Genomic DNA, 111467 nt, shown 5'->3' with positions numbered 1-111467 from the left:
CCGCCCCGGACGCTCCCGAGGTGTTCGACGTCGTCCAGGGCAAGCGCCGTCTTGCCGCCGCGCGGCAGGCCGAGCTCACCGAAGCCCCGGTATATGTGCTGGATCCCGCCCGCCGGGAGGTGGGTTTGGCGTATATCGAGATGTTGGTAGAGAACGCCGAGGAGGGGCGCAAGGCGTTGACCGACTTGGAGCAGGCCGACGCTCTGTTCCTGGCGATCGAGGCCGGTATGGCACCGGCCGCCGCCGCCCGTCGTGCCGGGCGCAGTGATGATGATGTGGCTCATGCGGTTGCCACCGCGCGGAAGGTCAGCGACCGTACCCGGCGCACGCTCGCGGAGTCCGACGGGTATGAGTGGGATCTGTCGGTGTTGGCCGTACTGGCGGAGTTCGACGACGACGAAGAAGCTGTTGCCCGACTCGTTGACGCCCATGCCAAGGGGACGTTCGAGCACCAGGCGACGGCGGAGCGTGATGCCCGCGAAGCCTGCCAGGCCCGTGAAGTGGTGCGCGAGGAGTGCCGGGCGAACGGTGTGCGGCTGGTCGAGTCGGAGGAGATCCAGGGCGAGGAGTTCGAAGAGTTCGAAATCCTTGAGTACCTGTGGGACAAAGCGGGTGACCAGCTGACGGAGGAGGGGCACGCCGAGTGCCCGGGGCACGCCGTCACGTGGGACGACGACAGCGACACCCCGGATGCTCTGTTGACTGGGTGTATCGCGCCGGACGAGTACGGGCACTTGGGCTACCCCGGCGGGTTGCAGACGGAGGAAGAGCCGGAGGAGCCCGAGGAGGAGTCGCAGGAGGCCGAGAGCGGCCCCCGCGTGGCCGTGGTCGAGGAGCCCGCCGGGCCCGTCACGGGCCGTCAGGAGGGCAACAGGGGCGGCGACCAGAAGGAAGGGGAAAAGGAGGACGGGGGCGAGGGCGAGGAGGATGTGCCGCCGCTCGCTCCTGCGCCGAGGCCCGCGCCCGTGGTGAAGCCTGTGCCCGACAGCATGGAGCGGAAGCTGAAGATTGCGGGGAACGCCGCCTACCGGGCCGCCACCAAGACGCGCCGTACGTGGCTCAAGGACGTGTTCCTTCAGCGCAAGACCGCCCCGCCCACGCTTGCCGGATGGGTGACCGGGCAGTGGCTTGCCGCCCGCAAGCCGGTCCAGATGTGGACCGGGGAAGTCTCCCGCGTGGCCCTGGTGGCTGAGCTGCTGGGCGAGGACAAGCGCGCCGACAACCGGACCACGTGGGCACCGGCGGGAGCGACCCCCGGCAAACTGAACCTGATCAACTTCGCGATCATCGCGGGGTGCTACGAGAAGCGTCTCGATGAGGTCCAGACCTGGCGCACGGACAAGCCTTCTTTCGACACCAACGACATCCGTGATGACGCACGGGTCTACCTTTCCTACCTCGCGACGATCGGCTACACCCTCTCCCTGGTGGAACAGGCGATCGTCGACGACGTCGAGTTCAACGCCCTGATCACCGAAGGGCAGACGGAGACGCCCGAGGACACCGCCGACGGGCAGCAGCCGGACCCCGCCCCGGACACGGGCGACGCGGACGACCAGGACGACGCGGGCGACGCGGGCGACGACGCCGGGGGCACGCCGCAGGAAACCAGCGACGAGGACGCGGCGGATTCGTCCGGGGACGGCCCGGAGCCGGATGCCCCGGACGCGGTGGACCCCGCGCAGGAGTAGCGGCACCGGGGGTGACGCCGAGCGCGTCACCCCCGGGCCCCAGCCCTGGCTTCACTCCCCCTCCCCTGTCTGTGGTCGCAGGCCCTTGAGCGTGTGGGGGCCGGGCACCGCCCCCATGGAGACCCCCATGCCGTTGAACCCTCGTTTCCCGTTCCTGGCCGTCGTGTCCGCCACCCTCAGCGTCCCCGGTGAGGAGGGGGCGGTAGCTCTCGCCTACTCGATGCCCGCAGCCCCGTTCGGCTCCGCCGCCTGGCAACTGCCGGTCCTGGTGGGCTACTTGAACCGGTTGCACCGCCGGGGCGACGACCCGTCGCCGGAGAGCTTCGCCGCCTACGCGCAGAGCAGGGCCGAGGCAGCCGTCCCGGGCCCCGCCCACCCCTACCCCTACGCGCCGTGGCACGACCGCCGGGTGACGCTGCTGCTGGACGTGTCGATCACCGCCGGGAACACGCTCGGGTGGCCGCAGGTGTCCATGGTCGTCCAGGAGCAGGAGCCCGGAGAGCCGTGCGGATGGGCGCGCACGACCCGGCTGCACGGGTGCCGGGAAGTGCTGGACCACACGGTTTGCGAGATCAGCGCCGAACACGCGCGGCTCGCCGACCGGACCCGTACGACGCCGAGCGTGCGCGGCGTACGGGACTTGGCCGAGCACACCGGCACGTGGATCCGCCAGGTGCGCCAGGCATACCGGGCGGACCTCACCCTCCGCCGCGCCGCCCAGGTCCGAACCCTCATCAAGGGCTGAGCGCCCCGCCCCGCCCACCGGGACGACCACCCCCGGCGGGCGGGGGGGCGGAACCCCCGGCGTCCACGCCGACACACCAGGCCGGTACGTGCTGCCCTCCCCGCCCCGCCCAGGCGTCCCCCTGGCCGCCACCAGTCGCCCTCGAAACGGAGTTACCCCATGACGGTCTCCCGCCCCCACCACCACCCGTTCGCCGGTCCGATCACCGTGCACGGCGACAGCCCGCCGCCCCTGATCTTCGCGGTGCAGACCTACGAGTTCGCCGAGGCATACCGCATCACCCCTCCCCCGGGCACCACCAGCGGTGTGCAGATCTGGCGCGGCACGACCGTACGGACGGCTGTCCTGCACAGCATGCGCACCCCGCCCGTCGGATGGCCGAACCACTGGACCGAGTTCTTCCCGGACGGTCATCTGCACTGGACGGCCGGGGTGTTCCCGTGGACCTGGGATCTGCCGATCTGGTCAGCCGAGCCAGTTGCCGCGCCGGAATGGGGCGCGCCGTGCGTCCGGTGCGGGGCGTTCGCCGATGAGCACACGTCCCATGGGTTCCCGTGGCTGTACCTGCGCAACGGCCAATCGTGCTTCTACGGCCGGTACACGGCCCCCACGGACTGACCCGCCCCGCCCCTCTTACTCACCCGGGCGGATCGTACGCCGGTGGGCCGATCGCAGAGCGATTGACCCACCGGCCCCCGCCCACCACCGGACCGGCAGCGCAGAGCGCGGAGCGCTGCACAGTCTTCCGCCGCGTAGCGGCGGCGCACCGCCTTCGCGGAGCGAAGAGCGCGCCCAGAGATGCCGCCACTCCCCCGGGGCCGCGCCACACCGCCCTGCTGCGCCCCCAGCGCCATGCGCAACCCCCATCCCCCTTCCTTCAAGGAGTCATGCCATGAGCAACACGTCCCCCGCTCCCCGTTCTTCCGCCCGGTGGGTGATCAAGGGCGTTACCGATGACTGCACCACGTGTGACTGCTGCGGCCGCTCGAACCTGAAGCGCACCGTCGCGCTCATCCCGCTGGACGAGGACGGCAACGAGGACGGCGACGCGGTCTACTACGGCACGGCGTGCGCGGCCATGGCCATGCGCCGCCGCACCACCTCCATCACGAACGCCGCGAACGCCGCCCGTGCCGAATCGTCGGGGCGCGACGAGCACGCCCGGGAAGTCATCAGCGTGTTCGGGCCGTTCGAGTTCGCCACGGCCATGGAGCAGGCCGATGTCTGGTGGAGCCGCAACCCCCGCCAGATCGAACGGTCTCCGGGCGAGTACATCGCGGAGATGCTCACCCGTGCCCGCGCGCAGTTGTCGGACACGACGCTGGGGCCCGCCCGCCCGCACACCGTTGGTGACTTCCGCCCCTTCCTCGTCGTGGCCGACGTCAGCGGGGAGCGCGTCCACTTCGCCCGCGAGGTACCGCGCGAGGGGGCCCGGGAGTTCCAGATGGCCGTCATCCGTGACGCCCGGTGGCGGTCACGGCGTACCTCCCTGGTGTTCGTGACGGTATACGCGCTCAGCGCGGACGGGGCCCGTCAGGTCGTGTACACCCGCCACGCCATCGAGCAGCGCAGAGCTGCCCGCGCCGCGTTCTGACCCCGCCGGAGCCCGGGGGCCGCAGCCCCCGCGCCCCGGCCCCCGGCCCCGCTCGTCGGCACGCCCCGCGCCGCCCGGACAGAGCCCCGTTCTCTGTCCGGCCGGGGCAGGGCCGAGCCCAACAGGCCCCCCTCTGTTGCGGACGGCAATCCGCACCCCCACCCACAGCGAAGGAGCACACGCGTGCTGGACCACCCCGACAACGAGCCGGTCATCCCCCGCCGCCCCATCCCCGCCCCCCGACGGCCCCTCGACAGCCCCCGCATCCCCAAGCCCCGCACCTCCTGACCCACCCCACCCCCCCCGGGGGGGGGTGGGCAGAACAGGCCCGCCCCCACCTTCCCGAAAGGAAAACGCTGATGAATCAGCCGGACGCCCAGACCAGCACGCCCCGCCCGGACGAAGCTGAAGCTGCCCGCCTGATGGCCGTTGCCGAGTCCCTGGACCTGGACCCATCAGACCTTGACGAGGCCGTGCACGACACATGCTCCCGCCGGGCTACCGCCATCAACAACGGCGGTATGGACGACCAGATCCTCTTCCTGGTGGCCGAGCACGGCACCAGGGAGGCCGAGGAAATCATCCGTGCCACGGTCAGCCCCTGAGCGCCAGGCCAGCCACCGCTGGCCGCAGACGGCCGCCGAACACGCGCGCACCATGCGGTAACCCAGCCACCCAAGGCCCCCCCGGGGGTGGGGTCGGCCAGCCGCGCCCCATGCCCAGGCCCAGCCCCCACAGCCCCACACCCCACCCGTACGAACGGACACCCATGCCCGCTCCGCTGATGACCACCGCCCGCCGCACCGCCGCCCTGCTGGGCCCCAAATGGCGCGCCGTCCCCGACCTTGACTTCGGGTCCCACGCCGTCCTGCTGACCGGCCCCCGCCCCCGTAAAGACCCCTTCCGGATCCGGATCACCCAGGAAGACAAACGCCTGCTGGCGTACGGGTACTTGGACACGGCCGATGACCGCCGGTTGCTGTACAGCGCGGACGCGCCAAAGGTCACCGTGACCGCCGATCTTCCCTCCCGGCAGGTCCCCCGCCACCTGGCATCCCATTTGAAGCGCCGTTTCCTCCCTGCCTACGCACAAGCACTGGACGCGGTGGCCGCGGACCGGGCCCGCTACGCCCAGGAGACCGCCGACCGCGACACCCTGACCCAACTCCTCGCGGACCTGCTGCCGCACTCCCGCACCAGGGACGCCTACAGCGGCGAGTACCGGCGCGAGGTCACGGCCCACAACCACCTGAAAAGTTCCCCGCGGGTCTGCGCCGAAGTCGACCATGACGGCCTCCACGTCGACATGAACATCACGCACCTCACCCCCGCCCAGGCCGAAGCCGTCGCCCGCCTGCTCGCACCCGACCTGTAGCAACGCCCGTCGCCCCGCAGTCCGCCCCGCACGCGGGTCCCCTGCCCCTGGAGTGTCGATGCCCGCACCGCTTCTGACCACCGCCCGCCGCACCGCCGCCCTGCTCGGAGTCGGCTGGAACGCCGCCCCCGATCCCCACTGGCCCCGGGCCGCTCTCCTCACCGCCCCCCGCCCCGGCGGCGACCCCTACCAGGTCCGCATCTCCGACGAGGACGGGCGGCTGGTGGTGTACGGGCTGTTCGACAACCACGGGGACAACCGGCTGAACGACTTCACGACCCCGCAGATCAGCGTCACCGCCGACATGCCCGCCCGCCAGATCCCCCGCCATCTTGTCTCGCATCTGCGCCGCCGCTTCCTGCCCGACTACGACACGGCACTCGCCCAGGCCGCCGAGTCCCTCGCCCGCTACCAGGAGCAGGACACCGGGCGCGATGCCGTGGTGCACCGGCTTCAGGAGGCCATGCCGGGAGCATGGACCAGCACGGTATCGGGGCGCGACCGACCGACCGTCCACACCCCGTACCAGGGTCCGGGCGAGATCGGCATCACCGCCACCGTCCGCCACGACGGGGCGCGCGTTGGGTTGGAGCTGAGCAACCTCACGCCCGAGCAGGCCGAAGACATTTGTCGCCAACTGGCACCCACCCAGTCCTAGCCCGCACGAGGGCGGGCGGCCCTCTTGTCCCGCTGCTTCAGGAGCCGCCCGCCCCTGTCTCACCTTCCGGTTGGACCATGCCCACCACCCGTGCCTACCGGACGCGACCACCGACCCCGCGGATCCGCCGCCGCGCACCATCACATCCCCGCCCCGTCCGAGGAGACTCCCCGTGCCTGCCCCGCTGTTGACCACGGTCCGCCGTACCGCTGCGCTGCTCGGCGTCGGATGGCGCGCAGCTCCCCATGACACCTGGCACAGCGCTGTGATGCTGACCGGCCCCCGTCCCGGTAGAGATCCCTACCGGATCCGGATCACCCGCGACGGCCAGCGGCTGACCGCCTACGGTCACCTTGACAAGGCCGACGACCGGCGACTGCTGCATAGCGCGGATGCCCCGCAGATCAGCGTCACCGCCGACATGCCCGCCCGTCACCTCCCCCGCCACCTCGCCTCGCATCTGCGCCGCCGCTTCCTGCCCGGCTACGCCGAGGCCCTGGACGCCGTGGCCGCGGACCGCAACCGCTACGCGCAGCAGACCCAGGCACGCGACGACCTGACCCGGCTCCTCGCGGATGTCCTACCGCACTCCCGGATCGCAACCGCCTACAACAGCGAGCACTGGCGACAAGTCATCGCCCACAACATCCTCGCCCCCTCACCACGCATCACCGCCCTCATCCAGCCCGACGCAAGCCACGTCGACATGAACCTGACCCACCTCACCCCCGCGCAGGCCGAAGCAGTCGCCCGCCTGCTGGCCCCTGATGTGTGACCAGCACTGCGGGGACGGGCCCGGAACAGGCCCGCGCCCCGCAGCACCCGCCCAGCCCGCCACCGGACCTCAAGGAGCAGGCACGTGTTGAACCGGTTTCTTCGACTCGCCCGCCAGACCGCCCCGTTGCTCGGGCCCCGCTGGACGGCCGAGATTCACCATGCGACGCCCCAGAACGGTGCCGCACTCGTCCACCCCGACGGGCGCCGCATCGTGCTCCTGCCCGTCTACCGCCGTCCCTCCCACGTGGAGGTGACCGTCCACTATCCGAAGGCGCCGGTGACCCTGTACGCCGTCGACAAGCCCTCGACCCAGTTCCGGACCGACCGGCCTCCGGCCGCACTCGCCGACGCGATCACCGCCAAGGTGCTGCCGGTTGACAACAGCGTGTACCCGAAAGTGGTCGCCGCGGCAGCGGCATCCCGGCAGACCGACGAACAGCAGCACGCATTCGCCCAGAGGCTCGCGGCGCTCGTCCCCGGGGCCGAGCTCACCCGCAACGACCCCTCCCCATGGGTCGAGTACCGGGCGGGAAGGGGATCCATCGAGCGCATGACAGCACAAGTCCTCAGCGGGAACAGGCACACCGTCGAATTCCGGTACGTCGACACCGAAACGCTCGAAACCCTCCTGCGCGCGTACGGCGAGGTCGTACAACGGCAGATGTCCGCCGCCGTACCCCCACCGGCTCAGTAGCCCACCGTTCCTGGGCCGCCGGTCACTGGAAGCACGGAGACAGAGGTGGGGATACCGGCACCCGGGCCCCGCCCCCTCCGCGCCCGGTGACCGTTCCGGGCCCGCACACCGGCCGGGCAGCCCGCCCGGAAAGCCCGGTCCCCCGGTCCACACCTGATCACCTCGCGCGGAGACCACGCCCCGCGCCCTCTCGGAAAAGGGAACAGCCGATGCGTGACGTCCTGCGCATGTCCGCCCACGAGTTCTGGTGGGACCGCCCCCACGACCCGAACGCCCATCTGGGGTTTGTCCGCTTCACCTGTGAGAACCCCACTGCGGATGCGTGGGAGGTGAAGTTCCCCCGCTACCAGGTGGGATACGGCGGATGGTCGTGCGGCCGGAACTACCGCCTTGCCGTCGAGGGCATCGCCGAACTCGACGTCGCCGAACAGATCCGGGATCACCTCACCGCCGAGGAAGGCCCGCACCTCCGGGAGTTCTGGACCACCGTCCGCGACCTGGGCCGCGCACCTCACGAGGAGTTCACCGAGGGGTCTGTCTTCTGGGCCCGCGACGCGGGAGCCCTCACCGGACAGAAGGGATCGATCGTCATCCGCCACCGCGACTGGGCAGCCGTCCAGTGGGACAGCGAACCCTTCATCGGCGGAACCACCTTCCCCCTCGGCGACATGAGCACCACCCCACCACCGCCCCCGGTCCTCCGGCACAGCATGCGATGGCTCGAACTCTGAACCCCCACGGCGCACCCCGCCCCCTGGGGTGCGCCCAGCAGCCCGACAGATAGGAGACACCCTGTTATGGCCCACCCCGCCACCCGCCCGTCCCGGCACGGCATCCTGACCCCCCGCTCCTACCACCCCGGCGGGTACGCCCCCGCAGCGTTCAAGGAGACCAACACCACCAACGGCGACCACGTCACCGGGTACCTCACCGGCTGGGAAGCCGACAACACCGTGCAACGCGCAGCCGACCGCCGCACCCCCCTGACCGTCTGCACGTACGGGATCATCCGCATCCAGGGCCGACACGGGCGCACAGCCCTGACACTGCTGCCGGTCGTCCACCCCCAGAAGCTGACGGCCCGCCAGTACACCGACCTGGAACTCATCGACCGTGCCGGAACGGACGCCCGGGTACTGCGCGACCCGGACGGCACCCCGAGCGCCGTCGACGCCGGTTTCAGCCGCATCCCCTACACGCAGACGTCCATCCTGCTCGGGCGCGGCTGGCTCTCCCAGGTACCCCACACCGACCAGGTATGGGTCAGCACGGCGGGCCGCATGGCCATGGCGTTCCGCTGGCACGCCCAACAGCAGCTTCCCGCGGGGGTACTGAAGGGCCTGTACCTGGACGGAGTCCTCACGGCGGCCGACGCAACCCGCGCCCGCTTCCGGGAGACTGCGCCCGGAGGGGAGGAGGCAACGGGCTACTGAGCTGGCGGTGCGGTTGACACCCCACCCCGGGGGGTGCTTAATTGCAATCGTCTTGCCTGGGAAAGTGCACAGGGTGATGGCCGGCGAAAGGCACCCCGTTGAGGTGTCGACCCGGAGCGGCAACTCCGGCCGAACGTTCCACCGGCCATCGTGCGTTTTACCCACGAGCAAAACAGCAAGCCCATCATACGGGCTGCCCCGGCGGCGGCCTCTCCCGGAGGAGCCATTCATGGCCAAAGCCGCCCGCCCCCTCACCGTCGAGGTCGAGGGCCGCGAGTACGTGAGCCGGGAGTGGATCGCCGAGCACACCGGGGCCAGCAAGTGGACGGTGGGCACCTGGTACACCAAACGGGACGAGCAGCCGGAGGAGGCCCGCTTCCCGGAGAAGGGTGTGACCATCGAGCGGGTGGACTACTTCGAGCGCCAGGCCGTCGAGCGGTTCTACGCCACGCACCAGAACCGCAAGAAGGCGAAGGTCCTCCCCGCGGATCCTGCCCTCCACTCCGGGGACCCGCAGGAGCTCATCCCGCTGAACGAGGCCGCCCGGCTCCTCGGCTTCACCGACGGGGGGGTTATCCGTAAGTACCTCTCCGCCAACCCGGGCTACTTCCCCGAACCTGCCGGATCTCTCCCGGCCGGCAGGGGCCAGACGGCCCGCGCGTTCCGCCGCGGCGATCTCCAGGACTTTGACCGCAAGCGCACCAACGACACCACCGGCGTGTCCGGGCGCAGGCCCGGCGAGGGTACCGAGCCGCGCGGAACCTCCGCCGAGACCGAACGGCGCGTCACCGTGGCCCAGGAGTACCTGCGGGAGACCGGGGGATGGAAGCGCGGCGCCGGGGCAGCCCTGGCCGCCCGCCAGGGCGAACCGGCATGGAAATGGGAACGGGCGATGAAGGAAGCGCGCAAGCGCCAGGAAAGCACCTCGCCCGCGCCGTAAGAACCCGTCTCGAATCCTCCCGTTCAGCGGCGCGTCGAACTGGGATGATCCCAGGATGACTTCGTCAATATCCGGGTCCTGGACCCGTATAGAGGCTTGGCTCGCCCAGCACACGCCTCGTACGTTTGCTGCTCTTAGCCCCCCGGCGGAGCGCTCGGCAATTGCCGTGGCCGAGCAGGCCATCGGTCAGCCGTTCCCCGAGCCCTTGGTGGAGTCCTTGCTACGGCACAACGGGATGGGCCACTACGACCTGCTGCCGCCCTTCTGGTCTTTGCTTGAGGTGCAGAACATCACGAGTGCCTGGCAGACGCGCATGAAGATCTACGGAGATGTGCTGGCGGGAGCAGAAGAAGGCGACCCGGACGGCGAATACGGGCCGTGGTGGCATGCGCAGTGGATCCCCTTCGCCTTTGACGGTGCAGGGGATTACCTCATCATCGACCAGCGCCCCTATCGTCGCCGCGGAAGGATCGGCAATGCCGATCATGAAACAGGATGCTCCTTTTCGCGCCACCCCATGTGGGCGTCACTCCCGGCTCTCCTGGATGCGACAGCCACGGCTCTGGAGACCGGCGAGGCGGTGGACAGCTACCTTCCTGTCGCCGTTGACGAGGATGAACTGGACTGGGACTTCTGATGCTCAGGCCGCTACGACGGCCTGGGAGACGCGGGGCTTTGCCCCATTCGGGTAAACGGAGTGCCGGGCGAGGCGGCGGGTCATGAGCGTGATCGCGGCGAGCGTGAGCATCGCTTCGGAGTGCTCGGGCCTCGTCTCGTAGTCCCGGACGTTCCGGCGCGCGTGCAACAGCCACGCCAGGCTCCTCTCCACCACCCAGCGCCTCGTGAGGACCACAAACCCCTTCGCGCCCTTAGAAGCTCTCGACCGGCCGTACACCATCCTCCACGGACGCCGGCGATTCCTCGCCGCCCAGATCGCCGGCCTCGACACGGTGCCGGTCCGCATCGTCACCACACTCGCCTGAACGAGACGTTCAGCGCGTCCACTCCCGCAGCGCCACAGCGATCTGCCGCACGTCCAGACCACCGCGGACCTGCTCGACCAAGTCCATGGCCGCCTTGGTGTCCACCGACACCCGCAGCCTCGAACCGTGCAAGTACGCGGCCGACACCGCCGCGGCGAACAACTCGTTGGAGTGCTCCAGAGCAGGGGCCACAACAAGTTGCTGCATCAAAGCACCGGCCCGGTGGTGCGGCTGGTCGTACACCGGAGTGTCCATCACCCGGTAGCAGTGCCTCGCCCGGGCGGCCTCCAAGGCCCCCCAGTCGACCACCTCGGGATCCCCGCGAAGCTCCGTCTGCGCAATGTGTAGGAGCCACGGCACGTCGATCGTCAAGAACACGATGCCGACCCGGTCACGCAGCGTCGGCGGAACGGCCTGCGGGCCCACCGAACCGCTCGGCGAACCCTTCGGCGTGCTCGGCGATGAACAGCCGAGCACCCTCGTAGAACCGGGCCCGCGCGAGATCGGCATCCAGGACCTGACCGGCGTACGCCTCGGCCGGCACGTGCTTCTCCGCAGCCGCACGCTTCAGCTGCTCGTACGCCTCGTCACTGATCTCAATGCGAATTTCCCGGGCCATGCCCCCACGGTAGCCGCCGCCGCACCGCGGCGGCAGGGGAACGTCGGCACCGGGACGCCCCATACCGACCCACCGCATGCCCCAGCCCCCTGGAAAGGAACTCACCCATGCCTCACATCGGCCCCGGCTTCGACGACCCCGAATACGACAACTACGACCCCGCGTGGAAGGACCAGGACACCCCGTTCCGGCGTTGGCTGCACGAGAAGCTCACCGCCGCAGGCATCAGCTACGCCCATGACATGGCCGCCGCCAGCGCCCCTGCCAACCGCTACAACGGATTCAGCGAACTGGAGATGGACAACATCGCCATGCTCGCGGACGTCACCGTCGATGACGTCCGCACAGCTCACAAGGCAGACCTCGCCCACTGGGCGCGCGAACAACAACTGCGGGACCACCCGGACCTCGCCGTCCTCGACGCCGACCTGGATCGCATCCGACATTTCAGTTAGCCATCGAACATAGCCGCTAAAAGTACCCTAATGGAAGGAAAGGGAAGTGAAAGCCTATTAGGGACAGTTGTGCGCATGTCACAGTCTCGACATGAACAAGATCACCGCCGTTGTCGCCCCGGTAGCCACGGCAGCGATGCTCCTCATCGGCTTCGCTGCTCCCGCCCACGCGGGGCCGTACTGGAACAAGACCGTCAAGTGCAGTGCCAACGACCAGGACGGCCGAGTCATCCCGACGCGGTGGGGCAACGGAGAACTCGGCTGGAACCACTTCTCCGGCAAGCACAACATCAGGAGATGCGACTTCCTCAACGCCCCCATCGGATGGAAAGTCGACAAGGTCAACGGCGCCAACCTCACCTACTACGGCAATGCCGCTAACCCGAGGTACGGAACACTGAAGATCACCGTCGTCGTCCGATACGCACGCAAGACAGCTGACGGCCGATACGACGCGGGCAAGGGACAGGTGATCGGCGTGATTACGGCGTACTGCAACGGCATGACGAAGTGTCCGAACTGGGTGAACGAACCGCGATGACGGACGACGACTACGAGGACATCGCCGACCTCCAGGCAGAAACAACAGATCTCCTGACGCACCACGCGTACGCGCCGCTGCTGGACGACCAGTACGTGCGAGGGGTGATGCCAGCACCAGACCGGGCGCCAGCTGTTCGCGTGGCCCTCGGCGCGCAGAACGAGACCGCCCCCAGCCGACTGACCGTGTACGAAGTCCCGCTCCAGGACGGAGAAGACCTACGGACCCCGCACGACATCGTCGCGCTGCTCCGAGGCGCCAGCACCGCCCCCGTCCGCCCGACGGACGCAGCAACTGCCGTCATGGGGATGAACCTCTACCGTGTCGACCCCACACAGGTGAAAGAGGCACCCTTCACCACGGACGACTGGACCTCCACCCTGCTGCAGACCCTGACACGCCCCGCCGGCGAAGACAGCCCCAGCCGCTTGCGCGGATTCCTGTTCCGGGAGGCGGGGCTCCTACGCCTCTACATGGGCACCGGCGACAACTCCGTCATCGGTGCCGAAGTACAACCAGGCGGGGCCCTCACCGCCCTCCTCGCGGTACTGCCCTCCATGCTCGAAGAGGAGTGGAGAGCGCTCACCGGGGCCGACGACCCCCACTGCCGCTACGTCGTCGACCTCACCGACTGGTAAAGCAGCAGGACAGCCCCCGGCCACCAGCACCCGCAGGTGCTGCCTGCCTGCCACCTCGTCGGTCCTGAACCGCCGGTCCCGGGAGAACAGCACGTTGAAGTGCCATCCGCGTCCAGGTGGACACGTGCACCGTCGAGGGCTCTACCGCTTGATACGGCCGCGTACGGCGAGCACCGCGAAGCGGAGCAGGACGGGTTCGGTAAGCCGGGAAGCCATTTCGGTGTAGGTGCCAGCGGTGGTGAGCCCTTGCCCAGAGGAGCGGAACACAACGGAGTTCACCACTACGCGCAAGCTCTTCTCGAAGCGCTCCGTCGTGAACCGTTCGTGCAGGGCCCCATCGGGGTTTACCGGCCATGGGGACCATCGGTACAGCGGTTGGCGCTAAGCCTTGATTGCGGCTCTCAGCTGCGACTCTGCTTTCCGTAAAGACCTCCCGGCTTCCCCGGGGGATGGAAGGCTGGCTGCATCACCTCCTCTTCCTGAGGGCGGTTCGTGTCAGAGGGCGTTTGATCTAGGCAGATTGCCCTTTCTGTCCTAGTAGGTACCTCGCCAGGTTGGCGTGGTCTCGTCCGTTATGCGCTTGGCGAGGTTGTCGATCGACGCGACGTGGATCATGGCTTCGGAGCTGGCCGTGAGGGTTTCGTAGTCGCGGGCGAGGCGCCGGTGCATCATGATCCAACCGATACTCCGCTCCACTACCCAGCGCCTCTTTACGACGTGGAATCCACGAACTCCGGGGTTTCTGTTGACGACTTCGACGTCGATGCCGAGCTGGGCTCCGTGCTCGACGACGGCCTTCTTGAACCCGGTGTCGACCCAGCTCTTGGAGATGGTCGGGTACGTCTCCTTCGCCTGGTCGAGGAGGCGTATTCCCAGGGCGTTCTCGGAGAGGCCGGCGGCGGTAACGGTCACGGCGAGGATGAGGCCGAGCGTGTCGGTCAGGATGCCGCGCTTCCTGCCCACGATCTTCTTGGCGGCGTCGGTTCCCTGGCTGGTCACGGGCACGTTGGTGGAGGTCTTCACGCTCTGGGTATCGATGACGGAGGCGGTCGGTTCGGGCTTGCGCCCCTCCTTCACGCGAGCCAAGCCCGTGAGGTCGTAGTTGAGTTGGGCGAAGATTCCCTCGTCGCGCCAGACCGCGTAGTAGAAGTAGACGGTGCCGTGTCCCGGGAAGTCGTGCGGGAGGTATTTCCAGGGGATTCCCGTGCGGTTCAGGTAGAGAATTGCGTTGAACACATCACGGAGTTCGATTTTGGGCGGCTGGCCGGTGGGCCTGCGGTCGAGCCGGGCTTTCCGCCAGGCCGTCAACGTCGGCTCGATCAGGGCCCATCGGGCGTCGGACAGGTCGCTGGGGTACGGCTTCCGCTGGCTCACGCCGTAGCGTGATCATGAGCCGCACCGGAAGGTGGCGTTCCGCTGTCCATCAGGCGATTCTGTGATCTTTTCGAACCAGACGAACTTCAGGAAGCAATCGCGGACGAGACGGACAGTCGAGTTCGTGACCTCTGGAAGCGCGATAGCCGCCTACCCGCCCATGTGCCCCAAATACGGCAGGAACGAAAAGCTCTTACCGGGCCTGACCTGCGTAAACGCCCTCTCAGAGGGCGTTTAATCTAGGCAGATTGCCCTTTCTGTCCTAGTAGGTACCTCGCCAGGTTGGCGTGGTCTCGTCCGTTATGCGCTTGGCGAGGTTGTCGATCGACGCGACGTGGATCATGGCTTCGGAGCTGGCCGTGAGGGTTTCGTAGTCGCGGGCGAGGCGCCGGTGCATCATGATCCAACCGATACTCCGCTCCACTACCCAGCGCCTCTTTACGACGTGGAATCCACGAACTCCGGGGTTTCTGTTGACGACTTCGACGTCGATGCCGAGCTGGGCTCCGTGCTCGACGACGGCCTTCTTGAACCCGGTGTCGACCCAGCTCTTGGAGATGGTCGGGTACGTCTCCTTCGCCTGGTCGAGGAGGCGTATTCCCAGGGCGTTCTCGGAGAGGCCGGCGGCGGTAACGGTCACGGCGAGGATGAGGCCGAGCGTGTCGGTCAGGATGCCGCGCTTCCTGCCCACGATCTTCTTGGCGGCGTCTGTCGTGCCGGGCGTGCCCGCTCGCGGGAACCAAGGACTTGGTCCGCAGCGCCCAGCTCAACCCTGAGCTGTTCGCCGAGTACGCCGCCGCCGAGCCCGTGATGGGCCAGTTCAAACCGTCCATCAGCCTGGCCCAGATCATCGAGCGCGCCCGCAGCTGACACCTCCTCAGTTCACCGGGTCCGGGGGTACGGGGCGGGAATCCCGTACCCCCGGGCCGTTCATCTCAACTCTGCGAGGATCCATGCACGACCGTCACGAGAGCGCTGGGCACGATGTCCTGCCCTCGCACACGTATGTGCGCGTCGCCCAGGAAGCCGCTTCCCTCGCCGTCGGCGCGGCCGACACCGCAATGGAAGCGGTCTCCCGCGCCACCGGACGTACCGCCGCCCGGCTGGAGCGCCGCATGCACGCCGCCCACCCGCACGCCCTCCAGGCTCAGAAGTACGCCCGTTGGGCACAGACCTGGCAGGAGGACGACGTCAGCGTCGGCACGCTCGCCAACTACGCCTCCCGCGCCATCGCGTGCGCGGCCGACGCCCAGGCGGCCGCCGAGGTGGAGGTCACCGCGACCGGGCTGCGGGCCCAGGTGGAACGCCCGCTGACCGCCCAGGAGCGTGCCGGGCGGGAGCGGGCGGCGCGCCGGGCGGAGGCTGAGCAGGAGGCGCAGGAGCGGGCGGCGACCGGTATGGACGCCGACAACCGCGATATCGCCGCCCGCAACCGCTTCTACGCCCAGCTGTCCGTCGCCGAACTCGGGTGGACGGCCGGACACGTGCGCGTGCTGGAAGCGGCCGCGACCGGCTGCCTGTACATCCGCAACGGCGTCGTCCGCCGGGCTCCGGCCCCGGGCCCGTGGTCGGGCGGGCGCCGGATCAGCAAGCCGCTGGCCCAAGCGCTGTACGCCGCCCGGTTCCTGGCCAGTACGCGGCAGGACGACGGGGCCCTCGTGCTCACCCTCAGCCCGATGGGTGAGAGAGCCCTCGCGCTCGCCCGCCTGTACCCGCAAGGTCTGTACCCCGACAAGCAGACCGCCCACGCCGCCCGCACCGCGCGCGCCGCCCGCCGGTGGATGAGAAGCGACGAGAAGAAGGAAGCCGGACGCCGCCTGGTGGCACTGGACCCAGGTGCGCTGCGCCTCTACCGCCCGCCCGTCACGCTCGCCCAGCAGGAAGCCCGCGCCGAACAGGACGCGGCAGGGCAGTGGGAGGACGAAGGCGGGTACTGCCCCGGCGTGCTCACGCCCCGTCCCGCAGCGCGCCCAGCCGTGGCCGGGCCAGCGGATGCCCCTGCTCCCCGCCACGGGCAGCAGACGACGGGATGCGAACGGTCGCAGCCACCGCGGTTCCACCCCCACGGGATGCGCGCCCGCCGCCAACGCCAGAAGGATGCCGCCCGCTCTTGTGACTATGCCGAGGAAACTCAAATGGTTTGCTTCCCCGAGGCCGGGCTGGGAGTGTCGGAGCGACATACGGGCAGTCGAAGGAGCAGACGGTGGCGCTGGTCAAGAAGGGTTCCCGGCGCATCGTCGTGGACGGCGTCACCTACCGCTGGCGCGTCCGCCACAAGCCGACCTACTGCCAGTCAAACGGCTGGGGTCCGCTGACGTTCGCGGTCGAGGACGCCACCGTCCCGGGAACCGTTCTCGTCGTCGAGACCGGCTCGCACCACCCCGAGAACTGGTTCGGTCTGACGACCAGGCCGGTCGTTCCGGCTGATGTCGCCCAGGCCATCCGGACCGCCCTCGCGCAGGGATGGACGCCACTCGCCAACGGATCACCCTTCCATCTCGACGTCTCAAACGCAGACCAGACAGGCGAGGATGCAACCGTCGCCAGCGGATTGTCGGCATAGTCGCGGTCTCGGCATAGATCGAGCTATGCGGATATCCGCATAGCTCGATGAGCTCGGCTACATGGAACTCGACCGCCGCGGCGCCGAACTCCTCTTCCAGGTTCTGACCGAGCGGGAGGAGAAGAACAGCGTGGCCATCGCCTCGAACGAGTCGTTCTCCGGCTGGAGATCATTAATGGTTGGGGTTACGGAGTTCGAGGTTCAGCCTGGTCTTGGCGAGGTAGCCCTCGACGAGGCTGGGGTGGTGCTGCATTCGTTTGAGGCGGGTCTTGACCAGTGCGGTCAGCTGGTCGATGCCCTGTTTGGCCAGGTTCGCCAGTGACCTTTTCAGGTGCGCCCAGACCGCTTCGACCGGGTTGAACTCGGGGGCGTAGGGCGGGAGCTGGAAGACGGTGAGCCAGTCCCGGGCCTTGATGTACTGCTTCATTTTGGCGCTGACGTGGGTGTTGAGGTTGTCCCAGACGATCACGACGGGCCCGCCGAGCTGCTGGTGGGCGGCGTCGAGGAGACGGACGTAGTCGTGTTCGGTGAAGCCCTTGCGCCGGCCCTTGCGTGGACCCCGGTCGACATGGGTGCGATAGATCAGACGGGACCTGGTCCCGGACTTCGTGCAGATCAGCGCGGCGATCGAGACGCGTTTGGTGCCTGCGGCGGTCACTTTCACGACCGGTGTCCTGCCCCGGCGGCCCCATGTGCGGCCGGTGGGCGGCCTCAGTCCCTGGCCTGCCTCGTCCTCGAAGCAGAGCCAGGCACCCAGGTCCGCCGCGGTCTTTTCACGACGGGCCACTGCTCGTCCTTCCACGCGGCGATCTTCGCCTCGTCGCGCTCGGCGGCCCGCCGGGCGGGAACCTGCACGCTCCAGCCGATCCGGTGCAGCAGCAGGTCGACCCCGGCCAGTGTGTACTCCACCTTGAACCGGCGGCGGATCACCTCGGCGATCCGTGCGAGCGTCCAGCACTGGTCCTCGGCCCAGCCGTGCGCGGCAGGCCCCGCCTCCAGTTCGCCTTCCAGCTGGCGTAACTGCTCGTCGGTGAGCTTGCACCGGGCACCGCCGGCGCCTTTCGAGACCAGTGCCTGACGCCCGCCTGCGGCCAGGGCCCGGTGCCACCGGTTGACCGACATCCGTGTCACCCGAAACCGCCGGGCGATCTCCGCATCACTGACTCCGTCCTCGATCAACTCGGCCGCAGCCAGACGCACTTGCTCTCTCCGGGCCCGCTCCTCAGCCGTCAGGCCACCACCATCGGGATACCGCATACCCTCCGGCATAGCGCACACGAGCTCAACCGTCAGCGGGGCCAGAACCCCCACCATTAAAGATCTCTGGACCAAGACCTTCACCGACCCCAGGCTCTGCGCGGCCATCGTCGACCGCCTCACCTTCGGCGGCAACATCATCGAGACGGGCACCGACTCCTACCGCCTCGCCACCACCCGCGCCCGCGCCGAGCAACAGGCCGCTGCTGGCTGATCACCGAGGTGGGGCCAGGCTGGAGCCAGCCCTTCAGCTCTAGCTCTTGCCAAGGTTCTTGAAGGCGCGCGGCACCCACTGATCGAGCTGGGTGCCGAAGGCCGCTGCCGATGTGATGTCGAACGCCGGTATCTGTCCGCCGTCGTCGATACCGTCGAAGTAGTCCACGTCAGCCCAGCCGCCCCGGAACAGCACCACGGACAGCCCAGCGTCCCCCGGGCCGTCGATCAGCACGCCGATGGATACGGGATCAGGCACGAGCGCCCTGTCAGTCTCAAGCTGACGAGGCCACGGCGAAGTTGCGTCCAGCCACCTCACCTGGCCAACCGTGAGACCGGCCGCCAGCCACCCCGCAGCCCGCTCAGAGATCACTGCGGCTGCCTGATCAAGATCGATGACACGCTCCATCTCCATGAGCGGATCCTGCCCCACTCCGACGGACCGTTCCACCGACTTCCACACAGCCTCCGGCCGGGCCGCACACCACCGAGCCGACTCCGGTGCTCTCAATCTCAGCGACATTTTCAGACCGCCCTGCCATCAACCGCTCTTGGAAGCCACCGACAAACACTCTCCGGTCTCACCTACGCAGCCACTCGTTTCATCCCCCGCCCCGACGGCGAACCCTGCGTGTGGTGGTGCCGCTGCGCCTGCCCCAAGACCGGACCGGCCCCCACACGTCCCCGGCAGCAGCCAACGGACGAAGTACAGCCGGTCGACGAAGAGTCAGATGCAAGCGCAGACGGAGGATGCGACGAGGACCGCAGCCAGAAGGCACTGTTCTGACGACATCCCCGGGCGATGGCGGGGCGGCGGTTCCGCGGCCGGGCCGGCGGTTGACACCACCCCCACACGGGAGCATGCTTAAAGCCGTTCCATTGTGGCCTGGAGCTGTTGATGGCCAGCAGAAGCACCCCGAAGGGTGTCAGCAGGGCGGCAACCCTGACCGAATATCTGCCGGCCATCGCGTCCAACCCACAGAGGAAGGAACACCGTCAGTCTAAGCCCGCCGCTGCGCCCCGAAGGAACCTGTGATGGCCAAGCCTCCCCGCCCCGCCGAGATCGTCGTCGCCGGCCGCGCCCTGGTGAACCGTGACTGGATGGCGGAGCACTCCGGAGCCAGCAAGGTGACCGTCGGCTACTGGTACAAGCACCGTCTCGACACCCCCGACGAGGACAGCCGGTTCCCAGAGAAGGAGACGACCGTCGAGCGGGTCGACTACTACGACCGCCAGCAGTTCGAGCGCTTCCTCGAAGCCCACCAGTCGAAGAAGAAGAAGGCGGTCCTGCCCACCGACCCCGCCCTGCACGAGGGCGACCCGGAGGACCGGATCGCGATCGGCGAGGCGGCCAGACTGTTCCACTTCACCAGCCCGGCCGTCATCCGCAAGTACCTCGCGGACCACCCCGGCTACTTCCCCGAACCCGTGGGCACCGAACTCATGCCCAGCGGCAAGGAAGCACGGGTCTTCCGCCGCGGCGACCTCCAGGACTTCGACAAGCGGCGCGACGGCGACAACATCGGAACCGGAACCCGCCAACGGCCCAACCCACCGCGCGGAGCCAACCCCGAGACCAACCACCGCATTGCCGTCGCGGCTACCTTCCTCAAGGAGGTCGGCGGCTGGCGGCGCGGCGCGGCGGGCGAACTCGCCGCCCGCGAGGGCGGACCGGCCTGGCAGTGGGACCGCGCGGTGCGCGCCGCCCGTAGCCAGCAGGAGCAATCCCCCTCCGGCGAGCAGTAGGACGGCCGGGCAACAGCGGGTACGCCGGGCGGGCTCGGGTCTCGCTGGAGGTACCAACCATGCAACCAACCACGGGACAGTCTGCGCATCGTGACCGTCTCGTAATCGTGGTTACCCGCTGGTGGTTGGCTAACCGGTTAGCCGCACCCGGTTACCTGGGGCACCCCCCACCCGCAACCGCCCCGGGAGCACCACCCGTGAACCTCCGCCGCCCCGCCCCGCCGCCCGATCCTGCGCACCGTTCGGAACCCGGCTCCGCAGCGCCCACCGGCACGCAGCGCCGCCGTATGATCCGCCACCGCATCCCAGCGGGGCGGGGCGTGGGCTTTCTGTTCCGGCGGATCCCTCTACGGTCCTCCTTCAACCCGCGCCCAACGAAGGGTCAGGGGGCACGGCCTGATACACGGTCAGGCGTGGGCGGGGACCACCCGCACCACCCACCCCGCCCGGCCACGCTGCTGGCCTTTCACCAGGTCAGCCACCATGCACCCGCCGCATGGCCGCCCAGGGGCAGGGGGAAACCCGCCCGGCGCCCGCCCCCGCGCGCCGCTCTTTAAAGATAGCGGCACCGCTCTGACCTGCACGTTCGCGGCCGTTCTATCCACCCAGGATGAATAGAACCCCGCCTCTGGCACCCCAGTTCCATTCACGGTTGCTGAATAGATCTCCTGCGTCAAGCAGCCCGCGACACACCGTGAATAGAACTCGGCAAAAGATGCCCTAGAACTCATATTGTGCACGGCCCTATCCAAGAAAGCGCAGGTCACAGTGGTTCAGCCTGCACGGCCCCGCACCATGGCCCTTACGGTGGAGCCAGCGCCAGCCCCGTCCGCCGCCGCGCCGGGCATCGGACCGGAACGCAAGCTGGTGGAGACGCTGGCGCGGATCTCCCGCACCGGGGGGCTGGTCCAGTTCACGCCCCCGCCCCAGGCCTACGGGTTCCAGGGCGGCTCGCACGTCAATACGTCGCAGGAACTCCAGGGCAGCCTCTGGCGGTTCCGACTCACGACCGCTGCACGCGACGTGCTGGACCACCTGACTGTCGAGCACGACGAGCACGGCATCGTCGCCGTCACCCAGACGCAGCTCGCTCAACATTTCGGGCACGGCCAGGCCACCATCAGCCGCGCCCTGCACCAGCTCGCACACCACCACTTCGTATGGAAGGTGCGCCGCGGTCACTACCGGCTCCACCCTCTGTTCGCGTACCGCTTCTCCAGCCGCAAGCACACCGCGCTCCTCCAGAAGCTGGGACAGGCGACACTGGCAGCGCACCAGATCGTGATCCCTCTGCCAGAGACGAGGTCTTGAGATGAGCGGGACAATCCCCGGCTTCCACAACCCCGCCGCATGGGAACAGCTCCCGAACGCAGGGCTGACCTCGACCGCGCGGGACATCTTCGACATCCTCCAGGCCCGCCAGGCCCCGGGCGGCGACGTGCGCATCAAACAGAGCGACCTCGCCGCACGCCTGGGCATCCACCAGGCATCCGTGTCACGGGCCATGAGCGAACTGCGCGACACCGGACTCATCGAGGGCCGCACCCGCCACGGCCGGGTACTCATCCACCCCCTGTTCGCCGGATACCAGTCCTACGCGCACATGATCAACCACATCGAGGACCCCGACACCCACATCTGGCCCCTCCGCTTCGCCTCCGGAGACGTCCGCCCCCCTCGGCGCAGCGACCCCCGCACCGGAACGGAATTCGACCCCGATCCCAACGGAGGCGAACCCGCGCCCGCAGTCGCGGCCCGCCCGAACCTGCGCCTGGCAGGCTGACCTGGAGTTGTATTCGAGCGGCGGCAGCGCCTGGACCGCCCAAACACCGCAGAGCCGACGTGCCAGACTCCCCGCGCGTTGCCCTGGTCAGACCGCTTGCCGCGCTGCTGAGCCCAGGGCCCACCGGGGACCGGTGAGCGGGTCGTTGGCCCACACGTACTGGGTGGCGCCGCCGTTGGTGACGGTCATGCCGTAGTCGTATACCGGTGGGGATCCCAGTGCGCTCCACTGCTCCCATGCCGCGTCGAGGAGATCGGCGAGGCGGCGGGGCCCGCCCTGGGTTGTGATCGTCTTTCCGTCCCCCTGGGCGGCGAGCACCGCCCAGGAGTGCAGTCCGTCGTGGATCCAGGCGTTCCACCCGTCCTGGTCTTGGGCCGTGGTGATGCGCATCTCGGGCATGGCCACCCTGAGGTGGAACCGCAGACCCCAGTCCCCTTCCAATGTCTCCAGCGGGTGCAGGAAGGGGCGTTCGCCGCCGGAAGCTTTGTCGCCGCGTACCTGGGAGAAGTCCTTCGTATCGGCTGCGGGCAGGCGGGTGCGGGCGGGCATGAACTGGGCCAGGCCCTGCATCCATCCGCTCGCGCTGGAGCCGTCCTCGGCAACAGTGAGGGCCACATGTCCCAGGTGCCCCCAGGGGGTGACGAGGCGTCCGCCGGGGCGCAGTTGCTCCACCCATGCGAAGGGGATGGTGTCGACGGCGTAAGTGGAGATGACCCGGTCGTACGGGGCACCGGGGGCGAAGCCGACTGCTCCGTCGCCGACGACGACCTGTACCGCGGTGCCGGACCCGGTGAGACGGCGCTGCGCGGACGCGGCGAGCCCGGGATCGGTCTCCACGCTCACCACCTGGTTGTTACCGGCCCGGTGGGCCAAGAGCGCGGCGTTCCAGCCCGTTCCCGTGCCCAGTTCGAGGACCCGGTGGCCTGTGTCCAGGAGGAGGGAGTCGAGCATGTCGACGACGACCGCGGTGCACGACAGGCTGGAGGTCGGCAGTCCGCCGGTGAGCTGGGTGACGGCTGCGGCGTCCGGGTCGGCGTACACCTCGGCAGCCCACCGGTCCACGTCCTTCGTCCGGTCGAGCGGCAGGTACGCCTGGCCGTTCCAGTGCCACAGCCGCCGGGGCGCGAACGCGGACCGGGGGATGTCACGGACCGCGGTGCGGATCCACGGAGAGCGCTCGGGCCAGGCGTCCCTTTCAGCGAGAGCGGCGTCCTGACGCTGCTGCGCGTCCCCGAAGGCAGGGGCGCTCATTTCTTGTGGGTCCCGGTCGACGGCGGCGCGGGCGGCACCTGCCCGTCGGAGTTCCCCGGCGGCGGCTTGCCCTGGCCCGGCGGTGGTGGCGGCTTCTCGTGCTTGCCCACAACGGCCTCCCTCGGTCCGACGGTCACCGCCCATGGTGGCGCAGCCCTGTGCCGTCCGGTAGGACCCCTGCACCGGCCGGGGCGCCCGTGGCCAATTCCACGGCGGTCAGTCCACTGCTCCGGCCGAACTACCAACCACGGCGATGGCCAGGGGAAACAAGCCAGGTCCGTGACCGTGGCTAGTCGTACGAGGAGCTTCTCTAGGGCCTGTCCGATGGGTCGATTCGCGGGCGAGGCTGCATGAGCGAAGGGGCGGGGCTTGGCTTTGTCCGCCGGTTGCAAGGGCCCTTCTGGCTGTGTGCTGTTGCCCCGACAGGCCGTGGGCCAGTCGGGGCAACAGGACGGGATGGTGTGCGGTTGTGGTGCTATGCGGTGCAGTTGGTGGGGTGTTCGGCGCCGGGGCAGGTGTTGGTGCCGTTGCCGCCGTCGGCGGTGTCGTCTCCGTCACCGGGGTTGATGGTGTCGTTGCCGTTGCCGCCGTTGAGGGTGTCGTCTCCGGGGCCGCCGTTGAGAGTGTCGTTCCCGTTCTGGCCGTTGAGGGTGTCGTTTCCGGCGCCGCCGTAGACGGTGTCGTGGCCGTTGTCGGCGTTGACGGTGTCGTTGCCGCCCAGTGCGCAGATCACGTCGTCCCCGATGGTGCCGTTGATGGTGTCGGCGCCGGAAGTTCCGGTGATGGTGCAGCCGTTGGCGTTGTTGACGGTGGTGGATTGGGTGGCTTCGTTGTTGCCCGGGACCGGGTCGGTCTCGGTGGCGGTGGTCGTGGCGGTCGCGGTGACCGTGCCGGTCGCCGTGGGTTCAGCGGTGATCGCCACCGTGGCCGAGGCTCCGTTCGCGAGCGTGCCCAGAGCACAGGTGACGGTGGGACCGCTGGTGGAACAGCTGCCCTGGCTGGGCGTCACCGTCCCGACGGTGGCGGCGCCGGTGTAGGTGACGGTGGTCTCCACCCCGGTCGCGTCGCCGGGTCCGTTGTTGGTGACGGTCACCGTGTCGGTGAACGAGTCGCCCAGCGCGACCGGGTCGGGGGTGTCGGAGACGGTGGTGGCCAGGTCGGCTCCGGAGGGGCCCACCGGGCCGATGGTGGTGGTGGTGCTGTCGGAGCCGGCCGCGCCGGGGCCGGTCGTGGCGACGTCGATGGTCACGATGCCGACGGAGCCGGCTACCGCGTTCACGGTGAGCGTTGTGCCGGGACTGATCTCTCCGGCACTGTCGCAGACCAGGGTTGTTCCACCCGTGCCGCACACGAGGTCCGGGTCGGAGGACTCGGCACTGAAGAGGAACGCGTCCGCGCCGCTGACCTCACCGGTGAGTTGGACGAGATTCTCCGGGGCGCTGAGGGTGATGACGTACTGGTACACGGTGCCGACCGGAACCGGGTCGGCGGAGTCGGTGACCTGGACCACGGCGTCCGCGTGCGCGGGTGCGGCCACGACGGACATGCCGGCCAGGGCGAGCAGCAGCCCGCTGAACAGGGTGGTCAGGCGGGTCCGCCGTGAGCGGCGGCGGACTGGGGCGGTGGAAGTCACGGAGAGCTCCGTTCTGCCGGGCGTCGCGGTGCGGCGGGCCTCATGGAACGTGGCCCTGGTGCAATGCGAACCGGCGATGGTCGTACGGATATGACAGGTCCAACAGGGCACTGTCAGGGCGGGGTCCGGGCCTGGACGCACTCCCCTTCTCGGTCACCTCGACGGCCCTTTGGCCGCTCCTTGCAAAGCGGAGTGGTGTGCTCATGCCACCTTCCTGCCGTCTTCACGGCCCGGCAATACTCCTCACGCATATGACGGAAACATGTGCATCCCGGGATGAAATCGGGCCCCCTCTGACTGTTCCACCGCCATTCCTGCCCGAAAGTGAACCGGCTCCGGACTCCCCAAGGCTCAGATGGCCCCGAAGGAACGTCCGGACGAACAGCAGCTGTCCGTCCACTACCGGAGCCAGAGCCGGATCGCGGCGACGGTGACCGTCCCGTGAAACACATAGGCCCGCTTGTCGAACCGCATGGGTGCGCCACGAGGCGCCATGGAATCGAGTGAGGTGAGAGACCTTCACCGCCGGGTTGTCGTAGCAATCCGGTTGAAGCTGGGGGCAGTTCGGTTCGGGGGATGTCGAGCTGAGCGGTAAGCAGCCCCGACAACGACGGGACGGGTTGGTACTGCCAGACGGCCCGGGTCCGGCTAGCGAGACAGGAAGGTGCACGCGAGAAATCAGTGCCTGACGCCCCGTAATTTCGACACCGGCTCGAACCTGGCGGATCTGGGCCGGACGCAGTGCACGGCCACCAGTGCTCGTCGGTGGTCGACTCCGAAGCCGACTCTATGCATCGGTGGGGAGGCCACGCTGAAAGTCTGCGGCGTAAGCGTGGCGATGCTGCCGGGGTAGAGCTGGGCACCTCACCTGTCGATCGATTCGTGGTGAACGTGGGAACTGTCCGCGGTCGCTCCCGTACCGGACATCCAGTCCGATCGGGAGCAGGTCCATCGCCGGCTGATGGCCGTCGGGCAGGACGGAGGCTCCGTAGTACTCCGAGGCCGGGAAAGCCGGTCACATGGGGAAGGGGGCCAGCAAGTCAGCAGTAAGGAGACTGGAATGCCAGGAGGATGTCGCCGGTGAATACCGACGAGCTGGAATGGGCCTTGATGAAGGCCGAACGCCGGGTACTGGAGATCCAGACCAAGCTGCACCGTTGGGCTGTTGATGATTCTCATCGCAGGTTCGACGACCTGTTCAACCTCGTGGCCGATCCCGCCTTCCTGTTGGTGGCGTGGGACCGTGTCCGGGGAAACAAGGGTGCCCGCACGGCCGGAGTGGATGGGAAGACCGCCCGCTCCATCGAAGCCGGGCAGGGAGTCGAGGTGTTTCTCGACAAGCTGCGAATCCAGATCAGAGACCGCAGCTTCCATCCGGTTCCCGTCCGCGAGCGGATGATTCCCAAGGCGAACGGCAAGCTTCGTCGTCTCGGGATTCCGACCGTGGCGGACCGAGTGGTCCAGGCGTCCTTGAAACTGGTGCTGGAGCCGGTATTCGAAGCGGAATTCCTCCCGTGTTCCTACGGGTTCCGCCCGAACCGCCGAGCCCACGATGCGATCGCCGAGACCCGCTATCTCGCCAGCCACGGATACGAGTGGGTGGTGGAGGGCGACATCACGGCGTGCTTCGACGAGATCGCGCACCCAGCCCTCATGGAACGGGTGCGGAATCGAATCGGGGACAAGCGGGTGCTGTCCTTGGTGAAGGCGTTCTTGAAGTCCGGGATCCTGTCCCGTGACGGAGCTTTCACGGACACACGCACCGGGACCCCGCAGGGTGGGATTCTGTCGCCGCTGCTGGCCAACATCGCGCTCTCGGTCCTGGACGAGCACATTGCCCAGGGCCTCGGAGGACCAGATGGCACCTCCGAGGATCGGCGCAGAAGGCGGCGCCGGGGATTGCCCAACTACCGGCTGGTCCGGTACGCGGACGACTTCCTCGTGCTCGTCTTCGGACGCCGGGAACATGCCGAGGAACTACGCGACGAGGTCGCAGAGGCATTAAAGCCGATGGGCCTTCGCCTGTCGGTGGAGAAGACACATATCACGCACATTGACGAGGGCTTTGATTTTCTCGGATGGCGCATCCAGCGTCACCGGAAACTTGGCACTGATCGGCAGTACATCTACACCTACCCGGCACGGAAGTCAGTGCGTTCCGTGACGGGAAAGGTGAAGGAACTGACCGGACGACAGAACGTCGGCTTGTCGCTGGAGTCCTTGCTCCACCGGCTGAACTCGGTGTTGCGGGGATGGTGCGCGTATTTTCGTCCCGGAGTCTCGAACGTCGCTTTCTGTTACCTCAGCCACTACGCGTGGATGAGGGTGACACGATGGATTCGACGCAAGCACCCCGGGATCACTTGGAAACAGCTCCGTCGGCGCTATTACGGCGGCGGCTGGTGGCCCGCCACAGAGGAAGCGGAACTGTTCAACCCGGCCAAGGTAAGCACGACCAGATACCGATACCGGGGAAAACTCATTCCGGCTCCGTGGCCCACTACGGCATGAGGAACTGAACATCCTGGAACGGGATTTGTGGAGAGCCCGGTGCCCGGAGACGGGCACGCCGGGTTCGGGAGGCGGCTCGGGGAAACCCACTGGTGGAAACATCAGCAGGGCGCCCCGAGTCGACCTCACCCACAGCCCGATGGAACTTCAACTTGTTGATCATCCGTTCGACTTCGTTCCTGCGCGCGTACCGCGCCGGATCGAATCCAGCGGGCCGCCCGCCCGCGCTCCCCCGGCGACGGCGGTTGGCACGCTGGTTCTCCGGCTCCGCAATGGTGTGGCCGATCCGGCGGCGGCGCAGGTAACGGCGATTGCGGCGGGAGCTGTACGCTTTGTCGCCGCTCAGGTGGTCCGGGCGGGTGCGCGGGCGGCCACCGGCCGGGCGGGGAACACGGACACGGTCCAGGACCGGGATCATCTGTGGGGCATCGCCCCACTGGCCGGGCGTGATCAGCAGGGCCAGGGGCCGCAGCCCGCCCTCACCGGCCAGGTGGATCTTTGTGCTCAGTCCGCCGCGTGAACGGCCGAGGGCTTCATCGACACGGTGCTGGGCGGGGCGGGTGCGCTTGCCGGGTTTCCTTGGTGCCTGCTTGCGGGCGCCCGCGGCGTGCTGATGGGCTCGGCACACGGTGGAGTCCACGCTGACCATGGACCAGTCGAGCCGGCCTTCCTCATCGGCTTCGGCCTGGACCGCCCGCAGAATCCTGTCCCATGTCCCGTCCGCCGACCAGCGGCGATGCCTGTCGTAAACCGTCTGCCACTTCCCGAAGCGACCCGGAAGATCACGCCAGGGGATACCGGTCCGCTGACGGAACAGGATTCCGTTGATCACCTGACGGTGGTCTCTCCAACGTCCGCCCCGCCCGACGTTCTTCGGCAAGTGCGGCCCCAGCCGGACCCATTCCTCGTCACTCAAGTCACCCCGCCCCACAGCGACCGAAACGACCAGAGACCTGGCCAGTAACGCGACCCATCGGACAGGCCCTAGGCGACCTTGCGGGCGATCCCGGCGAACGCGGCGGCGTGTTCGGGCGGATGGTCACGGAACTCGGAACCGGGGTACCAGAGGTGGGGCTCGGCAATGCCGGGGCCGGTGAAGTCCCCGAACAGGGCCCCGATCTTCTCCCAGCTGCGGGGGCGGAGGTCGAGCTGGTGCACGGCGTAGGTGCCCACGACGGTGTCGATGGTGTCGGGGTGCCAGTGGTCGGTGAAGTGGGTAAGGGACAGCAGGCTCCCGTGTGGCATCCACTCCCGCAGAACGCCGAGGGCCTCCTCCACGGCGTCGTCGTCGGTGATCCACGGCAGCACATCGTGGAGGCCGACGGCGACCGGCTCACGGAGGTCGATGGCCTTGCACACCTCGGGCGAGGCCAGGAGGTTCTTCATGTCCCGCAGATCAGCCCTCACCACGTACTCGCGGGGCCCGTTCTCCAGCGTGGTGCGGGCATGTGCACAGACGCACCAGTCATGGTCGACATAGACCACACGGCATCCCTGCGCGATCTCGTGGGTGTTCTCGCCGCGCCGGACGGGGTAACCGCAGCCCAGGTCCAGGAACTGACGGACACCCGCCGCCACGGCAAACGAGACGGACCGCTGGGCGAAGTCCCGGTTGATGAGAGCCGCCGTGCGCAGCCACGGGGCAACCTGTTCCAGGGCTTGGGCGGCGACGCGGTCCGCCCTCATGTTCTCGACGTCACCAAGCAGCCAGTTGTACAGGCGTGCCCCGTTCGGCGTCTCCATCCAGCGCCGCTGGTCCTCGCGGCTGCCCGCCCCCGACACGGCGCTCACCGTGCGGCCTTCGGGTGAGGTGTCGGCGGATGGGTGGAGGCGTAGGCGAGGTAGCGCAGGCGGCTCCCGAAGGACCGAGTCCAGTGCGCGGTCGCCGACGCTTTCTCATCGTGCGTCAGGAGTGTGCCGCAGTGCCAGACGTCCGCCAGCAGCCGTCCCCGCCAGGAACGCCGGGCCTGTACGTCAACGACGGCGGACAGGGCGGTGTCGGCGGTCGGCAGGTTACGGGCAAGCTCGTCCAGCTCGGCGTCCGTGGGCATGGTGGCGAAGATGCCGGTGGCCCGGTTGATGAGGAGGTCGATGTGCTCGGTGCCGGTCTCCGGTGGTGCGGTGGCGGTCGTCATCGGTCCTGCTCCGAAAGAGGTGGGGAGTCGTCCCGGGCGTCGCCGAACAGGCGTGTGCGCGGTCCCACTCCTGGGGCCAGGACTCGCCGCACGCCAGGGGTACGGCCCCCGCAAGCCCGCCACTGAGCGCGGTCGAGGCAAGGGTGAAGAAGAGCATCGGGAAGGTCTCTTTGGATGGGGCGCGGGACCCGTCCGGGAAAGAGGCACCAAGACCGGAGGGGCCTGTGGGTTCCCGCGCCCGGCTGTAGACACACCGAGGAGGCCGCAGCTACGGAAGCAGGCAGCTTGCTGCCCCGCAGCCCGTCTCGCTCCGGGCTGCCCGGACGAGGGACGGGAACGGCGCGCGCGGGAAATCTAACGCTCCATGAGGCTCAGGAGGTGTGTGGTCCGAGCGGCCAGCCGGTGGTAGTAGCCGAAGACGGAGTGGGGGTCATCAGAGACCCTGCACCCCCGTTCGTCGGTGAGGGTGGCCTCCACGGTTTCCTTGGCGGCCTGGAGCCGGACCCGGTTGCTGCTGGCAGCGGTGTCGACGTCGATACGCTCCAGCAACTCCCTGCACGCGAGATGGAGTTCGTTGGCGAGCGCCTGACGCTCCTCCAGCGTAAGGAGGGGCGGCTCTTGGTGAGCTCGGCCGATCAGGTCCTTCAGGCGGGCGGTGTCGCTCTCGGTCGGGGTGTGGATGCTCATGTCTCTCTCCTGTGGCGCGGCGGGCGGTCGTTGGAGGCGTCGTCGGGGTACTCGAAGGCCCGGATCTCGTCGTCGCGCTGCCTTCCTCGCGCTCTGCGCTCGCCGACGGAGATCAGGAACGCCCCGGCAAGGCCGACGACGATCGCGATCATGATCTGGACGCTGAACCCGCCGTCGCGGTTCATACACGGCCGTCCGTGGGCGGCATGAGCTGCTCCACCGCATCGGCGAGCTGCACCATGTAGGTGACCGCGTCGGGCACTCGGGACGGAACGGTCTGCGCGGCAAGAACAAGGACGCTGGGGTCGTTGGCGATCTTCGCGAGGACCGTGGCCCAGTGCTGCAATCTGCGGGTGGTCGGCATCAGGTACTGCATCAGAGGGTGCCGTTGGGCTGCGTACCGGCGGGCGTCGAAGACGGCGGCGGTGGGGGTGTCGGCGGGAGTGCGGGTCAATGTGGTGCGCTTCCTGCGTGGAGGGCGAACGGTGCGGAGTCAGGCGATCTGCGGCGGCAAGGGCCCGGCCGCGAGGACGGTGAGGGAGGTCTGGCGGGACAGCAGGCGGGACAGGGCGGAGACGATCCCGGCCAGCTCCTGCACGTGCGTGAGCACCGAGCGGACCCCGTCGGGGCCGGTGGCCAGGTCGAGGACCGTCTCGCTGACGGCAGCCAGCTCCTTCCCCCGGCTCAGGGCACCGAGATACCACTCCTGTTCCTCGGAGTCATCGGGGCGGCTCAGCCGGGAGACAAGCGCGGCAAACGAGTCCTTGAGGAAGGCAGCCTCCGAGTTCAGGACCGGCCAGGCGGCGGTGGTCCACCGCCGGATCTGTGCGCAGCGCAACGCAAGGTTGACGAGGTCGGGGCCCTGCTCCTCGGGCACAGGAGGGGTGGCAGGCTGGGGCTGCACAGTGGGCTCGGGGGCGGGCACAGGGGCATCCCTGAAGTGGGGGGCCGGGTGGTGGACGAGGCGCGCGGTGAACTCGAACCACGTGAGCTCCGAAGGCGAGCGCGCCGCGAAGAGGAACACCCTGCCGTCGCCCACGGCCTCGACGGCCCCGTGGTGGGATGCCGCGTCGAGAGCCCACGCCTGCGCGGCCGCCACAGCCTCCCTGTCGGGCATCTCGTGGGCCAGGCCGTCGGCATGTCCCCGCAGCACGTCGATCGCCTCCAGGGCGGTCGCCGCGCCGCCGTGGTGGAGCACATGCGTCACAAAGGCCCCTGCCTCTCCGTCGGGAGGAAGCTGGTGCGCGATCACCTGCGCGATGTACCCGGCTATCAGTAACGGGCTCATGCCCCGTCCTCTCTCGTCTCTTCGGGCTGCTCGGGGTAGATCGCGAACGCACCGTTGCCCAGGACCCACCGGCGCAGCAGCGCCTTGTCCTCGCGGTAGTAGGCGATGTCGTCCTCGTGCGGGCACACGATGCCGTTGACGCTGCCGAGGTGGATGCTCGCGACAACGGCCTGCCAGCCGTAGCGGGTCACACGGTGACTGTCCACGCAGGTCACGTCGTAGAGGGCCTCGACGACCTCCAGGCCCACCTGCTCGGCGAATGCGCGCAGGGAGGCGGTGATCGGCTGGACGTCCTCAAGGACATCGGCCCTCACGTACAGGACCACCAGGCGCAGCCCGCCGGGCAGAGTGCCTGTGATGTGCACGGCAGCGGGGGAATCAGTGCTGATCACTGCGTCGCCACCCCGACGAGCCGGAGGAGGCTTTCGCGGTCTTCTGGCGGCTACCGGCATCAGGTTCGTGATCGCCCCGGAGCCTGCTTGCGCCGTTACCGCCGCGAACTCCGCGCGGCGCACCGCCAGCAGCGCCCATACCGACTTACGGTCCGGCCCCAGGGGGCACCATCCCCAGTCGCTACTGAGGGCGTGTACCAGTTGCAGACCCCGCCCACCCTCACCCTCACCCGTGTCCCGTACGAGCGCAGGCGGCTCGGCGCTGCTGTCACGGACCTCCACTAGGAGCAGTCCGTCGCCGTAGGTAAGCACCAGCTCGATGTGGAGGCCGGGCGTGTGCACCACCCCGTTCGTCACCAGCTCCGACACCACGTAGAGGGTGTCGTCGATGGCCCGGGGAATCCTCCACGCCGTGAGCGCATGCGCACACCGCTCACGGGCCCGGCGTACCGACGCACCGTCAGCGGCCATTTCACATGCCATCTGGCCCCGCGCTGCGATCGAAGGCCGGTTCCGGGGCTCGCGCTGCTCGCCAGCAACGCCCTTCTGCTGCCAGTGCTCGGCTGCCACCTTCACCGCTCCTCCTTCTCGACGGCTGAGAACCACCGTCGGGCCCAGTGCGCCAGCCGCGTTGGGACCGTGCAAAGAGGAAACCGCCTGAGCTGCACCACGAACAGGCAAGACCGGAGGCAGCCTGCCACTCAACTACCGGTAATTTTTACCGGTGTTAGGAGCCATAGGACCGCACTGCTTCTACCGTGGAACCATGACCGGGAACGTGGTATTCGCGGCCCGCATCGCAGCCCGTGGCCTGAAGCAACACGAGGTCGCCCATGCCCTGAACAGCCGGATCGAGTCGTTCACGGGCAAACCTGGCACTCTACAAGATCGCCATGTACGCAACTGGCTCACCGGCAAGACCCGCTGGCCTCAGGCGAGACAACGACGCGCGCTCGAAGAAGAATTCGGGTGCACCGCCGAAGACCTGGGGTTCGTGAGGCGGTCAAGAAGCTCGTCACCCGCCCAAGCACCAACGGAGGAATCTGTGCGGCGTCGCACTTTCGGCAGCACAGCCGTCGGCCTCGCCGCCGCAGCTGTCACACGCCCCGCTCCTGCCTCTCGCTCACCGCGCATCGGTATGTCTGACGCAGACCGGCTTGAAACGGCGTTCGCACAGCTCATCGCCACCGACAACAAGGACGGAGGCAGCGTCGGTCTCGAAACCCGCGCGCTCGCCTTCGCCCACCATGCCGATGAGCTCCAGACCGTCGGTTCAGCCAGCCAACGTGTCCGAGCGCGCCTCTATTACCTAGGGGCCGCCTTCACCGGCACGGCCCTCTGGGCGGCCATCGATGCCCGAGAGCTCGAACGTGCCCAACGCCATCTCGAACGCGCCACCCACCTCGCGGCCCTCTCCGGCAACGCCGAAATCCAGCTCCGTCTCTGGGCCCACGCAGCCCTCCTCGCAGCCCAGCAAGAACGCTACAACGACGCGATCGCAGCAGCGAACGTTAGCCGGACGTCCACGGCCTGCCGCCGTGACCCGCTCCTGCGTTCCTTCGCCACGGCCCGACTCGCTGGCATCCAGGCAGGCAGGGCAACCTCGCAGAGCGACCGCGCAGGTGCACTTCGTGTCCTGGACCACGCCACCGACGCCTTCCACCGGGCAGACTCCGCACAGCCCCGGCCCGCCTGGATCGCGTTCTACGACCGTGCGGAACTCGACGGCCTGTCGGCTCTGGTGATGGGACGCATCGGCGCACACGAGCGCGCAGAGGCGTTCCTCCATAGCACCCTGTCCCGGCTCCGACCCGACCTCGTCCGTAACCGCGTCTACTACGGCGCGCAACTCGCCCTGGCCCAACTCCGCCAAGGCGATCCCGAAGAGGGCTGCGCAACGGCAGCGTCTGTACTGCCCTCCTTGCGGAGTGATTCACTGACCGGACGTACGGGCGAACTACTGGCCACGTTCCACTCCGAGCTGCTCAGCCTCGCCCCCGGCAAACACATCTGCGGCCAGTGGACGGACATGTACACCAGCAAGAGGAGGCTCACGTGAGTATCGAGATCAAGCACTACACCGCCGAGCGACTGCCCGAGATCCGGCAGCATCTCCTCGACATTCACGTGGAAGTACGCCATCACGACTTCGGGCTCACCGGCCCCTTCTACGACAGAGAACGCTTCGACGAACGGCTCACGTCCTACGCGTCCCGCCCCGGCTGGAGCGCCACCGTCGGTTTCGAGAACCGCGACCCCGTGGGCTTCTGCTTCGGAGTCCCCCTCGGATCGGACACCCGCTGGTGGTCGTCCATGATCACCGAACTCCCCGAGGGCTACACCGCAGAAGACGGCACACGAACGGTCGCACTGAACGAGATCGTCGTCCGCAAGCCTTGGCGCGGGCGTGGTGTCGCATGGCAGCTTCATGAAGCATGGCTGTCCACGCGAACGGAGGAACGCGTCACCCTCCTCGTGAACCCTGCCGCAGGTGACGGCGCAGTACAGGCCGTGTACGAAGCATGGGGTTACCGCAAAGTGGGCGAACAGCAGCCCTTCGCCGACTCCCCCGTATTCGCCTCTATGACACGCCCCGTCCGGCAGGTGTAACCACGTCTGCGCCACGAACGCGTCCGGCCGTGGCCCGAACATCCACCGGCGCCTGGGATGGAATTCCGGCTCCCACCGGGACCCTCCGGGCCGTCTGTCCGGGCCGTCTGTACCGCAGGCTCCATAAGCTTGTCGTTTATGGTCTGGCCTCGAACGTGTTTCACACGTGAGTGGGGTTTGCCCAGATCAGGGCACGTGAGAACAGCCTTCCGCTAATGCTGTGCTCCGTCACAGATGCACCGCTCAGCAGGAAGGCCGTGGGATGAGTCTGCCGTGTGTGAGTGTTCCGCCGGATGCGCTCGGGCAACTGTCACGCTTCCGGGCGGACTTCTACGGCTGCTTGACCGGACGCGCGGACGCCTTGTTCGAGCTGTCGGACGCCCTGCTCTGCTCAGACGGGCCAGTGAAGACCCTGGTCGGACTCGCCCTTGCTCCTGAACTCAGGCGTGGGCACGGCGCGTTGTACGGAGCTCTCAATCAGGGGCGCATCGAGGTCGCCCGGCTGCGGCGGGTGCTGGCCTCAGTACCGCTGCCGCGGGCGGCCGACGGACGGCTGGTTCTGGCTGTGGACGTCTCGCCCTGGTTGCGGCCGGACGCCGCCACCAGCAACGCTCGCTCGTTCTGCCACACCTACGGCCGCGGCGAGAACAAACACCTGATGATCCCGGGTTGGCCCTACTCATGGATCGTCGCCCTGGAGACTGGCCGCACCTCGTGGACCGCGCCCTTGGACGCGGTACGGCTGCGGCCGGGCGACGATCTCGCTGCCGTAACCGCTGCCCAGGTGCGGGAGCTGGTCGGACGCTTGATCTTGGCAGGCCAGTGGCGCGAGGGCGACCCACTGGTGTGGATCGTGGTCGACGCCGGCTATGACGTGATGCGTCTGGCCTACCTACTGCAGGATCTGCCCGTCGAACTCCTCGGGCGTCTCCGGTCAGACCGGGTCATGCGCCGCCCGGCGCCCTCCCGCAGGGAGTACTACCTCGCCCATCCCCAAGGTGGCCACCCGCCCCGGCACGGCAGCGAGTTCATCTTCAAAGACACCAGGACCTGGGGCGTCCCTGCCGCGGAAACGAAGACCACCACCACCAGATACGGCACCGTCCACACCCAGGGCTGGGACCGGCTCCATCCCGAACTGCAGCAGCGTTCCGCCTGGCGGGACCACCCCGGCAAACTCCCCGTCATCGAGGGCACCGTGATCCGCCTCCAGGTCGACCACCTGCCCAGCGGCGGCGACCCCAAGCCCCTGTGGCTGTGGTGGTCACGGCCCACGGCCACCACGGCGGAGACTGACCTTGCCTGGCAGGCGTTCCTCAGAAGATTCGACATCGAGCACTTCTTCAGAATGATCAAACAGAACCTCGGCTGGACCGCCCCGAAACTGCGCGACCCCGCAGCGGCGGACAACTGGACCTGGCTGGTCATCGCTGCCTACACCCAGCTCCGTCTCGCCCGCTCCCTGGCCGTCGACCTGCGACGCCTGTGGGAACGCGCCGTCCCCTCGAACAGACTCACCCCTGCCCGAGTCCGCCGCAGGTTCCGACACCTGCACGCCAAGATCCCGACACCAGCCAGAGTGCCGAAACCCACCCGGCCAGGTCCCGGACGCCCACCAGGCTCAAAGAACCACCGCCCCGCCCCTCTCTACGACGTCGGCCTCGAACTCGCCACCGGCCAGCCCTACCGCCGACCCACCCACCACAAGACAGGCACGAAACCGCGCCGCAGCAGTTGAACAGCCACCCGAACTCATCGCCATGAGACCGACGATGTTGGATAGCGGCATGGCGAGACGCAAGAAGGAGAAGCAGCCCCTGCTCGGCATTCCGAAGGGCATCGTCCTGCTGGAAACGCCCGACGGCTGGCGCCACACCATCCTCACCGAGGACGGCGGAATGCTCTGCGGACGCCTGAACGTAGCGCCACACATCGCCCCACAGGACGCCCGCACTGCGGCAGAGGCAGTGGCGAAGGGGCTCGCTCGTGACTTCCACGGCACCGACGTCGAGGTGAACTGGGACCCGCCCCAAGACCCAGGAAGCTGGAACGCACAAATCACCATCGCCGTTAGAAACGAACTCTCCTCGCCGGACGCCGGAGGATAAACGACAAGATAAGGGCCTGTGTCTCTTCTCCTGATCTGATCTTTGGGCGGGTCTAGTCTGGTGGTGTGTCCGGGTTCGACGGGCTGCTGTTGCGGCGGTGCTGTCCCGTGTGTGAGTCCCCGGTGAAGTTGGGGGCTGTATCACGGGCGGAGTACTGCTCGGCGGCCTGTCGTGCGAGGCAGTGGCGTCATGCACGGCGGATTCGCCAGCGGGCCGCGGCTGAGGTTGACGGTGCCGGGCGGCGGGTGTGCCCGGTGTGTCAGACGGTATGGGTGGCGGGGGTGGACCACCGCAGCAACGCGGTGTACTGCTCGCCGAAGTGCCGGGGCCGGGCGTCGTACCGGCGGAGCAAAGCGTTCGCCGAAGCGCCGAATTGATGCATGGGCGAACGGCCACAGGTGTCCGCTTGGTGCCCGAACGGTCAGTTCTGGTCGTTGCTGGTGTTCGATCTTTCACCGGGTTGACGCTGAGGACAGCGCGGGTTCGGCCCTGTCGCCGACGTCCGCCGCCCCCGGGCCCGCGGCGGGTGGTGAACGCAGTGCCCACCATGGTCGGCAAGGTGGCCCAGGAACGCTACGACGAGCTCGTGGCGCAGTCGAAGGTCCTGGTCGAGACCGAGCGCGAGACGCTTTTCAAACTAGGGGACAACGCTTTGGAAGTGGAGCCCCTGCAGGCCAAAGGGGGTTCCCGGCCCTCGGCCCATGAGGATGTCCAGTCGGTGGAGGAGACGCTGCGCCGGTTCGCGGACGATGTGGGCATGTGCATCGGCACCCTCATGAACTACCGCCTCACGGCAGCCCACTGGCCTTCCGAGCACCGGGTTGTGGGGGTGTCGATCGAGATCCACCGGATTCTGATGGGGCATCCGGACCGGTTCGAGCTGATTCGCAAACCGCCGTTCAACCGGCGCTATGGGAAACACCGGTGGACCGAGGACGCGGCGAAGCGGGCGAGGGGCTGGCAGGTCCACAACCCGGTGTCGGTGCAGGAGAAGGTGACCGCGATCCACGGCCTGGCGGCCGATGACCAGGTGGCCGCGCAGGTGGCGGCCGACCTGCTGCGACGGCCCGCGGTGGCGGACGAGGTCCCTGCCCAGGCGAGGGTGGAGGCGATCAGGGACCTGTCCCGTGACGAGCGGGTGGCGGCCGAAGCCGCCACCGGTCTGCTGCACCGCCCCGACGTCGCGTTCAAGGCGATGTCGGACGACCGGGCCCGGCAGTCCGTCAACCACGCCCAGGTCGAACGGGGCCGCCAGGCCCGCGAGGAGTTCGAGCAGAGCAGTGACCTCGCCCCGGCGATCCGCCGGTTCGAGCGGACAGCGGAGTTCCTCGACCTGGTCGGCGCCTGCCACACCTTCGTCGCCACCACTCACCGGGTGGTCCCCGGCCTGCGGGGCCGTACCGTCTGCGAGGACGAGAAGGCGGTGCTGGGGGAGAACATCGCCCGGGTGCGGGCCGCTCTCGAATGGATCGAGCACGCTGTCGAAACCGGGGAAGTCGACATGGACGAGGCGCTGGCCCGGCTCTTGCGGGGTGAGTAGGCGGTGGTGCGCTCCCGGCAGCGTGAGCGCGACCGGCGTCGCTCGCCCACGGCCGAGCGTCATGCCGACTCGCTCCGGCTCGCTTTGATGGAGGTCGCTCCGGCCGGGCTGAAGAAGACGCGGCTGATGGCGGTCACCGAGCTGTCCCGGTCCCAGCTGGTCCGCGGGCTGGCCGCCTACCGCGAACTCGCCGGGGAGAAGGGCTGGCCGCCGCTGGTGTGGTCGGCGGCGGACGGCTACCACTTCTGCCTGGACGCCGACGCTCTGGAGGAGTGGGAACGGCAGTGGGCGGACGTGAAGTTCACGCAGATCAGCCGGGTCATCACCGGGGTCCTGGCGCCGCATGCCAGGCTCTTTCCCAAGAGCCGCTGGGTCCAGTACATCGTCGCGCAGATGAACGCGGTCCAGAGCGCCCTCGACATGATCGCCCGTCCGCAGACCCAGTAGCCGCAGCGGCGAAGCCCATCACCAGAGCAGGAGAATGGGGGGCCGGCCCCGGTCGCCGCAGACACTTCGGGGCCGGTCCCTCGTGCCCTGTTCATGCGTACTTCCCGTTACCCCTCCGACACCACCGATGCGGAATGGGCCCTGATCGCCCCGCTTCTCCCGTCGGCGGCCAGCACGCTGCCGACCGGCGGGCACCCGGAGAAGTGGCCGCGCCGAGAGGTGGTCCTTACCGAGCGTCAAAGTGACCGGATGGGCTGTGAGCTTGGCAGACACGACGCGTAGAGGTCCGTGACGAGGTGGCGTCGGCGCACTCCCGTAGGTGCAGAGGTGCGTCCCGGTGCAGAGCACGTAACCGGCCGCTCATTGGCATGCGAGATGATGTGGTGGTGGATCTTCGTTACTTCAATCAGACCGGCTGGACGGCCATCTTCAACGGCACCGAGACCGAGATCGGCCGCATGGTGCGGGTGGAGGCATGGGACGCGGCAACCGGAACAGCGCTTGTCGTCGACCCCAAGCGAGGCGCTATGCGTCCCGTCACGGACTACGAGGACTTCTCCCACCTTGAGAAGGCCGACCAGGTCGTGGCCGCAGTGCCTGGTGGCGGATGGCGGGCCCACTGGAAGGACGAGGGCCCTGGGAAGACCCCTCTCACGGAACAGGTGCTCGCGTGGTTGATTACCTCGCAGGGTCGGGCAACGGCCATCACGATGGACGCTCACGGGCATGTTGACGATGCCGATAGCGCTGACGCCTTCATCCCGCCGGGCGAGGAACTGGGGCAGGCTTGAGGCTCCGGATCAGCCAGCTTCCGCCGCGTACGGATGAACGTCCCCAGCTATGCTGCGGGCAAGATCACCGCCGTGGAACCTGATTGAGATCGTCGGGCTGGCCGGAGACACTCGCATGATGAGTCGTAGCGCATCGCCCGGATCGGTTGAACAAGGTTGGGATGGGCCGTGGTTCCGCGTTCGCAAGGATGCCTTCGAGGCATCTTTCCTCCCTGGCTCAGACGAGGAACTTGACTCGGTGTGCAACGTCGATGCCTTCGTGAATCTCAAGGACGGATCCCAATGGAGCGCGACTGTCTTCACGGTCGCCGAGGTCGGACGCTTGATGGAGAAGTGGTCAGGGACTGGGGAAGCCTTGAACGGTCGCTACTTCTGGGTCTCGGACGGATTGATCGTCCGAGACCCAGGCATCAACAACATGACCGGTGTGATCGCTGGCCTGATCGAGACTGGCGATTTCTCCGAGATCTTCCAGCGAATCGACGGTGATTGAACAGGCCACGGCAACCGGTTATGGCCGGTCCTGTTCGAGAAGTTCGGCTTCGAGGTTGGCGATGCGTTTCTCAGCGAATCTGAGGTTGGAGCGGGCGCCTTCGAGCCGTTCTTGGAGCTTGCGGTCCTCCTGGGTGAGCTGGTGGACGCGGTGCTTGAGGGTGGTGTTCTCGGTGGTCAGCTGTTGGACGGACTCGCCGGGGACCATTTGATCTGAGGGGCCACGAAGTTTCCGGACAGGCGCCCAATAGGGTTGTCCTGGACAAGGAAACGAGGAAGAAGTGGCGCCACCCAGTAAGTACTCGCCGGAGTTCCGCGAGGAAGCCGTCCAGATCGCGTTGAGGTCAAGCAAGACGATCTCCGAAGTCGCCCGGGAGCTTGAGCTGAACTCGGAGACACTACGCGGCTGGGTGAAGAAGTACCAGAAGCAGCAGGAACCGGCCCCCGATGCGGAACTGACGGTGAACGAGCGGGCGCGCCTGAAAGAACTCGAACGACGCAACCGCGAACTGGAGATGGAAGTTACCTTCCTGAAAAAAGCCGCAGCGTACTTCGCGAAGGATCCCCGGTAGCAAGCAAGTACGAGTTCATCGATGAGATGCGGCTCGACACCGAGAAGTACGCATACAGCGTCGAGTTTATGTGCGGTCGGCTCGGCGTCTCCAGATCAGGCTACTACGACTGGAGATCCCGCCCGGAATCCGCGACAGCTCAGCGGCGCGAAGAACTGAAATTGCTCATCGAGAAAGCCTTCGACATGTCCGACAGCACCTACTGCCAAATCAGGCAACGTTCGCCCTGTTGACGAGATCGCGTAGCCGTTCGTCTGCGGCGTTCTTGTTCCTCCAGATGATGTAGCGGCGGATCATGCTGCCCTGCTCCTTGTGGCTCGCGTGGTCCGTGCCGTCGAGGGCGAAGTAGCGAAGGGCCGTGAACTGGGCCTCGATGCGGTTGAGCCAGGAAGAGTTGGTCGGGGTGTAGGCGATCTCGACGTTGTTGGCCTCGGCCCAGTCTGCGACCCGCCGGCAGCGCTTGGTGGTCAGATGCGGGGAGAAGTTGTCGCAGACGACGGCGATGCGCACGCCGGCCGGGTAGAGGCTGCGCAGGTAGCGGCAGAACTCTAAGAATTTCGAGCGGGTCTTGGTCTCCTTGATGTGACCGTAGAGCTTGTCCCTGCCCAGGTCGTAGGCGGCGAGCAGGTGCCTCACCCCGTGCGGTCGGGTGTAGGTCGCCCGCCGCCTCGGCCTGGGTTCACGCTCGGGGTCCTTGTGCTTGCCGCCGCGTTCGGCCCACTGCCGACCGGGGTGTGGTTGGAGGTTGAGCGGCCCGAACTCGTCCATACAGAACATGACTTCAGGCTCGCCGGGCTCCGGTATGACCTCGCCGTCGGCGATCGCGTAGAGGTGCTCGACCCGGGCCTTCTTGGCCTCGTAGTCGGGATCGCGGGAGGTCTTCCAGGTCTTCACGCGTTGAAAGGAGACGCCCTCCTCGCGGAGCAGGACCCGCAGGCCCTCGTGGCTGATGTCGTCGACCACCCCCTCGGCGACCAGAAAGTCGGCCAACTTGGCCAGGCTCCAGGTTGAAAACGGCAGGCCATGCTCAGCTGGCTTTGACTTGGCGATTTTCTTGATCTCGCGTCGCTCAGGCAGGGCAAAGGTCTTGGGGCGTCCACCCTTGTACTTCGGGTAAAGCGCCTCGAAACCGTCGGCGTTGAAGTCATGGATCACGTCACGAACCCGGTCCGGGCTCGTGAACGTCACCTCGGCAATCTTCGCCACGGCCATGCCCTGCACGGACAGCAGTACCATCTGCGCGCGCCGCCACGTTACGACCGAGCCAGTGCCTCTGCGGATTATCCGCAGCAGCCGTCGCCCCTCCTCGTCATCGATCTCCCGCACCCGCACCCGTTCGGCCATGCGCATCAGCCTGGCAGTGATCGGCGCCGGGATGGCAGCTCTGGCCGGCCTCGTCACGTCCGGCGTTTCCTCAGCTCCGCGAGCCATGCACGCACCTGCTCGTCGTCGTGCAAGTAGGCACCGCCCTTGTCCGCGGGTAGGTCGATTCCGTGAAGGAGGCTCAGCGCCCCCAGGAGATGTCGTCCCAACTCAAGCCCGTCGTCGACCACCCACCGCGCAGCCCAGCGGTCGGCCTCGTCTCGGGTCAGATGACCCTCGACAAGCGCAACGAAGTGCACTTCGATCTCATCAAGCGTCGGCTGGCCGCTGCCATCCATGTCCCGACCGTACATGCAGGGCAAACGTCGGCCGATGCAGCACCAGTCGCCACAGGCATCCGCAAGCCCGCTGACCTCGCCGCACAGGCCGAGGTCGCGCTGGCGCTGACTGAGCATCGGCTCGACAACCTTCTCGAAGGTGACTGACAGGCGGTCCCGGTCAGTCAAAGTCACCTATCCATAGAATATTTTGACTCACCTTCTATCTCAAACCGACTATCCAGAACGAACGACGGGGGAACGCCATGAGCATCACCAGGACCACTCGTAGAACGCGGGCCAAGATCGCCGTGTCCATCGGGGCCCTGGCCGCGGGCTCACTCATACTCACCGCCTGCAGCGGAAGCAGCGGCAGCGGCAGCGGCAGCGGCAGCGGCAGCGGCAGCGGCAGCGGCAGCGGCAGCGGCAGCGGCAGCGGCAGCGGCAGCGGCAGCGGCAGCGGCAGCGGCAGCGGCAGCGGCAGCAAGCGTGACGGTACCTACTACATCAAGGACGTCAACGGCACGTCCAAACTCGGCCAGCTGGTCGTCAAGGGCAACGGCGTCTCGCATCATGAGTACACCTGCGATGGTGTCCGCGAGAAGCCGAGCGTGACCAGCACCGGCGAGTTCAACAAGGATCAGTCCCAGATCATCTGGACGGTCGCCGGAGACGACAGCCGCAACGAGCGGACCGGCAGCGAGTCGATCTCGACCAGCAACACCTCGATCAGCATCAGCGGTAGCGTGTACGTGCGTGACAACTCCGATGCCGGCAAGGCTCTGTTGGACGGCTTCAAGGCCAAGTGCGGGAAGTGACGTGGACCTCCCACTCGCCCGGCCGAGCAGCGCAGAACCCCGTGGGCATCGCGTCCACGGGGTTCTGTTTTTCCTCGGCTGGTCAAGCCTCTGACGCCTACTCCTGAAGCTGCTGCGCCCGGTACTCCTCGATCGTCTCCGGCGGCCAGCCGTACTTTGGGACATGCTGCTCGACGAAATCGAGTTCGGCCCACGCTGCCGACCTCCGGATTCTCGACTGGGCCATCACGACGAACACCATCTCGTCAAGCGTCGGCTGGCCGCTGGCATCCATGTCCCGACCGTACATGCAGGGCAAACGTTGGCTGATGCAGCACTACGGGCACCGGCGCATTCTGAACCGTTCCGGGTTCGGTAGAGACTCTAGATTGTGGTTGTGACCTGGGATTTCGGGGTTTTGCGGTAGTAGTTGGTCTCGTATTCGACGGGTGGGATGTGCCCTATTTCACCGTGGAGTCGGCGGTGGCAGTACCAGTCGATCCATTCGGCGGTGGCGAGTTCGACATGCGAAAGGGTTCGCCAAGGTCGGCCGGGCTTGATCAGCTCGGTCTTGAACAGGCCGATCGTGGACTCCATGAGGGCGTTGTCGTAGGCGTCGCCGACCGAACCGATGGAGGCCGCGATGCCGGCGGCGTCCAGGTGCTCGGCGAGCCGAAAACTCGTGTATTGCGACCCGGCATCGGAATGATGTATCAACTCGCCCCGCTGGTAAGGCTGTTTATCGCGGTCACGTTGCCACAGGGCCATGTCCAGGGCGTCCAGGACGAGCCTGGTCTCCTTCGACGTGGCGGCTGACCAGCCGACGATCCGGCGGGAGAAGGTGTCGACGACGAACGCGACGTAGACGACGCCGGACCAGGTCTTGACGTGGGTGAAGTCAGCGACCCAGCAGCGGTTGGGGGCCGGCGCGACGAAGTTGCGGTCCAGCAGGTCCGGTGCCCGTTCCACGGAACTGTCCGGGATGGTGGTGATGATCTTCTTTCCCCGGACAGCACCGGCGACGCCCAGCTCGCGCATGAGGCGTTCGACGGTGCACCGGGCCACGATGTGACCTTGTCGGTGCAGCTCACGCCAGACCTTCCTGGCGCCGTAGACACGGTAGTTGGACACGAAGATCTGCCGGATGAGCGGCTTCAGTTCGGCGTCGCGGACGGTGCGGGCCGACGGGGCCCGGAGTCGTTTGTGGTGGGCGTAATAGGTGGACGGGGCGATCTTGCAGTCGTGCTCGGTGAGCACGCGGCAGATCGGCTCGACACCGCCGAAGCGGGCCCGGTGCTCGTCGATGAACGCTACGAGCGCGTGTGTGGCCGGTCGAGCTCGGCCGCGAAGAAACTCGCCGCGGCCTTCAGGATGTCGTTCGCCCGCTTCAGTTCGGCGATCTCCTTCTTCATCGCCTTGATCTGCGCGGACTCCTCCGTGGTCGTCCCCGGCCGCTGACCGGAGTCGACCTCGTCCCGCTTCACCCAGTTCCGCAGGGTCTCGGCCGAACCGATCCCGAGTTTCTGGGCGACGGCCCTCAAAGCGGCCGACTCGTTCGGATAGTCACCGCGGATCTCGGCGACCATACGGACCGCTCGTTTCCGCAGCTCAGGGGGATAGGAGGAAGGGCGTGCCATGACTCAATCCTTACACGGAATCAAGTCTCTATCGAACCCGGAACGGTTCATTCAGGCCCAGCTGTACCGCTGGGGCGTCGCCGCGGGCGTGGAGCTGGTCCGCCGCCTCATGCGCGAACTGGGCCTGGTGCCCTGCCTGCCACGGCCGAAGAGGTTCAACCTCACTCAGACTGCGGCCGGCCAAGTGCCGGACCTCATCGGCCGCGACTTCACTGCGGATGCGCCCGGCAAAAAGCTCGTCGGCGACATTACCTATATCGCGACCGGGGAAGGCTGGCTGTACCTCGCAACGGTCATCGACTGCTGCACGAAGGAAGTCATCGGTTACGCACTGGACGACCACTACCAAACCCCACTGATATCCAGGGCGATTCGTAACGCGGCACGGAATAGGAATCTATTGGCCGGCGCGATATTTCACTCGGATCGCGGAAGTAACTACATGTCAGCCGAGTTCGGGAGGACGCTGGACCGCTTCGGTCTCCGCAGATCTGTCGGCCGCACCGGGATCTGTTTCGACAACGCTATGGCCGAATCATTCTTCGGCGCCCTGAAGAACGAGCGCGTTTCGAGGGTGACTTACCTGACCCGCGAGGCGGCCCGGCAGGACATCACTCGCTACATCGAATTCTGGTACAATCGCAAACGCCTCCACTCGGCGGTGGGTTACCGTCCTCCGCGCGAAGTCCACGCCGAGTACGAGAAGTTGCGAATCGCCGCGTGAAATAAACGGTCAGAAGCCTGTCCGGAAAAAGCGAGGCCCCTCAATCCCGGGCAGCAGCGTCGAGCGGGCACCGGATCTACTGGACCGCAACTTCGTCGCGCCAGCCCCCAACCGCTGCTGGGTCGCCGGATAATCCCCGCGCGGGCGGGGACGACATGGCCGTGGCCCCCTCCGGCGTCCGAGGGAACGGACGATCCCCGCGCGGGCGGGGACGACGAAAGCAGGGCGGGCGGCGTTCCTCTCGGTCGAGGACGATCCCCGCGCGGGCGGGGACGACGCGCTCTTTCGTGGCGGCGGCGCGGTGTTGTTCGGACGATCCCCGCGCGGGCGGGGACGACGCGTCCCACTCGTAGGCGTTCGCGCCGTGCGGCGGACGATCCCCGCGCGGGCGGGGACGACGCAAGGTGGTGCCTCTGGCGGAGGTTGGTCTGCGGACGATCCCCGCGCGGGCGGGGACGACCCCGGCCGCCCCCGCGAGTGGGGCCTCGCCTGAGGACGATCCCCGCGCGGGCGGGGACGACCCGCGTGATCAGTCGCCAGTGACCTCGTACCGGGGACGATCCCCGCGCGGGCGGGGACGACACTGTGCGCGTGCCTCGGTGAGCGTGGTGCGGAACGGACGATCCCCGCGCGGGCGGGGACGACGGGGTCCGGTCTGCACCCGGGCCCCTTAGTTCGGGACGATCCCCGCGCGGGCGGGGACGACCGAAGGTGAACGTCCTTTACAACGGCAGCGTCAGGACGATCCCCGCGCGGGCGGGGACGACACCGCAACCGAAGGGCAGGGCTCATGTCACCGTGGACGATCCCCGCGCGGGCGGGGACGACCCGGGAACCCCAGCGCTTGCACTTCTGCCTGAGGGACGATCCCCGCGCGGGCGGGGACGACCCGCCGCAGCCTCTCGGACTGCCTGAGCAAGACGGACGATCCCCGCGCGGGCGGGGACGACAGCTCGTCGAACGGCGCCTTGCGCTCCCGTCGGGGACGATCCCCGCGCGGGCGGGGACGACCCATCGCTTCCCTACGAGCCCGAACACCGCCGCGGACGATCCCCGCGCGGGCGGGGACGACCCCGACAGGCCCGGCGTTCCCCGCCCTGGTCACGGACGATCCCCGCGCGGGCGGGGACGACGCTTCGTGACCTGCACTGTTACAACGTCGCTGGCCTCATTTCATTCACTTGCTGTTCCAGGACGCCACGGCTGATAGGCGTTGCGTGGCCTGGCCATGAGCATGATGCCGTCGAAGTCGGTGGGTGTCCATCGGTCATTGCCTGCGGTGCGGACGGCCCATTTCTGTTCGGTGGCAGCTGGTTCGATCATGATGGCTTGGCCGTCCTGGATGCGGTCGGCGAGGAGTTTCCAGAGTTGGTCTCTGACTCTCTGGTTGGGCGTTCCGACGTAGATTCCTGGGGCTGTTTCGATGAGCCAGCGGGTGAGGTGTCCTCGGAGGCCCGGAGGTGCGGCGATGAGGATGATCACGGTCATCTAGCCGTTCCCTTGAGCAGGTGGGGAGCCTGGGTCGGGGTCGCGGTCGGGTCCCAGGATGGTGCGGTACTGGGGGTCGTCGAAGATGGTGTCGTCCCAGTTGCGTCCGCCTGCCACGGTTCCGAGTTTGTCGTCCCACAGGCCGTTGAGGTCGCGGTCGATGAGGTCTTCGTCCTCGGCGGCCAGGAGGCTCTTGATGTCTCGGATGATGCGGGGCAGGAGTCGGCCCTCGGTGACTGTGTCCCGGAGTGTGATGCGGGCGTCGCGTTCGCTGGTGAGGCCTCCGGCCGCGAGGTCGAAGGCGAGGGGAATCGTGTGTTCTGCCTTGTAGAGGTCTGCGATGTCGAGGACGAAGGAGAGGGCGGAGCCGGTGTGCACGAAGCCGAGTGCGGGGCTGGCACCGATTCCGGTGATCACGGCGTGGCAGATGCCGTAGAGGGATGAATTCGCGGCGGAGAGCAGGCGGTTGACGTCGTCGCCTGCGGCGAACGCGTCGCCGGGCTTGTAGTCGCGTTTGGTCCACGGCACACCGGTGCGGCGTGAGTGTTCGGTGTAAAGGCGCCGGACTCGGGTGCCTTCGCGTCCGCGGAGTTGCTGCATGGTGAGGCCGGTGGTGTCTTCGCCGGGGAAGCGCATCGCGTACATGCGGCGTGCGACGTCGACTCGTTCGCGGGGGCGGCTGACCAGCCATGCCTGGCGGAGGAGGAGCTGGGATCCGCGGGCGGGGCCGAGGCCGGATGCGTACATGCGGACGCCGTGCTCGCCGACCCAGCACACGGCGGTGCCGGAGTCGGCGAGCAGGGCGACGGCTGCGTGGGTGATGCGGGTGCCGGGTCCCAGGAGGAGGACGGCGAGGTAGGCGGCGGGCACGTGGACCGTGCGGGTCTTGTTGACGAGGACGACGGCGTTGTCGTCGCGGTCGATGTGGCAGCGCTCGACGTACAGGCTGGAGATGCGGTCTTCCAGGCGGTGCAGGTCTTGGGTGCCTGCTTTCCACCAGGGGTCAGCCATGCCGGGGTGGTGCGGCTGCCGGGGCGAGGGTGAGGAGGCCTTGCCCGTATGCCTTGGAGGGGCCGATTCCGGTGGTGAGGGCGGTGCGCAGGGCGTCGGCGTCGGTGACGTGGAGGCGGCCTTGGAAGGTGGCGGTGGAGACGACGACCTCGCGGCCTCCGTTCTTTTTGCTGAAGCGCAGGGTGCTGCGCGCGGTGAGGGCGACGTCGGGGGCTGGCTCTCCCTGGTCGCCGAGTCCGGGTGCGGAGGGTGTCTGGGTGACGAGTGGGATCTTGAATCCGGCGCGGTCGGTGTGGGTGAGGAGCCAGGCGAGCTGGTGGGCGGCCGTGCGGTGCGGAACGCGGAAGCCCCGTACGCCGCGTTGGGCGGCGGTGCCTTCTTTGGTGTCCTGCTGAGCGCGCAGGGCGGTTTGCTCGGGGCTCATCTTCTGCGGGCGGCGCAGGCTCTGCACGGGGCTGGCGGTGAGGCGGAAGGCGAATTCGCGTCCGACGGCGACCCGGTCGAGGAGCGGGGTGTAGTCGCGGGTGAGGGGTTGTCCGCCGTCGGCGTTGGGCCAGCCGGCCTGCTCGATGAGGTGGGTGAAGTCGGGGCGGCTGTGGGTGAGGACGAGGAGTTCCGGGCGGTGCGGGTTGCCGGTCTCCAGGCGCCACAGGAGGCGTTCGGTGACGGGCTGGGTGGCGAGGGAGGCCAGGACGGCGGCGTGGATGGCGTGGGGGTTGCCCAGGAAGCGCAGGGCGCCGTTGCGGCGGGGGTTGAGGGGGATTTTGGACAGGTACGGCATGGTGATCACCCGAGCAGTGCGAAGGGGTCGTGGTCGGTTGCGGGGGTGGGGGCGGCGGGCTGCCCCGTGGGCACGGTGAGCCAGGTGTGCCGGATGATGCGGGTGGTCAGGCCGCCGCCCGTGCGGAGGTCGAACGACAGGGGGACGTCGGTGGCGGTGTCGTCGCCGTCGGGGTCCTCGAGGGTTGCGGCGAGGCGTACGTCGGGCCCGGTGGCACGGCGCTGGTGGTCGGCTGCTTGCCAGTGGGGGGTGCGCAGTGCCGTTTCCAGGTCGCGGGCGTCGTCGCCGTAGCGGATGCCCAGGGGCAGCGGGCGCGAGGGGGGGCAGGAGCGGCGGCCCAGGGCCAGGGGGAAGGCCGGGTTGCGCAGGGCCTGGCCGAGTCCTTCGATCAGGCCCTGCGGTCCCTGGAGGGCGACGACGAAGACGGCGTCCTGCAGGTAGTAGCGGTGGGTGACGTGGGTGTACTTGGCCGGAGAGGTGGGCTTCTGGCGGCCCGTGGCGTTGACCTGGCTGGAGGGCAGCGGGCGGCCCCGGTGGTCGCTGACGGTGTGGTAGTCGCGCAGCAGGCTTCCGGGCTGGTCCACGCGGACGCCCATCCGAAGGCCGACGAGGTCGGTGATCGGTTCGTCCCGGCGGCGGCCGCAGGCGGCGGCCAGGAGGCCGGTCACTCCGGACTTGGTCGGCTGGGAGCGGGTTTCCCGCCGGTTGTATTCGGAGGATCCGCCCCAGGACTGCAGCGGGCCGGCCAGTCGCAGGAGGAGCACGGCGGGGGTGAGGGTCATCGCAGCTCACCGGTTTCGAGCCACGATGCCAGCGTGGTGCGCACCTGGCCGGTCAGGCGGGGGAAGGGGATGCTGGGGCCGAAGGCGGTGGTGGCCTTGTCCTGCACGGTGCTGAGCGGGGCGTACGTCGCCAGGGTCAGGGCGGGAGCGGAGCCCCAGGTTTCGGAGACGCTGGCGAGTTCCTCGGCGAGGCGGGACACGGACTCTTCGGCGATGCCGTCGCGGGCGCGGACGGGCCGTTCGTACGCCGAGACCAGGTTGACGGGCTGGTCGGTGCGCAGGGTGACCAGGACCAGGTGGGGAAGGGTGCGGTGGGCGAAGGAGTTCTGGTGACCGCTGGGGATGGAGCGGGCGAAGGACTCCAGGAAGCGGGCTGCGGTGTCGGCGGTGGTCTCGGCGTCGGCGAGGTTGTCGTGCAGCTGGTGGATGCCGAGGGTGGCGTACCGGTAGAGGGTGGAGGAGTTGAACTCCACGGTCCCGATCATTCCCGCGCCGGAATCCTCGGTGTTTTCGTCGTCGACGGCTGTGTAGTAGTCGAATTCGGTCTGCACCGGGTGGGTGGAGAGCGCGTGGGCGACCTGGACCGCGGCGTCCACGTTCAGGGAGGGGAGGTCGGCGACCATGCGGCCGAAGAGGGCGACCTCGGCCGGGTGGCCGGTGGTGAGCTGCTCGGCCACCGGCAGCTTCTTGATCTCCGCTTCCAGTTCGGTATCGCTGAGAGCCGCGAGGTCGGGTGCGCGGCCGTCGAGCAGGTTGATGACGGTGTCCAGTTGGGGCTTGCCGAAGAAGAGGAGGTAGGCCGACTGGGCATCCTTCTTCGCGGACTTCTTGATGCCCAGGGGGGCCACGAGTGCTGTGGCCAGCCGGTCGGCCTGCTCTGCTGCAAGCCCGGTCGTGGCCTTGAGGCGCGTCGCGAGGAGTTCGGTGATCTTCTTCGTGCGGGTGGCCCGGTCGGTCTCGGGGATGCTGCTCGCGAAGTGGGTGCGTGTCGCGCGCTTCCACGCCTGGGAGGAGACCCGGGCACGGCGTGCGCCGCCGAAGACGGCCTGCTTGGGGGTGCCGGAGTCGTCGCGGTTGATGTTGGACGGGGGCACGGACTGCAGGACGTGCACGTCGAGGTAGAGGCGCGGTGCGGTCATGGCGGTTGCTCCTGTGGTCGATGTGACAAGAGGGTCAGGCACCGTCGGTGCGCTCGGTGTCGGCCCAGTCGTAGTACTGGGCGCCCCACCGGCGCCGGACCTGGTCGCGCGCTTCGGGGGTGTGCCAGCGCAGCACGTCGTAGAACAGTGCGGTGTAGTCGAAGGGCTGGCTGATGCCGCGCAGTTGGGTGACCAGGCCCCGCAGGTGGTGGGCGAGCTCCCCGACCTCTTCCGCGGTGGCCAGGGCGTTGACCCGGGTATCGAGCGCTTCGGGGTTGTTGCGGTACTGGTCCGACTGGCGGAGCGTCCGCAGAGCGCTGCCGAGGCCGTTCTTCGCCCGGTGCATCGACGTGCGCTGCGACTGCTGGTGGACCGCGAACAAGGTCAGCGCCGTGTGTTCCGCGGCCAGCGTGCTGGAGGGAGCACCGGTCTGTGCCTCGTACTCGCTGATCCTGACCCGGTGGAATCGCCACATGTCCGGAGCGTTGCCGGGCTCCTGGCCGATTCCCCGGCGCAAGGCGGCAAGTTCCGCACCGGCACGGAGTGCGCCGGGGGTGAAGTCCTCCCAGTACAGCGGGCGTCGGCGAGCAGTCATGCGGGCACCTCGGCTTCGGAGCGTTGGACTGGGGAGCGTCGCGCCTCGGCGGCGCGCGGAAGGGTGGCGTAGAGGGCCTTGCGGAAGCCGCGCTCGGCCGTGGCCGTGCGGAAGACGCCGTCTGCGGTCACGCGTCCGCCGAAAGCGGTCGGCGGTGCGGCGGCGAGCTGCTCGTGGGCCAGCGCTGCGGCGGTGTCCCACAGGGTCGCTTCCCAGTCCCCCAGGGCCGTCTCGACCTGGTCGAAATCGCCTGCCGTACCGCGCAGGCGGGTCAGCAGGTGGCGTACGGGCTGGTCGAGTGCGTACGGCAGCTGCTGGGACAGGCGTGCGCCCTTGTCCCGGGGCAGCGGGTCGCCTCCGGCGGCCCGGCGCAGATCCATCTGGAGCCAGTCCAGGGCGCGGCCCAGCCGTCCCGCCTGGCCGACGGCTTCGAGCAGGGCGTCCCGCAGCCCGGCGTGCTCTGCTGCCAGGGCCGCCACGGGGACCGGCAGGGTGTCGTGCACGGAGTTCTCCACCACCGCTGACTGGTTGCCGTACTCCATGGCGTACGTTTCCAGCCGGAGCGGGTAGTCCTCAGCGATGCAGCCCTCGCCCTCCAGCTCGCCCAGCTGTCGCAGGAGTTGTGAGGTGTAGGGCCCGTCCCCGTCGGCGGGGAGCGACAGCGCGAGGAGCGTGTCCATGCCCTGCCAGGCACTGCGGCCGGGAAGGTGGCGGCGGGGCCGCTGCGGTCGCTGGCCCGCCTTGGGCTTGGCGGTCTGGGTCCACGCGGTGTGCGGCTCGTACAGGGGGGTGGACTCCAGCCGGTCCCCCGCGGCGATCACCACACGGGTGATGCGCGGGCCGTTCGGGGTCTCGGCCGCGATGAGGCGGATACGGCGGGACTGCCAGGTCATCAGGTCCAGCAGACCGCGCGCGGGGCGCGTCTGCCAGCACGGGGTGGCCGGGTCGGCCGCTGCCCACTGCGGGGCGTCGCCGGGGGTTCCTCCGTCGTACTGCACGGGAAGGTTCAGCAGGACCGTCTCGTACAGGGTCCGGCCCACCGGCACGATCACGCCGAGCTGCCCCAGCGGACCGGTGTGGTTGCCTGTGGTCTTGCCCGCCTTGACCTTCGGGTCACCGACCGCCCCGGACTTGATGGCGGCGGTGTCCCAGCAGTGGGCGTGCACCAGCCACAAGGCGGCCTGGGCTGGGGCCAGTTGCAGAGGGTCTGCCTCGCTGAGCGCACTGAAGAGAGGAACGTTGTTTCCGGTGGCGACGGCGGGCATGAGCAACGCCGGCGACTTCGTCTCGCCGTTGGCCGCTTCCAGCCCGCCGACCTGCGCGAAGGGCCTCTCCACGGACAGGAGGTCGAACCTGTCGCCCTGACGGTCCATGTAGGCGGTGAGTGTGTCCCGCTCGTCCGAGGTGAACTTGCCATGCTCGAAGCGCTGTTGCCATTCCTGCGGCGACCGCGGAACGCCCAGCGCGTCCAGCACCACAGGGAGCAGCACCTGGCGGAGCACTGCCGGCACCATCGTGGGAGTCGGCAGCGCCAGAGACTGGATCTCGTGCAGGCTCAGCAGCACCGCGCTCAGCGAACGCTCCGAGATCTTGCCCTGACGGTCGAGAACCGGGAGCCAGGGCTGCGTCATCAGGTTGTACGTCACATCAGTACCTCCCTCAACGCTGCCGGGTCTCGGGGTCCGGGGTCAGAGCACCGTGGCCCGGCAGCTGCTGCGAAATTACTGCCAATGCTGCGGGTGTAGAGAGCTACTTTCGATTCCACCCCTGCCGTCAGAACGGCCGGTATGCTGCCCTCTCACACCGGCCCGCACATGGCCCATGCCACGCACGGTTATTCAGCAGCACGGGCAGCCAACAAGTCGTCCCCGTTATGCGGGGGTTGCCAGGCATCACTTGACAACCAGCCTCATGCCTTCGACGTGCGTTACCTCGATCGAACAACAGACGGACGCCGCCTCGTCAAGGAGCCGTTTCCACCACCACGGCGCCCTTTCGCCCCTCCGTATAAGTCAATGCCTGAGCCAATCCGTCTGGGTGAAACCAGCCTGGGCCACTGCCAGCCGACTCGAAGGAGCCGATAACTGATCATGAGAACCTCGGCTCTGCTTTGAAACGCCTGAATGAAATGAACAGGCATCGCATGTATCACCGCAGGTGAGCAAGTGACGTCCCCGCCCGCGCGGGGGTTGTTCCCCATAGAGCAACCCATGGGGCAAGGGGTGGAGGACGTCCCCGCCCGCGCGGGGGTTGTTCCCTCAACCGGCTCTTGAAGAGCGACGGCCAGGTGACGTCCCCGCCCGCGCGGGGGTTGTTCGTACCGGCGGACCGACCCGTACGTGTACGGGTAGACGTCCCCGCCCGCGCGGGGGTTGTTCCCGGGTGAGGGTCCGGTGGGCCTGCTCGCGCTCGACGTCCCCGCCCGCGCGGGGGTTGTTCGTAGGTCGCGCTGTGCTCCTCGGACTCCAGGAAGACGTCCCCGCCCGCGCGGGGGTTGTTCCCCTGGAGAGGGATTCACTGTCCTACCTGCTGCGCCGTCCCCGCCCGCGCGGGGGTTGTTCTACGAGTGTGGAGACCGCAACCCCCCTCCGGGTGCCGTCCCCGCCCGCGCGGGGGTTGTTCGCCTTCGCGGTAGAGCTGGCCGACGTTGGCCAGGCCGTCCCCGCCCGCGCGGGGGTTGTTCCCGTTCGGGGCGGCGGACCCTCTGCCCCCCCCCCCCGAGCCGTCCCCGCCCGCGCGGGGGTTGTTCCCGGCCGCCCTTCACCCATCCGTCCAGCTCGACGCCGTCCCCGCCCGCGCGAGGGTTGTTCCTCCGAGCGCGCACAGCTCGCCTCGCGCGGCAAGCCGTCCCCGCCCGCGCGGGGGTTGTTCCGACGACGTGTCGACGGACTGCCTGGGTTGCTGGCGGTCCCCGCCCGCGCGGGGGTTGTTCGCTGCCCATCCTCCTGGACGCCGATGACGTGGCGCCGTCCCCGCCCGCGCGGAGGATGTTCCTCGACACCCCGCCGCTGGAGGAGTGGGTGACGGTCGTCCTCCCTCGCGCGAGGTTGTTCGGTCATCGGCAATGGTGTGTGCCCGCCACAGGCTTCGTCCCCGCACGCGCGGGGGTTGTTCCGCTGCCGGAGTTACATGCAGGTGCGGCAGGGCGTCATCCCCGCCCGCGCGGGGGTTGTGCGATGGCGCGGGCGAGGTCCCTGCGCCGTACGGCGTCGTCTCCGCTCGCGCGGGGGGTGTTCTCCTGAGGTTGAGTACAAGGACAAGGACTGCAAGTCGTCCCCGCCCGCGTGGGGGGGTGTCAGCTTCACTTCACGATCAGGCCCATGTCGTCGTCGTACGCCACCTCATAGCCCCCCAGCCGGGTTGTGTTTCCCTCGTCGAGCACGAGGGCCGGTGTGTAGCGCAACCACGGGTGGGCCGACCACCCCGGAAGGGGCGCGAGGTCAGCCTCGGCAGCGCGGGTGAGCTTTCCCGGGAGCCGGGTCGTACCTCCGAGCACCGCTTCGACCACGGGGGCCTCCGACGCCTCGCCGTGAATGCCGAGGCGGGTTCCGTTCAGCGCGGTATAGCCGCCCGGGACTTTACGGACGATCACCACCTCGACGGCCTCTTCTCCGTCGCGGACGAGTGCCTCCATCTGCCCCTCATCTCCGAATCTGGCGGAACCTTGGTAGTGCAGGCCCGCCAGAGTCGGCCGCCCCCAGTCGCGGTGTCCCGTGAGAAGAAGTTCCTGGGCTGCCGCTGTGCGTTTCGCCTGCTCCTGCTCCCACGCGATCCGTGCCTCGTCTTCCGTCGCCTGCCACTGTGCGGGGAAGAGGTTCACGTCGCTGTACGCAGCGGCAACCAACCGGGGCACGTCAGTCGGCACCATCCAGTCTTCACCGGCCAGCTCACCGGACGGCGCGCCGATGTCCCCCGCCGCCTCGCGCACCAGGGCAGCGGCCCTCAGCAGGGTGTACACGCCGTAAATGAACTCGGAGGTGCGGAGCAGCCGGGGCACTTCTGCGGGGCCCTGCTCGATGCCCGTGACAATGACCCGTGGGCTTTGCATCCGGGCCGGTCTCGGGGTGCCGTCATGGCGGTGCAGGCGGCCGATGCGCTGGAGCAGCAGATCGGTCGGGGCCAGATCGGTGATCAGGAGATCCGCGTCCACGTCGAACGACTGCTCCGCGAGCTGGGTGGCGACAACCACCATGCGCTTCGGGCGGCTGCGGCCCGCGCCGGGGCCGAGTCGGGACAAGCACTGGTCCGTGCGGTCCGCGCGGTGCGTCGCACACAACCGGCCGTGCAGAAGGTGCACTTCCGCCGCAAGGGTCTGAGTCAGCTGTTCGTAGACCCCCTGCGCCCGGTCCACCGAGTTGAGGATAACCAGGACGACACCCCCGTCAGCGATTTCCTGAAGCACGCGCTCGGCTACTGCTTCCCCCCGGTCGGAGACATCTGCAAGCCAGGAGAGCTGCACGGGGATCGACGGCCGCCAGCTCTTCGCTGCCGCGCGCGGACGGTGCACCACGGGCTGGCCTTCCGCCACCCACGCTCCTGTCACACACGGGTAGCCAACAGGCTCCGGCACACGCACATGAATGTCGGCCCCGGATGCACCGGCGAGATAGGCGTCGACCAGCAACTGGCGCTGAGCGGGTGGCAGGGTGGCCGACAGCAGGACCACCGGCACGCGGGCCTGCCCCAGCCAGCGCAGCGCCTCGGTCAAGAACTGCCGCATGTACACGTCGGCGGCATGCACCTCGTCGACGATCACGACCTTTCCCGCCAGCCCCGCGAAGCGCAGCATCACGTGCCGGGTCCGGGTAGCCGCGTACAGCAGATGATCGACGGTGCCGACGCCGAACCCGGTGAGGAGCCCGCGCTTACGCCCCAAAAACCACAGGGCCGGTCCTCGGCGCTCCGGGGCACAACCGGTATCGGCCAGACCGTATGCGTCGTCCTCGTCAATGGCCCCGTACAGATCATCGTGACTGTCGTTGCCGCTGGCGTGCGTCTGCCATACCTGCTGCCAGCGCGGGTTGAACATGTGCTTGCCATGCAGCAACGCCACCTGGTCGGCCAGTTCCGGATCGAACGTCGCCACCCAGTCGAGGACCTGCGTGTACATCGGGTCGCTGGTGGCCTGGGTCGGCATCGCGACGAAAACGCCGTCCAGCCCGAACCGCGCCGCCAGGATCTCCGCCGCCGCCAGCGCTCCCTTCGTCTTGCCCTCCCCCATCGGCGCCTCGACCACCAGCAGCCCGGAGGCGGGCATCTCACTTGCCAGTTCCATCAGTTGAACCTGGGCAGGGCGGGCGGGCTCCCCGAAGCGCACCCGTACCAGATCCTCGCCCGGTACAGGAAGCGGCAGTTCACCCCATCCGCCCCTCAAGCCCAGCGCCTCCCAGCCTGTCGTGGCGCGCAGCCGGGCTGTCGCCAGGGAGAGGCCGGCGAGGTTGTCCTGTCCCGCGAAATGCTCGCTGTTACTGGCCACCCAGTCGGCCATCACGATCATTCCTGACAAGGCGAGCTGCTCGGCCTTCGACAGCGGACCCACTGGGCATACCGACTTGATGTCCTCGAATCCCACAGCCCTGGTGAAGACGTCCAAGAGCGCCCGCTGAACCCTCTGCCACTTCTCGCCGCGCCCTTGCGGCTCACCACCAGCTGCTCCGCGCTGCAAGATGCCGGCGCCCGGAAACACGCCATGGTGCCCGGCAACAAGCGGCCATACCCACCGGGACTGCTCCGGCCCCCACTCCTGCCCCAGTACCCGGCTGAGCAGCACCCCGCCAGCTTTATCGTGCCTCCACACAGGCTTCATGGAAGCGCCAGGACCCCACACGAGACCTGCTGCGCGTACCCGCGCGGCGCCCTCAGCATCGAGAGACTGAAAAGCCGGGGTCGCCTTGCCGCAGTCATGAATCCCGCACACCCACATGAAGAAGAGCCGCCCCCGGCCCCCCGTCACCTCATCCAGCCGCCACCGCATCCACGGAGCCACAAAAGTCCGCCACATGCACTCGGCGACCGCCGCCGTGTCCAGCAAATGACCGAGCAGCAGATGCGACGCGCCGCCACCTCGCTGGGCCGACTTCCCCCACAACACACCCAGCCAAGCAGCCGTCTCGGCGCCCAGCCCCAACTCCCGGATCACATCATCAAGCGCCTTTGCATCCTGCGTTTCGTGCACCTTCCCGCCTCGCCCCCCTTGGACCAACACCGTGGCCAACCTGCTCTGTTGAAACTAGCCTGGCCCACTGACAGCACCCCGAAGGAACCAAAGACTGATCAGGAAAGCCCTCGGCTCCCCCTTGAAGCACCTAAAGGAAATGAACAGACTTCGCATGCATCACCGCAGGTGAAGAAGTGTCGTCCCCGCCCGCGCGGGGGTTGTTCTGCGCAGAAGCGACTCTCGCGTGAGGTCTGGGAGTCGTCCCCGCCCGCGCGGGGGTTGTTCTTCGGCCAGCGCTGCCCGCGACCCTCCGGGCCTGTCGTCCCCGCCCGCGCGGGGGTTGTTCCAGGCGAAACGGGGTCCGGGCAGGTCAGGGCCGGTCGTCCCCGCCCGCGCGGGGGTTGTTCTCCGATTCCCGCGATGACGAGACCGCCCAGGACGTCGTCCCCGCCCGCGCGGGGGTTGTTCCCCCAAGGGCACCGGCAAGGGCACGGTGAAGGCGTCGTCCCCGCCCGCGCGGGGGTTGTTCCGTGACCGGCGGTCTGCCGCAGAAGTTCCGGGTGTCGTCCCCGCCCGCGCGGGGGTTGTTCGTCCCCGCCCGTCAGCCCATCGAGTCCGGACTCGTCGTCCCCGCCCGCGCGGGGGTTGTTCGACGGTTCTGCCGTCGCGGTGCCGTACCCGGGTGTCGTCCCCGCCCGCGCGGGGGTTGTTCGCCGCCTTGCTGCGGCTGTTGACTGGGGGTGACGTCGTCCCCGCCCGCGCGGGGGTTGTTCGCGGGGGGCGCGCAGGGTGCGCAGGGCGACGGCGTCGTCCCCGCCCGCGCGGGGGTTGTTCGACACGCACGGCCGCATGGAACTGGCCGCGAACGTCGTCCCCGCCCGCGCGGGGGTTGTTCCCACCCGAGAGGGGGCAGAAATGGCCCTCCACCGTCGTCCCCGCCCGCGCGGGGGTTGTTCCCTCCGCGATGACGAGCACCGGTCGGCTGTCTGGTCGTCCCCGCCCGCGCGGGGGTTGTTCGCGACCCAACTCCAGGCGGGTGAGGCCGAGAAGGTCGTCCCCGCCCGCGCGGGGGTTGTTCCACCGGAGCCACCGCCCGGTCGGTGCTAGGAACGTCGTCCCCGCCCGCGCGGGGGTTGTTCGATCGACGCCCCCGACCGGGGCGAGGCCGGAACGTCGTCCCCGCCCGCGCGGGGGTTGTTCGGACGTCCGGTACGTCCCGGTTGCTCCCCACGGGTCGTCCCCGCCCGCGCGGGGGTTGTTCCTTCGACTACGTGTATTGGCGCCCCATCGCGGAGTCGCCCCTGCCCGCGCGGGGGTTGTTCGAGAAGGCACGGGAGTTGCTGAGCACCTACCGGTTCGTCCCCGCCCACGCGGGGGTTGTTCGCCGGGCATGCCCGCAACCTTGATCCCAGACAGGTCGTCCCCGCCCGCGCGGGGGTTGTTCGTCCTCGCCGACGAGGAGGGTGCGGGCCTGCCCGTCGTCCCCGCCCACGCGGGGGTTGTTCGTTGCTCAGCTCCATGGCATCGCTGATGCGAGCGTGTCCTCCCCGCCAGCGCGGGGGTTGTTCGACCAGACCCGTAACACGATGACGGTTTTCCCTGTCGTCCCCGCCCGCGCGGGGGTATTTCGGACACGCACCGAGCCCGCCGCCCTCCGCGCACGTCGTCCCCGCCCGCGCGGAGGTTGTTCCATCCTGAACGCCAGCGACCCGAGGGAGGGCCGGTCGTCCCTGCCCGCGCGGGGGTTGTTCCCCGAACGCTGCTCCGGCGCGCGTGACGACGTGGTCGTCCCCGCCCGCGCGGGGGTTGTTCTGTGGGGCGGGACCTCCTTTCGTGGCGCCCCCGGTCGTCCCCGCCCGCGCGGGGGTTGTTCCTCGATAACGAGGGACGTTGCCGCGTCGCTGGTGTCGTCCCCGCCCGCGCGGGGATCGTTCGTCGCCGCGCGGTACGACCGGCCCGTCCGGGATGTCGTCCCCGCCCGCGTGGGGGTTGTCCAGGGGTGATCAGCCCCGGCAGGGTGGCCAGGATGTCGTCCCCGCCCGCGCGGGGGTTGCTCCATGCTGGGGAGCTGGAAGGCGTCCAGGGTCCAGTCGTCCCCGCCCCCGCGGGGTTGTTCCTGGCCAGATCAGATGGAGCTGCGCCTCGTCGAGTCGTCCCCGCCCGCGCGGGGGTTGTTCGTCCGCGATGTGCTCACCCCGCTCACCCAACCGGTCGTCCCCGCCCGCGCGGGGGTTGTTCGTACTTCGACGACAGCCGCTACCTCGCCGGGTTGTCGTCCCCGCCCGCACGGGGGTTGTTCCGACTCCAGGGTGGAGTAGGACGCGGCGAACCCGTCGTCCCCGCCCGCGCGGGAGTTGTTCGGACGTCGAGGCGCTCACGCAGTCGGCGCTCGGGTCGTCCCCTCCCGAGCGGAGGTCGTTCGGTCACCCGCACCCCCGAGGGTCTGCGCGTCGTGTCGTCCTTGCCCCGCGCCGGGGTGGTTCTTGCCGGGTCTGGACCATGAGCCATCCAGCCAAGTCGTCCCCGTCCGCCCGGGGCTCGTTCGAACGGCAAGTCGACGTTGGCCCCCGCGATCATGTCGTCCCCGCCCGCGCAGGGGTTGTTCCAGGACCGGCAACGCCATCAACCTCGCCAGGCTGTCGTCCCCGCACGCGCGGGGGTTGTTCCTTCATCGGCTTCAGCTTGTCGATGGGCAAGACGTCGCCCCCGCCCGCGCGGGGGTCGTTCGTACGGGTCGCAGTACACCCGTTCCAACAAGTCGTCGTCCCCGCCTTCACGGGGGTAGTTCCTGGGCACGCGTCCTCGTCGGCTCGGCTGGTGGGTCGTCCCCGCCCTCGCGGGGGCCGTTCTCAGCGGTGCGCCATGAACGACCTGACCGGCACCTCGTCCCCGTCCGCGGGGGTTGTTCCGGCACCCGCGTCCTGCGGCACACGATCGTGGGGTTGTCCCCGCCCGCGCGGGGGTTGTTCCTTTCGCCGTACCCGACGATGCGACATAGAGACGTCGTCCCAGTCCGCGCGGAGGTTGTTCCCGGTCAAACGACATCGGGATTCGTTCGAGGGCCTCGCCGATCTCGTCGTCCGCGACGACCATGTTCACTACACTCGCGCCTCTGAGACCGGCTCACAGTGAGGCATCCGCGCGTGTCCAACCAGCCTTGTCTTCTGCTCATCGGCGGCGGGGCCGGATCCGGGAAGACCACCCTGGCCCGTGCTGTGGCACAGGAGTCACGGGATGCGGGTCTGGTCCATCTCGATCTCTTCTACCACCAGGACCCGGCGCGGGCGCCGAGCGTGGCGCGGCTGGACGGGCAGCCGGGGCGAGTGGTCGACTTCAGCGACCCGCGGGCCCTTGATCTTGCCCGGATCGACGCGGCGCTCGGCGCTCAGGCCAGTGTGCCGTTGGTGATCGTGGAGGGTATCTTCGCTCTCGCTCTGCCCGCTCTGGCCGCTCGGGCGTCCTGGTCGGTGTTCGTCGACGCTCCGGCGGACCTGCGGGTAGTGCGCAAGACGGTACGCAAGATTCAGGAGGGCAAGGACCCTCTGCCCGGTCTGCTCGGGTACGCCAACACCGTCCGCGCCTACGACCTTCACATCGCGCCCACCCGACAGCAGGCTGACCTGGTCGTGGACGGCACGCTGCCGGTCCGGGACCAGGTCGAGTCGGTCCTGAAGGTCATGGACCGATAGGCCGGTAGGCGGGGCGGGTCAGACGATGAGGCCCCGTTCGTGCACGGTGCGGGTGACCCACGTGATCCGTTCCTCGGTCGTCAGTCCGGCGGGCAGTTCTATCACCGGGACCCCGGGGGGCGGGTGCATGCCTCGAAGAGGCCGACGTCGACGGTCTTTCGGAGGTTGGCCGCCCGGAGCCGCATCCGGTCCCGGGCTGTCTGCTGGTAAATGGAACCGCACGGGCACATTCACCCCCGCCCCCCCCAGCAGCTCAAGGGGGAACTGCTGGGGCAGGGTGGTGGTGCCCCTTCTCAGGGCGGCGCGAGTCGGGCATGGGTATGTACCGTCATCTCGGGAGGGAGTCGGCGATCGGCGTCAGTACTGTTGGCGCTGGTAGGCCGTGCAGAGGGTGCAGACGCGGCGGGCGAGTGGGAGGGGTGGGCCAGGGTGCCTGCCGTACTCCGCTTCGGGCACCGCCCAGCACCACCTGGCGATTGATAAAAGCGCAGGTCAGGACACTTTCCCGCAAGAGGTGGTTGCGGAGGGTTCCCGCGCGTCATACTCGGGGCATGGCCGACCTCGAAATCCCCGAAGCGATCAAGCAGACGCTCGAAGACCTCGCGACGTCGGCGGGCCTGTCCCTTCCGGACTACCTCGCCGATGTCGCCGCGGAGAAGAAGCGCGAGCAAGCCCTGGCCGTCGGCGCCGCGGCCTTCCGCCGAGTGACCCGCGACTCCGACACGGTGCGCGCCTTCGACGACGAGTTCGGCGGCCCCGCCCCGTCAGCACACACGCCCCGGGCGGCCTGACCTGTGCCTGCCGAGTACTACATCGACTACCGGTGGATCCTGGAGCGGCAGGAGGAACTGCTCGACGAGGATCTGAGCGTTGCCGACTTCAGCGTCTTCGTCGGCATGGCGGCCCGGCACAAGGTCGACCCGCCCCGCTACGACTACCACCACCCTGACGCCTTCTGGCGGGCCGCCGTATTCCTGGAAGAGTGCGTGTTGCTCCGGCCGCTGCCGTCGCGGAACGAGCTCTTCGGGTATGGGCTCGCCGTCGCGTACCTGGAACTCTCCGGCGAACGCGTCGACACCAAGTACGAGCTCTGGCGGGACCTGATCATCGACGTCCGCGCCCGCCGGACCGACTCGTACGGGATCGCTGAGCGTCTCCGATCGTGGCGGACGCCGTAAGAGCGGAACCGCACCGAGACCGGTGCCAGCCTGGCGCAGATGCTTCGACGCCCTGCGCCTGCGCGCTCTGGCGGCTGTCAGTGCCGTCGGGCAAAGTCGGGCCAACACGAAGGCGGCTCCTCCCACATCTACTGGGAGGAGCCGCCTTCGTTGCTTGCTACGCGAGGCTGTTCACAAACGTTGTCCAGGCTGCCGTCGACGCGTGGAAACCCGGACCTGGGTTCCGCGTAATTCGTTCGGCTGGAGACGCGAATCCGGGGTGTGACCTGGGCGGACATGGGTGAAGGCGCCTGGAGAGCGTTTCTCTAGGCGCTGGTGTTCTGGCTGGTCAGCGGGGTGTGGGCTTCAGGTCGATGATCTGCTTCGGGACGGGGACGTCGAGCTTGGCCAGCAGGTCACGCTGGGGCTTGGTGAGGGCGGTGACCTGCTTGAACTGTCCGGTGGGCCCGGTGAAGGTGCCCAGATGGAGGCGGTCGAGTTCGCGGCGGGCAGTGGTCCAGGTAGTGCCCGTGGTGGTTTCGGTGATCCGGATCAGCAGCAGGGCCAGCCAGCAGAGCAGGACGTGTGCACGGATCCTTTCCTCGCGGCGGTGGTAGACCGGTCTGAGGTCGATGATCTGCTTCATGTCCCGCCAGCCGCGCTCGACTTCGAGGAGCTGCTTGTAGCCGAGTGCGATGTCCTCGGCGGACAGGTGCGGGTCGCTGCAGCGCAGGAGGTACTTGCCGTCGAGGTTGGCCTCGGTCTTGACGCGGGCGGTGTCGAGGCGGAGCTTGCCGGTAGGGGTGGTGCGCAGGTAGCGGTTCAGGCCCGGCTTGCCGGCGATCTTCCCGCGGAGCTCTCCGCGCTTGAACTCGCTCAGCTTGTCAGTGTCCTCGATCAGCTCGCTGAGCTGGGCGACGAGCTGTTCTCGGACGTGTTCGTCGCGGAGGGCGGCTTCGGGGTTGTGGCAGATCACGAAGCGTTCGGCATCGGAGACGCGGACCTCCTTGACCCGCATGTTCCTGGTGATCTCGGCATAGCGGCCCTGCCGGGACAGGGCGGCCTGGGCCTCGTCGCTTCCCGAGCGGAGCTTCTCGCCGATGATGTAGGCGTCGGCGCCCTGGCGGAGGTAGCGACGGTTGCGCTCGGACGAGAAGCCACGGTCGGTAACCCACACGATCTTGGAGAGGGTCCAGTCCCGCATGTCGTCCTTGACCTGCCGGATCAGCCTCTGGTCACCTGTGTTGCCCGGCCATGACCAGACCCTGACCGGGATGCCGTCGCGGGTGACGGCCATCCCGATCACGATCTGCGGCAGGTCGTCGCGGGAGTCCTTCGACTTGCCCCAGGTCCGAAAGCCCACCGGACCGGGCACCTGGCAGTCCTGTTCACCGCTGGCACCGGCCGGTGCGTCCTCGGTGGCGGCGGGCATGCCGCGTTCGTCGCGGGCGACGGGCGTATCGGCGTCCTCGACCTCGAAGTAGGTGCTGGTGGTGTCGAAGAAGAGCAGGTCGACCTCCAGGTTGAGGAGGTTGGCGACCTCGTCGAAGACCTGCTTCTCCAGGTCTCCTGCGACCTCGTGGAGCCAGTCCATCGCCCGGTAGCAGGCGTCGTCATCGACCGTGTCCAGCCCGTCGACGTGCACGTCGTGGCTGAGCCACTCGGCGGCGGCCAGTTTCGAGGACGGGGCCAGGGCCCGGTTCGCGACCAGCCCGAACAGCACCCGCTCGGTCGCCGTCATGTCCCGGCGCCGGCCGCGCTTGGGCTGCCCGACCCGGCCCACGATCTGGTCGATCCGCAGTCGCCGCCACAGTTGATCGAGAACGTAGGCGCCGCCGAAGGCGACCGAGGAGACGTACTCCAGGTCGCCCGCCGCCGTCGAGGCCAGCGCCTCTCCCGGCTCCAGCAGTCGCGATAGAGACGCGACCAGCCGTTTGATCGCGTCGCGGTCCAGGTCGTCATCGCGGCCGAAGGAGTACAGGACCCTCGGGACGGCCCGCCCCTTCACTGGATCCCACTCGTTGTGGGCCAGATGCAGGTACCGGACCGTGCCCGACTTGTTCTCCCGCTTCGTCGTCTTCACGTACACGACTCCAGACCCTATGGAGCAACTCCAGGTCACCGCAGGCGAATTGACGAAACCGCGTCTCTAGACGAATCTCACCGTTCCACCAGCCCTCAGGCCGTCGACCTGCACGTTCAGACCGCCAGGACCTCCAGCCAGGCCGAATTGCGCGGAACGCAGGCCGGAATCGTGGTGTCTTTCGAGTCCCGGACCTGGACGGCCTTCGGCTCTGTAAGGACCTCTACACAGTTGTTGCCGGTGGGGTCGGAGTACGACGACTTGCGCCACCCCCCGTTCGGGAAGTGGTCGGCAAGGCGCTCGTTATGAGAGACGTCAGTCATCAGATAGACCTTTGGTTAGTTCTTGCATGATCTTGGGTGTGTCTTCGGGGGCTTCGGCTGACGGGGTCATCGCGTCGAACCAGTTGGTGAACTTCGTGTACCTCGGTCGCCCTGTCCGACATGGACACGGCTCCCCACACTCAGGTGCCCGCTGGCACCTGCCCCGACCGCAGAGGACTGGGCGATAACTCTCCCGATGCCCCGCAGAACGGCTCTTCTGGAGCCCCCGTACCCGCTGCTCCCCGAGGTGCGCTCATGGATGTGTCCATTGCCCGGTCCGGCGGCCCGGACGACAGAGTGCGGGTCGGCGAGATACGGCGTACTACTGACGCGGTACTGGCCCAGTCACAGTGCGATGTACCGCCCGAACTGCGGGACGCGGTGGCACTCGTCGTCACCGAGCTCGTCACCAACGCGCTCGTGCACGGGACCGGCGATGTGTCGATGCAGATGGACCACGGTGATGACTCGGTGTTCATCGCCGTTGAGAGCGGCGCGGGCGACCAGGAGCCACAGGTGCGGGCGACCGAGCTGACCATGGGGGCGCCCACCTGATCCGCCGCAAGCTCAAGATCAGTACGATCCGCACGTACATGTCGACAATCCGCGCCGCCATGCCCCCGGCCAACGCCCCGACAACAGCCTGTACCTCACGCTGCTCACCCGCTACCGCAAGACGGACAAGGGAGCGTCCCGCGTGAAACGAGCCTTCCCGCTCACCCTGCCCTACGTCCTGCCACTGGCCGAAACCGCCGAGCGGGACGGCCGCGCGATCGGCGTCCGCGACAGCGCCCTGTTCGTCTTCTTCTACCGGTTCCTGGCCCGCAGCAACGAAGACGTCAACCTTGACATCGAGGACCTGGCGATCGGCGTCGACCGCATCACGGTGTCGCTGGACAAGGACAAGACCGACCAGAACGAAGACCAGACTCTGGTCCTCATGGACCGCCCCGGCCCTGCCCTGGTGCCCCGTATACGCCGCTGGCTCGCCCATCTCGCCGTCCACGGCATCACGGAAGGCTCGCTCTTCCGCCACCTGCTGAAGAACGGCCAGCCCGCCATCGGCTTCCGCGCCACCGTCGACACCGAGCGCGGGGACTACCTGCGCCCCAAGGTCGTTCGCGAGCGCCTCAAGCACTGGTTCGCCAAGGCCGAACTGGCCACCGACGGCTGCCCGGTGTCCTCACAGGGCTTCCGCGCTGGCGCTGCCACGGATCTCGCCGAACACAACGCCACCGCAAAGCAGATCGCCGTAGCAGGCCGGTGGAAAGAGGACTCCACCATCCCCGAACGCGTCTACCTCCGCCCCGCCAAGGCCGCCCAGCACGACGTCTTCAGCGTCATCCCCACGAACACCCCCGACCCGGCATAGCGGACGAGCGCGGCACCCTGGCGGCTGTCAGTGCCGTCGGGCAGGGTAGAGGCGGGAATGCAAAGTGGGCCTCCCCAAATCCCCTGGGGAGGCCCACCGGTACTTGCTACCGACCGAAGTCGTCGCTGTTCACCGACGTCACGAAGTTCGTCCAGGTCGACGGCGTCACCGTGATAACCCGGCGAGTCGGCGCCTTGCTGTCGCCGACGTGCAGCGAGGCGGCCTCAGCGCCGACGACCAGGCAGTTCCCACCGTCTTGGCCGCTGTAGGAAGATTTCCACGTGTGCATCGTGGAAGTGATGTCGTTCAAGGTCAGAGGCTTGTTCTGGTTCATTTCCATAGTTTCTCTTCTAGATCGTCCAGGATCTGGGCCGTATAGGACGGCCCTGGTGCCGCCTTGGCCATGGCATTGAATGAGCGCTCGTAGAACCCCACATCGGATGCTGTGTCCCACATGGTGGTTGCCTTGTGGCTGTCGCTCTGCACGACAGGGTCCAACACCTCATGGAACTCCAGGATGGTGAAGTTGTACGCGCCCCGGTACATGTTGGGCAGATCTTCGGGAATGACCTGCACCTCCACGTTCTTTTCGGTACAGAGACGCTTGATCTCGGCGAACTGACCACGCATCACTTCGGGGGTACCGATCAGCGTTCGGAGAACGTTCTCCGTCATGATGATGTGGACCTGGCGCTCACCGTCGAGCAGCTCCTTGCGCTCCATCCGCGCGCGCACGCTGCTCTGGACCTGATCGGTCGTTCGTTCCTCGATGACCTTGGCGGAGAGCATCTGTGCCCATGCGTACTCTTCGGTCTGGAGCAGGCCATGCACGTTGTAGTTCTCGTAGCCCCGGATCGCGGCAGAGTCACGTTCCAGGCCGAGGTAGCGGGGCATCCCGGACGGCAGGTAGTTCCGGTAGGACGTGATCGGCTCGGACTTCAGGGAATCTCGCTGCATCTGAAGCAGCTCCTCCTGATCGTCCCGGCCCGTGACCTCGTACATCTCCAGCAGGGCCTTGAGGTCACCGAGCTTCGGCAGCGGGATCTCGCCGGACTCAATCCGGCTCAACTTCGCCCTTGAGAAGCCCAGCGCCTTGGCCGCCGCGTCGATCGAGAGCCCGCCGTCGAGGTCCCTGCCTTTCCTCTCACGCAGCGCCCGCAACTCCTTGCCGAGCATGACGCGCATCGTCGTGGGTCCCCGCCGTTTTGCCATCCGTCGCCTCACTTCAGTGCTCTGCCCGGAAAACCGGGGGTCCTGTCCGGAGAATCGCGACCCCTGCTCGGCAAAACGAGGCCCCAGCCCGGATTCTGGCACGCCCTGTCCGCGCATCACACCCCCCTGTCGTTATTTGGCACTTGCCAATTAACGAACTTTGGTCCGTTCGCTTGAACGTTAACTACCGCGTGCATCAAGGTAGTTGAGGAAGCAGCCCACCGTTCCATCTCAGCGCAGAGGACGAGACATGGCACCCCACCCCGTAGACCACACAGCATCCGCCTCCGAGCGGAGCTGCGCGACGGGGCAGGCACCCTACGAGGTCTACAAGCTGCCCCGCACGGGAGACGTTCGGCCCTGGCCCGGCCGGATACGACAGATCGTGGCCGCCAAACTGCGGCACGCGGACTACCCGGAGGGTGTGGTGTACCGGGCCAAGCTGGTCGTCTCCGAGTTGGTCACCAACGGGTTCCAGCACGGTTCCGGTGACACCGTCGACTTCGGTTACCTCGTGCACGACGACGGGGTGTTCCTCGCGGTCGACAGCGGGTCCCCCGTGACCGTGCCGGAAGCCGCTGACCCACTGGGCACCGACGCCGAGAGCGGCCGGGGCCTGTTCCTCGTGAGCGAGTACGCCGACTTCGCCACGATCGCGCGGAATCGCGTCTGGGCGGTTCTCAACGCCTCCGGCGACGCCGCATGAGCGCCGCTATATGGGAGGAACTTGACTGGCCGCGTTTCACGATCGGCGCCGTCCTTCTCGCCCTCATGGGGTGGCTCCTGCTCCGAGCCCAGTCCTCGATATCGCCCGCTGACCCGCAGGACGACGAGGTTCAAGAGGCTGAGCCCTGGCGGGCGCCGGAGCCGCCCGAGCAAGCAGGCCGCAGTGGCAGCGGCCCTCACGATCCCCCGGCCGCTGCGCGTCTCGGACCGCAGCCGCCGGGAAGCAGGCCGCCGCACCTGGGGTGGTGCCCAGGGACGACGACGGCCCCTGCTGTCCCGCCCTGGGGAACGAAAGGAGACGCGGCGGGACAGCACCCTCGCAACACGGCAGACCTCCGATCCGCGCTGAAGGGAGAACCTGATGCGCCTGGCCACAAGGCCCCTCGGTCGCCGTCGGCGGCCCACTCCGGTCCCCCAGTGGAAGCCCCCGGTCGACGCCGCGACTCTGGCCCGCTTCCTGATCACACTCTCTCCGGAGAGGGTGCTGAGCAGAGTCCTGGATGCGGTCGGCGACGTGCTCGACAGCCAGGAGTCGCCCGAGTACACGCTGCCCGCGCTCGACGTCCTGCTGCGCGCCGGCCTGGAACACCTCGCTCGCCTCGCAAGCCGCTGCTGGATCGAGGAGCCGCTAGCAGGGCTTATAGCCCGCGCCGGAGAGTTGCAAAGCAGCGACCTCCCGGCCGATATCGAGAGCGCGCAGACGTACATACGGCAGATGGCACTGACCGCTGAAGGACTGCTGGAGCACCTCATCGAGGCCGAGGTCATCGGCGAGATCGAGCCGCCGCCAGCCGTACCGCAGGAACACTCACAGAACTGGTACCTCCATGCCTGACCTTCAGCCCGTCTTAGACGGCGCGGTGAACTCCTTCCCGGGATCGCCCCCGCCCGACCCGCCTGCCCCACACACGTACGCCGTCCACGTGAAGGCCGAGTGCGCCGCCATCATCGGCTGGACGATGCCACCCGACTGGCAACGCCTCCTGACGGCCGCCAGCGACCTGCGCGGCTTCTACCAGAGCGTCGTCAAAGCCACCGACGAGACCCGGATCACCACCCGCCTGATGGGAGGTCGCACCGGGCTGGAGAACTACCGGATCGCGCTGGCGAGGGGCCGCGAACTCGTCGACGACCTCGACTGTAGGGTCCGCGGCGCCACCGGCAAGGACCGGGAAGTACAGGCACTGGGCACCGTGCAGGAACTGGCCCGGAAGGTCCGGGTGCTGGCCTTCGAGCTCGACTTGCAGCAGAACCATGCCGGCGCCCAGCGGCAGATCGAACGCTTCGCCGCCGCTTCGTCCGCGCACGCCCCCGGCACCCGCACTCACCCCCTGCGGCTCCCCCCTGCTCCGCAACGTCAACTGACGTCCATCCTGTCCGCCACCCACCTTCCAACAAGGAGCACATCATGAACCGCACGCGTACCACCCACCTCTTGCTGACGGCCGCCATTGCGGTCGGCGCCGCCCACACCGCCCTCTCCGCCCGCGACCGCCAGCGCGCCCGCACCCAGACCTCCGCCCGCCACCACCTCACGCTCCTGCGCGCCTACCCCGGGTACGGCAGCAAGCTGCTGGAAGACAAGTCGGAAGAAGAGAGCAAGACTCTGGTTGCCTGCAACGCCTGGGTCTCCTTCTGGGCAGCTCAGTTCGATGCGGGTGTCCTCACCCGGGAGCACCTGCGCATCCAGATCGACCGCTTCCTCGACGACGCACCGGGGCGTGGGTACTGGGAGTGGGCCCGCACATCCTGGGCGCAGGCCCCGAAGCGGCACTACTTCCGCAAGGTCCAAGAGGTATTCGACGAGGTGACGGCAGCCCGGGAGCTGGGGCAAGCGGCGTGAGCGCGGGTTCCGACCTCCTGGACGACGTCCCACCGTCCCACGTTCTGGACCGGGCGCGGCAGTTGGAGAGCGCCCACGAAGCACTCCTGAAGCGCATCGACCCGAAAGCCGTTCCGGCCGCGCTCCGCTCCCGGTACGACACCATCCTCGTCAAACGCCACCGTCTCCCTGTGTGCATACGTACCGCTCAGAGCCCCCTGGTGCGGCTCGTGCACTTTCGGCTCCTCAGCGAGCACGTCGGCTTCCTGGAAGAGCTGTCCGCGTTGCCGGGCCAGGTGCAGGCGGAGGACGGATGAGGACCGAGACCACCGTCGATGACCTGTGGATCACGGTCCGGATCAACCGGGCCATGAACGAGGTCGGACTACCGCCAGCCCCCGAAGATGACGTGGCGCTGGCCGCCGAACTGGTCACCGCTGCCCATTCGTTGCTCAGCCAGGTGGACGCCGGTCGTGTTCCGCTGCCCCATCCTGCACGGGTCCAACGGGCGATAGCGGCCAGCCGGAAGATGGCCGCGGCTGGCTGACCTGATGCGGGCAGCCCGGTCACTGTCCGGTACTACTGCCGCGATCTGGGCGCGAAGCTCCGGCGCGTGCAGTATGCGGTCACCCACTACTAGCGGTTCCGAGGCCGTACCCGTATCGGCGCGGTACTTCCGTGCCGGTCTGCTCCGCCCTCTGGAGCAGACCGGTGCAGGGGTCCTGTACCCCGCAACTCCCCTGCACCGCAGGCGAGTTTGGTTCCGAGCGAAAGGCACGACATGAGTACGAGCGTCGCTCCCACCTCCCAGCAGACGGTCACGGCCCCGGACACCACGGGGATCGGCCCGGACGACTGGGAGCTCGACATCACCATCACGGACGCCCCGCGTCCGGCCGTCGCGAACTGCGACACGAACGACACCTGCGAGTCGACCTGTGACTCGTCCTGCGCGAGCGACTAGTCCACTCGCAGGTGCGGGGCCGGGAGAACACTTCCCGGCCCCGCACCAACCTCCTCGGGAACGGAGACCAGGTCACGTGAAGCCCCCTGCTCTGCTGCGCCGCGGTGACGTCCTGCTGCTGCGTGCTGCCGCACGCCCCCTTCCCGCCCCGGACACCATCCGGTGGCCTTCCATGGACGACATGGAGGAGTGCCGGGCGTGGCTGGCGTCGGTATGGGCGGACCCCGCCTTCGCCACGGCGGTCCGGGCCGCCTCTCCCCCGTTCACCGCCGCCGTGGAGGCGGTGCTGAGCGGGCAGAACACCGCAGACAAGCAGACGCGGAGGGTCACCGCGTCCACGGCCCGCTATCTGCTGCGCTACACCGGACGCCCCACTCCCTTCGGCCTGTTCGCCGGGGTGGCACGCGCCCACGAAGGTCCGGCGATGGGCCAGATCCGTCCCGAGCGCCGGGTGGTGGTGGCCGCCGATGCCCTGTGGCTGGATGCGGTCCGCCGCGATCTCCACACCCGCCCCGACGCCCTGCCCCACCTCACCCTCCAGGCCAGCAACCTGGCCGTGCGGCACGGCACCGAAGTGCGCCGCACCCTGGTCGGCGGGCAACAGGCGCGGCTGCGCCTGACCCGGCCGCTCGCCGCGGTGTTCGACATGACGATCGCCCCGGTGCCGTACGCGGAAGTCGCCGCCCGGCTCGCTGACCTGGGCGGAACCCCTCAGCAGATCACCCGCATCGTTACCGGAGCCCTGGAGAACGGGTTCTTGCTCAGCAACCTGTCGGCACCGATGACCGCAGCCGACCCGCTCGGCCGCCTCCTGGACGTCCTCGAACCCCACACGTCCCGGCTGGCGGCGGAGACCGCCGGGATACTGGGAGCCCTCCAGGGGGTGCACCAACTCCTCGACATGCACGCGCACACACCCGACACCACCGCAGCCGACGCCCTGCGGGAAGTCATCGTAGAGCGGATGACCGCCGTGAGCGGAGCCTCCCGGACCAAGCTGAACACCGGCCTGGTCCTGGACGCCACCGTGCAGATCCCCGCCGTCGTACTCGACGAAGCAACGCGCGCCGCCGACATCCTGCTGCGCCTGACCCGCACCCGGCAGATGCGCCCCGAATGGGCCGCCTACCAGCACGCGTTCTGGGAGCGGTACGGGGCGGGCACCCTGGTCCCGGTCCAGGACGCGATCGACCTCGCGGCCGGCGCAGGGCTCCCGGCAAGTTACCCCGGGTCCGTACTGCCGGAACCGTCTTCGCGCATCCTGGCGCGCGACGAACTCCTCGCCGCGAAGGCCCTGGAAGCCGCCGTCAGCAGGACCACCGAGGTCGTCCTCACCGACGAGGACGTGCGGGTACTGGCCACGGACGCCGACGACAACGCGCCGACTCCCCACACCGAGCTCGGCATGCGCCTGTACGCGCCGGACACGACGGCCGTGGACCGCGGGGACTTCACGCTCTCCGTGCACCCCGCCTGGAGCGGAGGCTGTTTCACCGGCCGCTTCGCCGACCTGCTGCCCGACAGCGGACTGCCCGACCTCTACGCGGCGCTGCCGACGCTGGTGCAGGGCGCGCTGCCCGCCCAGCTCAGCTTCACCCCGGTCTATCCGCACGCCCAGAACGTCGCCCGGATTCCGGCCTACCTGAGGCACGTGATCTCCGTGGACGAACACCGGGAGCCGCATGCCTCGGTGATCCCCCTGGACGACCTTGCGGTGATGTCCACCGGCACCACCCTGCTCCTGGTCAGCCTCTCCCGGCGGCAGATCGTGGAACCGGTCGTCCTGCACTCGCTGGCCCTGGAGAAGCAGGCGCCGCCGCTCGCCCGGTTCCTCGCTCGCGTCGCCCGGGCCCCGGCGACGACGTGGACCCAATTCGACTGGGGGCCGGTGGCCGCCAACCTGCCCTGCCTGCCGCGCGTCCGCTACCGCAGGGCGATCCTCTCCCCCGCCCGGTGGCGGCTGCCGGCCTCCGCCCTGCCCGCCGGGCGCTTCACCCACGACTGGGCGCAGGCCCTGGGCGCGTGGGCGAAGACCTGGTCGTGCCCCCCGGTGGTGCACCTGCGCCAGGACGACCGCACTCTCCGTCTGGACCTGGGCACCCCCCTGCACCAGCGGCTCCTCCATACCCACCTGCTGCGCCACGAGAGCGTCGATCTAACCGAAGACCTTGAGTCGGAACTCGGCGGCTCCGGATGGATCGGCCACGCACACGAGATCGTCATGCCGCTCTCCTCGACCCGCCCCCCGCTGCCGCACCCCGACCTCACACACGCCCCGGTCGTCACAAACCGGGACCTGCCCGTACCCGGCGAACCCGCCCAGCCCTGGGTGCAGGCGCAGCTCACCACGCACCCCACGGTCATGAACCAGATCCTCACCGCGCGGCTTCCGCTCCTGTTGGCCGAACTCGGCGATCCGGCGTGGTGGTTCGTCCGCTACCGCTCCTCCGCCCAGGACGAGCACCACCTGCGGCTCCGCATCGCCGCCCCCGGGCCGGACGGCAAGCCGGTCCTGGCCGCCCTGTCCGCGTGGGCGAAGGGCCTGCAAGGCGACAAGCTCGCCGCTGGACTGCTGTTCAACGCCTACCGCCCCGAGCAGGGCCGCTACGGCACCGGGAAGGCGATGGCCGCCGCCGAGGCCGTGTTCACGGCCGACAGCCACGCGGTGCGGCTGGCCCTGACGCATCTGCCGGACAGCTCCCGCCGGGTGCTGTGCGCGCTCGGCATGCTCGATCTCGCGCACGGGCTGCTGGGCTCCGACGAGGGCACCCGGTGGATGGCCGCCACCCCCGCCCCGCTTCCCGGGGTCCCGCTGGTCACCCGGGAAGCGGTGAAGCACGCCCGCACCCGGGCCCGCGAACTCCTCACCAGCAGCGGCCCGCTCGCCGAGGCCATCGAAGCCCGCCGGACCGCGCTTCTCGCCTACCGGACCCACCTGCGCGAGGGGCACGTCCCGCGGGTCCTGGAATCACTCCTGCACATGCACCACAACCGCCTCATCGGCCTCGACCGGGACAGCGAAGCCGCATGCCGCTACGCCGCCCGCCAGACCGCCCGCACCCTCCAACACCAGACGGACACCCCATGACACACCCCCACCCCCACGATCTGGGGCGCGGACTCGCCGGGACCATGCTCCTTCACGGAATCACCGCCCGCACCCCCAACGACAGGGCGCAGCTCCGCGCGACCGCGAAAGCACTCGCCCACACTCCGGTCAGTACCGCAGACGCCTCCCTCTACCAGGACCTACCCGCCGTGGCGTACGCCTTGAGCACCTGCGCCGACAGCATCTTCGAGGCCGCGGTCCGCAAAGCCGACCCTCAGATCGCCGTCCTCGCGAAAGAACGACTGGCCGCCGCGCACCGGCGCATCGACGAGGGCAGCACGCCGCCCCGTACATGGGAGTACGACCTCATCAGCGGGCTGAGTGGATACGGTGCCTACTTCCTCCACCGGCAGCAAGACCCCGAGACCCTGCACGACGTGCTCCGCTACCTGGTGCGGCTCCTGGAAGTGCCGGTGACCGTAGCAGGCCGCCCCCTGCCGGGCTGGTGGTCGGCGAACCCGCCCGACAGCCGGGAAAGCGAGGGGCGTGCCAACCTCGGCCTCGCCCACGGAGTGGCCGGGCCCGTGGCGCTCCTGGCCCTCGCCGCGCGCGCCGGGCACACCGTCCCGGGCCAGAAGGAGGCCCTCCAATACGCCTGCCACCTACTCGCGGGGTGGCGGGTGGCCCCGCCCGACAGCGACGCCCCGGGGTGGCCGGAGACGCTCACCCTCGCCGAATGGCGAGCGGGCAAACCCTCCGCCACCGTTCCGGGCCGGCCGTCCTGGTGCTACGGCACCCCAGGGATCGCCCGCGCCCTCCAACTCGCCGCGCTGGCCGTCCGCAGCCCCGATCACCAGCAGCTCGCCGAGACCACGTTCTGGGCCTGCCTGAACGACGACCGTCAGATCGACCGCCTCACCGACCTCACTGTCTGCCACGGCTGGGCCGGACTCCTGCTGACAGCCGACCGCATCGCCGCCGACGCCGCCGATCACCCCAAAGCCCGCCTGGCCGAGCTGAAGGAGTCCTTCGCCTTCGGCGCCCGCGAACGGGCCTCACCGCCAACTCCCGGCCTTCTGACCGGGGACGACGGAATTCAGCTGGCCCAACGCACCCTCGACGTCTGTGACCCGGTTGATCCCGGGTGGCAGACCTGTCTCCTGCTCACCTGACGAAAGCGAGCGCCATGAGCACCACCGAATACCTCGCCCTGCGCAACACCCTCGTGGACCAGCTCCTCAAGAAGCGCCCCCTTCCCGCCCGCGTGGAAGAGGCCATGCGCACCGTCCGCCGGGACGCCTTCCTGCCCGGGGTCACGCCCGAAGAGGCGTACGCCAACAAGGCCGTGATCATCAAGGACAACCCCGACGGTGGCACCCTCGCGCTCTCCTGCGCGTCCGGGCCCGGCATCGTCGCGATGATGCTCGCCTACCTCGACGTCCAAGAAGGCGACAACATCCTGGAGATCGGGGCGGGCACCGGCTACAACGCCGCTCTGCTCTCCACCCTCGCCGGGCCCACCGGGTCGGTCACCACCATCGACGTCGATTCCGACGTCGCCCTCTACGCCCGCACCGCCCTCGACAAGGCCGGGTACCCGCAGGTCCACGTCATGGAGCGCGACGGCCTCCAAGGCGCCCCCGAGAACGCCCCCTACCAGGCCATGGAAGCCACCGTCGGCGTCTGGGACGTTCCCCCCACCTGGTGGGAACAGCTCGCTGACGGCGGCCGTCTCGTCATGCCGCTGCGCTGGCGCGGCCAGACCCAAGCCGTCGCCCTCACCCGCACCGGCAACACCCTCACCAGCACCGCCATGGAACTCTGCGGCTTCGTCCCCCTCGTCGGTCAAGCCGGAGAAGATATGGTCTCGCTCGCCGACGACACGGTGCGCCTCCACCACGACCAGGACCAGGACGTCGACGCCCAAGCCCTGCACGCGGTACTCACCGCCCCCCAGGAAGAGCAGTGGTCCTACACCTGGCTGGGCAAGAACGACTCCTACGACAAGCTCTGGCTGCACATCACCGCCACCGACAACCGGGTCTGCCGCATCGAAGTCACCAAGGACGCACTCGACGCCGGCGTGCGGCGCCCCGCGACACCGGTACGCAGCCCCGCCCTCGTCGAAGGTGACTCGCTCGCCTACCTGATCCTGACGCGCGACAAGAAGCGGCCCGACGAAGTTCGCCTCGGCGCCGCCGGGTACGGGACCAACGGTTCCGTCCTCGCCCAGGCCTTCTCCAGCCACATCGACGCCTGGAGCAAGAACCGCACCGCAGTTCCGAAACTGACCGTCCACCCGGCAGCCACACCCGCCCCCGACCTTCCCGAGGGACACGTCATCATCAAGGCGGCCAACCGGATCGTCTTGGCCTACTGAACAACCCGCCACCACGAGCGCTTCGGACTCGCCCCGCTCCGGTAGGGCGAAGCCCGGACACTCCTCGACATGAACTACGTCGAGGTCGCGCGTCCTTCCGCTCTGGTGACCTCCCCTCAGAACACGGCCAACCGCCATCGGTGTAACAGATCGCGGTCGTTGACGTTGGTGCCGGTGAAGGGGTTGAGCGTTATGTCAACCCCAACGGCGCTTAGGAGGAACGGTGACGACCGCGATAGCCCCATCCCCGCTCGTGGAAACTCCTGGGTCTCACTGGCAAGAGGGCCCGTTCTCATGGCTTGCTCCCGAGCCTGCTCTGAAGGGCATCGACGGCCTGTCTCTGATCCCCGACCAGTAGCTGCACCTGACGATGCAGGGCATCGGCTTCGTCGACGGGATCCCCGAAACCGACGTCGAGCGCATCGTCCAGACGGCGAGGACACGCCTGGCGGCCGTACCCGCCTTCGATATCGAGCTCGGTTCAGGGCCCCCGGTCCTGGACCCCGAGGCGATCCTGTTCCCTCTCTACCTCGGCCACGAAGACGTCCCCGACCCGATGGGCCGGGGCGAGGAAGCCTTCCGCGAGTGCGCGGTCCTGATCGAGGCGGGCACCGCGCTGCACCTCGGCAACCGCCCGTAACCCGCCGCTGCCCGCCCCGGTCAGCCGGAAGCGGCGGACAAGATCACGTCGACCAGCCGGTCCGCCGCATCCGGCCGCCCGTGCATCCGGGCCCGTTCCGCCATCGCCGCCCGCCGTGCGGGGTCGGCGAGGAGCGGGCCCAGCGCGTCCTTCAGCCGCTCCGCGGTGACCTCGCCCAGCAAAGCCACGGCGGCACCAGCCTCCTCCAGGTGGCGGGCGTTGTGCGCCTGCTCGTTGCCTGCGGAAGAGGCGAGCGGAATGAAAACCGCCGGTTTACCCAGAGCCGTCAGCTCGGCGAGCGTGCCCGCCCCGCTCCGCGAGACCACGACATCGGCCAGCGCCAGCACATCCGGCAGCTCCGGGCCGACGAACCCGGCCACGTAGTAGCGGCCCGCCAGGACGGGCGGCAGCCCTGCCGCATTCCGGCGCAGCACCTCCCCGTGGGCGGGACCGCACTGGTGGACCACGTTCGCCCGCTCCAGCAGCCACGGCAGTGCGCCCGCAACGACGTCGTTGATCTGCTGGGAGCCCTGCGCGCCACCCGTGACGTACACGGTGGGCAAGCGCCGGTCGAAGCCGTGCAGGCCCAGCGCCGCCACCGCCTTGTCCGCGTGACCGGCCAGTACCTCGGGGCGGATCGGGTTGCCGGTAACGACCGCGGCACCGCGCACCGCCTCCGGCAACAGCGAAACCGAGGACTCCGAGGACACCGCGATCCGCGTGGCGGAACCCGCCAGCTTCCGGTTCGCAAGCCCCAGCCGTACGGTCTGCTCGTGCAAGACCAGCGGCCGACGGCACAACCGCGCGGCCAGACCGCCGGGGACGGCCACGTACCCCCCGGTGGCCAGCACCACGTCCGGCTGAAACTCAGAAACGATCTTCCTCGCCTGCGCGACGCCGAGCGGGACCCGGGCCATGTCCTTCACGTTGGCCGGAGACACCATCTTCAGCGGATTACTCGACCGGCGGATCTTGCCGGTCGCCACCGTCGTGAACGCGATGCCCTCCGCCGGGGCGACACGGGCCTCCAGCCCGTCCGCCGTCCCGATCCACAAAGTCTCAAGTCCTCTGCCGTCCTTGGCCAGCCGGGCTTGCAGCGCACGGATCGCCGTGAGAGCCGGATACGTATGGCCTCCGGTCCCTCCCCCGGTAACGATCAGGCGGAAGGGACGCGGCAAGCCGGAAGCACTAGTCACCCCCGCACACTACTGGCTGTTCCCGCCCTCCCCGCGCGCTTCCAAGCACCTGTGCCCACCCCTGTGCGCCTAGCCGCTGAGCCCCTTCACCGCTAGCGTCACAAGTCCTGTCGCTGTGCAGGAGGTACCCATGGCCCAGAGCGTTGACATCGGAGCGCTTATCCGTGGTGCCCGCTCCGCCGCCCGACTCACGCAGGCCCAAGTGGGCAGCATGTGCGGGTACTCGGCGTCGGCGATCTCCCGCATCGAGGCCAACAAGCTGCGCCTGGGCTACGCCCAGATGCTGTGTCTGGCCGAAGCGCTGAACATTCCGCTGGAGCGGCTTCGTGCCGCTGGCGGGTCGCACAGCCTCATGGTCGCTACGGTGTCGAGCGGATGTCCGTCGGACGAGGAGGACGTAGTGCGTCGCAGGGAAATGCTGTCCGGAGCCATCGCCGCCGGAACATCAGCCATTGTCGGTACGGGCACGGCGTCCGCCTCTGAGACCCGGGGGCCGGAACTGGAGGACACACTATTCCGTCTGCCATCGGCCCAACCCGCGCCACTGGCCCGGCTGACGGCGCAGACCGCGGCAGCCCGCCGGGCCTTCCGCGCAGCCCGCTACGACGACCTGAGCCGAGCACTTCCACGGCTGCTAGCCACCGCAGACGCCACCGCAGGCACCACCACCGGCAAAGCGCGCCAGCAGGCACTCGCCGTGCTGGCCCGCGCCTACGTCCTGGCCGCAGAACTCGCCGCCAAGCAGCACTCCGACGCGGCATGGGTGGCCGCCGACCGGGCTCTCACCGCCGCACGCTCCAGCGGATTGCCGGTGCCCGTGGGCGAGGCTTCCCGGGTCCTGGCGATCACCATGCGCCGCTCGGGCCGGTGGTCGTCAGCCGTGCACCTCCTGACCCAGGAGGCAACCGCCCTGGACGCCGCCGAAGAACGCAGCACGGCCGTCCGCACCACATTGCTCCTCACCGCCGCGTACTCGGCGGCCACCGGCCACGACCGCACCACCGCACTGGCCCTGCTCGGTGAGGCAGAGCAGACCGTTGGCGGCCTCGTCCAGGTCCCGGGGCTGTTCACCGTGGAGGCGAGCCAGGCCCAGGTCGACGTCTACCGGATCGGCGTGCTCAACGCGCTCGGAACACCGGACGAAGGCGTGAAGACCGCTGCCCGGCTGAACATCGACCTCATGCCAACACCGGAACGCCGGGCACGCGCGTGGACGGACACCGCCCGCATGTGGCACGCCCTGGGCGACTCACAGCAGACCTTCGCGGCACTACGAAGCGTGGAGCGAGAGGCACCCGAAGAAGTACGCCGACCCGCGCTGCGGGCCCTCACCTCCGACCTGCTGTACGGGTCCGGACGCATCCAGGGCCTACGCGAATTCGCCTCCCGTACGGGAGCGGTAGCGGCCTGACCCGCGTTCACTGGGTGCCGCTGAACAACACACACCTGACCAGCCCGGAGTAGCGGGCTGCGGCCCCTCACGGGGAGGCAGTCCACTCGCGCCGTACGTGGCCACCGCGCGGGTTTACAGGGCGGCTTCAAGGTGCAGTTCACCCTGGAGAGACCGACGCCTGTGGCGGGGCGCAGTTGCAGACGTGCGGCAGTGGTCACGTACAGCCCGCCGACCAGCGCCCGCCCTTGGGGAAGCTGCGGTGGCAGTGCCTGACCGTTCGGGTCAGCGCAGGAGGAGGAGAACGACCAGGGCGAGGAGGAGCGAGTCGATCCGGTCGAGCAGGCCACCGGAGCCCGCCAGCCATTGGGCGGAGTCCTTCACCCGTGCACCCCGCTTGACCATGGACTCCAGGAGATCCCCCGCCGGAGCTCCGACCGCCACCGCGACCGCCGTCGGCAGGCTCAGCGCCGACAGTGCGGCCAACACGCTGAGGGCGGCCGCCGCACCGCACAGCGTCCCGCTCCACCGCTTGGCCGGGGAGAGCGGCGACAGCCGTGGTCCGCCCAGCCGTTGACCGGTGAAGAACGCGGCGATGTCGCCGACCGAGACGGCGATGAACACCGCGAGTGCGACTGCCCCGAGCGATACCAGGCCGGCGAGCACACTCAGCCAGAGCAACCCGAGCAGCCCGGCCCCGAGTCGGCGCAGCCCGTGCTCGGAGTCACCGGCAAGCAGCGGGACCGCAGCGAGGAGCAGTGCGCCGACCGCCGCCGCCCGGACCTCGTTGCCCGGGGCCAGCCACGAGGTCAGCACCACGCCGGAGACTGCCGCAGCCAGTATCGCCCGGTCCGTCCGGGGCAGGCCCAGGAGCCCTCCGTACTCCAGTGACGCGACCACCGCGACCACGAGCGCGAGGGCCGTCACCCCCGGGCCGCCCCACCAGAACGCCCCGACGACCACGGGCACCGCGACCGCCCAGCAGCACCAGCGGATCAACAATTCGCGGCGACCGGACAACGCAGCGGCGATGCCGCCGACCGCCAGGGCCCCGCCGAGGAAGGGTGCCAGGGAGGTGAATGCGATCACTGGGCGTGCCCGGCGACGGAACGGGCCGGGGACACGGTGGACCGAAGCGCGAGCGGGCCGACGCGCAGTGCGTCCAGCGCGGCTGCGTAGGCCGCGACGATGCGGGCGTTCTCCGCCTCGTCCCTGACCGCGACCCGTACGGTGCGTCCCTCGTACTGCGGGGAGAGCGGCGACAGGTCGCGCAGATAGACGTCGTACCGTCGGCACTCCCGTACCAGGCGGGCAGCGCTCGGTCCGTCGTTGGGCAGGGTGATGTTGAGGAAGTTCGCCACGCCCTCGTCGACCGTGGCGGTGGGGTCGACTGCGGCGAGATCGGCGGCCAGCCGGCCGCGCCGGGCGTGCGTGCGGAGCCACTGGGAGCGGTAGTGCGCGGGGTCCCGCAGGGCGGCCACCGCGGCGAGTTGTGCGGGCAGGCTCACCGCCCAGGGCGGCGTCCACCGGCGCAGTTCTGCTGCGGTGGCGGGGTCGGCCACCAGGAAGGCGGCCCGTACACCGGACAGCGCGTACATCTTGGACAGCGAGGTGCAGACCACGACCCGCGGATTCTCCGCGGCCAGCGGGGCGAGCGACTCCGACAGGTCCACGTAGCCGAGGTATGCCTCGTCGATCCACCAGCGGGTTGCGGTCGGGGAGCCCGCGATCAGGGTGTGCAGCGCGTCGGCGGGCGCGTGGCGGCCGGTCGGATTGTTCGGGTTGACTATGACCACCAGGTCGTAGCGGCCGGTGGCGACGACGGAGGCCAGCCGGTCGAAGTCGATCTGCCAGTCCTCCTCCCGGCGGAGCCGGAAACGGTCCACCTGACACCCGATCACACGCTCGGTGACATGGGCGTATTCGCCGTACCCCGGGTCCAGCAGCAGGACCCTGCTCTCCGGCGTCAGCCACCGGCCGAACGCCCGGAAGATCAGGTCCGAGGATCCGGCCCCGGCCACGAGGGCCTCCAGGGGCAGCGCCCGGGACGTCGCGATTTCGGACAGCAGGCCCTCGGCGCCGGTGGGCGGCGAGGTTCTGGCGGTCCAGGCCGGGTCCTCGGTGAGTGCGGTGGCCGCGCCGGGAGCGGGGGGGAACCAGGCGTCCAGTACGTCGGCGGCGACGACCTCGTGGCGTCGGTGCAGGGTGCGGAAGTCCGTGCCGATGGCGGTGAAGGATGCGCCGCCGTGTTCGCAGCCGTCCGGCCCGCTCGCCCGGTCCGTGTCCAACTGCCAGTCGGCCACGGAGGTGAACCGCTCCAGGACGGTGCCGTAGCGGGCGGCCGCCAACCGGGTCAGTGCGGCCACCTCACCCGTCAGGACCTCGAAGCTCACGGCACCGCTGCGGACGGTGCGTCCGACGGGGCGCAGGCCGACCGCCTCGTACATGCCGAGCAGTTCGGTGCGGCCCATCGCCACGACCGTGCGGCCGCCCCGGGAGGAGATCCAGCGCAGGGCCGCGTACATCAGGAGCGGGGCGACCGCCGTACTGCGCCAGCGCGGCTCCACGGTCAGGATGCGGACCTCGAAGGCTCCGCCCTCGGACAGCAGCGGCAGTTCGGCACGGGTCAGGTACTTGTCCAGCCCGTAGCGGCCCACCCACGGCGGAGTCAGGCTGACGAAGCCGATGCGCATCGGCCCGCGAGCCGCGAGCCGCGACGAGGTAGACGTTGTCGCCGTCCAGCCCGTCGGACAGCCGCCGGTCCGGGCGCGGAGCGTGCTGCCCGAGCTCCTGGGCGTACACGCGGTGCCGCAACTCGTGGATCCAGACCAGGTCCTCGGGTGTGGCGGCGCGCAGTTGCAGATCGCGACTCATGTCTGTCTCTTTCGGTGAATGGGGGAGATCTTTTCGGTGGCGACTGGCCGCCGGGCCCGCCCTGAGCGGGGGAGGCGGGCACAGCGCGTACCTCAGCGGAGAAGGGTATTCGTCATTCCTTCACATCGAGTCCGTGTCTTGATCACATCTTTGTGACCGTCCGGCGACCCCACATGAGCACCAGTACCTGAGTACGTGAGTGCTGCAGGGCCGTGCAGGGTCTTCCGGTCTGTGGTCGCAGAGGCGTGACGGTTCACGGCCGACTCGGCCTGCACGACTCCTGCGTGGGGAGGTGGGCGGGTGCCAGGTGAGGATCGGGGCGGCGGTGGGCGCCGCCGCATCGCCGGCCAGGGCCTTCGTTCCGCCGCGCGCGGACCTGCGCTCACGCGGCACGTCAGCGTTCGCCCCGAGGCGCACTCGTACCCGACCTCTCCCACTCGCGGCCGCTGCATACGGCCTGGGGGGCATGCACCAGGGCAGGTTGAGGCCCTGCGCACCTCCGATGGATCGGCCCGCCACCCCATGTCTGACCTGGCGGGCCGGCATGGAGCGAACACCATCGGACACCCGCTGTCCGAACTCCCGCACACGGCTGCCGCGGCGGCGGCCATGACCTGCACCATGGAGCTTGGAGTCATCTCGCGTTCCCGCGACTTCACCCGCACCTTCCTCCACCGGGCACGCGCCGTGCCGACTTGCCCCATCCGGTCACTGGTAGGGGAAGACGACCCCGAAATCGGCGAACCCGCATGTGAACGCAGTGCTCGGTGGACGAGAACGGCATGGCGCTGCTGGACCGCGACAGCCAGGCAGATGCCGCGCTGATGGGTCACGGTCAGAGTCCGGACTGCAGCGGCCCGGTAGACGGCACGCAGGTGCTCGGCGGCCTGGCGGGCGGCTTCGGCTTGCTGGAGTTGGAGGTCATGGAGGCGGTTGCCCGGGTGCGGGTGGAAGAGCTTGAGGAAGAACCCGCTCTTGTATCAGCACAGTTGGGGCAGGCCCGGAAGGGGCTGGAGTGGTTGCGGGTCACGCGGGAGATGGTGGCCGAGGTGATGGTGGATCACCGCTCCAACTCGCTACTGCGGTCCCGACCGACAAGCGCACTGGGACTGCCACCGGCGCCAGTGAAACCTGCTCTACCTCACGCGAACCGACATCCACCGATCATCCTCGATCGCGTTCGACCAGCCGTCGCCGGACTTCCTTCACTCAAGAAGAGCCACACCCAACGACAACACCGACATGACCATCGAGCCCACGACGCAGCAGGCCCCCACGGGTCAGGCGTTCGCCCCGGTCATCTCCACCGCCTCGGTCGCCTCGGCGACCCGAGGCCGCCAGCAGTTCAACGACTCGGACAAGGACAACTACTTCGAGCAGTGATTCTGCCGAACCTCTCCGCAATGAAGGGAGGGCCTGTGATGGGGCTTCACCACCCGGTCCAGGACGTCCCGAGGGAGATTCCCGAGGGAGATCGGTCCGTCCGTACGTGACACGGAGCCACGGGATGTGCCGGTGTTCGCACCAGCACTGACCGCGGGCCCGGTCGCCGAGGTGACGCGCGGCCGGTACGTCGCGCACACCGCGGACAAAGACATGTTCTGGTTCGGTCCCTGATCCCTCGGGCTTGCCCGTGCGGCGCGGTACACCTCTGTGGCGGGGTGCCGCGGCGCACGTCGTTATCCAGCAGACAAGGAGCGGTTCGTGAGCGAAATGTGGGTGGCCGGAGGAGCGGGCCTGCCGGAAATGGCAGGCGGCATTGCGGTGGACGGTCCGCTACGGGCCTGGTCGGCGGGGTGTGCGGTGCGCAGCCAGCACCTGGGGCCGGTCAGCGAAGGATCACGTGCCGTGGCGACACGCTTCGGTAAGCGCCTCTACGTCTTCCACGGCACGGTCACTGCCGCAACGAGTCGGCTCTGGCTCCGTTGAAAAGGCTCAGCTGAGAAGGCGCATAACATGTCCCGAGCCAGCAGCCCGTCCGCGGTGCCGAAGAACAACGCACTGCCCTTCCTCCAAGGGAACCGGCCGTTCAAGCGTGATCGTCACGTCGCCCCGGTGGAGCGGATACAGGACATCCAATCCCCCCGTAAGCGTCACGTCACCCGCTACAACGGCAGTGCCGAAGTAGAAGTGGAGTCGCTCACCAGTGCGCACTTCGGTAGCACCGTGTTCCTCAGACAAGAGCGTGATGTCTGCGGCAAACCTGGTGTGACCGCTGATAGAGCCAGGTGCCGCCAACACCTGCCCCCGCTCCACCGCACCGGCCGCCGTCCCACGTATCAACAGGCCCACGTTCATGCCTGCACTCGCCTCGTCGACATACCGACGGGAAGCTTCGATCTCTTCGACGGCGACGAGCGCGGTGCCACCGAAACCGACGATCTCCACCGCATCGCCCTTATGAACCCGCCCGCGCTCGACCAGGCCGGTCAGCATGACCGCCCTGCCCTGGTTCTGCCAGAAGAGATCTCCGATATGCATCAGGAACGGCTTGCCCGTTGCTTCCATCTGGGCTCCCTTCCCAACGAACAGCCATCAGCGGACTGCCGAGGCTAACAGCGATCACAGGCCCCCCTGTGCCCGATCGGCACTGCGTCCCATCGGACAGGCCCTAACGACTCGCAGGCTGACGCGTCTCCCTCAGCAAGACCGCCTCCTAGCGATCCCCTTACCCGCACGGCCGAGAGCAGCACGTGCCCACCGCGAAGCAGCGATACCAGAACTACCCGCCGGCGCCCTCACACACGGAGTGCGCTGCGCTGCGGAGCTTGACGAACGAGGACACCAGCCACCGGCAACGAGGGCCGATCCTATGCCGGACTTACGGTGCGGACCCGGCCCGGCTGGGCATGCTGGACAGACGACGCGGGAGGGCCGACCGGCTCCGGTACGGTCACCCCCCATGCCGATGCGCTCCCCAGGCGTACGACCTCGTACGGGAAATGGTGCCGCCGATGACCACCGACGCCGGACTGCCCGCCGTCCGCGAGTCCCTCCACCTCGCGCTCCTCGTCGATCCGGCGGGCAGCAGCACGGTCGTCGATCTCGCGCAGGCCGCCGTCGAGCACTACGCCACCCACTACAACCGCCACCCACCGGCCCTTCTCTTCTCCGAAGTACGCGCGGCGCGCGCCCTGCTGACGGAAGCCCTGATCGAGCCGGTCATCCTCGACAGCGTCGCCGTGGAGCTGCGCCGTACGGTCGGGTGGCTGTCCGCGCTCCTGGGCAACGCGAGCTTCCACTGCGATGACACCAGTGGCGCGCGTGCCCATCTCGCAGCCGCCCTCACCTACGGCACCCGCAGTGGCGACGCCCGGCTCACCACATGGGTCCTGGGTGCGCAGAGCATGCTCGCCCGCTCCGCCGGGCAGTACGACAGCGCCCTGGCGCTCGCCGAGCAGGGCCTCGCGCTCGCGCCGCCCGCACTCGCCCGCGCGCAGATCCACGCCTGGGCCCAGCTCCCCGCGCTGGCCGGGCAGGGCCGTACCGCCGAGGCGGACGCCGCACTCGCCGATGCCCGCCGCGCACTCGACGCCGACCCGACCGGGTTCGCCCCGGGCAGGTTCGGCTTCGATGCCGCCGAGCTCGCCCTGCACGAAGCTGAGGCACACGCACGGCTGGGCCGCACGGCACAGGCCACCACCTGCGCGGAGACGTCGCTGACCGCCTGCCTCCCGGACACTCCTGGCTGGGCGGCGGCCTCACTCGTCCTCGCCCAGGCCGAAGCCGCCGAGCAGCCCACCGATGCCGCGCAGCGCGCGGTCGGCGTCCTTGACCGAATCCCGGCGGCCCGGCTCCGCTCCACCGCCCGCGACCGCCTCATCCGCCTCGGCCGCCAACTCGGCACCACCGACGCCGCAGGTGTCACCGAGCTCCACGACCGCATCCGCACCCTGCCCCCGCACATCGACAGCCACGGCGCCGCCACAGCCTGACGACCATGCAGGGGAAACAGCCCTGGTGACTCCCCCGTCACCAGGCTGACAGCGGCCAAGATCGTTTCCCCGTGTACGGCCAGCACTTCCCCGCTCACGGCCCCCACCGGCGGCCAGTTACGGTCCCCGGGCTGAGAACGGCGGACACGAGGAGTCACGTACCCGGTCCCGCTCTACATGCCTGATCGTTATTCCCCTGCGCGGCGTTGCGACGGCAGACTGTGGAGGTGAACTCTGATCTCTATCCTGACCTGGCTGCTGTCGGCAGCCTGGCTGCCGCGTTGGAACTGCTGGCCGCCGACCTCGGCATCGATCTCACGGTGGTTCCCCAAGATGGCGGGTCCCCCGTTGCGGCGGGTATCGCCTCGTCGGTCCCGGGGCGCGGGCCGCTTTCCGTCTACATCGGGGCAGACGAGCGCTGGTTCGGCGTTTCCGGATGGGGTCAGGGGATCGAGCTCATCACTGGAGCCACGTCCAGCCTGGCCGATGTCGTCAGGGCTGGTGCGGCGTGGGGGCAGGGCAGGAGCCTGCGGGAGTTGCGGGCCGGGCTGTCGTTTCTGCGCTCCAGTGAGCGCGCTGAGGCCCACGAACGCGGGCCGGCCGCGGTCGTGGAGGTGCAATGGTGTGCGATGCGGGAACAGGCTGCTGAGGCTCCGGATTTCCCTGCGTTCGGCGCACTTGTGGAAGCGGCACATGCCGAGCCGAAGCTACGACAGCTCTACGTGTTCTCCAGCCACTGGACACTCGGCTTCAGCTCCTGCACCGGATTCCCGTTCCACGTAGAGATCGCCATCGCCCCATCGCGCAGCGACAGCCCGTACCGCGTGATGAAGCATCCCCACTCCGTCGTCATCGGCGAGGCCGCCACGGCCGAGGAGGCGGTCGCCTCGGCGGCGTCCCACCTTTCCACCGGGCTCGGTCCAGCTGTTGCGGGAACCGCCGAACGGGATGAGTAACGCACCTCGGCAGGATGCGACGCCCCAAAACCAGTCACGGACAGTCATCGAACCTGCGGCCATTTGACTCCCCGTCATGTGGCCAGGGACGGGGAGATCCAACTGGCCACCCACACGCGTAGCCGACGACCCGGAGTTCCTACTCGGGGCACGACTCGAGGTGTTACTGGAGAAGGATCATCTTGCGGAATAGTTAGAATCCTGCTCGGCCGCAGAGCTGCCGCTTGACCTTCTTGATGCGGTGGACAGCGCCCTCGCTGCTGCCGGAGCCTCTGATCGAGGTGGGGCGTGTCCCACGAGGTCGACGGTGCCTCCCCCATTGGGGCAGGGAGGCACCGTTACCTCGGGCGAATCCTGGTGTCGGCGGTCTCAGCTGATGGCCACGCAAAGGGCGTATACCTGGACTTCTCGGAGTGCCGAGGTATTAGTGGTGGACGCTGAAACCTGCCAGCTGTTGTCGGTGAGGTTGGGATTGCTCCTGGTCACCCACACGTCATTGCTCGACGTGGGGTACCAGAAACCGCCACCGGTCACCGTCGTCCCGGCCGGGCAGACCGCCGCCAGGCGCGTAATCGAGCCTCCAGAAGGAATGGGCGTCAGGGCGCTGGAAACCATCTGCGTCGGCCCTACCGGCCCCCTCGGCCCCGTGGCCCCCGTTGCTCCGGCCGGGCCTGCAGGACCGGCATCACCCTTGGGACCCGTGGCCCCGGCCGGGCCCACCGCACCGGTGTCGCCCTTAGAACCTGCCGGGCCGGTCTCACCCTTCGGCCCCTGAGGACCTGCCGGGCCCGCAACTCCGGTGTCGCCCTTAGGGCCCTGCGTCCCGGCCGGGCCCGCAGCACCCGTGTCGCCCTTGGGACCAGCAGGACCCTGTGCCCCATCAGCGCCTGTAGCTCCGTTGTCGCCCTTCGGGCCCACAGCACCATCGGCACCGGCATCGCCCTTCGGACCAGCAGCCCCGGTGTCACCCTTTGGACCGACCGGGCCCTGTGCCCCATCGGTACCGGCGGCCCCGGTGTCACCCTTAGGGCCCTGTGCCCCATCGGTACCGGCAGCGCCGTCGTCACCCTTGGGGCCAGCGGGCCCGGCCGGGCCCGCCGCACCGGGGTCCCCCTTCTCGCCCCTCATCTCCGCCTTCTCGGCATCCGTCCAGGTGTCCGGACTCGACCGCGGACCCTCAGGCCCCTGCGGACCAGCCGGACCCACCGCACCATCGGCACCAGTAGCTCCGGTGTCACCCTTCGGACCAGCGGCCCCGTCAGCGCCTGGAGCCCCGCTGTCGCCCTTAGGGCCCTGTGCCCCATCGGTACCGGCGGCTCCGGTGTCGCCCTTGGGACCCTGAGCTCCATCCGCGCCCGCAGCCCCGGTGTCGCCCTTAGGACCCACAGCACCATCGGCGCCGGTATCGCCCTTCGGGCCGGCGGCCCCGGCAGCGCCGTCGTCACCCTTGAGGCCAGCGGGCCCGGCCGGGCCCGCCGCACCGGTGTCTCCCTTGGGGCCCTTCATCTCCGCCTTCTCGGCATCCGTCCAGGTGTCCGGACTCGACCGCGGACCCTCAGGCCCCTGCGGACCCGCCGCACCGTCAACACCGGTATCACCCTTCGGACCAGCAGGACCGGTATCGCCCTGGGGGCCAGCCGCACCCGTGTCACCCTGGGGTCCGGCCGCACCATCGGTCCCGGGCTCACCCTGAGGCCCGGCCGGACCCGCAGGACCGGGATCCCCCTTCTCGCCCCTCATCTCCGCCTTCTCCGCATCCGTCCAGTTGTCTGGGCTCGTCCGGGGCCCCTCAGGCCCCTGCGGGCCAGCCGGACCCACCGCACCGTCGGCACCGGGGTCGCCCTTCGGGCCAGCAGCCCCGGCAGGACCAGCGGCTCCGGTGTCGCCCGTCGGACCGGCCGGGCCGGCGGTCCCGGCCGGTCCGGGGTCACCCTTGTCGCCCTTCGGGCCACCGGGGTCGCCCTTCTCACCCTTCTCGCCGCGCATCTCGGCCTTCTCCGCATCGGTCCAGGTGTCCGGACTCGACCTCGGGCCCGCAGGACCCGCCGGACCCGCCGCGCCCGCCGGACCCACAGGGCCTGCCGCGCCTGCGGGGCCGGGTCGGCCGTCCTTGCCGCCGAAGACCTTCTTCAGCTCGGTCCTGTTGTTGTGGATGTACGACTTGACGCACTTCTCGCACCAGTCCCTGTCCCCGCCCCGAGGGGCAACGGGAACCGATGTCCCGGTGAGGGCACGCTCCGGCGGCGGGGCGGGGGTGTACGTCAAAGCGAGGGACGGGGTCGCCGTGGCGGCGAGGGAGACGGCAGTCAGAGCCATCCCGAGGAATGTCTTGTGCATGGGACGCACCGTCTCGGAAACAACCCATTCCGCCGAGCATCCATGCCGTTCATCATTCTTTTTCGCCCCGAACGGCCCAACAGAGAACGGCAGGCCGGAAATGCCACGGCACGCTGCGGGAGGGATCAAGCCCCTGCCGGGCCATGCACAAAACGTGAGCTCCTCGGGACCTCAACCCGGCAGGGAACCCTCACCATAGATACCCCCGCCCGGTGTCAACGGCCTCTTGATCGTGGCTCTTCGGCACTTTCCGTGAAGCAGACGGGCTTGGGTCCCTGGAGGCAATGTCAGTGGTTGAAGGCACACTGCCCGGATGGATCTCTCTTCGCGTGCTGTGTCTCATCCAAGCCGAAGGTCTGCGGGCTGGGTGGAGTCCCTGGGCGGCCCGTTGATCGTCGTACCCGTGTCCGTGCTGGCGGAGTGGCGTGGCTGTTCGGAGAACTGGGGCGAGGAACCGGACTCTGTGGAGGACTATGACCGAGCCTGCGCTGTTGAGGACTGGGCCGGACTGTTGGATGTCGGCTCGAACGATGCTCAGGCCCTGGTCCTCGCAGACGAACCCGCCACCAGTCGCTACTTGCCCGAGCAGCGAGTGTTCGTCCGCTGGCTGGCCGCCGACTCGGAAGGCGAACTGCTCGCCGCGGCGCAGGCTGTCCTCGCCGCTGCCGATGTCGAGTGGGAAGACGTCGGCGTCTGGGAGACGGACGGACCTGCCGTGCTCATGGACTCCACCACGCCGGGAGCCGAACTCAGCGAGGAGTATCCGGGCGGTGGTCGGCCTGAGCAGGCTCCGGTTGCACTGCCGGCTGGCCGGTGGCGAGTCCGTGCGGTTCACACCACGGGCGAGTTCCCCTGGGTTGGTGTCATCCAACTGCTGCCCGAAGGATCAAGCTGAGTGGCAGTTCGGGGTCAGTGAGCAAGGAGGATGCGTCGACGAAGTAGGTCGAAGCCGGCCCGGCCGTAATGCTGGCGTTTGAGGAGCTTGATCCTCGTGACGTTACCTTCGACGGCGCCGGAGTTCAGGGGCAGGGTGAGGCCAGCGGTGACGGCGGCGAGGTCCCTGCGAAGGCCGTTGGCGAAGATGCGGATCTCCTTGACCTGGGATGCGTCGGCCTGGGCGAGCCAGTCGGCCAAGCGGTGCCCGTCCCGTCGGCGGAGGATCGTGGCGAAGCCGCGGGCCAGTCTGCAGGCTTCGGCGATCTCCGGGCAGCGGCCGCATACATCCTTGAGGTCTTGGCGTGCCTGGTCGCTCTGGTTCTCGGGACGGCCGATGATCCAGCGGACGACGTCGGCGACCGCGGGCGGTGGCGGAGGCACGGAGCGTGGACCGTTGTGAGCACGGGCACCGGACCGACCGTAGCCTTCGCTGTCATCCCCCGGGCCTGGAAGCGGAAAGATCACAATCGGATCGAGTCAGCCGCGTTGCACGGGTACGCCGACCCTGAACAGCACAACCGGACAGGGACCGCGACCACCGCCCCCGCCCGCCCGGCGGGCCCGCTGAGTGAGGGCCCGCCTCTCCCGCTCAGCGGGCAGGCCCACGACGGAGCCGGGCAGCCGTCCCGCCAAGAACCGTTGCAGTGCTAGAGATCATTAATGGTTGGGGTTACGGAGGCTCAAGGTCCAGCCTGGTCTTGGCGAGGTAGCCCTCGACGAGGCTGGGGTGGTGCTGCATCCGTTTGAGGCGGTTCTTGACCAGTGCGGTCAGCTGGTGGATGCCCCGTTGGGCCAGGTTCGCCAGCGACCCTTTCAGGTGCGCCCAGACCGCTTCGACCGGGTTGAACTCGGGGGCGTAGGGCGGGAGCTGGAAGACGGTGAGCCAGTCCCGGGCCTCGATGTACTGCTTCATCCTGGCGCTGACGTGGGTGTTGAGATTGTCCCAGACGATCACAACGGGCCCGCCGAGCTGCTGGTGGGCGGCGTCGAAGAGGCGGGCGTAATCGTGCTCGGTGAAGCCCTTGCGCCGGCCCTTGCGTGGACCCCGGTCGACGTGGGTGCGGTAGACCAGGCGCGACCTGAACCCGGACTTCGTGCAGATCAGCGCGGCGATCGAGACGCGCTTGGTGCCCGCGGCGGTCACTTTCACCACCGGCGTCCTGCCCCGGCGGCCCCATGTGCGGCCGGTGGGCGGCCTCAGTCCCTGGCCTGCCTCGTCCTCGAAGCAGAGCCAGGCACCCAGGTCCGCTGCGGTCTTTTCACGACGGGCCACTGCTCGTCCTTCCACGCGGCGATCTTCGCCTCGTCGCGCTCGGCGGCCCGCCGGGCGGGAACCTGCACGCTCCAGCCGATCCGGTGCAGCAGCAGGTCGACCCCGGCCAGTGTGTACTCCACCTCGAACCGGCGGCGGATCACCTCGGCGATCCGTGCGAGCGTCCAGCACTGGTCCTCGGCCCAGCCGTGCGCGGCAGGTCCCGCCTCCAGTTCGCCTTCCAGTCGGCGTAACTGCTCGTCGGTGAGCTTGCACCGGGCACCACCGGCTCCTTTCGAGGCCAGCGCCGGGCGACCGGCTGCGGCCAGGGACCGCCTCCAGCGCTGGACCGACATCCGCGTCACCCGAAACCGCCGGGCGATCTCCGCGTCACTGACCCAGCACTCGATCAACTCGCCCGCATCCAGACGCACTTGCTCTCTCCGAGCCCGCTCCCCGGCCGTCAGCCCACCACCATCTTGGTGAAGTAGGCCGCCGACGAGGTGCCCGTGGCTCGGGTCCTTTTCCGACGGCCCCTTCCCGAACGGCGCGGGCCAGTTTCCCTGCACGCCGCTCTCCAGTGATCATGCCCGGGCAGGGGGTGTGGGCCGTCCCGCATGGATGTTCTCGTGGCACTGGCGGCAGACCACCAGGGTCTTGCGCCGCCGCATGGCCATGAGGCGTATCCACTCTGACTTCTCGCGGCGGCCGGGGCGGTTGAGGTCGGCAAGCTTGCGAACGTGGTGGACTTCCAGCCTTGTCCGGGCTGTGCAGATCTCGCAGCACTCGGCGAGGAGCCGGTGGATCAGCTCGTTCTGCCGGGTGCTGGCCATAATCGGCCGACGGTCAGTGAGAACGGCCGTGCGCTGTCTGGTCAGGGGGATCCCGCCGAAGCGGGCGACCAGCGGTTTCCTCCCGCCGTCACGGGGGACGACGGCCTCGAAGCAGACGCGGGTGCCCTGTTGGGTCTCGACGGTGTTCCTGTGCCGTCGGGCCATCTTGGGGACCGTGCTGCGGTGCTTCGCCGCCAGGGTCTTGAGCATCGAAGTCTCCATGGCCCAGCGGAGCTTGCCCAGGTGAGACACGTTCTGGGCAAGGAGGTAATACTGGACAAGCCCGCGGTACTCGGATCCGTACTTCGCGACGATGGTGTAGTCGCTGTCGTGCAGCAGGAACCCGCGTGCGGCGGGCTTTCCCTTTTTCAGATAGCGGGCACATGTGCTCCGAAGAACAGTTCCAGGCACGAACAGACCGATGCGGCCGTTGATCGCGCGACGGCCTCGCCGCTCGATCTTGTCATCGGCATGCATCGTTCTGATCTCGTAGCCGAGGAATCGCGCCGCCTGGCTGGCGGCGTGCGTGATCAGGGTCTTGGACTCGGACAGTTCGAGTCTGAGTTCGTCGCTCAGGAACGTCCGCAACCTTGCCTTGATCTCCTCGGCCTCGTGCCGGGGACCGGCGAACCCGAGCAACCAGTCGTCGGCATACCTGCAATATCGCAGCCTCCGATAGGCGGGATCTTGAGGGTCTCGGCTTGGCAGGGTGCGCATGCGCAACCGCAGGGTTCGCACCGCTTCCCGGTCACCGTGCCGCTTTGCCTCAGCGATCTCGCGCTGGAGACGGTGGTAGGCAGGATTGATCCTCCGTCGTTTGCCCCGGTTGTACTCCGGTAGCAGTTGCTGTTCGACGAACTGGTCGAGCCGGTCCAGGTAGATGTTGGATAAAACGGGGGAGGCGACGCCTCCTTGCGGAACCCCGCTGAGCGTGGCGTTCCACCGCCAGTCCTCCAAGTACCCGGCCTGGAGCAGATGGTCGACCAGCCGTAGGAACCGGCCGTCGTGAATGCGTTCCGCCAGCGTCGCGAGCAGGATCGAATGATCGAGGCTCCCGAAGCAGTCGGCGACATCGCCCTCGATGAACCAGTGCGTTCCAGTCCAGGTGTCGGCCACTTCGCGTAATGCGGTGTGGCAGCCCCGGCCGGGGCGGAATCCGTGGGAGCGGTCGCTGAACGTCGGCTCGAAGTACGCCTCAAGCAACAGACGCATCACCTCACCGACGATCTTGTCGCTCCAGGTCGGCAGACCGAGCGGGCGCTTCTTCGCTGATCCTTTCTTCTCGATGTAGACCCGCCGGACCGGCGTCCATCGATAAGTCTCGGTGCGCAGAGCCCCGATGATCTTCTCGATCTTCGCCAGTGACATACCGTCCACGGTCTCGCCGGTGGCCCCCGGCGTCATCGCACCCGTGTTGGCGTAGATGCGCCCGTAGGCCAAAAGGAACAGTTCCCTGTTGAACAGCTGCCGATACAACCTCTCCAGCGGCAGACCCCGCCTGCCGCGTTCCCGGATGACGTCCAGCACCGTTGCGGCGCTCTGCATTACGCATACCTCCCGCTGCCGAACCTCAAGGTCACCTGTGCCCCTTCGCCCTGTGCTCCGGCTTTCCCGGGCCCCTCGGCAGGACGTTGCTCCTGCGACTACTACGGGCACTCCGTCACCATGGGACTCGCGTCCTGTAGGTGATCCCGTGGTACGTCTCCGTCGTACGTATCGAGCGCGACACAGGCCGCCCACTCATCCCCTTAGCCACCCTCACTGGGCGGCGCCCTGCGTCACGGAGGTTGTCCGGGGTCGGTATCCAGGCCCGGACATGACGCGGTACCGGTTACAGGCATCGTTCCGGCAGGAGGCCATCAACACCGCTGGGGATTGGGCTTCAAGCACATCCAGCCTTGGCCATATCGCGCGGGCCTCGCAGTACACCGCCCTGGATGCCTCCGAGCGGCCACCACTTCCCTGGCATGCTGCGGTCCCTCGAACGCTTTCGCATTGAGGTGAGCCAGGCGGCCCAAAGACCTCCCTCCGAGTCCGTCCCGGCTGAGCCGGGGATACGACCGAGCGCCTCACGGCGCACATACCGCATACCTCCGGCATACCGCACACGACCTCAACCGTCAGCAAGGCCAGAACCCCCACCATTAAAGATCTCTAGACGACGGGCTTGATGTTGCTGGCCTGCTTTCCCTTTTGGCCGTCCGTCACGTCGAAGGTCACCTTCTGGTTCTCTTCGAGGTGCTTGTACCCCTCGGTCACGATCGAGGACATGTGGGCGAAGAGGTCCTCCCCGCCATCGTCCGGGGTGATGAATCCGAACCCCTTCGTGTTGTTGAACCATTTCACGACGCCGGTGGCCATGAGCACTCCTTGGTGGCTGTGTCCGATCCGGCCGCTGCGCCGGGCTTCGTGCGCAAGCGAAGCCGATCAACCACGCCGAGCGAAAGAGCCAGTTCCGGCCATGGGCCGAGACCCCACCGGCGCGATCCCCACCGACCGGCCGAGCCAGGGATGAGGCCGGAGTCACCCGACTGCTCGCGGGCTTCGTCGAGAGAAGCACCAGACGCCGGAAGAAGCAGATCACTGGCTTCCTGAGTGTCCTCGGGCAGCGGGGTCCCAATCTCCCGAGCCCTGTCCAGAAGAGCAGCCAAGGCGGCCCCGAGGGCTTCCTCTCGTCGCCGTCCGCTGCGGATACAACCTGGCTGGCCAGCACGTTCAGCGCTTCGAGGCCGGGTTCCGCCACCGTCCACTGACCCTCGCCCATGATCCTTACTTCCCCAAGAGCACCGACCTGAGCGGACACACGCCCGAGCACCTGGAGGCCGTCGCCGAACTCAACAGCCGCCCACGCAAAACGCTCGACTGGGAAACCCCGGCCGAGCGCCTGAACAAACTCCTTGCGACCTGATCAGACGATGGTGCTCGTCTGGTTAATGATCGCCGGGCCGTCGTCGTCGTGGAGATCGTGGCGGAGGTGCCATTGGTCATTGTCAAACCGGAGGCGGTCGACCTCGGCTCGATTGAGGAGGTCGTCGGCCCTGATGTTCTCCCGCTCGAACGCATCGTCCCCAGCAAGCACCTCCCGCGGCCTTTCGAGCCTCTCCTCCACGAGCACTTCGTCGACCCGCTCGATCTCCTCATCACGAATCTGAATCCCGTTGACTCCCTGGGCGCCGGGGTCTCCCTCGTCGGCCTGAGCCGGGGTGGCGCCAGCGGCGAAGGCGAGCGCGGCCACAGTGCTGGCGGCGAAGGCGAAGGTGGCTCGTCGGATACTCATGATCGGCCTAACGCTCAACCGGAGAAGCCGTTACGTCACAGCAGCCGCGCGCCGGCGGAGTCCAGGGTATTCCCACCCTGCTCGACGACGGCAGGTACCGCACCGACCTGGGCACAACAGGCGGGCCACAAGCTGTCTTGGTCGTGGTCGAACAGCTCCCCCGCTGAGGTGCTGACACCCCTCCCCCCTTGAGAGCAGGAAGGGGTGCCAACTCGCCACCATCACACGGAGAATACGTGCCGGTGCTTCTCAGGCGCCCGGTGCTGGACCGGAACGGCGGTCGTATGGCGCGACGTCGCGCGGGAGAGGTCAGGCCGGCTGGGCGAGAGGGCCCAGGAGGTAGTTGCCGGGCGCCTCGGGGTTGTTGCTGAGGTAGAAGTCGACGATGGCAGTGCGGTACTCGTCGTGGCTGATGACGCCGTCGCCGTCGAGGTCGAGCCTGTCGAAGGCCGGGCCGGAGAGTTCGGGGGCGACGCCCAGCACCTCGTACATGCGGGTGTACTCGTCACGGCTGAGGACACCGTCGGTGTTGGTGTCGGCGGCGTTCATGACGGCGTCGGCGATCGCCATGACCGCGCTCTCGAAATGCTCGGGGGTGGTGACGCTGGCTTCCATCGTGGCGGTGAACTCCTGACGCGAGACCTGCCCGTCACCATCGGCATCGGCATACCGGAGCAGCAGCTGCCACCACTGCTCGAACGAGGCGTGGATGGCGCGCACGTTGACGTGGTCCTCGTTCCGGGCCACCTGGGCGAACACCGTCGCCGTGGCCCGCAGATCACCTGCCGAGAGCTGCCCGTTGCGGTCCTGGTCGAACCAGTCGAAGAGGATGCTGAACTTCTGGTCCTTCACAACGCTTGCCATGCTCTGTTCCTCGCGTCACCGGCCGCCTGCCCTCTCGGCGCGACGGTCCGCGCGAACGCTACGGGCAGCGCAGGCGAACTGCGCCCAGGACGGGTTGCGTTCCACCGCTGAGGACGAATGGCGGCACGAACGTGCGAGAGCACGTTTCCTGTGCTGACAGGCGTAAGCCGGCAACCTGCGCATCGCCCCGTACTGCCGCACCCCGCTGGAAGGCCGCCTCGCAGCCGCAGTCCGACCCCGGCACCGCTTCGAGGAAGGCCGGACACGCAGGGTTGGGGCGTGCTTCCCCGGGCGCGCGCCCGCTCAACGCGGGTACGGGCCTTGGAGCGGAAGGCCGCGCAGCCGCCATGCGATCACCTTCCAGCGGAGCGCGCAGTACCGTCTGCGTTCGTTCACCGCGGCGCTCTCCGTGCCTCATCCGAGGTAGGAAGCCGAAAGGAGTCTGGGGCACCCGTTGGTCACGCCTGCTGAGCGAGTGGCTTCGTTCACTTCAGGCGACAGCGTTTGTCCACCGGTTCGAGAGGCAGTTGACGGTCAGCGGCGGCGTGAATGTTCATGAGAAATGACGTCACAGCGTGGGACGACCCGCCGTCCGGGGGGGTATCCCTTGCGTGGTGACGCTGCGCGCTGTCGGTGATGCGGCAGTGATTGAGGAGCGCGGTGTGAGTGTGCTGGCGCCTGCTCATGGGGGGCATTCTGTAGCTTCATCGGTCACTTCTGGGATGCCGGGACGAGAGCGGGGGCGGCCTTGAAGGAGATGGCCTCCATAAGCGGCTTGCGCTTGGTGTTGTGGAAGGCCGCGATGCGCCACTGGCCGTCCTGCTCCCGGACCAGGGTGTAGGTCTGGACCTTGGTCAGTTTCTTCGGCTTGCTGCCCTTGTAGCTGTCGCCGCGGCCGGTGATCACGGCGGTGTCTGGACCGTAGAAGCGGATGTCCAGGATCTCGTCGGCGAGTTGTGTGCCCTTGAGGAATTTGGCGAACAGCGTCCGGTGGCTGTCGATGATGTCGCGGCGGCCCTGGTAGTACGTGCCGACGAAGGTGACGTAGGTGGCGTCCTGCGTGAACTGCGCACCGTACGTGTCGGCGTCGTGGCGTCGCCAGGCGTCGATGAGTGAGGCGATCACCGTGGTGACGGCATTCCGGTCGTCCGTGGTGGGCATGGAATCCTCCAGGTAGTTACACTGATGCAGATATTGCAGGTAGACATTATCTGCATGTGTGCAGCTATCTAGCAAGGGGCACCCAGGGACATGGCAGACCTGACGCTGGCAGACGAGCACTTGGTCTTCCGTCAGTACCTCGACGCTGTGGGACTCCACGGCATGGCCGGGGCGGAAGCGGTGGGGCTCAGCGCCTCCGATTGGTATGCGCTCAGCCAGATCGCGTTGGAAGGCACGCTCACCTCGGGAGAACTGGCCGCACGTACCGGTCTCACCACCGGGGCGACCACTCGCCTGATCGACCGCCTGGAGCGAGCCGGATTCGCCCGCCGGGCTGCCGATCCGGATGATCGACGCAAGGTCATCGTCGAGCCGGTGGCCGACTCCCTCGACCATATTGAGAAGGTGGTCGGGCCTGCCCGGCGCCAGATCGCCGAGGTTCTCAGTCGATACACACCAGACCAACGCGCCGTTCTCTTCGACTACTTCGCTCACGCGGCCCCTGCTTTCCGTGCGGCCACCGAGGAGATCCGGGACGCAGCAGCACACGGTCGTCAGCGCAAGGGAGGCGCGGCGGCCGGCCGCCCGTGAGGGTGGCGGGCCGCCGAGTCGGAACCGGCAGGTGTCAGCTGGCCTTGGCGGTCGCTTCGGCTCGGGCGCGGGTGCTGGCGAGGCGGTAGGAGTCGGTGCCGGTTTCGATGATGGTGCCGTTGAAGGTGAGTCGGTCGACGATGGCCGCGCAGAGGCGGGGGTCGGTGAAGGTCTTGGTCCAGCCGCCGAAGGACTCGTTGGAGGCGATGGCGACGCTGTTCTTCTCCTCGCGTTCGGTCAGGACCTGGAAAAGTAGTTCGGCGCCGCGGCGGTCGAGTTCCATGTAGCCGAGCTCATCGATGCACAAAAGATCAACCCGCCCGTAGCGGGCGATCGTCTTGGTCAGCTGCTTCTCGTCGGCAGCCTCGACGAGCTCGTTCACCAGCTTTGTCGCCAGCACGTACTTGACCCGGTAGCCGGCCATCGCCGCCTCGGTTCCCAGAGCGATCAGCATGTGCGACTTGCCGGTCCCCGAGTCGCCGATCAGGCAGAGCGGCTGACTCTTCTTGATCCACTCGCAGCTGGCGAGGGTGTGGATGGTGGCCGCGTCGATGTTCGGGTTCGCGTCGAAGTCGAAGTTCCGCAACGACTTGTCCCGGGGGAAACCAGCCGCCTTGATCCGCCGCTCCGACCGACGCCTGGAGCGGTCGTCGCACTCGGCCATCAGCAGCTCCGCGAGGAAGCCGCGGTAGGTCATCTGGTCCTTCATCGCCCGGTCGGCGATGTCGGAGAACTCGTTCCTGATCGATGGGAGCCGCAACAGGCGGCAAGCGGTGTCGATGGCCGTGTTGGCGGCCTGCTCTGTCAGTCCTCGCTGCCGGGGCAGGGTCACTGTGCTTCTCCCTCGCGATGTTCACCGCCGCTGGTGCGACGGCGTCGGAGCAGTTGGTCGTAGTGGTTCACCGTGGGAAGCGGCCTGGTGTCCGGGGGAAGATGCGCGAGTCGCCATTCGTGCAGAAACGTCACGGTCGCCTCACCGCCCATCCCGGTCGGCGATGGGTGCCCGGCCGGCTCGTCCTCGGCCTGGGCGACCTTGCGGGCCTCCAGCGCGACCGCGTCGGCGGTCAGGGCCCCGGCCCGCAGAGCCGTCGCGAGGCCGGCCATCAGGTGCTCGTGCGAAACGTGGCGGGCCAGCAGCAGCACCTCGATCAGCGCCCTCGTCCCGGCGGTGTCTCCGTGGGCCTTGACCGCCGCAGCCCACCAGGCGTCATGGACCGGGGTGAACTTGCCCGCAGAGCGGGCCTGTTCGAGCGCGGTCGCGCCGGGGAAGGCACCCGGCTTGCGAATCAGAGCTTCCAGGTAGTGATCCAGATCCAGGCGGCAAGCGCCCTTCGCGATCAGACGCTCATGCCGGGCCGCTTCCACGTTCCTGTCGTAAACCACCAGGTGAGAAGCGTGAAGCACGACTCTGACCCGCTTGCCGATCAGCCGTACCGGCACCGAGTACCGGTTCGTGCAGACCGCGATCTGGCTGTAGCGGTCGACCCTCGGAGTGAAGAGCCGGCCCGTCTCGAACGGCTCCTCCGGCAACGGCATCAGCAGCGGCCGCTCGGTCTCGAAGTGCTCGTCGATGGTCCGCGGCCGCGAACCGATCCGGCGCCGCCCGTCGTGCAGATCCCACTGGTCGACCAGTTCGTTCAGCTCGGCCAGCGAGTCGACCTCGGGCACCGGGGTGAAGTGGTTGCGGCGGAAATAGCCGATCTGCCCCTCCACTCCGCCCTTCTCGTGGGCCCCCTCGATGCCAGGGCGGCAGTAGAAGCTCTCGATCCCGAAGTGCGACCTGAACGCGATCCACCGGTCGGCCTCCACCCTGGCCCGGCTCAACCCCAGCACCCGGGCCACGGCGGCCTTCAGGTTGTCGTAGCGGACCTTGCTCCGCGGCACTCCGCCCAGCGTCCGCAGCGCGTGCACGTGCCCTTCGAAGAAGGCTTCCTGACCGCAGGACGCGAAGACGCGATGGACCGCCTTGCCCGAGTAGGACAGGCGGAAGGAGAACAAATAGCAGGTCACAAGCTCGCCTGCGAGCCGGATCGTCACGTCGCCGAAGTCGACCTCCGCCTCCATGCCGGGCTGGTGGGTCTGCGGCACGAACGCCTCGACCGGGGCCTTCCCCGACTCGACGAGGATCTGCGGCTTCCGGTCGGCGACGTAGCGCCGGACCATCTGGTAGGAGACGTCCGCGCCGTGTTCCTCCACCAGGCGGTGGAAGATCCGGGTGATCGTGTGCCGCTGCTTGCGCGGCGCGTCCAGATCCGCCTGGAGCATCCCGTCGATCACCGGCTTGTACGGATCCAACGCGGTCGGCCTCGGCGGAAGTTGCTTCCGCGGCGCGGGCCAGACCGAGTCCACGGCATTGCGGACCGTGCGCCACGACACGTTGTACTTGCGCTCGATCTCCCGGATCTTCATGCCGCTGCGGTGGTCGCGCCGGATCGCCGCGTACAGCTCGACCTTCGACATCTGCGGCATGACCAGGACCTTTCACCAGGAGCATCCCGATGCTGCCCTGGCAAGCACCACAGTGACTTCGAAACTCGTAAACATCACCCGACCGTGGATCTGGGTGCCTTCCAAACCCATGAACAACTGGCTTCACAACGCGTGAATAAAGCCAAGCGAGGCGGCGTTCCAGCGGGGTGCGGTAGTGCGGGGTGATGCGCAGGTCTCCGAGCCAGGCGGCCAGCTCCCGTGCTCGGGTGTCCACCGCGCGGCGTGTGTCGGGTCCGGAGTCGGCGAGCAGGTGGGTGTGGATACGCCCGGAGGCGCGCTGGGTCCAGGCGCCGATGATGCGGCCGTCGGCCCAGATGGTGGGGCCGATGTTGCCGTTGCGGTCGTAGAGGTCGCCGACGTGGGTGGCGTCGAGGTAGAAGCTGCGGTGGCGCCAGCCCATCGCGGTGGGGTCCAGGCCGGGCAGCAGGGCGACCCATGGTTCCGGTGCGGCGACCGGCTCCAGGTCCTCGGGCAGGAGGAATCCGGTGCCCTCGTCGAGGCCGACGGATTCGGCGCCGGTGGCGGCGACGGCTTTGCGGCTGTCGGTGAGGGTCCAGCCGGTCCACCATTTGAGGTCCTCGACGGTGACCGGACCGAAAGCGGTCAGGTAACGGCGGGCCAGCTCCGCCTTCGCTTCACCCGCCTCCCACCTTTCGGTAGCCTCGGCGAGCGGGGAGAGCGTCCAGCGGAACTGGTTGGAGTTGAAGCGTCCGCCCGGGCGGCCTCGCCGGATGCGGCCCTCGGCGGCCAGGACCCGCAGGATGCGCGAGGAGACCGCCTGGCGGGCCTCGTACGGCTTGCCCGGTGCGACGGTCACCTGCTCACGCAGCGCCGGAACATCCGCCGCAAGCTGGGCGGCACTTGCTTCGCCGCGGGCGGCGAGTGCCGCCAGGAGGTCCGTCTCGACCCCTGCGTACCGCTCCGCACTCCAGCCGGCCCCGTCGCGGAGGTAGACCGTGCAGGCCGCCCGTTCCTTGGCGGCGATCGCCCGCGCGGTGGACGCCTCGATGACCGGGGCGAGGCCGGTGGGGACGACGAACATGGTGCGGCGCATGCACAGCATCCGCTCCAGGCTCCGCTCCTCGTACAGCGCCTGCTCCATGGCCGCGATATCCGGTGCGCTGGTACGGGCAGCGGCGGCCAGGAACACGGTGGAAGGGTCGGTGGCGTGCAGGCCGACCAGCGCCTGCGCGACGTCCGGCATCCGCATCGCGTGGTGGGAGGGCGCCAGGAGGTGGCGGACGCCCAGACGGGCGCGGCGCTCCTGCGCGCTGACGTGACGGCGGGGCCCGCTCACGCGTCGACGCCTGTTTCGGCCGGTGTGGCCGGGGCGAGGGCGGGGTTGGGGGTGAGGATGCGGCGCAGGATCGCTTCGACGTCGTCACGGGTGGGCGGGCGGCTGTTGGCCAAGCCGCGCAGGGTGATGCCGTTGGTCGCGGCGGCAACGGCGGCGGCGGTGACGGGGTCGGTGTACTTCGCGCAGGCGCGGATGTTGAGCTCGGTGTACTGGTCGGCGATCTCACGTAGTTCGGGGCGGCGCAGGGCGGCGAGGTAGAGCTCGAACTCCATCACGCTCTGCCCGCGCCCCTCGGCGGTGAAGCTGCCCATCAGGGCGTCCGCGAGGAGGACCGCGTACTGCTCGGGGGCCAGGTTCGGCCGTTGGGCGGTCCAGGTGTCGAGGTAGGCGCCGAACCGGTCGACGGCGCGCTGCAGGGCCGCCTTGATGAGGTCCTCACGGGTCGCGAAGTGGTACGTCGTCGCCCCCAGGGGCACGCCCGCTTCCTCGGCGACCGCCCGGTGGGTGAGCCCCTCGATGCCCTTGGTGGCGATGACCCGCTCGGTGGCGGTGACGATCTCTTCGATCCGCCGCTGGGGGTCCCTGCGCCGGCGCGGGACGTCGTTGTCGGCCATCAGCGGTGACCGCCCGGGGCGGGCACGGTCCAAAGCGGTGCGGTGCGCATGCGGTTCTCCATCATCGGGGGCCTCTGCCCGCAGTTTAGTACGAACGTACGGAAATGGCGGACCACGGGCGCCCCGACCCTTGGTCACCCGGCCCTGCGCGACCACCTACGGCCCACCAGCAGGTCTTTTCCGCAGACAGTGGCCTTGCATCGCGAGCTTCGCCCTAGAGGTGCGGAGCGCGGGGATGTCATCGACGATGGCTTTGTCCGGTTGCTCCCACCTGTTCGAATCAGTACAGTACAAATGTATCGTTCGAGCCGGGGGGCCGACCAGCACCAGGAGCACTTGTGCAGACCGCAAACTTCACCGCCTGTCTCGCCGTCCGCGACATCACCGAGACCCTGGACTTCTACGAGAGCCTGGGCTTCACCGTCGGCCGCGAGAGCGTCGCCCAGGACCACCCGATCCATCTGGTCTTCAACGGCGACACGATGGCGTTCATGGTCCAGCCCGAGGACAGCGTCCGGGACTTCCTGCCGCAGACCGCCCGCCCGCTGGGCGCCTCCGGGTTCTTCTACCTCAACGCCCCCGACTTCGACGCCGCGGTCGCCCGCGTCCGCGACAAGGTCGAGGTCCTCAAGGAAGCCAGCGACGGCGGTTTCCGGATGCTCTACTTCCGCGACCCCAACGGCTACGCGATGGCCCTCAGCGCCCCCGCCGCCTGACCCGCCCTCGCATTGGGCCCCGGGGCGTACTGCCCCCACCCCAGCGGCACGGACGGACCACCGCAACAACACCTCAGGGGAGACCCTCATGCCGAACCACATCTCGCTCGTCGACTTCACCGTGAAGGACCCGCAGACCGCCCGGGAGTTCTACACCGGCGTCTTCGACCTGGAACTGAAGATGGAGATGCCCGACTACCCCCTCTTCAGCTCCGCCGGCGGCCCTGACATCGGTCTCATCAAGGACGGCGCGGACAAGGGCGGCCCCGCCGACGGCGTCAACACCATCGGCAGCCCCACCACCGTCTTCACCGTCGACGACATCGACGCCACCCTCGCCAAGGTCAACTCCCTTGGCGGCAAGACCGTCGTCACCAAGACCGAAATCGCCCCCGAAATCGGCCACTACGCCTACTTCACCGACCCCGACGGCAACTTCATCGGCATCACCCAGAAGCCGTAACCCCGGGCGGCCAGCCACCACGGCCGCCCGCCCCGCCCGCCCCAGCACGTAAGGGATGCACGTGACCCCGCTCAACGCCACCATCGTCAGCACCGCATGGAACTGCGACGACCCGCGCGCCATGGCCACCTTCTACCACCAGCTCACCGGCTGGCCCATCATGGCCGAGGAAGACACCCACGCCATCGTCGGCACCGGCGACCAGATGCTCGTCTTCGCCCACAAAGACGGCTTCACGGCACCCGACTGGCCCGCCGACACCCTCGACTTCCACCTCGACTTCCGCGTCGAGGACACCGAGAAGGCCGTCGAGCAGCTTCTCCAGGCCGGTGCCACCAAGCCCGACTTCCAGCCCGGCGAAGGCCAGTGGACCGTCCTGCTCGACCCCTCCGGCCAGCCCCTGTGCCTCAGCTCCCCCCAGGACCACTGACCAGCTGGCCCCGCACGTCGCCGCGCGCCCCCTCCCCGAGGCGGCGGCACAGCCGGTAACAAACCCTGGCTACGTCAGTTAATGCGGAAGGCGCTTGTTGTCCGGTGTTCTTTGACATTGAAGTTAGTCCGGCCGGAGTCGCTGACCTGCGCGGACTAACTTCGCTGTCAACGCAGTCGCGTGACGCTTCCTTCGGCACGGACCCTCTGGTCTGCGCCGACTGGGTTGGATGGCAAGGAACGTCATGTGGAAGACCATCCTCTTGCAGTGAACCCACGCCGGCCGCCCGCGGCCAGGTGTGGCCTTCCCCCTCTGCCGTAGCGACGTACCTGCCGGCAGCGGCAGTTCCGTGCGATAGCAGGCTCACGCGGCACGACGAGGTTCACGGCGCCGGTACGGCACCGATCTGCTGCATCACCCCGAGGAGGTCGGGCTGGCCCCGTTCGCCGACGATCAGGCCGTCGGCCAGGTAGTAGAAGTTCATGGCCTGCACCGAGATCTTGTTGCCGCTCGCCGGGATCCCGAAGAATTCACCGTCGTGGGTTCCCCGCATGGTGAACCGCGCGGCGACCGTGTCGCCTTCGGTGACCGTCTCCTCCAGCGTCCACTGGACGTCCGGGAAGCCGCTGGGCATCATCCCGAGGACTTCCATGTACCCCTCGGGCCCTCGCAGGGGTTCCGGGTGACTGGGTGCGTGGAACACCGCGTCAGGAGAAATGACCTCGCGGGCGAGCTCCTCGTTGCCCGTGTTGATGAACTCGACGAAGCGGTTCATCACTGACTCGCTGGACTGTGACGGCATCTTGCTGGGCCTCTCCAAAAGACGGTGGGTGGATGCCTGTGACCGTAACATCGAATCGATGTTCACATCGATTCGATGTAGTTGTGCGAGGATGGGCTCATGCTGGAACTCGCGATACTCGGCTTCCTGGCCGAGGCCCCCCTGCCCGGACACGAGCTGCGCCGCCGCGTTGTACAGCTGACCGGCTACACACGGCCGGTCAGTGATGGCAGCCTGTACCCGGCGATCAATCGCCTGACCAAGGCGGGCTTGATCGAGAGGCGTGCCGACCCGGCCGCGGGGGCGGCCCGGTACGTGCTCAGCCTGACCGCGGCCGGGCGGGCCGAAATGCTTCAGCGTCTGTGCAAGCCCGCCGACCACGAGATCACCGACTTCACCCGGTTCTACGTCGTCCTGGCATTTCTCTCCCACCTGCCCGTCGTGGCCGAACAGCATGCGGTGCTGCGCAGACGGCTGGAGTTCCTGGAAGAACCGGCGAGCTTCTTCTACGACAACGAGCGGCCCCTGTATGCCGAGGAGATCGCCGACCCCTACCGGCGGGGCATGCTGCTCACCGCCCGCGCCACCAGCCGCGCCGAACGGACCTGGCTGCGCGAGACCCTCGGCGAGAAACCGCCCGCATTCGACACCGCATGCACCGACAGCGATATGCATGCGCCCGCCGCTCCCGCGAGCTGACTGCCTACGGAGGTACCCCCATGCTTGCTTCCTGGTACGACGACCAGGGCCCCGCCGCCGATGTCCTGCACGTTGGCGAACTCCCTGATCCCGTCCCCGGCCCCGGCGAGGTCCGCGTCCGCGTCACCGTCTCGGGCGTTAACCCCGGTGACACCAAGAAACGGCGCGGCTGGCTCGGCTCGTCCATGCCCTACCCGCGAGTGATCCCGCACAGCGACGCCGCCGGAGTCATTGACGCCGTGGGCGCCCAAGTCGACGCCCGCCGCGTCGGACAACGGGTCTGGGTGCACGGTGCCCAGTCCTACCGCCCCTTCGGCACCGCCGCCCAGTACACCGTCGTACCCGACCACCAGGCCGCACCTCTGCCCGACCACCTCAGTGACGAGCTGGGCGCGAGCCTCGGCATCCCCGGCATCACCGCCCACCGCACCGTCTTCGCCGACGGCCCGGTCGACGGCCAACTGGTCCTGGTCCACGGAGTTCTCGGCGGCGTCGGCTCCCTGGCCGCCCAGCTCGCCCACTGGGCCGGCGCCACCGTGATCGCGACCGTCCGCCGCACCGAGGACCTCGACCACATCGACCCGGCCGTCGTCTCCCACGCCGTCGCCCTGGACACTGGCGACCCCGCCGCTGCCATCCGCGCGCACGCGCCGCGGGGCGTCAACCGGATCATCGAGGTCGCGCTGTCCGACAACGCCGACCTCGACAACGCCGTCGCCGCCAACAACGCCGTCATCGCCGCCTACGCCACCCGCACGGACCGCACCGAGATCCCCTTCTGGCCACTGCTGTTCAACAACGTCACCCTCCGGCTCCTCGGCAGCGACGACTTCCCCGCCGAGGCCAAGCGCCAGGCCGCCCGCGACCTCACCTCCGCAGCCGCTGTCGGCGCCCTCACTGTCGCCGTCGGCGACTGTTACCCGCTGGACGACATCGCCAAGGCCCACGACCACGTCGACGCCGGCGGTCGCCACGGCCGCATCCTGCTCACCATCCCCCAATAGCGCAGACTCGGAACACCGGCCCGTTACCAGCAACCCCCGTCTCATTGACGGCTACTGGATCGCTCACCCCACACGACTAAGTGTTGTCCCGTAAATGATCTTCGGTGTGGCCCGGGTGCGGTCGGTCGTTGCGGGATCTGCCGCCTATCCGGCGAGGTTGAGGTTGTGCAGACGGGCGATACCGAGCATGGCGTGGTGGACGCCGTCGCCCTTGAGGCGGCAATCGCGCAGGATCTTCCAGCACTTCATGCGGGCGAAGACGTGCTCGACGCGTGCGCGGACCTTTTTGTGGGACTTGTTGTGAGTCCGTTGCCAGTCGGCCAGTTCTTCGCCTTTGCGGCGGCGGTGCGGCATTACCAGGCCGGTGCCCGGGTAGCCGCCGTCCGCGATGGTCATGGTCTTGCCGACCGCATCCTTCGCACCGGATTCCTCCCATGCCTTGCAGTCGTTGCGGTTGCCGGGCAAGGGGCGGCCGACCACGACGACGAGTTGGGTGTCGGCGTCGATGACGACCTGGTGGTTCGTCGAGTAGCGGTAGTTCTTCGACTGCTCGGCCACGGTGTGGTCGCGGGTGGGCACCAGGGTGCCGTCCACGATCAGCACGGTGTCCTTACGAAATCGCCGACGCGGCTGGAGCGCGAGCTTGGGGCCGAGATGGTCGATGATCCGGTCGGCGGCCGACTTCGAGACGCCGAAGAGCGGGGCGAGTTGGCGCAGCGTCAGGTTGGTGCGCCAGTACGCCGCGACCAGCAGAACCCGGTCCTCCAGCGTCAGGCTCCACGGCCGTCCACGCCGCGGCTCATCCGAGACCTCGCGCCGCACGGCGGTCATCAACTTGCCGAAGCCGCGCGGGCTCAGCCCGGTGAACGGGGCTATCCAAGACGGCTCCGACGCCGTGATCACACCAGCCACATCAAGATCATCTCACCCATGACCAGGTGTTACGGGACAGCCCTTAGCAGGTCCAGGACGGCCTGCCGGTAGACGGCGTAGACCTGGGGCAGGGTGGCGAGGTCGGCGCGTTCGTCGATCCCGTGCAGGCCCTCGTACGCCACCCCGAAACCGGCCGTCGCCCGGATGCCCTCACCGGCCAGCAGGTTGCCGATGTTGCTGGGGCCCGCGGTCTTCGGCCGCACCGACAGTCCTTCCCGGGCTGTGGCCGCCAGGAGTGCCGCGGCGGGCTGCTCGTCCTCATCGAGGCGGAAAGGCGGCCAGGACGCGACCGGGACCACCTCCGTCGGTACGGGGGCAGGCAGGTCGGCGTCGAGTTCGGCGACCGCCTTGCGGACCACGGTCTCCGCGTCGTGTGCGTCGAAGGAGGGGGTGGTGCGTACGTCGACGTTCAGCTCGCACCGGGAGGGCGTCACCGAGAAGCCCTGCCCGCCGTGCAGGGCGGTCACCGACAGCTTCGGCCCCAGCGGGAACTCCGAGCCGGTGCCCGGGCCGGGGAGTTGCGCCTCGTCCAAGAGCCGTACGAGGTGGGCGGCGCGGGAGATCGCGCCCACCACCTGGCGGGACGATCCCGAGTGCCCGGAGGGGGCATGGACGGCGAGGGTGGCCCGCCACAGGCCCCGGCCGCCGACCACGACGTCCTCCAGCCCCGGGTAGCCGATCATCACGCCTACCGGGCGGACCGCGTGCGGGTCGGCGAGGTAGGCGCGGGCGCCGCCGAAGGCGCCGGTGTGCTCGTCGACGTCCAGGAGCACGGCCAGCCCGCCGGCCAGGTCGGCGGCGCGGGGCCGGAGTTCGGCGGCGAGGTGGCAGAACAGGGAGGCGGCCAGCTTGGAGTCGGCCGCGCCCCGGCCCCGCAGCCAGCCGTCCACGACGTCGCCGCTGTCCGGGGGGAACGACCAGGCGGCTTCGTCACCGTACGGGGCGGTGTCGACGCAGGCGTCCAGCGTCCACCACTCCCCCGAGCGCCCCCCGGCGATCTCTACCAGCAGGCCCACCACCTGACCGTCGCTGTCCTGCAGGCGGCGGTGCGGCAGAGCGTGGGCTGCGAGCCAGGATTCGAGGACTTCCAAGACCGGCCCGTAGTCGTCGATCCCGCCCCGGCTGGGCCGTCGGATCAGCTCCTGCGCCAGCGCCACCACGGACGCCATCCGCTCCTCGGAAACGGTTCGACGGTTGTTGCTCACGCTTCTCCCCACCACGTCAGGCGTTCCGTACCGGCAGTGCGCGGACGGCCTCGATCGTCTCCACCGGCCGTGCGGACGCGCACGCCTCCCGCCCATGGTGAACCAGCCCCACCGCCGCCTCCCGCCCCAGCACGATCCCGCAGTCGAAACCCTCCGCACCGTGGAACGACGGCAGCGGGACAACCGCCGCCGTTTCAGAAGCCACGAAGAACCGCTCCATCGCTGCGGCCGGTTCGACCATCCCGATGTGGAGGGTCTTGACGCCGTGGTGGCGGGCGGCGGGATCGCGCAGCTCCAGCAGCCGCGCCAGGTGGCCGACGAGTTCACGGTGGCGGGGCGGCCCGTACAGCACCCGGTAATGCACCAGGTCCGGCTCCTGCGCCACCGCGGTCTCGATCGCCGCCAGATACGCCTTCTCCCGCGACCGGCTGCCGGTGACCACCAGCTGCTCGCGGGCGCCCGCCGCGACCTCGATCATCGCCTCGACCAGCTCGGTCCACCGGGTAAGCACCCTGACAACCTCCGTGATCCCGGACATCTCCAACACGCTGGTGGCCGCCCCGTCCTGATGGGCGAACAACACCTCCGGCCGCTCCCGGTACAACCGGCACAGCCCTGCCCGGTTCCGCTTCCCCGTCCGCTTACGCCCCGACTCCCACGCACTGACCAGACTCGCATCCGCCGCCAGCCCGGTGAGCGCGTTCAACGCCTCCGCGGTCTCCTCCAGCGTCATGTTCCGCGCATCCCGGGCCCGCCGCAGCGCGGACTCCACGCCTTCCTCCACCATCACGATCCCCTCGCCGTGCACGAGTGCTCCTGGATGTGGCCGTACAGCCAGTACACAGCAACAGGGCGCCGTCTGGGGCGAGTTGGTGACGGACGGAGGGCCCCTTGAGACATTCGGCCTGATCCAAGGCCAGGGCGGGCTCGGGCCGGCCGGAGCTACGGCTGGTCCAGGCCCGCTCTCGCAGTGGCTGCCCTTTCGGGCAGTGTCCGGGCGGCCGTCAGCAGACGGCGCTGGGCAGGGCCAACTTGCCGTGGGCCAGCAGCCACGGGACCACGTCGGCGGCCCGGAAGCGCGGGTTCGCCGCCGGGCCCTGGGCCAGTGCGGGGAAGTCGGGCAGACGCCGCCACCGGGCCCCGGCCGCCCGCCGCACCCGGCGATCCGGCTCACCCGCGCCAGCGGCACCAGGTGCTCGCCTTCGTCCGGGGTGAGCGCGGCCAGCGGGGAGCGGCGGCCCCGGCCCACCAAACGCAGAGCAGACCAATCGACGTCGTGCCGTACGAGCGGGAGCAGCGCGACGTCGAGGCCGGCGTACAGGTCGACGGCGACGAGGCCGCCGCGGGAACTGCTGTAGGTGATTGTGACTGTGCGGGAAGGGCGCAGCCAGCCCAGGCGGCGGAGCTCGTGGAGGTCGGTACGGCGTACGCCGAGGCGGATGGCCGCCTGTTCGGGTCCGAGGTAACGGGCACCCCGACCTTCTTGATCTCCCGCCACCTACCAGTACAACGTAGCCCTTCCATGCCGGGCAATCCCACAGTCAAGATCCCCGACTGTGAGGATGGAGAGGCACCGCTCGAGGGTCTGACCCGATCCCCGATTGACGCTTCGGCTGTCCTCACTCTGAATCGTCGACCTTCCGAGCGGTGCCGTCTCGTGCACCGGCCGGCGATCGTGACCTCATAGAAGCTTGACCCGTGTGGTCCCATCACAGTCGTGTCCGTCTGCCGACCGGTGCGCGCGAGCCCATTCGCCGCGCACGGAAGGAACCCGGCCACCATGTCACAGGCCATCGAGGTGATCGGCGGGATCGACACTCATACCGATGTTCATCAGGCCGCTGTCATCGACACCATCGGCCGCCACCTGGGCACCAAGGCGTTCCCCACAACGCCCGCGGGTTACCGGGACCTGCTGGAGTGGCTGCATTCCCACGGCCGAGTACTTGTCGTAGGCATGGAGGGCACCGGCTCCTTCGGCGCCGAACTCGGGCGTCACCTCCGAGCCAGCCAGATCGCCGTAATCGAAGTGGACCGACCCGATCGTCGGGCTCGCCGAGCATCGGGGAAGTCGGACTCCATCGATGCCTACGCCGCGGCAACCGGGGTCCTCGCGGGCCACGCCACAGGAACCCCGAAGGATCGCGATGGTGCGGTCGAGGCGATCCGCGGACTGCGCGTCGTACGTGCCAGCGCCGTCAAGTCCCGCACTCAGACCATCAACCAGATCAAATCACTGATCATCACCGCGCCTGCCGCGGTACGTGAGGCACTCCGCTCGCTGGCCACCCCCGAACTGGTCCGACGGCTGGTTGCCAGCCGTCCCGGCGCCGAACTCGCCGATCCTGGCACAGCCGTCAGAATCGCCCTCAAGCGCCTGGCCAAGCGGTACCTGCACTTGAGCGAGGAGATAGCGGACGCTGACCTGCGCTTCCTGATCTCCCGCACCACGCCCGGCCTGCTCGCGCTCCCGGGCGTCGGGACCGAGACTGCCGGACAGCTGCTGGTCACCGCTGGAGACAACCCCGA

115 protein-coding genes, 10 pseudogenes and 3 CRISPR repeat arrays (2 of these 128 cut by a window edge) are annotated in these 111467 nt (G+C 68.6%); of the genes and pseudogenes, 68 read left to right on the top strand and 57 right to left on the bottom strand.

The window, feature by feature from the left end; translation table 11 throughout:
* The 13 genes from OG897_RS32445 to OG897_RS32385 form a co-directional block, all read left to right on the top strand.
* A protein-coding gene (locus OG897_RS32445) for a ParB/RepB/Spo0J family partition protein (protein ID WP_266662437.1) crosses the window boundary here: on the top strand, window positions 1-1691 show its 3' portion. 163 nt of this gene lie to the left of the window's left edge; only the last 1691 of its 1854 coding nucleotides appear in the window; its start codon lies off the left edge, out of view; its stop codon occupies window positions 1689-1691.
* A 127-nt stretch (window positions 1692-1818) separates the two neighbouring features.
* The gene (locus OG897_RS32440) at window positions 1819-2436 is read left to right on the top strand and encodes a hypothetical protein (protein WP_266662436.1); all 618 of its coding nucleotides are present in this window, start codon (window positions 1819-1821) and stop codon (window positions 2434-2436) included.
* A gap of 159 nt (window positions 2437-2595) precedes the next feature.
* The gene (locus OG897_RS32435; protein WP_266662434.1) at window positions 2596-3054 is read left to right on the top strand and encodes a hypothetical protein; all 459 of its coding nucleotides are present in this window, start codon (window positions 2596-2598) and stop codon (window positions 3052-3054) included.
* Window positions 3055-3328: 274 nt separating this feature from the next.
* Complete coding sequence (locus OG897_RS32430) at window positions 3329-4030, top strand: hypothetical protein (protein WP_266662432.1); 702 nt, start codon at window positions 3329-3331, stop codon at window positions 4028-4030.
* A gap of 359 nt (window positions 4031-4389) precedes the next feature.
* Window positions 4390-4635, top strand: coding sequence for a hypothetical protein (locus OG897_RS32425; RefSeq protein WP_266662430.1), 246 nt, complete (start codon window positions 4390-4392; stop codon window positions 4633-4635).
* Between the two features lie 164 nt (window positions 4636-4799).
* Window positions 4800-5405, top strand: a complete 606-nt coding sequence (locus OG897_RS32420; RefSeq protein WP_266662428.1) for a hypothetical protein — start codon at window positions 4800-4802, stop codon at window positions 5403-5405.
* A 58-nt stretch (window positions 5406-5463) separates the two neighbouring features.
* Window positions 5464-6063 carry a hypothetical protein gene (locus OG897_RS32415; RefSeq protein WP_266662426.1) on the top strand — a complete coding sequence of 200 codons (600 nt, stop codon included), beginning with the start codon at window positions 5464-5466 and terminating at the stop codon, window positions 6061-6063.
* Between the two features lie 172 nt (window positions 6064-6235).
* Window positions 6236-6838: a hypothetical protein gene (locus OG897_RS32410; protein ID WP_266662424.1), complete on the top strand. Its 603-nt coding sequence runs from the start codon at window positions 6236-6238 to the stop codon at window positions 6836-6838.
* A gap of 84 nt (window positions 6839-6922) precedes the next feature.
* The gene (locus OG897_RS32405; protein WP_266662422.1) at window positions 6923-7534 is read left to right on the top strand and encodes a hypothetical protein; all 612 of its coding nucleotides are present in this window, start codon (window positions 6923-6925) and stop codon (window positions 7532-7534) included.
* A 209-nt stretch (window positions 7535-7743) separates the two neighbouring features.
* Entirely contained in the window at window positions 7744-8265 is a 522-nt protein-coding gene (locus tag OG897_RS32400; RefSeq protein ID WP_266662420.1) for a hypothetical protein, read from the top strand.
* Between the two features lie 66 nt (window positions 8266-8331).
* Complete coding sequence (locus OG897_RS32395; RefSeq protein WP_266662418.1) at window positions 8332-8967, top strand: hypothetical protein; 636 nt, start codon at window positions 8332-8334, stop codon at window positions 8965-8967.
* A gap of 229 nt (window positions 8968-9196) precedes the next feature.
* Entirely contained in the window at window positions 9197-9907 is a 711-nt protein-coding gene (locus OG897_RS32390; protein WP_266662416.1) for a hypothetical protein, read from the top strand.
* Between the two features lie 88 nt (window positions 9908-9995).
* A complete protein-coding gene (locus OG897_RS32385; RefSeq protein ID WP_266662539.1) occupies window positions 9996-10544 on the top strand; it encodes an SMI1/KNR4 family protein in 549 nt (182 codons plus the stop codon).
* 3 nt (window positions 10545-10547) lie between these two features.
* On the opposite strand, the pseudogene OG897_RS32380 reads toward OG897_RS32385, so the two are convergent.
* Window positions 10548-10766 (bottom strand): annotated as a pseudogene (locus OG897_RS32380) (IS5/IS1182 family transposase); the annotation flags it as partial.
* Here OG897_RS32380 and OG897_RS32375 point away from each other — a divergent pair.
* Window positions 10750-10890 carry a ParB N-terminal domain-containing protein gene (locus tag OG897_RS32375; RefSeq protein WP_266662414.1) on the top strand — a complete coding sequence of 47 codons (141 nt, stop codon included), beginning with the start codon at window positions 10750-10752 and terminating at the stop codon, window positions 10888-10890. The pseudogene OG897_RS32380 and the gene OG897_RS32375 sit on opposite strands and share 17 nt — an antisense overlap.
* Window positions 10891-10899: 9 nt before the next feature.
* Here OG897_RS32375 and OG897_RS32370 read toward each other — a convergent pair whose 3' ends face one another.
* Window positions 10900-11199 carry a fic family toxin-antitoxin system, toxin component gene (locus OG897_RS32370; RefSeq protein ID WP_266662412.1) on the bottom strand — a complete coding sequence of 100 codons (300 nt, stop codon included), beginning with the start codon at window positions 11197-11199 and terminating at the stop codon, window positions 10900-10902.
* Between the two features lie 82 nt (window positions 11200-11281).
* On the bottom strand, window positions 11282-11509 hold the full coding sequence (locus OG897_RS32365) for a hypothetical protein (RefSeq protein WP_266662410.1): 228 nt from the start codon (window positions 11507-11509) through the stop codon (window positions 11282-11284).
* Window positions 11510-11616: 107 nt separating this feature from the next.
* On the opposite strand from OG897_RS32365, the gene OG897_RS32360 reads away from it, so the two are divergent.
* From OG897_RS32360 to OG897_RS32350, 3 genes are all read left to right on the top strand, one after another.
* Entirely contained in the window at window positions 11617-11964 is a 348-nt protein-coding gene (locus OG897_RS32360) for a hypothetical protein (RefSeq protein ID WP_266662408.1), read from the top strand.
* A gap of 91 nt (window positions 11965-12055) precedes the next feature.
* Window positions 12056-12505, top strand: a complete 450-nt coding sequence (locus OG897_RS32355; protein WP_266662406.1) for a hypothetical protein — start codon at window positions 12056-12058, stop codon at window positions 12503-12505.
* Complete coding sequence (locus tag OG897_RS32350; RefSeq protein ID WP_266662404.1) at window positions 12502-13143, top strand: hypothetical protein; 642 nt, start codon at window positions 12502-12504, stop codon at window positions 13141-13143. Before OG897_RS32355 ends, OG897_RS32350 begins: the two co-directional genes overlap by 4 nt.
* 534 nt (window positions 13144-13677) lie before the next feature.
* Here OG897_RS32350 and OG897_RS32345 read toward each other — a convergent pair.
* Together OG897_RS32345 and OG897_RS32340 are read right to left on the bottom strand one after the other, a co-directional pair.
* Window positions 13678-14517 carry an IS5 family transposase gene (locus tag OG897_RS32345; protein ID WP_266662402.1) on the bottom strand — a complete coding sequence of 280 codons (840 nt, stop codon included), beginning with the start codon at window positions 14515-14517 and terminating at the stop codon, window positions 13678-13680.
* A gap of 262 nt (window positions 14518-14779) precedes the next feature.
* Window positions 14780-15229, bottom strand: a pseudogene (locus tag OG897_RS32340) (transposase); the annotation flags it as partial.
* Window positions 15230-15264: 35 nt separating this feature from the next.
* Here OG897_RS32340 and OG897_RS32335 point away from each other — a divergent pair.
* The 3 genes and pseudogenes from OG897_RS32335 to OG897_RS32320 form a co-directional block, all read left to right on the top strand.
* Window positions 15265-15387, top strand: coding sequence for a hypothetical protein (locus OG897_RS32335; protein WP_266662400.1), 123 nt, complete (start codon window positions 15265-15267; stop codon window positions 15385-15387).
* 83 nt (window positions 15388-15470) lie between these two features.
* On the top strand, window positions 15471-16832 hold the full coding sequence (locus OG897_RS32330; RefSeq protein WP_266662398.1) for a hypothetical protein: 1362 nt from the start codon (window positions 15471-15473) through the stop codon (window positions 16830-16832).
* A gap of 291 nt (window positions 16833-17123) precedes the next feature.
* Window positions 17124-17246 (top strand): annotated as a pseudogene (locus OG897_RS32320) (ATP-binding protein); the annotation flags it as partial.
* A 6-nt stretch (window positions 17247-17252) separates the two neighbouring features.
* On the opposite strand, the gene OG897_RS32315 reads toward OG897_RS32320, so the two are convergent.
* Together OG897_RS32315 and OG897_RS32310 are read right to left on the bottom strand one after the other, a co-directional pair.
* Window positions 17253-17867 (bottom strand): transposase, encoded by a 615-nt coding sequence (locus tag OG897_RS32315; protein ID WP_266662394.1) that lies wholly within the window; start codon window positions 17865-17867, stop codon window positions 17253-17255.
* The gene (locus OG897_RS32310) at window positions 17792-18337 is read right to left on the bottom strand and encodes a winged helix-turn-helix domain-containing protein (RefSeq protein ID WP_266662392.1); all 546 of its coding nucleotides are present in this window, start codon (window positions 18335-18337) and stop codon (window positions 17792-17794) included. Before OG897_RS32310 ends, OG897_RS32315 begins: the two co-directional genes overlap by 76 nt.
* Window positions 18338-18404: 67 nt before the next feature.
* Between OG897_RS32310 and OG897_RS32305 the strand changes: the two are divergent.
* Window positions 18405-18551 (top strand): annotated as a pseudogene (locus OG897_RS32305) (ATP-binding protein); the annotation flags it as partial.
* 39 nt (window positions 18552-18590) lie between these two features.
* Here OG897_RS32305 and OG897_RS32300 read toward each other — a convergent pair.
* Complete coding sequence (locus OG897_RS32300) at window positions 18591-18965, bottom strand: hypothetical protein (protein WP_266662390.1); 375 nt, start codon at window positions 18963-18965, stop codon at window positions 18591-18593.
* Here OG897_RS32300 and OG897_RS41105 point away from each other — a divergent pair.
* The 4 genes from OG897_RS41105 to OG897_RS32285 all read left to right on the top strand — a co-directional run bounded on the left by OG897_RS41105 (window position 18870) and on the right by OG897_RS32285 (window position 22079).
* Complete coding sequence (locus tag OG897_RS41105; RefSeq protein WP_353963769.1) at window positions 18870-19337, top strand: DUF6248 family natural product biosynthesis protein; 468 nt, start codon at window positions 18870-18872, stop codon at window positions 19335-19337. The two genes, OG897_RS32300 and OG897_RS41105, sit on opposite strands and share 96 nt — an antisense overlap.
* A 248-nt stretch (window positions 19338-19585) precedes the next feature.
* Complete coding sequence (locus OG897_RS32295; protein ID WP_266662388.1) at window positions 19586-20296, top strand: hypothetical protein; 711 nt, start codon at window positions 19586-19588, stop codon at window positions 20294-20296.
* An 807-nt stretch (window positions 20297-21103) separates the two neighbouring features.
* Window positions 21104-21607, top strand: coding sequence for a hypothetical protein (locus OG897_RS32290; protein ID WP_266662387.1), 504 nt, complete (start codon window positions 21104-21106; stop codon window positions 21605-21607).
* Window position 21608: 1 nt separating this feature from the next.
* Window positions 21609-22079, top strand: a complete 471-nt coding sequence (locus tag OG897_RS32285; protein WP_266662386.1) for a helix-turn-helix domain-containing protein — start codon at window positions 21609-21611, stop codon at window positions 22077-22079.
* Window positions 22080-22166: 87 nt separating this feature from the next.
* Here the strand turns inward: OG897_RS32285 and OG897_RS32280 are convergent, their stop codons facing one another.
* Together OG897_RS32280 and OG897_RS32275 are read right to left on the bottom strand one after the other, a co-directional pair.
* Window positions 22167-23330, bottom strand: coding sequence for a methyltransferase domain-containing protein (locus OG897_RS32280; RefSeq protein ID WP_266662384.1), 1164 nt, complete (start codon window positions 23328-23330; stop codon window positions 22167-22169).
* Between the two features lie 475 nt (window positions 23331-23805).
* The gene (locus OG897_RS32275; protein WP_266662382.1) at window positions 23806-24963 is read right to left on the bottom strand and encodes a calcium-binding protein; all 1158 of its coding nucleotides are present in this window, start codon (window positions 24961-24963) and stop codon (window positions 23806-23808) included.
* A gap of 1071 nt (window positions 24964-26034) precedes the next feature.
* Here OG897_RS32275 and ltrA point away from each other — a divergent pair.
* Window positions 26035-27474 (top strand): group II intron reverse transcriptase/maturase, encoded by a 1440-nt coding sequence (gene ltrA, locus OG897_RS32270; protein ID WP_323188123.1) that lies wholly within the window; start codon window positions 26035-26037, stop codon window positions 27472-27474.
* 130 nt (window positions 27475-27604) lie between these two features.
* Here ltrA and OG897_RS32265 read toward each other — a convergent pair.
* The 8 genes and pseudogenes from OG897_RS32265 to OG897_RS32230 form a co-directional block, all read right to left on the bottom strand.
* Window positions 27605-28405, bottom strand: a pseudogene (locus OG897_RS32265) (IS5 family transposase); the annotation flags it as partial.
* Window positions 28406-28458: 53 nt separating this feature from the next.
* The gene (locus OG897_RS32260; RefSeq protein WP_266662378.1) at window positions 28459-29265 is read right to left on the bottom strand and encodes an SAM-dependent methyltransferase; all 807 of its coding nucleotides are present in this window, start codon (window positions 29263-29265) and stop codon (window positions 28459-28461) included.
* Window positions 29262-29609, bottom strand: a complete 348-nt coding sequence (locus OG897_RS32255; protein WP_266662376.1) for a hypothetical protein — start codon at window positions 29607-29609, stop codon at window positions 29262-29264. The genes OG897_RS32260 and OG897_RS32255 overlap by 4 nt, the downstream gene beginning before the upstream one ends.
* Before the next feature lie 354 nt (window positions 29610-29963).
* On the bottom strand, window positions 29964-30296 hold the full coding sequence (locus OG897_RS32250) for a hypothetical protein (RefSeq protein ID WP_266662374.1): 333 nt from the start codon (window positions 30294-30296) through the stop codon (window positions 29964-29966).
* Complete coding sequence (locus OG897_RS32245; RefSeq protein WP_266662372.1) at window positions 30293-30481, bottom strand: hypothetical protein; 189 nt, start codon at window positions 30479-30481, stop codon at window positions 30293-30295. Before OG897_RS32245 ends, OG897_RS32250 begins: the two co-directional genes overlap by 4 nt.
* Window positions 30478-30750, bottom strand: coding sequence for a hypothetical protein (locus tag OG897_RS32240; protein ID WP_266662370.1), 273 nt, complete (start codon window positions 30748-30750; stop codon window positions 30478-30480). The genes OG897_RS32245 and OG897_RS32240 overlap by 4 nt, the downstream gene beginning before the upstream one ends.
* Before the next feature lie 39 nt (window positions 30751-30789).
* Window positions 30790-31584 (bottom strand): hypothetical protein, encoded by a 795-nt coding sequence (locus OG897_RS32235; RefSeq protein WP_266662368.1) that lies wholly within the window; start codon window positions 31582-31584, stop codon window positions 30790-30792.
* Window positions 31581-32552, bottom strand: coding sequence for an ATP-binding protein (locus OG897_RS32230; RefSeq protein WP_266662366.1), 972 nt, complete (start codon window positions 32550-32552; stop codon window positions 31581-31583). The genes OG897_RS32235 and OG897_RS32230 overlap by 4 nt, the downstream gene beginning before the upstream one ends.
* 562 nt (window positions 32553-33114) lie before the next feature.
* On the opposite strand from OG897_RS32230, the gene OG897_RS32225 reads away from it, so the two are divergent.
* From OG897_RS32225 to OG897_RS32210, 4 genes are all read left to right on the top strand, one after another.
* Window positions 33115-34035 (top strand): hypothetical protein, encoded by a 921-nt coding sequence (locus OG897_RS32225; RefSeq protein WP_266662364.1) that lies wholly within the window; start codon window positions 33115-33117, stop codon window positions 34033-34035.
* Window positions 34032-34586, top strand: coding sequence for a GNAT family N-acetyltransferase (locus tag OG897_RS32220; RefSeq protein WP_266662362.1), 555 nt, complete (start codon window positions 34032-34034; stop codon window positions 34584-34586). Before OG897_RS32225 ends, OG897_RS32220 begins: the two co-directional genes overlap by 4 nt.
* 262 nt (window positions 34587-34848) lie before the next feature.
* Window positions 34849-36324 carry an NF041680 family putative transposase gene (locus OG897_RS32215; RefSeq protein ID WP_266662360.1) on the top strand — a complete coding sequence of 492 codons (1476 nt, stop codon included), beginning with the start codon at window positions 34849-34851 and terminating at the stop codon, window positions 36322-36324.
* 49 nt (window positions 36325-36373) lie between these two features.
* Window positions 36374-36694, top strand: a complete 321-nt coding sequence (locus OG897_RS32210) for a hypothetical protein (protein ID WP_266662358.1) — start codon at window positions 36374-36376, stop codon at window positions 36692-36694.
* Between the two features lie 259 nt (window positions 36695-36953).
* Here OG897_RS32210 and OG897_RS32205 read toward each other — a convergent pair whose 3' ends face one another.
* A complete protein-coding gene (locus tag OG897_RS32205; RefSeq protein WP_266662356.1) occupies window positions 36954-37076 on the bottom strand; it encodes a hypothetical protein in 123 nt (40 codons plus the stop codon).
* Window positions 37077-37241: 165 nt separating this feature from the next.
* Here OG897_RS32205 and OG897_RS32200 point away from each other — a divergent pair, with 165 nt between their 5' ends.
* From OG897_RS32200 to OG897_RS32180, 5 genes and pseudogenes are all read left to right on the top strand, one after another.
* Window positions 37242-38234 carry a DUF6192 family protein gene (locus tag OG897_RS32200; protein ID WP_266662537.1) on the top strand — a complete coding sequence of 331 codons (993 nt, stop codon included), beginning with the start codon at window positions 37242-37244 and terminating at the stop codon, window positions 38232-38234.
* Between the two features lie 6 nt (window positions 38235-38240).
* Window positions 38241-38681 (top strand): RacP protein, encoded by a 441-nt coding sequence (locus OG897_RS32195; RefSeq protein WP_266662354.1) that lies wholly within the window; start codon window positions 38241-38243, stop codon window positions 38679-38681.
* Window positions 38682-38774: 93 nt separating this feature from the next.
* Window positions 38775-38906 (top strand): annotated as a pseudogene (locus tag OG897_RS32190) (transposase); the annotation flags it as partial.
* A 143-nt stretch (window positions 38907-39049) separates the two neighbouring features.
* Window positions 39050-39472: a hypothetical protein gene (locus tag OG897_RS32185; protein ID WP_266662352.1), complete on the top strand. Its 423-nt coding sequence runs from the start codon at window positions 39050-39052 to the stop codon at window positions 39470-39472.
* 118 nt (window positions 39473-39590) lie between these two features.
* Complete coding sequence (locus tag OG897_RS32180) at window positions 39591-39965, top strand: hypothetical protein (RefSeq protein ID WP_266662535.1); 375 nt, start codon at window positions 39591-39593, stop codon at window positions 39963-39965.
* Between the two features lie 18 nt (window positions 39966-39983).
* On the opposite strand, the gene OG897_RS32175 is transcribed toward OG897_RS32180, so the two are convergent.
* Window positions 39984-40172, bottom strand: coding sequence for a hypothetical protein (locus OG897_RS32175; RefSeq protein WP_266662350.1), 189 nt, complete (start codon window positions 40170-40172; stop codon window positions 39984-39986).
* 73 nt (window positions 40173-40245) lie between these two features.
* Between OG897_RS32175 and OG897_RS32170 the strand changes: the two genes are divergently transcribed.
* Window positions 40246-40536: a transposase gene (locus OG897_RS32170; protein WP_232654321.1), complete on the top strand. Its 291-nt coding sequence runs from the start codon at window positions 40246-40248 to the stop codon at window positions 40534-40536.
* 210 nt (window positions 40537-40746) lie between these two features.
* Here OG897_RS32170 and OG897_RS32165 read toward each other — a convergent pair whose 3' ends face one another.
* Both OG897_RS32165 and OG897_RS32160 read right to left on the bottom strand, forming a co-directional pair.
* Entirely contained in the window at window positions 40747-41880 is a 1134-nt protein-coding gene (locus OG897_RS32165) for an IS630 family transposase (RefSeq protein WP_266662348.1), read from the bottom strand.
* Between the two features lie 53 nt (window positions 41881-41933).
* Window positions 41934-42371 carry a hypothetical protein gene (locus tag OG897_RS32160; RefSeq protein ID WP_266662346.1) on the bottom strand — a complete coding sequence of 146 codons (438 nt, stop codon included), beginning with the start codon at window positions 42369-42371 and terminating at the stop codon, window positions 41934-41936.
* Between the two features lie 71 nt (window positions 42372-42442).
* On the opposite strand from OG897_RS32160, the gene OG897_RS32155 reads away from it, so the two are divergent.
* The gene (locus OG897_RS32155; protein ID WP_266662344.1) at window positions 42443-42994 is read left to right on the top strand and encodes a hypothetical protein; all 552 of its coding nucleotides are present in this window, start codon (window positions 42443-42445) and stop codon (window positions 42992-42994) included.
* A 97-nt stretch (window positions 42995-43091) separates the two neighbouring features.
* Here the strand turns inward: OG897_RS32155 and OG897_RS32150 are convergent, their stop codons facing one another.
* A complete protein-coding gene (locus OG897_RS32150; RefSeq protein WP_266662342.1) occupies window positions 43092-43268 on the bottom strand; it encodes a hypothetical protein in 177 nt (58 codons plus the stop codon).
* A gap of 89 nt (window positions 43269-43357) precedes the next feature.
* Window positions 43358-44610 (bottom strand): IS3 family transposase gene (locus OG897_RS32145; RefSeq protein WP_266657791.1). Its coding sequence is split into 2 segments (ribosomal slippage): window positions 43358-44328 and window positions 44328-44610, totalling 1254 coding nucleotides; the frame shifts between segments, so codons are not numbered across the junction.
* Between OG897_RS32145 and OG897_RS32140 the strand changes: the two genes are divergently transcribed.
* Window positions 44609-45334 carry an IS3 family transposase gene (locus tag OG897_RS32140; protein WP_266662340.1) on the top strand — a complete coding sequence of 242 codons (726 nt, stop codon included), beginning with the start codon at window positions 44609-44611 and terminating at the stop codon, window positions 45332-45334. The genes OG897_RS32145 and OG897_RS32140 overlap by 2 nt on opposite strands.
* A 127-nt stretch (window positions 45335-45461) precedes the next feature.
* Window positions 45462-46467: direct repeats of the CRISPR family, unit length 28 nt; unit sequence GGACGATCCCCGCGCGGGCGGGGACGAC.
* Window positions 46468-46507: 40 nt separating this feature from the next.
* Here the strand turns inward: OG897_RS32140 and cas2e are convergent.
* The 8 genes from cas2e to cas3 all read right to left on the bottom strand — a co-directional run bounded on the left by cas2e (window position 46508) and on the right by cas3 (window position 57305).
* Window positions 46508-46822: a type I-E CRISPR-associated endoribonuclease Cas2e gene (gene cas2e / locus OG897_RS32135; protein WP_266662338.1), complete on the bottom strand. Its 315-nt coding sequence runs from the start codon at window positions 46820-46822 to the stop codon at window positions 46508-46510.
* Window positions 46823-47833 (bottom strand): type I-E CRISPR-associated endonuclease Cas1e, encoded by a 1011-nt coding sequence (gene cas1e / locus OG897_RS32130; protein WP_266662333.1) that lies wholly within the window; start codon window positions 47831-47833, stop codon window positions 46823-46825.
* Window positions 47826-48614, bottom strand: coding sequence for a type I-E CRISPR-associated protein Cas6/Cse3/CasE (gene cas6e, locus OG897_RS32125; protein WP_266662331.1), 789 nt, complete (start codon window positions 48612-48614; stop codon window positions 47826-47828). The genes cas1e and cas6e overlap by 8 nt, the downstream gene beginning before the upstream one ends.
* Window positions 48615-48619: 5 nt before the next feature.
* Window positions 48620-49396, bottom strand: a complete 777-nt coding sequence (gene cas5e / locus OG897_RS32120) for a type I-E CRISPR-associated protein Cas5/CasD (protein ID WP_266662329.1) — start codon at window positions 49394-49396, stop codon at window positions 48620-48622.
* The gene (gene cas7e / locus OG897_RS32115; RefSeq protein WP_266662327.1) at window positions 49393-50535 is read right to left on the bottom strand and encodes a type I-E CRISPR-associated protein Cas7/Cse4/CasC; all 1143 of its coding nucleotides are present in this window, start codon (window positions 50533-50535) and stop codon (window positions 49393-49395) included. Before cas7e ends, cas5e begins: the two co-directional genes overlap by 4 nt.
* Before the next feature lie 34 nt (window positions 50536-50569).
* Entirely contained in the window at window positions 50570-51130 is a 561-nt protein-coding gene (casB, locus tag OG897_RS32110; protein WP_266662325.1) for a type I-E CRISPR-associated protein Cse2/CasB, read from the bottom strand.
* Window positions 51127-52776, bottom strand: a complete 1650-nt coding sequence (gene casA, locus OG897_RS32105) for a type I-E CRISPR-associated protein Cse1/CasA (RefSeq protein ID WP_266662323.1) — start codon at window positions 52774-52776, stop codon at window positions 51127-51129. Before casA ends, casB begins: the two co-directional genes overlap by 4 nt.
* 521 nt (window positions 52777-53297) lie before the next feature.
* Window positions 53298-54427: direct repeats of the CRISPR family, unit length 26 nt; unit sequence CGTCCCCGCCCGCGCGGGGGTTGTTC.
* A 4-nt stretch (window positions 54428-54431) separates the two neighbouring features.
* Window positions 54432-57305 carry a CRISPR-associated helicase Cas3' gene (cas3, locus tag OG897_RS32100; RefSeq protein WP_266662321.1) on the bottom strand — a complete coding sequence of 958 codons (2874 nt, stop codon included), beginning with the start codon at window positions 57303-57305 and terminating at the stop codon, window positions 54432-54434.
* Between the two features lie 178 nt (window positions 57306-57483).
* Window positions 57484-59703: direct repeats of the CRISPR family, unit length 23 nt; unit sequence GTCGTCCCCGCCCGCGCGGGGGT.
* Window positions 59704-60430: 727 nt separating this feature from the next.
* Between cas3 and OG897_RS32095 the strand changes: the two genes are divergently transcribed.
* The 3 genes from OG897_RS32095 (at window position 60431) to OG897_RS32085 (ending at window position 62154) form a co-directional block, all read left to right on the top strand.
* Entirely contained in the window at window positions 60431-60976 is a 546-nt protein-coding gene (locus tag OG897_RS32095; RefSeq protein ID WP_266662319.1) for a uridine kinase, read from the top strand.
* A gap of 551 nt (window positions 60977-61527) precedes the next feature.
* Entirely contained in the window at window positions 61528-61767 is a 240-nt protein-coding gene (locus tag OG897_RS32090; protein WP_266662317.1) for an antitoxin MazE7, read from the top strand.
* A gap of 3 nt (window positions 61768-61770) precedes the next feature.
* Window positions 61771-62154: a toxin Doc gene (locus tag OG897_RS32085; RefSeq protein WP_266662315.1), complete on the top strand. Its 384-nt coding sequence runs from the start codon at window positions 61771-61773 to the stop codon at window positions 62152-62154.
* 328 nt (window positions 62155-62482) lie between these two features.
* Here the strand turns inward: OG897_RS32085 and OG897_RS32080 are convergent, their stop codons facing one another.
* Complete coding sequence (locus OG897_RS32080; protein WP_266662186.1) at window positions 62483-64216, bottom strand: IS1634 family transposase; 1734 nt, start codon at window positions 64214-64216, stop codon at window positions 62483-62485.
* Window positions 64217-64332: 116 nt separating this feature from the next.
* On the bottom strand, window positions 64333-64539 hold the full coding sequence (locus tag OG897_RS32075) for a DUF397 domain-containing protein (RefSeq protein ID WP_266662313.1): 207 nt from the start codon (window positions 64537-64539) through the stop codon (window positions 64333-64335).
* 255 nt (window positions 64540-64794) lie between these two features.
* On the opposite strand from OG897_RS32075, the gene OG897_RS32070 reads away from it, so the two are divergent.
* Together OG897_RS32070 and OG897_RS32065 are read left to right on the top strand one after the other, a co-directional pair.
* Window positions 64795-65094: an ATP-binding protein gene (locus tag OG897_RS32070; protein ID WP_266662311.1), complete on the top strand. Its 300-nt coding sequence runs from the start codon at window positions 64795-64797 to the stop codon at window positions 65092-65094.
* Window positions 65095-65236: 142 nt separating this feature from the next.
* Window positions 65237-65911: a tyrosine-type recombinase/integrase gene (locus OG897_RS32065; protein ID WP_266662309.1), complete on the top strand. Its 675-nt coding sequence runs from the start codon at window positions 65237-65239 to the stop codon at window positions 65909-65911.
* Window positions 65912-66017: 106 nt separating this feature from the next.
* Here the strand turns inward: OG897_RS32065 and OG897_RS32060 are convergent, their stop codons facing one another.
* Both OG897_RS32060 and OG897_RS32055 read right to left on the bottom strand, forming a co-directional pair.
* On the bottom strand, window positions 66018-66245 hold the full coding sequence (locus OG897_RS32060; protein ID WP_266662307.1) for a DUF397 domain-containing protein: 228 nt from the start codon (window positions 66243-66245) through the stop codon (window positions 66018-66020).
* Entirely contained in the window at window positions 66242-67087 is an 846-nt protein-coding gene (locus tag OG897_RS32055; RefSeq protein ID WP_266662305.1) for a helix-turn-helix transcriptional regulator, read from the bottom strand. Before OG897_RS32055 ends, OG897_RS32060 begins: the two co-directional genes overlap by 4 nt.
* 286 nt (window positions 67088-67373) lie before the next feature.
* Here OG897_RS32055 and OG897_RS32050 point away from each other — a divergent pair, with 286 nt between their 5' ends.
* From OG897_RS32050 to OG897_RS40890, 11 genes are all read left to right on the top strand, one after another.
* A complete protein-coding gene (locus OG897_RS32050) occupies window positions 67374-67829 on the top strand; it encodes an ATP-binding protein (RefSeq protein WP_266662303.1) in 456 nt (151 codons plus the stop codon).
* Window positions 67830-68210: 381 nt separating this feature from the next.
* Window positions 68211-68684 carry a hypothetical protein gene (locus OG897_RS32045; RefSeq protein ID WP_266662301.1) on the top strand — a complete coding sequence of 158 codons (474 nt, stop codon included), beginning with the start codon at window positions 68211-68213 and terminating at the stop codon, window positions 68682-68684.
* Window positions 68677-69261 (top strand): hypothetical protein, encoded by a 585-nt coding sequence (locus tag OG897_RS32040; RefSeq protein ID WP_266662299.1) that lies wholly within the window; start codon window positions 68677-68679, stop codon window positions 69259-69261. The genes OG897_RS32045 and OG897_RS32040 overlap by 8 nt, the downstream gene beginning before the upstream one ends.
* Entirely contained in the window at window positions 69258-69692 is a 435-nt protein-coding gene (locus tag OG897_RS32035) for a DUF6082 family protein (protein WP_266662297.1), read from the top strand. The genes OG897_RS32040 and OG897_RS32035 overlap by 4 nt, the downstream gene beginning before the upstream one ends.
* The gene (locus tag OG897_RS32030; protein WP_266662295.1) at window positions 69689-69988 is read left to right on the top strand and encodes a hypothetical protein; all 300 of its coding nucleotides are present in this window, start codon (window positions 69689-69691) and stop codon (window positions 69986-69988) included. Before OG897_RS32035 ends, OG897_RS32030 begins: the two co-directional genes overlap by 4 nt.
* Window positions 69985-70218, top strand: a complete 234-nt coding sequence (locus OG897_RS32025) for a hypothetical protein (protein WP_266662293.1) — start codon at window positions 69985-69987, stop codon at window positions 70216-70218. The genes OG897_RS32030 and OG897_RS32025 overlap by 4 nt, the downstream gene beginning before the upstream one ends.
* Window positions 70219-70452: 234 nt before the next feature.
* Window positions 70453-70635 (top strand): FxLD family lanthipeptide, encoded by a 183-nt coding sequence (gene fxlA / locus OG897_RS32020; protein WP_266662291.1) that lies wholly within the window; start codon window positions 70453-70455, stop codon window positions 70633-70635.
* A 76-nt stretch (window positions 70636-70711) separates the two neighbouring features.
* The gene (locus OG897_RS32015) at window positions 70712-73723 is read left to right on the top strand and encodes a lantibiotic dehydratase (RefSeq protein ID WP_266662289.1); all 3012 of its coding nucleotides are present in this window, start codon (window positions 70712-70714) and stop codon (window positions 73721-73723) included.
* Window positions 73720-74856, top strand: coding sequence for a lanthionine synthetase C family protein (locus OG897_RS32010; protein ID WP_266662287.1), 1137 nt, complete (start codon window positions 73720-73722; stop codon window positions 74854-74856). The genes OG897_RS32015 and OG897_RS32010 overlap by 4 nt, the downstream gene beginning before the upstream one ends.
* Before the next feature lie 14 nt (window positions 74857-74870).
* Window positions 74871-76064, top strand: a complete 1194-nt coding sequence (gene fxlM, locus OG897_RS32005) for a methyltransferase, FxLD system (RefSeq protein WP_266662285.1) — start codon at window positions 74871-74873, stop codon at window positions 76062-76064.
* Window positions 76065-76434: 370 nt separating this feature from the next.
* Window positions 76435-76704 (top strand): hypothetical protein, encoded by a 270-nt coding sequence (locus OG897_RS40890; RefSeq protein ID WP_323188122.1) that lies wholly within the window; start codon window positions 76435-76437, stop codon window positions 76702-76704.
* Between the two features lie 20 nt (window positions 76705-76724).
* Here the strand turns inward: OG897_RS40890 and OG897_RS31995 are convergent, their stop codons facing one another.
* On the bottom strand, window positions 76725-77900 hold the full coding sequence (locus tag OG897_RS31995; protein ID WP_266662283.1) for a glycosyltransferase: 1176 nt from the start codon (window positions 77898-77900) through the stop codon (window positions 76725-76727).
* Between the two features lie 130 nt (window positions 77901-78030).
* On the opposite strand from OG897_RS31995, the gene OG897_RS31990 reads away from it, so the two are divergent.
* On the top strand, window positions 78031-79311 hold the full coding sequence (locus OG897_RS31990) for a helix-turn-helix domain-containing protein (protein ID WP_266662281.1): 1281 nt from the start codon (window positions 78031-78033) through the stop codon (window positions 79309-79311).
* 264 nt (window positions 79312-79575) lie between these two features.
* Here the strand turns inward: OG897_RS31990 and OG897_RS31985 are convergent, their stop codons facing one another.
* Together OG897_RS31985 and OG897_RS31980 are read right to left on the bottom strand one after the other, a co-directional pair.
* Window positions 79576-80379: a phosphatidate cytidylyltransferase gene (locus OG897_RS31985; RefSeq protein ID WP_266662279.1), complete on the bottom strand. Its 804-nt coding sequence runs from the start codon at window positions 80377-80379 to the stop codon at window positions 79576-79578.
* Window positions 80376-82164: pseudogene (locus OG897_RS31980) on the bottom strand (aminotransferase class I/II-fold pyridoxal phosphate-dependent enzyme). The gene OG897_RS31985 and the pseudogene OG897_RS31980 overlap by 4 nt, the downstream one beginning before the upstream one ends.
* Before the next feature lie 1242 nt (window positions 82165-83406).
* On the opposite strand from OG897_RS31980, the gene OG897_RS31975 reads away from it, so the two are divergent.
* Both OG897_RS31975 and OG897_RS31970 read left to right on the top strand, forming a co-directional pair.
* A complete protein-coding gene (locus tag OG897_RS31975; RefSeq protein ID WP_266662277.1) occupies window positions 83407-83547 on the top strand; it encodes a hypothetical protein in 141 nt (46 codons plus the stop codon).
* A 450-nt stretch (window positions 83548-83997) separates the two neighbouring features.
* Window positions 83998-84093, top strand: a pseudogene (locus OG897_RS31970) (IS5/IS1182 family transposase); the annotation flags it as partial.
* A 6-nt stretch (window positions 84094-84099) separates the two neighbouring features.
* Here the strand turns inward: OG897_RS31970 and OG897_RS31965 are convergent.
* Window positions 84100-84672, bottom strand: a complete 573-nt coding sequence (locus OG897_RS31965) for an EF-Tu/IF-2/RF-3 family GTPase (protein WP_266662275.1) — start codon at window positions 84670-84672, stop codon at window positions 84100-84102.
* A 446-nt stretch (window positions 84673-85118) separates the two neighbouring features.
* Between OG897_RS31965 and OG897_RS31960 the strand changes: the two genes are divergently transcribed.
* The 3 genes from OG897_RS31960 to OG897_RS31950 all read left to right on the top strand — a co-directional run bounded on the left by OG897_RS31960 (window position 85119) and on the right by OG897_RS31950 (window position 90287).
* Complete coding sequence (locus OG897_RS31960) at window positions 85119-86099, top strand: Twin-arginine translocation pathway signal (RefSeq protein WP_266662273.1); 981 nt, start codon at window positions 85119-85121, stop codon at window positions 86097-86099.
* A gap of 227 nt (window positions 86100-86326) precedes the next feature.
* Window positions 86327-87055, top strand: a complete 729-nt coding sequence (locus tag OG897_RS31955; protein ID WP_266662271.1) for a DUF6193 family natural product biosynthesis protein — start codon at window positions 86327-86329, stop codon at window positions 87053-87055.
* Between the two features lie 2650 nt (window positions 87056-89705).
* On the top strand, window positions 89706-90287 hold the full coding sequence (locus tag OG897_RS31950) for an Imm21 family immunity protein (protein ID WP_266662269.1): 582 nt from the start codon (window positions 89706-89708) through the stop codon (window positions 90285-90287).
* Window positions 90288-90301: 14 nt separating this feature from the next.
* Here the strand turns inward: OG897_RS31950 and OG897_RS31945 are convergent, their stop codons facing one another.
* The 5 genes from OG897_RS31945 to OG897_RS31925 form a co-directional block, all read right to left on the bottom strand.
* On the bottom strand, window positions 90302-90709 hold the full coding sequence (locus tag OG897_RS31945) for a transposase (RefSeq protein ID WP_266662267.1): 408 nt from the start codon (window positions 90707-90709) through the stop codon (window positions 90302-90304).
* Window positions 90710-90998: 289 nt separating this feature from the next.
* Window positions 90999-91601, bottom strand: a complete 603-nt coding sequence (locus OG897_RS31940; RefSeq protein ID WP_266662265.1) for a transposase — start codon at window positions 91599-91601, stop codon at window positions 90999-91001.
* The gene (locus OG897_RS31935; RefSeq protein WP_266662263.1) at window positions 91526-92014 is read right to left on the bottom strand and encodes a winged helix-turn-helix domain-containing protein; all 489 of its coding nucleotides are present in this window, start codon (window positions 92012-92014) and stop codon (window positions 91526-91528) included. The genes OG897_RS31940 and OG897_RS31935 overlap by 76 nt, the downstream gene beginning before the upstream one ends.
* Window positions 92015-92164: 150 nt before the next feature.
* A complete protein-coding gene (locus OG897_RS31930; protein WP_266662261.1) occupies window positions 92165-93958 on the bottom strand; it encodes a reverse transcriptase/maturase family protein in 1794 nt (597 codons plus the stop codon).
* A 609-nt stretch (window positions 93959-94567) separates the two neighbouring features.
* On the bottom strand, window positions 94568-94774 hold the full coding sequence (locus OG897_RS31925; RefSeq protein ID WP_266662259.1) for a cold-shock protein: 207 nt from the start codon (window positions 94772-94774) through the stop codon (window positions 94568-94570).
* Between the two features lie 409 nt (window positions 94775-95183).
* Here OG897_RS31925 and OG897_RS31920 point away from each other — a divergent pair.
* Window positions 95184-95321 (top strand): annotated as a pseudogene (locus OG897_RS31920) (IS30 family transposase); the annotation flags it as partial.
* Here OG897_RS31920 and OG897_RS31915 read toward each other — a convergent pair.
* The 3 genes from OG897_RS31915 to OG897_RS31905 form a co-directional block, all read right to left on the bottom strand.
* Window positions 95322-95690, bottom strand: coding sequence for a hypothetical protein (locus OG897_RS31915; RefSeq protein ID WP_266662258.1), 369 nt, complete (start codon window positions 95688-95690; stop codon window positions 95322-95324).
* A gap of 309 nt (window positions 95691-95999) precedes the next feature.
* A complete protein-coding gene (locus OG897_RS31910; protein WP_266662256.1) occupies window positions 96000-96554 on the bottom strand; it encodes an EF-hand domain-containing protein in 555 nt (184 codons plus the stop codon).
* Between the two features lie 711 nt (window positions 96555-97265).
* A complete protein-coding gene (locus tag OG897_RS31905) occupies window positions 97266-97715 on the bottom strand; it encodes an SgcJ/EcaC family oxidoreductase (protein WP_266662255.1) in 450 nt (149 codons plus the stop codon).
* A gap of 90 nt (window positions 97716-97805) precedes the next feature.
* Between OG897_RS31905 and OG897_RS31900 the strand changes: the two genes are divergently transcribed.
* Window positions 97806-98306 carry a MarR family winged helix-turn-helix transcriptional regulator gene (locus OG897_RS31900; protein ID WP_266662254.1) on the top strand — a complete coding sequence of 167 codons (501 nt, stop codon included), beginning with the start codon at window positions 97806-97808 and terminating at the stop codon, window positions 98304-98306.
* A 34-nt stretch (window positions 98307-98340) separates the two neighbouring features.
* On the opposite strand, the gene istB is transcribed toward OG897_RS31900, so the two are convergent.
* The 4 genes and pseudogenes from istB to OG897_RS31880 form a co-directional block, all read right to left on the bottom strand.
* Window positions 98341-99138: an IS21-like element helper ATPase IstB gene (gene istB, locus OG897_RS31895; protein WP_266662253.1), complete on the bottom strand. Its 798-nt coding sequence runs from the start codon at window positions 99136-99138 to the stop codon at window positions 98341-98343.
* On the bottom strand, window positions 99135-100766 hold the full coding sequence (gene istA / locus OG897_RS31890) for an IS21 family transposase (RefSeq protein WP_266662533.1): 1632 nt from the start codon (window positions 100764-100766) through the stop codon (window positions 99135-99137). The genes istB and istA overlap by 4 nt, the downstream gene beginning before the upstream one ends.
* Before the next feature lie 271 nt (window positions 100767-101037).
* Window positions 101038-102000 (bottom strand): annotated as a pseudogene (locus tag OG897_RS31885) (winged helix DNA-binding domain-containing protein); the annotation flags it as partial.
* A gap of 89 nt (window positions 102001-102089) precedes the next feature.
* Window positions 102090-102707, bottom strand: a complete 618-nt coding sequence (locus OG897_RS31880; protein ID WP_266662251.1) for a TetR/AcrR family transcriptional regulator — start codon at window positions 102705-102707, stop codon at window positions 102090-102092.
* A 338-nt stretch (window positions 102708-103045) separates the two neighbouring features.
* Between OG897_RS31880 and OG897_RS31875 the strand changes: the two genes are divergently transcribed.
* The 3 genes from OG897_RS31875 to OG897_RS31865 all read left to right on the top strand — a co-directional run bounded on the left by OG897_RS31875 (window position 103046) and on the right by OG897_RS31865 (window position 104316).
* Window positions 103046-103423: a VOC family protein gene (locus OG897_RS31875; protein WP_266662250.1), complete on the top strand. Its 378-nt coding sequence runs from the start codon at window positions 103046-103048 to the stop codon at window positions 103421-103423.
* A gap of 88 nt (window positions 103424-103511) precedes the next feature.
* Window positions 103512-103886, top strand: a complete 375-nt coding sequence (locus tag OG897_RS31870) for a VOC family protein (RefSeq protein WP_266662248.1) — start codon at window positions 103512-103514, stop codon at window positions 103884-103886.
* Window positions 103887-103947: 61 nt separating this feature from the next.
* Window positions 103948-104316 (top strand): VOC family protein, encoded by a 369-nt coding sequence (locus OG897_RS31865; RefSeq protein ID WP_266662247.1) that lies wholly within the window; start codon window positions 103948-103950, stop codon window positions 104314-104316.
* A gap of 382 nt (window positions 104317-104698) precedes the next feature.
* On the opposite strand, the gene OG897_RS31860 is transcribed toward OG897_RS31865, so the two are convergent.
* On the bottom strand, window positions 104699-105091 hold the full coding sequence (locus OG897_RS31860) for an ester cyclase (RefSeq protein ID WP_266662246.1): 393 nt from the start codon (window positions 105089-105091) through the stop codon (window positions 104699-104701).
* A 126-nt stretch (window positions 105092-105217) separates the two neighbouring features.
* Here OG897_RS31860 and OG897_RS31855 point away from each other — a divergent pair, with 126 nt between their 5' ends.
* Both OG897_RS31855 and OG897_RS31850 read left to right on the top strand, forming a co-directional pair.
* On the top strand, window positions 105218-105796 hold the full coding sequence (locus OG897_RS31855) for a PadR family transcriptional regulator (RefSeq protein ID WP_266662245.1): 579 nt from the start codon (window positions 105218-105220) through the stop codon (window positions 105794-105796).
* 20 nt (window positions 105797-105816) lie between these two features.
* Window positions 105817-106800, top strand: coding sequence for an NADPH:quinone reductase (locus OG897_RS31850; protein ID WP_266662244.1), 984 nt, complete (start codon window positions 105817-105819; stop codon window positions 106798-106800).
* 144 nt (window positions 106801-106944) lie between these two features.
* On the opposite strand, the gene OG897_RS31845 is transcribed toward OG897_RS31850, so the two are convergent.
* The 4 genes from OG897_RS31845 to OG897_RS31830 all read right to left on the bottom strand — a co-directional run bounded on the left by OG897_RS31845 (window position 106945) and on the right by OG897_RS31830 (window position 110095).
* Window positions 106945-107712 (bottom strand): transposase, encoded by a 768-nt coding sequence (locus tag OG897_RS31845; RefSeq protein ID WP_266662242.1) that lies wholly within the window; start codon window positions 107710-107712, stop codon window positions 106945-106947.
* Window positions 107713-107741: 29 nt separating this feature from the next.
* Window positions 107742-108902, bottom strand: coding sequence for a M20 family metallopeptidase (locus OG897_RS31840; RefSeq protein WP_266662532.1), 1161 nt, complete (start codon window positions 108900-108902; stop codon window positions 107742-107744).
* Window positions 108903-108954: 52 nt separating this feature from the next.
* Window positions 108955-109746 (bottom strand): XRE family transcriptional regulator, encoded by a 792-nt coding sequence (locus OG897_RS31835; RefSeq protein WP_266662240.1) that lies wholly within the window; start codon window positions 109744-109746, stop codon window positions 108955-108957.
* A gap of 196 nt (window positions 109747-109942) precedes the next feature.
* On the bottom strand, window positions 109943-110095 hold the full coding sequence (locus OG897_RS31830; protein WP_266662238.1) for a hypothetical protein: 153 nt from the start codon (window positions 110093-110095) through the stop codon (window positions 109943-109945).
* A gap of 623 nt (window positions 110096-110718) precedes the next feature.
* On the opposite strand from OG897_RS31830, the gene OG897_RS31825 reads away from it, so the two are divergent.
* Window positions 110719-111467 carry the 5' portion of an IS110 family transposase gene (locus OG897_RS31825; RefSeq protein ID WP_266662237.1) on the top strand. It continues 310 nt past the right edge of the window, so the window shows 749 of its 1059 coding nt (coding positions 1-749); its start codon is at window positions 110719-110721; its stop codon lies off the right edge, out of view.

The sequence above is a fragment of the Streptomyces sp. NBC_00237 genome (assembly GCF_026342435.1).
GTDB lineage: Bacteria > Actinomycetota > Actinomycetes > Streptomycetales > Streptomycetaceae > Streptomyces.
This window is presented reverse-complemented; position numbering and strand designations above follow the sequence as displayed.

Excerpts from the sequence above, each read along its gene's own strand:
- OG897_RS32180 (WP_266662535.1), top strand. The coding sequence starts at position 39,591 with ATGAGTCGTAGCGCATCGCCCGGATCGGTTGAACAAGGTTGGGATGGG.
- OG897_RS31990 (WP_266662281.1), top strand. The coding sequence starts at position 78,031 with ATGGCCCAGAGCGTTGACATCGGAGCGCTTATCCGTGGTGCCCGCTCC.
- OG897_RS32400 (WP_266662420.1), top strand. The coding sequence starts at position 7,744 with ATGCGTGACGTCCTGCGCATGTCCGCCCACGAGTTCTGGTGGGACCGC.
- OG897_RS32420 (WP_266662428.1), top strand. The coding sequence starts at position 4,800 with ATGCCCGCTCCGCTGATGACCACCGCCCGCCGCACCGCCGCCCTGCTG.
- OG897_RS32350 (WP_266662404.1), top strand. The coding sequence starts at position 12,502 with ATGACGGACGACGACTACGAGGACATCGCCGACCTCCAGGCAGAAACA.
- OG897_RS31950 (WP_266662269.1), top strand. The coding sequence starts at position 89,706 with ATGGATCTCTCTTCGCGTGCTGTGTCTCATCCAAGCCGAAGGTCTGCG.
- OG897_RS32205 (WP_266662356.1), bottom strand. The coding sequence starts at position 37,076 with ATGCATCAATTCGGCGCTTCGGCGAACGCTTTGCTCCGCCGGTACGAC.
- OG897_RS32355 (WP_266662406.1), top strand. The coding sequence starts at position 12,056 with ATGAACAAGATCACCGCCGTTGTCGCCCCGGTAGCCACGGCAGCGATG.
- OG897_RS31840 (WP_266662532.1), bottom strand. The coding sequence starts at position 108,902 with ATGGCGTCCGTGGTGGCGCTGGCGCAGGAGCTGATCCGACGGCCCAGC.
- OG897_RS31850 (WP_266662244.1), top strand. The coding sequence starts at position 105,817 with ATGCTTGCTTCCTGGTACGACGACCAGGGCCCCGCCGCCGATGTCCTG.
- fxlA (WP_266662291.1), top strand. The coding sequence starts at position 70,453 with ATGAGTACGAGCGTCGCTCCCACCTCCCAGCAGACGGTCACGGCCCCG.
- OG897_RS32200 (WP_266662537.1), top strand. The coding sequence starts at position 37,242 with ATGGTCGGCAAGGTGGCCCAGGAACGCTACGACGAGCTCGTGGCGCAG.
- OG897_RS31855 (WP_266662245.1), top strand. The coding sequence starts at position 105,218 with ATGCTGGAACTCGCGATACTCGGCTTCCTGGCCGAGGCCCCCCTGCCC.
- OG897_RS31915 (WP_266662258.1), bottom strand. The coding sequence starts at position 95,690 with ATGAGTATCCGACGAGCCACCTTCGCCTTCGCCGCCAGCACTGTGGCC.
- OG897_RS31860 (WP_266662246.1), bottom strand. The coding sequence starts at position 105,091 with ATGAACCGCTTCGTCGAGTTCATCAACACGGGCAACGAGGAGCTCGCC.
- OG897_RS32425 (WP_266662430.1), top strand. The coding sequence starts at position 4,390 with ATGAATCAGCCGGACGCCCAGACCAGCACGCCCCGCCCGGACGAAGCT.
- OG897_RS32050 (WP_266662303.1), top strand. The coding sequence starts at position 67,374 with ATGGCACCCCACCCCGTAGACCACACAGCATCCGCCTCCGAGCGGAGC.
- OG897_RS32245 (WP_266662372.1), bottom strand. The coding sequence starts at position 30,481 with ATGAACCGCGACGGCGGGTTCAGCGTCCAGATCATGATCGCGATCGTC.
- OG897_RS32075 (WP_266662313.1), bottom strand. The coding sequence starts at position 64,539 with ATGACTGACGTCTCTCATAACGAGCGCCTTGCCGACCACTTCCCGAAC.
- casB (WP_266662325.1), bottom strand. The coding sequence starts at position 51,130 with ATGACTGCTCGCCGACGCCCGCTGTACTGGGAGGACTTCACCCCCGGC.
- OG897_RS31910 (WP_266662256.1), bottom strand. The coding sequence starts at position 96,554 with ATGGCAAGCGTTGTGAAGGACCAGAAGTTCAGCATCCTCTTCGACTGG.
- OG897_RS32310 (WP_266662392.1), bottom strand. The coding sequence starts at position 18,337 with ATGCGGTATCCCGATGGTGGTGGCCTGACGGCTGAGGAGCGGGCCCGG.
- OG897_RS32300 (WP_266662390.1), bottom strand. The coding sequence starts at position 18,965 with ATGGAGATGGAGCGTGTCATCGATCTTGATCAGGCAGCCGCAGTGATC.
- OG897_RS31960 (WP_266662273.1), top strand. The coding sequence starts at position 85,119 with ATGACCACCGACGCCGGACTGCCCGCCGTCCGCGAGTCCCTCCACCTC.
- OG897_RS32225 (WP_266662364.1), top strand. The coding sequence starts at position 33,115 with ATGTCTGACGCAGACCGGCTTGAAACGGCGTTCGCACAGCTCATCGCC.
- OG897_RS32045 (WP_266662301.1), top strand. The coding sequence starts at position 68,211 with ATGCGCCTGGCCACAAGGCCCCTCGGTCGCCGTCGGCGGCCCACTCCG.
- OG897_RS32040 (WP_266662299.1), top strand. The coding sequence starts at position 68,677 with ATGCCTGACCTTCAGCCCGTCTTAGACGGCGCGGTGAACTCCTTCCCG.
- OG897_RS32175 (WP_266662350.1), bottom strand. The coding sequence starts at position 40,172 with ATGGTCCCCGGCGAGTCCGTCCAACAGCTGACCACCGAGAACACCACC.
- OG897_RS32165 (WP_266662348.1), bottom strand. The coding sequence starts at position 41,880 with ATGGCCGAACGGGTGCGGGTGCGGGAGATCGATGACGAGGAGGGGCGA.
- OG897_RS32430 (WP_266662432.1), top strand. The coding sequence starts at position 3,329 with ATGAGCAACACGTCCCCCGCTCCCCGTTCTTCCGCCCGGTGGGTGATC.
- OG897_RS32365 (WP_266662410.1), bottom strand. The coding sequence starts at position 11,509 with ATGGCCCGGGAAATTCGCATTGAGATCAGTGACGAGGCGTACGAGCAG.
- istA (WP_266662533.1), bottom strand. The coding sequence starts at position 100,766 with ATGTCGAAGGTCGAGCTGTACGCGGCGATCCGGCGCGACCACCGCAGC.
- OG897_RS32280 (WP_266662384.1), bottom strand. The coding sequence starts at position 23,330 with ATGAGCGCCCCTGCCTTCGGGGACGCGCAGCAGCGTCAGGACGCCGCT.
- OG897_RS32330 (WP_266662398.1), top strand. The coding sequence starts at position 15,471 with ATGCACGACCGTCACGAGAGCGCTGGGCACGATGTCCTGCCCTCGCAC.
- OG897_RS31965 (WP_266662275.1), bottom strand. The coding sequence starts at position 84,672 with ATGGAAGCAACGGGCAAGCCGTTCCTGATGCATATCGGAGATCTCTTC.
- OG897_RS31900 (WP_266662254.1), top strand. The coding sequence starts at position 97,806 with ATGGCAGACCTGACGCTGGCAGACGAGCACTTGGTCTTCCGTCAGTAC.
- OG897_RS32250 (WP_266662374.1), bottom strand. The coding sequence starts at position 30,296 with ATGAGCATCCACACCCCGACCGAGAGCGACACCGCCCGCCTGAAGGAC.
- OG897_RS31905 (WP_266662255.1), bottom strand. The coding sequence starts at position 97,715 with ATGCCCACCACGGACGACCGGAATGCCGTCACCACGGTGATCGCCTCA.
- OG897_RS32255 (WP_266662376.1), bottom strand. The coding sequence starts at position 29,609 with ATGACGACCGCCACCGCACCACCGGAGACCGGCACCGAGCACATCGAC.
- OG897_RS32185 (WP_266662352.1), top strand. The coding sequence starts at position 39,050 with ATGCGAGATGATGTGGTGGTGGATCTTCGTTACTTCAATCAGACCGGC.
- OG897_RS31870 (WP_266662248.1), top strand. The coding sequence starts at position 103,512 with ATGCCGAACCACATCTCGCTCGTCGACTTCACCGTGAAGGACCCGCAG.
- OG897_RS32155 (WP_266662344.1), top strand. The coding sequence starts at position 42,443 with ATGAGCATCACCAGGACCACTCGTAGAACGCGGGCCAAGATCGCCGTG.
- OG897_RS32235 (WP_266662368.1), bottom strand. The coding sequence starts at position 31,584 with ATGAGCCCGTTACTGATAGCCGGGTACATCGCGCAGGTGATCGCGCAC.
- OG897_RS32010 (WP_266662287.1), top strand. The coding sequence starts at position 73,720 with ATGACACACCCCCACCCCCACGATCTGGGGCGCGGACTCGCCGGGACC.
- OG897_RS31880 (WP_266662251.1), bottom strand. The coding sequence starts at position 102,707 with ATGGCCGACAACGACGTCCCGCGCCGGCGCAGGGACCCCCAGCGGCGG.
- cas5e (WP_266662329.1), bottom strand. The coding sequence starts at position 49,396 with ATGACCCTCACCCCCGCCGTGCTCCTCCTGCGACTGGCCGGCCCGCTG.
- OG897_RS32210 (WP_266662358.1), top strand. The coding sequence starts at position 36,374 with ATGGCGAGACGCAAGAAGGAGAAGCAGCCCCTGCTCGGCATTCCGAAG.
- OG897_RS32215 (WP_266662360.1), top strand. The coding sequence starts at position 34,849 with ATGAGTCTGCCGTGTGTGAGTGTTCCGCCGGATGCGCTCGGGCAACTG.
- OG897_RS32060 (WP_266662307.1), bottom strand. The coding sequence starts at position 66,245 with ATGAACCAGAACAAGCCTCTGACCTTGAACGACATCACTTCCACGATG.
- OG897_RS32090 (WP_266662317.1), top strand. The coding sequence starts at position 61,528 with ATGGCCGACCTCGAAATCCCCGAAGCGATCAAGCAGACGCTCGAAGAC.
- OG897_RS31925 (WP_266662259.1), bottom strand. The coding sequence starts at position 94,774 with ATGGCCACCGGCGTCGTGAAATGGTTCAACAACACGAAGGGGTTCGGA.
- cas6e (WP_266662331.1), bottom strand. The coding sequence starts at position 48,614 with ATGCCGTACCTGTCCAAAATCCCCCTCAACCCCCGCCGCAACGGCGCC.
- OG897_RS32390 (WP_266662416.1), top strand. The coding sequence starts at position 9,197 with ATGGCCAAAGCCGCCCGCCCCCTCACCGTCGAGGTCGAGGGCCGCGAG.
- OG897_RS32285 (WP_266662386.1), top strand. The coding sequence starts at position 21,609 with ATGAGCGGGACAATCCCCGGCTTCCACAACCCCGCCGCATGGGAACAG.
- OG897_RS32440 (WP_266662436.1), top strand. The coding sequence starts at position 1,819 with ATGCCGTTGAACCCTCGTTTCCCGTTCCTGGCCGTCGTGTCCGCCACC.
- OG897_RS32435 (WP_266662434.1), top strand. The coding sequence starts at position 2,596 with ATGACGGTCTCCCGCCCCCACCACCACCCGTTCGCCGGTCCGATCACC.
- OG897_RS31930 (WP_266662261.1), bottom strand. The coding sequence starts at position 93,958 with ATGCAGAGCGCCGCAACGGTGCTGGACGTCATCCGGGAACGCGGCAGG.
- OG897_RS31975 (WP_266662277.1), top strand. The coding sequence starts at position 83,407 with ATGACCATCGAGCCCACGACGCAGCAGGCCCCCACGGGTCAGGCGTTC.
- OG897_RS32140 (WP_266662340.1), top strand. The coding sequence starts at position 44,609 with ATGACTCAATCCTTACACGGAATCAAGTCTCTATCGAACCCGGAACGG.
- cas7e (WP_266662327.1), bottom strand. The coding sequence starts at position 50,535 with ATGACCGCACCGCGCCTCTACCTCGACGTGCACGTCCTGCAGTCCGTG.
- OG897_RS32295 (WP_266662388.1), top strand. The coding sequence starts at position 19,586 with ATGGCCAAGCCTCCCCGCCCCGCCGAGATCGTCGTCGCCGGCCGCGCC.
- OG897_RS32055 (WP_266662305.1), bottom strand. The coding sequence starts at position 67,087 with ATGCTCGGCAAGGAGTTGCGGGCGCTGCGTGAGAGGAAAGGCAGGGAC.
- cas2e (WP_266662338.1), bottom strand. The coding sequence starts at position 46,822 with ATGACCGTGATCATCCTCATCGCCGCACCTCCGGGCCTCCGAGGACAC.
- cas1e (WP_266662333.1), bottom strand. The coding sequence starts at position 47,833 with ATGGCTGACCCCTGGTGGAAAGCAGGCACCCAAGACCTGCACCGCCTG.
- OG897_RS32035 (WP_266662297.1), top strand. The coding sequence starts at position 69,258 with ATGAACCGCACGCGTACCACCCACCTCTTGCTGACGGCCGCCATTGCG.
- fxlM (WP_266662285.1), top strand. The coding sequence starts at position 74,871 with ATGAGCACCACCGAATACCTCGCCCTGCGCAACACCCTCGTGGACCAG.
- OG897_RS32150 (WP_266662342.1), bottom strand. The coding sequence starts at position 43,268 with ATGGATGCCAGCGGCCAGCCGACGCTTGACGAGATGGTGTTCGTCGTG.
- OG897_RS32360 (WP_266662408.1), top strand. The coding sequence starts at position 11,617 with ATGCCTCACATCGGCCCCGGCTTCGACGACCCCGAATACGACAACTAC.
- OG897_RS32395 (WP_266662418.1), top strand. The coding sequence starts at position 8,332 with ATGGCCCACCCCGCCACCCGCCCGTCCCGGCACGGCATCCTGACCCCC.
- OG897_RS32415 (WP_266662426.1), top strand. The coding sequence starts at position 5,464 with ATGCCCGCACCGCTTCTGACCACCGCCCGCCGCACCGCCGCCCTGCTC.
- OG897_RS32025 (WP_266662293.1), top strand. The coding sequence starts at position 69,985 with ATGAGGACCGAGACCACCGTCGATGACCTGTGGATCACGGTCCGGATC.
- ltrA (WP_323188123.1), top strand. The coding sequence starts at position 26,035 with ATGTCGCCGGTGAATACCGACGAGCTGGAATGGGCCTTGATGAAGGCC.
- OG897_RS40890 (WP_323188122.1), top strand. The coding sequence starts at position 76,435 with ATGCAGGGCATCGGCTTCGTCGACGGGATCCCCGAAACCGACGTCGAG.
- OG897_RS32070 (WP_266662311.1), top strand. The coding sequence starts at position 64,795 with ATGGATGTGTCCATTGCCCGGTCCGGCGGCCCGGACGACAGAGTGCGG.